Raw genomic sequence first — 115,343 nt, 5'->3', positions numbered from 1 at the left:
CTGCTTTATGTCGGTTCCGAACTCGCTGAAGATCTAGCTTCGGCGGGAATGATTGGTGTTGTGCCAGCGGCCTGGGGACCAGCCGCGGCAACTGTGTTGCTGGGGTTCATGGTGCTGCTTCAGCAGGAGGACGGGTGATGATTGGTCGTGTCCGATCCGCTCATCGCCCCGCTCGGCTCGGGTCTGTGCTGGCGCGCGCGCTCCTGCTTGGCGCAGCCGCCGGTGCTCTCGCGCTCGCCTGGACCGGCCCGGTGGCGGCCCAATCGTCCGGCCCCGCGTTCGGCTCCAGCCTCGCCACGCCCAAGCTGCAGGCCGGCAAGGAGATGCTCGTCACCGCCGACGAGCTGCAATACGATTACCAGAACGAGCGCGTCTCCGCGGTCGGCCACGTCCAGATCTACAATGACGGCGCTGTGCTCGAAGCCGAGCGCGTGACCTACGACCGTCGCACCAACCTGATGTACGGCGAGGGCAACGTCCGGCTGAAAACCAAGTCGGGCGACGTCATCTATGCCGAGCGGCTGGAGCTCAGCCAGGACTTCAAGCAGGGTTTCGTCGATTCGCTGCGTCTGGAGGGCGCCGACCGGACCCACTTCGCCGCCGCCCGCGCCGACCGTCGTGACGGCGACGTGCTGGTGCTGCGCTCCGGCGTCTACACCGCCTGCGAACCCTGTAAGGAAGACCCCAAGAAGCCGGTCGCCTGGCAGGTCAAGGCCGCCCGCATCATCCACAAGGAGGGTGAGCGGATGGTCTATTACGAGAACGCCACGGTCGAGATGTTCGGCTTCCCGGTGGCGTGGTTCCCCTATTTCTCGCATCCCGACCCGACGGTGACGCGCAAGAGCGGCTTCCTGATGCCGCAATTCCGCCAGACCACCAAGATCGGCACCGCGATCGAGATGCCCTACTTCTGGGCGATCGCGCCGGACTACGACCTCACCTTGACGCCGACCATGACGTCCAAGCAGGGCCTGCTGATGCAGGCCGAGTGGCGCCAGCGCCTGATCAACGGCGCCTATACCATCCGCGCCGCCGGCATCCACCAGGAGGACCTGAGCGTCTTCGTCCGCACCGACGGCGTCAGCTACACGCCCGGCTATCGCGAGGACCGCGGCCTGATCGAATCCCACGGCGAGTTCTGGCTCAACGAGCGCTGGTCGTGGGGCTGGGACGCCATGCTGCTGTCCGACCGCACCTTCCTGCAGGACTACGATCTCAACAAGAACGACGTGTTCGGCCAGAAGGAAACCCGGTCGCAGCTGTTCCTGACTGGACAGGGCGACCGCAGCTACTTCGACGTACGCTCGGTCTACTATATGGGCCTGTCGGAATCCGACCGCCAGAAGCAGCTTCCCATCGTCCACCCGGTGTTGGACTACAATTATACGTTCGCCCCGCCGGTGTTCGGCGGCGAGCTCGGCTTTAACGTCAACCTCACCAGCCTGTCGCGCACCGACGCCGATTTCGACAATATCAATGGCTCGTCGGTCGACTGCTCGTCGCTGTCGACGGACGTCAATCGCAACAATTGCCTGATGCGCGGCTCGCCCGGCATCTACAACCGCCTGACCGCCGACCTTCACTGGAAGAAGACGCTGATCGAGCCGACCACCGGTCAGGTGCTGACGCCGTTCATGAAGGTGCGCGGCGACACCGCCTGGCGCGACGCCACCGACCGCGCCTATGTCGCCGAGTACATCAGCACCGACAACGAGGTGGTGAACCGCGGCATGCCGGCGGTCGGCGTCGAGTACCGCTGGCCGTTCCTGGGGGTGCAGTCCTGGGGCACCCAGACCCTGGAGCCGGTCGCCCAGCTGGTGGTGCGCCCGAGCGAGACCCAGATCGGCAAGCTGCCGAACGAGGACGCCCAGAGTCTGGTGTTCGACGACACCAACCTGTTCGCGATCGACAAATATTCCGGCTACGACCGCGTCGAGGGCGGCGGCCGCGTCAACGCCGGCCTCAGATATACCGCGCAGTTCAATGGCGCCGGCACGGTCAATGCGCTGTTCGGCCAGTCCTACCATCTGTTCGGCGTCAATTCGTTCGCGGTCGGCGACATGGCCAATACCGGCCTCGACTCCGGCCTGGAGACCACCAAGTCGGACTATGTCGCCGGCGTCTCCTATCAGGCCGACAAGACCTATGCGGTGTCGTCGCACTATCGCTTCGACGACGACGACTTCTCGGTTCGCCGGCTTGAGGTGCAGGCCAGCGCGAACTACGAGCGGATCACGCTTGGCGGCCTTTACGGCCGCTACGCGCCGCAGCCGCTGCTGGGCTACACCGCCTGGCGCGAAGCCGTGGTCGGCTCGACCGGCATAAAGGTGACCGACCGCTGGTCGGTGACTGCCGCGGTGCGCTACGACATCGTCAACGACAAGATCGACACCACCAACTACGGCATCAGATACCTGGACGATTGCGTCGGCCTCAGCGTGAACTACATCACCGATTATACCGAGAGCGGAAACGCCGAGAACGTCCACAAGATCATGTTCAAGATCGATCTGCGGACGCTGGGTGAAGGCGGCTTTTCGACCAGTCTCGGCTCGACGACCCAGTAACCGCCGCAATCTGGTGGAAAGAGCGGCCATGATGTCTTCGCTGCTGGCAGTCTGGCGGACCAAGGTCCGCATCGTTTGTCTTGGTGCGGCCGTGATGGCCGGCGCATGTGCGTTGGCCTCCCCGGCCTCCGCCCAGGTCGTCGCCCTCGTCAATGGCGAGCCGATCACCACCCTCGACGTCGCCCATCGCACCCGGCTGCTGACGTTGATCAACCAGGGCCGCACGCCGGGCCGCAAGGACGTGGTCGAGGAGCTGGTCGACGAGCGGCTGAAGCTTCGCGAGGCCGCCAAGTTCGGCGCCGTGCCGGCCGACAGCGAGGTCGATACCGCCTTCGCCAATGTCGCTGGCCGCGCCCGGATGTCGGCCGATCAGTTCAGTCAGATGCTGAATGCGCAGGGCTCGAACGCGCGCAGCTTCAAGAATCGCCTGCGCGCCGACATCGCCTGGAACGGCTTGGTGCGCGCCCGCTACAAAGTGGTGGCGCAGGTCGGCGACAAGGACGTCGCCGTAGCGCTGGATGCACGCAAGCAGTCCGGCGCCAAGCAGATGACGGAATACACCCTGCGCCAAGTGGTGTTCGTGGTGCCGCGCGGCGCCTCGGACGCGGTCATCGACACCCGCCGCCGCGAGGCCGAAGCGCTGCGATCCCGGTTCCAGGGCTGTGATGAGGGCATCGCCGCCGCCCGCGGCCTGCGCGAGGTGGTGGTGCGCGCGCCGATCCGCAAGACCTCCGCCGACCTCACCCCGGCACTGCGCGATCTGTTCAACAACACCCCCGACGGCAAAGCCGCGGCGCCGGAGCGAACCGAGGCCGGCGTCGAGCTGGTGGCGGTGTGCAGCCGTCGCGACCTGGCCGGACAGACCGTGGCGCACAACGAAATCCGCCAGGAGCTGGTGAGCGAGCGTCTGCAAACCCAGGCCCAGCGCTATATTGCAGAGCTCCGCCGCGCCGCCCTGATCGAATACCGCTAGAGCATTGGCCGCAAATCCGGCTGCCGGTAGGCTTGGAGCGGCCATCGGGTTCGGTCGGATCGGCGGGGCTCCGGGAGCCTCGACCAAGCCGATTGAACCAAGCCGGTCGCCACGGTTTGGCGTCTGGCATGTGCTGGCGCAAATCCGATGCCCATTCGTGCCGAACAGGCTGCCATGCCACCGCTCGCGCTGACGCTCGGCGAGCCCGCCGGCATCGGCCCCGACCTCACGCTGCAGGCTTGGGCGCAGCGCTTCGCCCTCAAGCTGCCGCCCTTCCTGACGATCGGCGACCCCGGCGTGTTCCAGGGCCGCGCCCGCGCCCTTGGCCTCGACGTTGCGGTCGAGCCGGCAACGCCGGACAGCGCCGCCGCGATGTTTCCCCACGCGCTGCCAGTGCTCGCCACCGGCCACCCGGTCACCGCCGCGCCGGGCCGGCCCGACGCCTCCAGCGCCCCGGCCGCCCGCGCCGCCATCGAGGCGGCCGTCGCGCTGGTGAGGGCCGGCCGCGCGCGCGCCGTGGTCACCAATCCGATCGCCAAATCGGTGATGTACCAGGCCGGCTTCGCCTTTCCCGGCCACACCGAGTTCCTGGCGGCGCTGGCGGCTGACGGCGGGCCGGCGCCCGGAAAGCCACCGAGAGCGGTGATGATGATCTGGTCGGCGGTGCTGGCGGTGGTGCCGGTCACCATCCACATCCCGCTGGCCGAGGTGCCGCGCCGCCTCACCCGCGATCTGATCGTCGAGACCGCGACCATCACCGCGCGCGACCTCGCCGCCCGCTTCGGCATCGCCCGGCCGCGCCTCGCCATCGCCGGCCTCAATCCGCACGCCGGCGAGGCCGGCACGCTCGGCCGCGAGGATGAGGACATCGTGCGGCCGGCGGTGGCGGCGCTGCGGGCCGCCGGCATCGACGCCCGCGGGCCGCTACCGGCCGACACCCTGTTCCACCCGGCCGCGCGCGCGACCTACGACGTCGTGCTCGGCATGTATCACGATCAGGTGCTGGCGCCGGCGAAGGCGTTGGCGTTCGACACCGCCGTCAATGTCACCCTCGGCCTGCCGTTCGTGCGCACCTCGCCCGACCACGGCACCGCCTTCGAGCTGGCCGGAACCGGGCACGCCAGCCCGTCGAGCCTGATTGCGGCCTTGCGGCTGGCGCATCGACTCGCCACACCATCCCCATGAGCCAGATCGACGATTTGCCGCCGCTGCGCGAGGTGGTGCGCCGCCACGGCCTCAGCGCCACCAAGGCGCTCGGCCAGAACTTCCTGTTCGACCTCAACTTGACCTCGCGCATCGCCCGCGCCGCCGGCCCGCTCGACGGCGTCACCGTGGTCGAGGTCGGGCCCGGTCCGGGCGGGCTGACCCGCGCCCTGCTGGCGGCCGGCGCCGCCCGCGTGGTCGCGGTCGAGCGCGACGCCCGCTGCCTGCCGGCGCTGGCCGAGATCGCCGCGCACTATCCCGGCCGGCTGGAGGTGATCGAAGGCGACGCGCTGAAGGTGAACCTCGCCGCGGCAGCCGGCGGCGCGGCCAGGATCGTCGCCAATCTGCCCTACAACGTCGGCAGCGTGCTGCTGGTCGACTGGCTGACCTCGGAGCGCTGGCCGCCGTGGTACGGCTCGATGACGCTGATGTTCCAGAAGGAAGTCGCCCAGCGCATCACCGCCCGGCCGGGCGAGGACGCCTTCGGCCGGCTCGGCGTGCTGGCGGGCTGGCGCACCGAGGCGCGAATTCTGTTCGACGTGCCGGCGTCGGCCTTCGTGCCGCCGCCCAAGGTGACCTCGTCGGTGGTGCAGCTCGTTCCGCGGGCGGCGCCGCTCGCCTGCTCGTGCGCGGTGCTGGAGCGGGTGACGGCGGCGGCGTTCGGCCAGCGTCGCAAGATGCTGCGGCAGTCGCTGAAATCGCTGGGCGGCGACACGGCAGCCTTGATCGCACAGGCCGGGCTCGACCCCACCCAGCGCGCCGAGACCGTGCCGATCGAAGGCTTCGTGGCGCTGGCCAACGCGCTGAGTGCAGACGACACCCGTCGTACCGAGCCGAGCGAAGCGTAGTCCCGGAACCGGGTGGAGACTGTGATCTTTCTGCTGACGGTCCCGGATCGGACGCTGCGCGTCGGTCCGGGACGACGACAGATGTGGCGTTACCCCGCCGGCTGATCGAGCTCGCGGATCAAGCCGCGCACGAACTCGCTGAGGCCGGTCTGGCGCTCGCGCTTCAGCCGCTCGGCGATCAGGATGGCACGCACCGCCTCGAACGCCCGCTCGAATGCGTCGTTGACGATGACGTAGTCGTATTCGGCATAATGGGTCATCTCGCCCGCCGCCTTCGACATCCGCTTCCTGATCACCTCGTCGGAGTCCTGGGCGCGGGTGTGCAGCCGCCGCTCCAGCTCGGCGACCGAGGGCGGCAGCACGAACACGGTGGCAAGGTCGTCGCGCACGCCCTCACGCAACTGCTGGGTGCCCTGCCAGTCGATGTCGAACAGCACGTCGCGGCCGCCGGCCAGCGCCGCCTCGACCGGCGCGCGCGGCGTGCCGTAATGGTGGTCGAACACCGGCGCCCATTCGAGCAGCTCGCCGTTCGCCGCCATGGCCTGAAACCGGGCGGGGTCGATGAAGTGGTAGTGCACGCCGTCGACCTCGCCCGGCCGCGACTTCCGGGTGGTGACCGACACCGACATCGTCAGCATCGGGTCGGCGTCCAGCAGCCGGCGCGACAGCGCGCTCTTGCCGGCGCCGGACGGCGAGGACAGCACCAGCATCAGGCCACGGCGGGCGGGGGTACGGCAGGCGTCGGGATGGCTCAACGCGGTCACTCCAGATTCTGGACCTGCTCGCGGAACTGATCGATCGCGTGCTTGAGTTCAAGCCCGATATTGGTCAGCGACACGTCATTGGCCTTGGCGCACAGGGTGTTGGCCTCGCGGCCGAATTCCTGGGCGAGGAAATCGAGCTTGCGGCCGACCGGCCCGCCGTCGCTGAGCAGGCGCCGCGCCTGGGCGACGTGGGCCTTGAGGCGGTCGAGCTCCTCGCGCACGTCGGCTTTCGCCGCCAGCATCACCGCCTCCTGATGCAGGCGGTCGGGGTCGAGGCCGGACGAGCCGTCCAGCAGCACGCGGATCTGCTCGGCCAGGCGAGCGCGGATCGCCTCGGCCTGACGCGCCGGGCAGGCTTCGGCGGCGTCGGTGAGGCGGGCAATCTCGTCGACCCGGCCGTTCAGCACCGTGCAAATGGCGGCGCCTTCCGAGGCGCGGGCGTCAGCGAGGCCCGCCAGCGCCGCCTCAAAGCCGGCGACGATGGCGGCGTTCAGCGCCTCGCGCTGCTCGGCGTCCGGCTCAGCCTCGACAATCTCGATGACGCCCTTGATCGCGAGCAGGCCATCGAGGCTGGGGGCGCGGGCGTCGATGCGGGAGGCGATGATGCGGGAGGCCTCGATCACCGCCGCCAACACCGGCTCGTTCACGCGCGCCTCGGTGGCGCGGGCGACGGTCGACAGCGACAGCGCCGCGTTGATGGTGCCGCGGGCGAAGCGCGCCTGCACCAGCGGCCGCACCTTGGCCTCGATGAGGTCGAAGCCGGGCGGGGTGCGCAGGCGCAAATCGAGCGACTTGCCGTTGACCGAGCGCAGCTCCCAGGCCCAGGAGGTGTCGAAGGCGGCGCCCTCAGTGCGGGCGAAGCCGGTCATGCTGGCGACGGACATGGAATACTCCCCCCGCCGGAAAAGAGGGATCGGGGTCGGCAGGGCCGCCGGACCTTAGCCAGGAGGGCGGGAGGGGACAAGGCAAGCCAAGCGATCCTATTGCCCGCTGTGCGGCTGGGGCGGCGGCCGGACCGGGGTCCGGGGGGCGGGCTTCGCCGGGGCCGGCGCGGGTGGCGTCGCCGCGGCGGGCGGCGCGGAAGCCGGGGCGGCCTGGCCGTTCTGCTGGCGCTCGATCTCGCGCCAGTGCGCCACGTTGCGGTTGTGCTCCTCCAGCGTCTCGGCAAAGACGTGGCCGCCGGTGCCGTCGGCGACGAAGTAAAGCTCCTTCGTCTGCATCGGGTTGGCGGTGGCTTCCAGCGCGGCGCGGCCGGGATTGGCGATCGGCCCCGGCGGCAAGCCATCGATGACATAGGTGTTGTAGGCGGTCGGGCGGTCGATATCGGCGCGCATGATCGGCCGGCCGAGCGTGCCCTTGCCGCCGACCAGCCCGTAGATGATGGTCGGGTCCGACTGCAGCTTCATCCGGCGCTGCAGCCGGTTGACGAACACTGCGGCGACCCGCGACCGCTCGGCGGCCTTGCCGGTTTCCTTCTCGACGATCGAGGCCAGGATCACCAGCTCCTCCGGCGAGTGCAACGGCAGGTCGGGCGCGCGCCGCGCCCATATGTCGGCCACCACCCGGCGCTGGTCGGCCGCCATCCGCTGCAGGATCTGCTCGCGGGTGATGCCGCGGTTGAAGCGGTAGCTCTCCGGCAGCAGCGTGCCATCCTTCGGGATCTCGCGGATCGGCCCGGTCAGCACCTCGTTTTCCAGCAGCCGCGCCACCGTCTGCTCGGAGGTGAGCCCCTCCGGAATCGTCACCTGGTGCAGCACCGCCTTGCCGGAGACGATGAGGCTGATGACGTCGTCGACACTGGCGCCGCGCGGGAACAGGTATTCGCCGGCCTTCAGCTCCTGGCGGGCCTGGCGCAGCAGCACGCCGCCGACGAACATCCAGCCGTTCTCCACCACGCCCTCGCGTTCGAGCACGTCGCCGATGTCGCGGAAGCCGGGGGTGCGGGACAGATTGACGATCTTGTCGGCGACCAGCGGCCCAGGCTTGCGCAGCACCGTCTCGCCGTAGGAAATCCCCACCAGCACCGCAAGGCCCGCCACCAGCACCAGCGTCATCAAGGCGCTGCCGATCGCCACCACCGGGTGGCGCGCCCGCCGCGACGGTCGGCTCTCCTTGGCCCGCTTGGCGGCATTGGCCGCGGCGTCCTTGGCCGCGGCGGCCTGTTTCGCCGCCGCCCGCGCCGCCGCCACCTTCGCAGCGGCCGCATTGGCGGCAGCCTGCTTGGCCGCGGCGAGCTTGGCCGATTCGGCGCCGTTCGATTCGATTTTGGCCGCGGGCGTCGCAACCGACGCCTCACGGCCCGGTTTCTGGACGGCGTCCGCGTCGGTGGGCGCGCCCGCACCGATCGGCGGTTCGGCCGGCAATGCCGCCAGCAATTCCGCCGTGGTGGGGACCGAAGCCACGGGGCCCGGCGACTCGGGGAGCGGCGGCTCGGGGAGCTGCGACTTGGCTGGAGCCTCCGGCACGGCCGGCGCAGGCTGCCCGCGCTCCGGCGTCGCTCCCGCCAGACCGCCCGGCACGCCGTCGCCCGGCGTGTTGTCCGGTTTGCCGTCCAGTCTGTCCTGGTTGTCCGCCATGTCCGGGTCCTCTGGCGCAATCCGCCAACCCTTCCGGCCTGGCGTCGGCGCCGACGCGCCGATGGCACTCAGCGGGCAGACTAGCGGCAAATATGGCGAAAGCGAGCGCGGCAACACCCTGAGGTCGCCGCGCGAACCGGACGGCGTCGGCTTAGTTCGCCTTGCGGAAGACCAGCGAGGCGTTGGTGCCGCCGAACCCGAACGAATTCGACAGCGCGACCTCGATCGGCCGCTTGCGCGCGGTGTGCGCGACGAGATCGATCGGGGTGTCGACCGACGGATTGTCGAGGTTGAGCGTCGGCGGCGCCACCTGGTCGCGCAGCGCCAGGATGGAGAAGATCGCCTCGACCGCGCCGGCCGCGCCGAGCAGGTGCCCGGTCGCCGACTTGGTGGAGGACATCGACACCCGGTCGGTGGCGTTGCCGAGCAGGCGCTGCACCGCGCCGAGCTCGATCTCGTCGCCCATCGGCGTCGAGGTGCCGTGCGCGTTGATGTAGTCGACTTCGTCCGCGCCGATGCCGGCCCGGCGCAGTGCCGCCTGCATGCAGCGATAGGCACCGTCGCCGCTCTCCGACGGCGCGGTGATGTGATAGGCGTCACCCGACATGCCGTAGCCGATCACCTCGGCATAGATGCGGGCGCCGCGCGCCTTGGCGTGCTCATAGGCTTCGAGCACCACCACGCCGGCGCCCTCGCCCATCACGAAGCCGTCGCGATCCTTGTCCCAGGGACGGGAGGCGCGGGTCGGCTCGTCGTTGAAGCCGGTCGACAGCGCCCGGCAGGAGCAGAAGCCGGCGATGGCCAGACGGCTGAGCGGCGATTCGGTGCCGCCCGCCACCATCACGTCGGCGTCGCCGAGCGCGACCAGCCGGGAGGCATCGCCAATGGCGTGCGCACCGGTGGAGCAGGCGGTGACCACCGCGTGATTCGGCCCCTTCAGCCCGTGCTCGATCGACACGTAGCCGGAGGCGAGGTTGATCAGCCGCCCCGGAATGAAGAACGGCGAGATGCGGCGGGGACCGCGTTCCTTGAGGATGACGCCGGCTTCGGCGATGCCCTCGATGCCGCCGATGCCGGAGCCGATCAGCACGCCGGTGGCGTTCTGCTCGTCCGGCGTCTTCGGCGCCCACCCCGCATCCTCCAGCGCCTGCCGGGCCGCCGCCATCGCATACACGATGAACGCGTCGACCTTGCGGGCCTCCTTCGGCTCCATCCACTGGTCGGGACTGAACGTGCCGTTCGACCCGTCGCCACGGGGGATCTGGGCCGAAACCTTGCAGGGCAGATCGGAGACGTCGAACGACTCGATTCGAGACAGTCCGCTCTCGCCCTTGAGGATTCGCGACCAGGACGCTTCGACCCCGCACCCAAGCGGGGACACCATGCCGAGACCGGTCACTACGACACGCCGCATCATTACGCCTCCACCGGCCGGGGATCACCCCCGGCGCGGGCCCGCTCGACCGGGCCGATTTGCGATCAGGCCGCCGTCTTGGACAGGAACTTGATCGCGTCGCCGACGGTCAGGATGGTCTCGGCCGCGTCGTCCGGGATCTCGACGCCGAACTCTTCCTCGAACGCCATCACGAGCTCGACGGTGTCAAGGCTGTCGGCGCCGAGGTCGTCGATGAAGCTCGCGCCTTCCGTCACCTTGTCGGCTTCGACGCCGAGGTGCTCAATGACGATCTTTTTCACCCGCTCGGCAATGTCGCTCATGGATTGATCCTTCGTGATGTCGCGTTTCTGTTGTCTTGGGGCAGCATCGCATTTTGAACCCTGCTCGGGTCCGTCATGCGGCCGTATTGGACTAAAACCGGGACAAACTGTTGATAGTGGCGCGGCCAAAGCCCCCCTTGCTCGCACGCTCCGGCCCGGCGGAGCCGCGGTTAGCATACTTGATCCGGCTTGGCCAGCACGCCACAGGCTTGAGAAACCTGTTCATGCCGCGGCCGTTTACACCATCGCCATTCCGCCGTTGACGTGGAGCGTCTGTCCGGTGACGTAGCCGCCGGCATTGGATGCCAGATAGACCGCGGCGGCGGCAATGTCATCGGGCGAGCCGAGACGCCCGGCCGGAACCCGGCCCAGCACCGACTCGCGCTGCTTGTCGTTCAGGACGTCGGTCATCGCGGTCGAGATGAAGCCGGGCGCGATGCAGTTGACGGTGATGCCGCGGCTGGCCACCTCGGCGGCAAGGGCCTTCGACATGCCGATCATGCCGGCCTTGGCCGCGGCATAGTTGCCCTGGCCGGGATTGCCGGTGACGCCGACCACCGAGGTGATGCCGATGATGCGGCCATGCCGGCGCTTCATCATGCCCTTCACCGCGGCGCGGGCGAGGCGGAAGCCCGCGGTCAGGTCGACCGCGATCACCTGGTCCCACTCCTCGTCCTTCATCCGCATGAAAAGATTGTCGCGGGTGATGCCGGCATTGTTGACCAGGATATCGAGCTTTCCAAGCGCGGCCTCCGCCGCCGGCACCAGCGCCTCGACCGCCGCGGTGTCGCTGAGGTTGCAGGGCAGCACGTGGACGCGCTCGCCGAGGTCGCCCGCCAGCGTCTGAAGCACCTCGGCGCGGGTGCCGGAGATCGCCACCGTGGCGCCGTGCTGGTGCAGGGCGCGGGCGATGGCGGCACCGATGCCGCCGGTGGCGCCGGTTACCAGCGCGGTCTTGCCAGTCAGATCAAACATGGTGCGTCTCACGCGCTGAGGGTGGCCTTGAACGCCGCGACGTCGTCGGGGGTGCCGACATTGCTCGCGGCAAGCTCTTTGACGATCCGTTTGGCGAGACCCGACAGTACCTTGCCGGCACCCACCTCGACCAGACGGCCGACGCCCTCGCCGGCCATGTATCCAACGGATTCGCGCCAGCGCACCGTGCCGGTGACCTGCTCGACCAGCCGGCGGCGGATCTCCGCCGGGTCGGTGATCGGCCGGGCCAGCACGTTGGCCACCACCGGCACCGCCGGCACCCGGACGTCGACCTCGGCCAGCGCCACCGCCATGGCGTCGGCGGCCGGCGCCATCAGCGGGCAATGGAACGGCGCCGACACCGTCAGCATGATGGCGCGCGAGGCGCCCTTGGCCTTGGCGATCTCGCAGGCGCGCTCGACCGCCGCCTTGTGGCCGGACACCACCACCTGGCCGGGGGCGTTGTCGTTGGCGGCCGCGCACACCTCGCCCTGGGCGGCCTCGGCGGCGACCGCGACCGCGGTGTCGAAATCGAGCCCCATCAGCGCCGCCATGGCGCCGGTGCCAACCGGGGTGGCGGCCTGCATCGAGCGGCCGCGCAGGCGCAGCAGGCGCGCGGTGTCGGCGATGGAGAGCGCGCCCGCCGCCGCCAGCGCCGAATATTCGCCCAGCGAGTGGCCAGCGACGAAGGCGGCGTCGCGGCGAAGGTCGAGGCCGGCCTCGGTCTCCAGCACCCGCATCGCCGCGAGCGACACCGCCATCAGCGCCGGCTGAGCGTTCTCGGTCAGGGTCAGGGTATCGGCCGGGCCGTCCCACATCACCTGGGTGAGCCTGTCGCCGAGCGCGGCGTCGACCTCGTCGAACACGGCGCGGGCGACCGGAAACGCCTCGGCCAGCGCCTTACCCATGCCGACGGCCTGGCTGCCCTGGCCCGGAAACACGAATGCTGTTGTCATATCGAGCGGTTCCCCCGGAAAGCGGGGCCATTGATACGGCAGGGGCGCGGGTGTCAAGGCGACGATGGTCCCAACCGGGAATCGCCGCGCCGCGGCCGTTGCACCACGGCGGTTTCGGTGTATAAGCGCCTCCTTCCACCGGCTTGGCCGGGGGCTGAACGGACAGCCGCGCCCAAATGCCATCAGGCAGGGCACGTCAGGGCGAACGCCCGCCGTCCCGTGTCCCCGCTCTCCCGAGACACCGCAGCCTTTCCGGGCCGCGAGGGGCTTGGCGCCGCGCCGGCGGAGTACCGCAACGAAAGGCGTGAATCATATGCCGTTGTACGAGCATATCTTTCTGGCCCGCCAGGACTTGACGTCCCAGCAGGTCGACGAACTAACCGCCCAGTTCAAGGGCGTCATCGAAGCCGGTGGCGGCACGGTCTCCAAGGCCGAGTATTGGGGTGTGAAGACCCTCGCCTACCGCATCAAGAAGAACCGCAAGGCCCACTTCACCCTGTTCAACATCGACGCGCCGGCTCCCGCCGTCGCCGAGATGGAGCGCCAGATGGGCCTGAGCGAAGACGTGATGCGCTCGCTCACCATCCGCGTCGACGCGCTGGAAGACAGCCCGTCGGTGATGATGATGAAGCGTGACCGCGACGAGCGTCGCGGCGACCGCCGTCGTGATCGCGACGGCTTCGGCGAGGAAGCCGAGACCGTGGAGGACAACGCATGAGCACCGCCCCGTCTCGCCGCCCGTTCTTCCGCCGCCGCAAGACCTGCCCGTTCTCCGGCGCCAACGCGCCGAAGATCGACTACAAGGACGTCAAGCTGCTGCAGCGCTACGTCTCCGAGCGCGGCAAGATCGTGCCGAGCCGCATCACCGCGGTGTCGGCCAAGAAGCAGCGCGAGTTGGCGCGCGCCATCAAGCGGGCGCGCTTCCTCGGCCTTCTGCCTTACGTCATCCGCTGAGCGGGCGCCGGCGGTTCGCCGCCGGCCTCCCCACCGGAGCTGCCGCGACACCGCGCGTCGCGGCACCTGAAGTCACGTTACGGAATCGGCCGGTCACGACGCGGCCATCCGGTTCCGTTATGTCGCATCGGGGTTGCCGGAATGAGCCGGCGGCCTGTGGTTGGGGCGGATCCCGCCTCTAACCGCTCCTTCTCAGAGCGGGACAGCTCGATGATCAGCATTGTCTCAATCGGCCTCGCGGCCGGTCTCGCCTCGGCGCTGTTGTTCGCCTCGGTTTCATCCGGCTCGGTCTTCGCCATGGCGTTGTTCTACGCCGCGCCGTTGCCGATCCTGATCGCCGGGCTGGGCTGGCGCCATCACGCCGGCCTGGTGGGCGCGGCGGTGGCGGCCGGCGTCCTGGCCTTGGCGCTCCCGTCCGTCTTCCTGATGGCCTTCTTGGTCGGCGTCGCCGTGCCGGCGTGGCTGCTCGCCTATCTGGCGCTGCTCGCCCGCCGCAACGAAGCCGGCGATGTCGAATGGTACCCGATCGGGCACCTTCTGGTCTGGGCGGCCGCGGTGGCTGCGACCGGCGTCGCCATCGGCCTCGTCGCGCTCGGCTACGGCGAGGAGAGCTACGCCACCGCACTGCGCGCGGCCGTCGAGCGGGTGCTCAAGGTACAGACCGGCACCGCGGACGGCCAGCCGCTGGTCCTGCCGGGCGTGTCCGACCCCGAGACCGTGGTGCAGTTGATGGTGGCGATGCTGCCGCCTTCGGCCGCCATCCTGTCGATGGTCACCGCGGTGCTCAACCTGTGGGGCGCCGCCCGCGTGGTACGCGCCTCCGGCCGGCTGGTGCGGCCGTGGCCGGATCTCTCCGACATCCGCCTGCCGGGACCTGCGGCGCTGGCGCTCGGCGCAGCCTCGCTGCTGAGCCTGATCGACGGCCTGGTCGGCGTCCTTGCCGGGCTGTTCGTCGGCACGTTGATGCTGGCCTACGGCCTGGCCGGGCTGTCGTTGACCCATGCGATGACGCGGGGGATGTCCGGCCGCGCCTTCATCCTCGCCACCGTCTACGTGGCCATCCTGGTGCTGGGGTGGCCGCTGTTGTTCGTCGCCATCGTCGGCCTCGCCGATGGCTTCCTCGATTTTCGCCGCCGCCGCTCCGGCCCCGGGGGGAACTCCCCGCGCTCGGGACCGCCGGCGGCGAACGACCAGTGACCTTTAAAGGAGCAACCCAATGGACGTGATCCTGCTCGAACGCGTCGCCAAGCTCGGCCAGATGGGCGAGGTTGTGCGCGTCAAGAACGGCTTTGCCCGCAACTACCTGCTGCCGAAGGGCAAGGCGCTGCGCGCCACCCAGCCCAACAAGGAGCGGTTTGCCCGCGAGCGCGTTCAGCTCGAAGCCCGCAACCTCGAACTCAAACGCGATGCCGAGGCGGTCGGCGCCAAGCTCGGCGGCCAGTCGTTCGCGGTGCTGCGCCAGGCCGGTGAGACCGGCCAGCTCTACGGCTCGGTGTCGACCCGTGACCTCGCCGAGCTGATGACCAAGGGCGGCTTCACCGTCGAGCGTCAGCAGCTCGTGCTCAACGCCCCGATCAAGACCATCGGCCTGCACAGGGTGCCGGTGGCGCTGCACCCCGAGGTCGAGGTGACGGTGGTGATCAACGTCGCCCGCAGCGCCGACGAGGCCGAGCGCCAGGCCCGCGGCGAGGACGTTAGCCGTCGCCGTGACGAGGACGAGGACGTCGCCGCCGAGGCGGAAGAGGCGTTCGAGCAGCCGGACGAAGAGGCCGAGGAGGCCTGATGCCAACGGCCCCGGATGCTGACGCATGGGGCCGTTGAAGTTCGCAGGTTTTCGTCCTTGAAAACAATGATCACGCCCGGCCCTTGCGGCCGGGCGTTTTTTATCCGCCGCCGTTTTCCGCGCGGCCGGATCGGAATCGGCTGCGCACCCAGGTGACAGTCAAGACTCGCCTTGGTTGCCGCCGGAGATTCTTGCCGAGGTGTGGATTGCGGTATCGCCGGCGCGGTCAGGGGTCACATCGTCCCCTTTCACCGCACGCGCCATGTTAATCAACGCACCCGCTGCTGGATGATGGCATGGTCGTCGAATCGCTCGCCCGCAAGACCCAAGGTGCAGACCCGCTCTATCGGGTTGCTCCGCACAATGTCGAGGTCGAGCAGGCCCTGCTCGGCGCGGTGCTGGTCAACAACGAAGCGTTCTACCGCGTCTCCGACTTCCTGGAGCCGAAGCATTTCTTCGAGCCGCTGCACCAGTCGGTGTTCGACATTTGCGGACAACTGATCCGCGTCGGCAAGGTGGCGACGCCGGTTACGATCAAGACCTTCCTGCCCGGCGATGCCGACATCGGCGGGCTGACGGTGGCGCAATATCTGGCGCGGCTGGCCGCCGAGGCCACCACCGTCATCAACGCCGCCGACTACGGCCGGGTGATCTACGACCTCGCCACCCGCCGCGAGTTGATCCGCATCGGCGAGGACATGGTTAACATCGCCTTCGACGCGCCGGTCGACATGCCGCCGACCGACCAGATCGAGGACGCCGAACGCCGCCTGTACGAGCTCGCCGAAACCGGCCGTTACGACGGCGGCTTCCTGCGTTTCTCCGACGCGCTGAAGGAGGCGATCGACATGGCCGGCCGCGCCTACCAGCGCGACGGCCATCTGTCGGGTCTGGCCACCGGGCTCGACGACGTCGACGCCCTGATGGGCGGCCTGCAGGCCTCCGACCTCATCATCCTGGCCGGTCGCCCCGGCATGGGCAAAACCGCGCTCGCCACCAACATCGCCTACAACGTCGCCGCCAATTACAACGGCCGGCCACGGCCGGACGGCACGATCGAGACGGTGACCGGCGGCATCGTCGGCTTCTTTTCGCTGGAAATGTCGGCCGAGCAGCTCGCCACCCGCGTACTTGCCGAGCAGTCCGAGATTCCGTCCTCGCGCATCCGCCGTGGCGACATTTCCGACGCCGATTTCGGCAAGCTCGCCGCCGCCGCCCAGGTGATGCAGTCGATCCCGCTCTATATCGACGACACCGGCGGCATCTCGATCGCTCAGCTCACCGCCCGCGCCCGCCGCCTCAAGCGCCAGCGCGGGCTCGACATGATGGTGGTCGATTATCTGCAGTTGCTGTCCGGCTCCTCCAAGCGCGCCAGCGAGGGCCGCGTGCAGGAAATCACCGAGATCACCACCGGCTTGAAGGCGCTGGCCAAGGAACTCTGCGTCCCGATCATCGCGCTGTCGCAGCTGTCGCGGCAGGTCGAAAGCCGCGAAGACAAGCGGCCGCAACTCTCCGACCTGCGTGAATCGGGCTCGATCGAGCAGGACGCCGACGTCGTGCTGTTCGTGTTCCGCGAGGAGTACTACCACAAGAACAAGGAGCCTCGGCAGGGCACCGAGGAGTGGTTCAAGTGGGACCAAGAACTCGAGGCGATCAAGGGCACCGCCGAGCTGATCGTCGGCAAGCAGCGCCACGGCCCGACCGGCTCGGTGAAGCTGCACTTCGCCTCCGAGTTCACCCGCTTCGCCACCCTCGCCCGCGAGGATCGCCTGCCCGACCGGCGGTGAGGGCCGGCGTCGTTTCCGACGACGTGAGACCACAACCGCGATGTCCGCCATCAATGGCCATCGTTCCGGACAAGCGGCGACGCCGCGCGGTCCGGAACCGATGATCCGCCGAGTTTGCAGAATCCGCCCGCGCCCGAGGATGACCGGCGCGGAGCGTGAGCATCCGGCGCGGGACTCCGTTCGCCCGCCTTCGCATTGGTTCACGACCGCCATGGTCTGCTAATGTGGGTCTTTCCCCCGATGTTTTGAGTCCGCGATGCCCGCCGCCGAATTCGCTCCGCTCGCCGCCCCCGACCTTTCGGGCGGCGTTCTCACCGTCGACCTTGCCGCCATCGTCGCCAACTGGAAGACGCTGTCGGCGCTCGCCGCGCCGGGCGCCGCGGCCGGCGTGGTCAAGGCGGATGCGTACGGCTGCGGCGCGGTGGCAGTGGGCCGGGCGTTGGGCGCCGCCGGCTGCATCACCTTCTTCGTCGCCCTGCCCGAGGAAGGAAAGGCGTTGCGAGCGGCCCTGCCCGACGCCGCGATCTACGTGCTGAACGGCCTTCCCCCCGGCGCCTGTGAGGCGTTCGCCGCAGCCCGCCTCCGCCCGGTGATCGGCTCCCTCGCCGAGCTGGCCGAGTGGGAGGCGTTCGTTTCCGCCACCGGCTGGGCCGAGGGCGCGGCGCTGCACCTCGACACCGGCATGAACCGGCTCGGCCTCAGGCCCGAGGAGGCCAAGGCCCTGGCGCTTCGGCCCCGCGGAAAACCGCTGTTCAGCCTGGTGATGAGCCACTACGCCTGCGCCGACGAACACGGCCACCCGCTGACCGCCCGCCAGCTCGTCACCTTCCGCGAGGCCGCGGCACTGTTCCCCGGCGTGCCGGCCTCGCTGTCGAACTCGGCCGGGCTGTTCCTCGGCTCCGCGGCGCAGTTCGACCTCGCCCGGCCCGGCTACGCCCTCTATGGCGGCAACCCGACGCCATGGACGGCGAACCCGATGCGGCCGGTGGTGCGGCTCGACCTTTCCATCGTGCAGAGCCGGATCGTGCCGGCCGGCGAGACGGTGGGCTACGGCGCGCGCTGGACCGCGCCGAACACCTCCCGCATCGCCGTGGTGTCGGCCGGCTATGCCGACGGCCTCCTGCGCACCGCCACCGCCCCCGGCCTGGCGCCGGTGCTGGGGTATATCGACGGCGTCGCCTGCCCGATGGTCGGCCGCATCTCGATGGATCTCGCCGCCTTCGACGTCACCGCGGCGCCGGTGGAAAAGGTCCAGCGCGGCGATACCATCGCGCTGCTCTCCGAGCGCTTCGGCGTCGACGACTACGCCCGCGCCGCCGGCACCGTCGGCTACGAGGTCCTGACCAGCCTCAGCCAGCGATATCAAAGGCGGCACGTCGGCGGGTGAGTGCAAGGCGGGGTTCGGCGCCGCCGCGCCGACGCCTGCCGTTGACTTCCCACGCCGTTCCGTCTCGATGACGCCATGGCCAAGCGCACCATCACCTTCGTCTGCCAGGCCTGCGGCGCGGTCTATACCCGCTGGCAGGGCAAGTGCGATTCCTGCGGCGAGTGGAACACCATCGCCGAAGAGACCTCGGCCGCGGCAGCAGCGCCGGCGGCGCAGCGCCCCGGCCGCAAGGGCCGCCTCGTCGCGCTGGAATCCCTCGCCGGCGGCAGCAGGGACGCCCCCCGCACCGCCAGCGGCATCAACGAACTCGACCGCGTCACCGGCGGCGGCTTCGTGCGCGGCTCGGTGATCCTGATCGGCGGCGACCCCGGCATCGGCAAGTCGACGCTGCTGATCCAGGCCGCAGCCGCCATGGCCGGGCGCGGCGACGGCGTGGTCTACATCTCCGGCGAGGAGGCCACCGGGCAGGTGCGCCTGCGGGCCGAGCGGCTCGGCCTGTCGGCGGCCAAGGTCGCGCTCGCCGCCGAGACCAATGTCGAGGACATCCTCGCCACCTTGAGCGAGGGCCCGCCGCCCAAGCTCGCGGTGATCGATTCGATCCAGACCATGTGGACCGACGCGGTGGAATCGGCGCCCGGCACCGTCGCCCAGGTGCGCGGCTCGGCCCAAGCGCTGATCCGCTACGCCAAACGAAGCGGCGCGGCAGTGATCTTGGTCGGCCACGTCACCAAGGACGGCCAGATCGCCGGCCCGCGCGTGGTCGAGCACATGGTCGACGCCGTGCTGTCGTTCGAGGGCGAGGGCGGCCACCATTTCCGCATCCTGCGCGCGCTCAAGAACCGCTTCGGCCCGACCGACGAGATCGGCGTGTTCGAGATGACCGGGCGGGGCCTGGCCGAGGTGGCGAACCCCTCGGAGCTGTTCCTGTCCGAGCGCGACCTCGGCTCGCCCGGCACCGCGGTGTTCGCCGGCATGGAGGGCACGCGGCCGCTGCTGGTCGAGATCCAGGCGTTGGTGGCGCCGACCTCGCTCGGCACGCCGCGCCGGGCGGTGGTGGGGTGGGACTCCAACCGCCTCGCCATGGTGCTGGCGGTGCTGGAGGCGCACTGCGGCGTCAAGCTCGGCGGCTTCGACGTCTATCTCAACGTCGCCGGCGGCCTGCGCATCAATGAGCCCGCCGCCGATCTTGCCGCCGCCGCCGCGCTGGTGTCGTCGCTGGCCGGAGCGCCGCTGCCGGCGGATGCGGTCTATTTCGGCGAGGTCAGCCTGTCCGGCGCGGTGCGGCCAGTGGCGCACGCCGCCGCCCGCATCAAGGAAGCGGCCAAGCTCGGCTTCAAGCGCGCGGTGTGCCCGGAGGGCGGCCGCGACCTCGGCGAGCCGGCGCTGGCCACTTCCCCGGTCGGCGCGCTGGCCGGCCTCGTCGCCGATATCGCCGCCGCAGCGCCACGCCGCGCCGCGTCCGGCCGCCGCCCGCCGCCCGCTCGACAAGACGGATGACTTTCGCCTCGCGGCAGGGTTATAGAGAGCTGCAAACCTGTGTCACAGCCTGATCCTTCAGCCCAGATAGAGCCGGTCATGGCCGGCGATGTGGTGTTATGCCGTTGACCATTCTCGACATTGCATTGCTGGTCATCATGCTCATGTCCGGGCTGCTCGCCATGGTGCGCGGGCTGATCCGGGAGCTGTTCTCGATCGGCTCATGGCTGGCGGCGGCCGCCGCCGCCGCGGTGTTCTACCCGCAGGTGCTGCCGTTCACGAAGCAATACATCCAGCAGGATTCGCTGGCGATGGCCGCCACCGTCGGCGGCATCTTCCTGCTCACGCTGTTCGTGGTCTGGATCATCACCGCCCGCATCTCCGACGCCATTCTCGACAGCCGGGTCGGCGCGCTCGACCGCAGCCTCGGTTTCGTGTTCGGGCTGGGCCGCGGCCTGATCTTGATGGTGGTGGCGTTCCTGTTCCTGACATGGCTGCTGGAAGGCCAGGACCCGGCGCAAGCCGGCGCCAACCCGGCGCCGACGACCACCTGCGCCCAGAACCCTTCCCGCCAGCCGGCGTGGTTGCGCGATTCCAAATCCTACGCCGTGCTGTGCTCGACCGGCGACTGGCTGAAGTCGCTGCTGCCGGACGACCCCGAGGCGATGCTGAAGAACCTCAAGAAGCCGAAGGACTGATCGGCGGCCGAGCGCACCGAGCGGCGCGCCGGCCACGAAACCGTGATCGGCGCTGCCAGTCGCTTCGGCGGCGGCAGCTGCTAGAACACGCGGCGAACGCACCGTGTTGGGAGCTATCGCAAAGGCCGGCGGTCGATGCGGCTTTCGCCGATTGCGGAAACCAGTTTTGCGGGGATACCGCGCAGGACCGACGATCGGGGGCAGACCTTGTGCTCGATCCGGTCTAGAGCATTCTCCGCAAAAGCGCAGGCCGATTTTGCGAAAGACAAAGCGATCGCTCAAGGGCTTAGAGCGACTGCCGGTGCAAAGATCGGCGGATGCTTTGGAGCCTCGGCCGCAACAGGCGGGTCGGCGATGGTCGGCGACGCCGCGGCCATCGGGAGCCGAGGGCACCCGGTCCGACCGGGTGCGCTGGAGGGTCAGGGATCACGATCTGCTCGCCCCGACCCCATATCATGCTAGCGGCGGCGGCAGCCGGCGGTGGTTTCGATCGCGGATTTCCATGAATCCCTGATTTCAGATGGGAAATCCGCGACCGGGGACGGCGTGATGCCTCAAGCATCCCGGCGTCGGTGTCAGCTATTATGTCGTGTTCGGCGGAGGACGGGATGGACGAGATGGTCGGGTTCGAAGACGATCTGGACGGCGACACGCTGCGCGAGGAATGCGGCGTGTTCGGCATCTTCGGCCACCCCGACGCGGCCGCCATCACCGCCCTCGGCCTGCACGCGCTGCAGCATCGCGGCCAGGAGGCGGCCGGCATCGTCACCTTCGATGGCCGCCGCTTCCACTCCGAGCGCCGCCTTGGCCTGGTCGGCGACACCTTCTCCGACCCCGCCCTCATCAAGCAGCTCGCCGGTGACTCCGCGATCGGCCACGTCCGCTACTCGACCACCGGCGAGACCATCCTGCGCAACGTGCAGCCGCTGTTCGCCGAGATCGAGGGCGGCGGCTTCGCCATCGGCCACAATGGCAACCTGACCAACGGCTTGACGCTGCGGCGCCAATTGGTGACCGAAGGCGCCATCTGCCAATCGACCACCGACACCGAGGTGATGCTGCACCTCGTCGCCCGCTCCAAGCGCAATCGCTTCGTCGACCGCTTCGTCGAGGGCCTGCGGCAACTGGAAGGTGCCTACGCTCTGGTCGGCCTCACCAACAAGAAGCTGATCGGCGCCCGCGACCCCGCCGGCATCCGGCCGCTGGTGCTCGGCATGCTCGACGGCCATCCGATCCTGGCCTCGGAGACGTGCGCGCTCGACATCATCGGCGCCCGCTACGTGCGCGACGTCGAGAACGGCGAGGTGATCGTAGTGTCGGAGGACGGCGTCGAGAGCCTGAAGCCGTTCCCGCCGATGCCGCCGCGGCCGTGCATTTTCGAGTTCATCTATTTCGCCCGGCCGGACTCGGTGGTGGGCGGCCGCTCGGTCTACCAGGTGCGCAAGGGCTTCGGCCGCGAACTGGCGCGCGAAACCGCGGTGGAGGCCGACGTGGTGGTGCCAGTGCCCGATTCCGGCGTGCCGGCGGCGATCGGCTACGCCCAGCAGTCCGGCATTCCCTACGAACTCGGCATCATCCGCAACCACTATGTCGGCCGCACCTTCATCCAGCCGACCCAGACCATCCGCGAGATGGGGGTGCGCCTGAAGCACTCCGCCAACCGCGCCGTGGTGGCTGGCAAGCGTATCGTGCTGGTCGACGATTCGCTGGTGCGCGGCACCACCTCGGTGAAGATCGTGCAGATGATGCGCGACGCCGGCGCCCGCGAGGTGCACTTCCGCATCGCCTCCCCGCCCATCACCAACCCCGACTATTACGGCATCGACACGCCGGAGCGCGACAAGCTGCTCGCCGCCAACCACGACCTGGAAGGCATGCGCAGCTATATCGGCGCCGACACCCTGGCCTTCCTGTCGGTCGAGGGGCTTTACCGCGCCATGGGAGTCGAGGCCCGCGACCCGGTCCGGCCGCAGTTCACCGACCACTGCTTCACCGGCGACTACCCGACCGCGCTGACCGACCGCGACGGCGAGACCCCGCCGCCGCGCCAGCTGTCGCTGCTCGCCGAGGCCAGCTGATCTTTCTCTCGGAGTTAGAAGCCATGGACCGTCCGCTCGCCGGCCGTATCGCGCTGGTCACCGGCGCCTCGCGCGGCATCGGCCGCGCCACCGCCCTCGCTTTGGCCAAGGCCGGCGCCCACGTCATCGCCGTCGCCCGCACCGAGGGCGGCCTCACCGAGCTCGACGACGAGATCAAGGCCTCGACCGGCGAAGGCGCCACCCTGGTGCCGCTCGACCTCAAGGACGGCGACGGCCTCGACCGGCTCGGCGCCGCCATCTTCCAGCGCTGGAAGAAGCTCGACATCCTGGTCGCCAACGCCGCGACGCTCGGCCCGATCTCGCCGCTCGCCCACGTCGAGGTCGACCACTGGGACCACCTGATCGCGGTCAACATCACCGCCACCTGGCGGACGATCCGCGCCATGGACCCGTTGCTGCGCGCCTCCGACGCCGGCCGGGTGGTGCTGCTGTCGTCCGGTGTCGCCCAGTCGCCGCGGGCCTATTGGGGGCCGTACGCCCTCACCAAGGCCGCGGTCGACTGCATGGGCCGCACCTACGCCGCCGAGGTTGCCACCACGCCGGTGAAGGTCAACCTGTTCAACCCCGGCCCGACCCGCACCAAGATGCGCGCCACCGCCATGCCGGGCGAAGACCCCCAGACGCTGCCGCCGCCCGAGGCGCCGGCGGCGAAGATCGTCGAGCTCTGCCTGCCAAGCTTCACCGAGTCCGGCCGCATCTACGAGTACAAGACCGGCACGCTGAAGACCTTCCAGCCGCCGGCGTGAGCGTGCCCGCAGCCGTCGTCCCGGACGGTGCGTGATGCGCAGCATCCGCGCCGCGCCGGGATCGTTCGGCGAGCAGGCGTCTTTTCTGCACGCGGTTCCGGATCGCGCGGCTTCGCCGCTTGTCCGGAACGACAGCACGCAAGCCGCTCACTTGCCCTTGTCGTAGGGGTTCTTCGGCTCGCGATAGGTCACCCTGATCGGCGTGCCGGGCAGCTCGAACACCTCGCGCAGCGAGTTGGTCAGATAGCGGGTGTAGCTGTCGGGCAGCGCGTCGAGCCTGGTGCCGAATAGCACGAAGCTCGGCGGCCGTGCCTTGGCTTGCGTCGCGTAGCGGATCTTGATGCGCTTGCCGCTCACCGCCGGCGGCGGATGCTGCTCCAGCACGCCTTCCAGCCAGCGATTGATGCGCGCCGTCGAGACCCGCCGGTTCCACACCTCGTAAGCCTGAACGACCGCCGCCATCAGCCGGTCGAGCCCCTCGCCCTGCACCGCCGAGGTCGCAGCGATCGGCACGCCGCGGATCTGCGGCAAGGCGTGGTCGGTGTCCTCGCGCAGCCGCTTGATGGCGCCGGCTTTCGCCGTCACCAGATCCCACTTGGTGAAGCCGATCACCACCGCCCGCCCCTCGCGCTCGGCAAGGTCGGCGATGCGGGTGTCCTGTTCCTCGAACGGCTTGGTGGCATCCATCAGCACCACCACCACCTCGGCGAACCGCACCGCCCGCAGCGCGTCGGCGACCGACAGCTTTTCCAGCTTGTCCTCGATGCGGGCGCGACGGCGCAAGCCCGCGGTGTCCCACACCTGGAAGGCGCGGTCGTTGTAGACGAGGTCCACCGCGATGGAATCGCGGGTGATGCCGGCCTCCGGTCCGGTGAGCAGGCGGTCCTCGCCGAGCAGCGCGTTGATCAGCGTCGACTTGCCGGCATTGGGCCGGCCGATCACCGCGACCTTGATCGGGCGGGTGGGATCGATGGCCTCGCCGGCGTCGGCGTCCTCCTCATCCTCCGGCGGCCGGGCGGTGGCCTCGGGCAATGCGTCGCAGATGGCGTCGTAGAGGTCGGACAGCCCCTCGCCGTGCTCGGCCGAGAGCGGCACCGGAGTACCGAGCCCGAGTTCCCACGCTTCGGCCGCGGCTTCGGCACCGCGGCGGCCCTCGCTCTTGTTGGCGAGCAGGATCACCGGGCGGCCGGCGCGGCGCGCGACATTGGCGAAGGCGCGGTCGGTCGGCGTCAGCCCGCTGCGGACGTCGATCATGAACAAGATGGCGTCGGCGTCGCGGATCGCTGCCTCGGTCTGGGCGCGCATGCGCCCTTCCAGGCTCGCCGCATCGGCCTCTTCGAGGCCGGCGGTGTCGACGATGGTGAAGGTGAGGTCGCCGAGGTGGCCCTCGCCCTCGCGGCGGTCGCGGGTGACGCCGGGACGGTCGTCGACCAGCGCGAGGCGCTTGCCGACGAGGCGGTTGAATAGCGTCGACTTGCCGACATTGGGCCGGCCGACGATGGCGAGAGTGAACATCGGCCGCTCCTAGGATGCCTGACGGTCATGAAACGAACATCCGGCCTGCCCGGCCGGATCATGCGGTTTCCGAAAGATAACGTCGCAATCCCGGAAACGATCTCGCCGAAAATCCGCGTTCGGAAACCGGACGTTCGGCAAACGGGATACGGTTTGAAGGCGAAACCAGCCGCAAACCGTATCATACGGCTTGCGGTCGATCACGTCGTGATCAACGGAAACAGCCTCGCCGAAAAATCCTTGATGGGAAACGTATTTTCCGGCGACAGGACCGCGAAACTCCGGCCTGTTCGGCCGGATTTCTTATCAGTCCTCCGCGCCCTGCGGCTCGGCCTTGGCTCTGCTTTTCGCCTTGCCCTTGGCCTTGGCCGCCGGCTCCGCCGGCTGCTCGGCTGCCGCCGCGGGCGGCGGCGCGTTGGCCGGCTGGGGCGGCGGCTCGCCATAGTTCACACCGGGCACGCCTTCCGGGAACAGCGGCTTGCGATCGCCCGGCAGCGGCGTCTTACGCTCGTCGAACGGGTTGAGCTTGTCGAGCGACTCGCAGCCTGCCACGGCCAGCGCGCCGGCCGCGAGCAGAAGAAGACGTCGGGAAAGGGCTGCTGCCATGGCCTGCCTCAGTTGGCTTTCGCCGGCGCCGGCATCGGCGCGATGGGCGAGGACAAAAGATCGCGCAGAATCTGGCCGCGCGTGCGGAGGCTGGACGGCGCGGACGGATCGCCGACCAGCGCGTCGACCCACTGCCGGGCGGCGTCGCGGTCGCCCGCCTTCCACGCCGACAGCGCCAGCAGTTCGCGGGCGGAGTGTCGGAAGGCCGCCTCCGGCGCGGCGAGCGGCTCCAGCCGCGCCTTGAGGTCGGCATAGGGGGCGTCGTCGACCAGGATCAGCCCGGCCCGGATCTGGGCGAGGTCGCGGAACAGCGGCAGCGCCTTGGCGTCGCCGGCCAGCGCGTCGAACTCGCGCACCGCCGCCGCCTTGTCGGTCGAGGCCAACGCGCCGGCGCGGGCAAAGCGCGCCAGCAGGGCGTAGCCGGTCGGCGCGTCGGCCGCCAGCTTGGCCAGGGCGGCGTCGGCGTCCGCGGTATTGCCGTCGCTGACGAGCCGCAGCGCCGCCTCGAACCGGGCGCCGGCCGCCTCGGCCTGACGATGCTGCCACCACTCCCAGCCGCGCCAGCCCGCCACCGCGAGCACGATGACGACGGCGAGAGTCAGCACCAAGCCGCCGTACTTGCTCCAAAGCGCATGCAGCCGTTCGCGGCGAACGTCTTCCTCGACTTCCTTGAAAATATCGGACATCGGCCCAGTGAACTCCCGATCGGCCGTCTGGCCTTAAGGTGGGGTCGTGGCGAGGCCGTGGCAGAACCCGGAGGCCGGGTCAAGCCCCGACGCCCGGCAGCACCGGAACGCCGATCAGCCAATGGTGGACGCCGAACAGAAAGGCCAGCCACAGCACGGCGCCGGCCACCACCGAGGTGGTGTCGGCCCGCGTCCAGCCGCCGGGATTGCCCGGCACCTTGAGGTCGCGCCGCTTGACCGAGATGCGGTCGTAGACGCCGAACGCCAAGAAGGCGCCGAACAGCAGGATCGAGCCGAGGTCACCATTGGCGAGAAGGTGGGCCAGCGCCCAGATCTTGATGCCGACCAGCATCGGATGCTTGACCCGGTAGCGGATCAGGCTCGGCCGCGGCGGCATCGCCGCGAGCACGATGAAGGCCGGCAGCATCAGCGTCAACGCGAGGTGCTGGGTCCACACCGGCGGCGTCCACACCGGGATCAGGCCGTGGGCGCGATACTCGCCGAAGCCCCACACCATCAGCACAAGGCCACTGAGCGCCAGCACGCCGTGAACGCCCTTGTAGACGCTCTCGCTGCCGCCGAGCGCAGCGACGGTGCGCCCGCGTAGCGGCCGCAGGGTGGGCAGGAGGTGGGGGGCGAAAAACAGCAAGAGGCCGGGCACAAGCAGCGTCATGGCGGATCCGTAGGCTGTGGCGCCACCGGATCGTCGGCGGCAGGCGGCGAAGGTATAGGCGAAAACCGTGCCGGCGTCGCGGCGAAGACCGCGCCGCCGATCAAGGATCCTCAGGGTCTCTCCCGTCCGAGGCTGACGGGCTGACGCTGCATCCAGGACGACAGGCACTCGTCCGGCTGCGGCACCGCGAGCAACCTCACCCCGCCGGCTTTTTCATGGCGTAGACGTTGTCCGGCCCCGGAAAGGTACGGCTGCGGACGTCGCGGGCGTACGCCTCCACCGCCGCGGCGATGCCGGGCCCGAGGTCGCCGTAGCGCTTGACGAATTTCGGCACCCGCGGCGTCAGGCCGAGCATGTCCTCCAGCACCAGCACCTGCCCGTCGCAGGCAGCGGAGGCGCCGATGCCGATGGTGGGGCACGCCACCTCGGCGGTGATCTTGCGGGCGAGCGGCTCGGCCACCGCCTCGATCACCATGGCGAACGCACCGGCCTCGGCCACCGCGCGGGCATCGTCCTCGATCGCGGCCCAGTCGGCCTCCTCGCGGCCTTGGGCGCGGAAGCCACCCAGCACGTTGATCGACTGCGGGGTGAGGCCGATGTGCGCCATCACCGGGATGCCGCGCTCGACCAGGAAGCGGATGGTGTCGGCCATGCGCCGGCCGCCCTCCAGCTTGATGGCGCCGCAGCCGGTCTCCTTCATCACCCGCGCCGAGTTGCGGAAGGCGTCCTCGCGCGAGGCCTCGTAGCTGCCGAACGGCATGTCGATCGCCACCAGCGCGTGCCTGGAGCCGCGCATCACCGCCAGCCCCTGCAGGATCATCATGTCGAGCGTGACCGGCACGGTGGATTCGAGCCCGTGCATCACCATCCCGAGCGAGTCGCCGACCAAGATGACGTCACACACCGCATCGACCAGGCGCGCGGTGTGGGTGTGATAGGCGGTCAGCGACACGATCGGCTCGCCGTTCTTGCGGGCACGGATGTCGGGAGCAGTGAGGCGGCGGGTCTCGGCGTGGGCGGACATGACGGCACCAGATCGGACGGGGGCCGTTGCTATAGGACAGAACGGCGCCGGCGTCGCCGCCCTGCCCGTACGACTTCGGTCGCAGGCGACGAGGCAAGCAGGGCATCCGGCCGATGCCGGCTCGACCCGGCCCAGCGGTCAAGGCCTCGGCGGGCTGACCGGGTCCTCGCCCGGCAGGGCGGTGGCCTCTTCGAGCACGTCGCGGACATAAAGCTGCTTGACCGCGACGAATGCCACCGCGGTGAGCGGCGCGGCAAACAGCACGCCGAGCGGGCCGAGCAGCACGCCGAACGCCACCAGCGCGAACAGCGTCAGCGCCGGCGGCAGGTTGACCGTCTCGCGCTGGATCAGCGGCAAAATGAGGTTGCTCTCGATCTGCTGCACCACCAGGAACAGCACCAGCACCCACAGTGCGGTACCGGAGTCGACCGAAAACGCCACCAGGAGCGCCGGCACCGCGCTGAGGATCGGCCCCGCCACCGGCACGAACTCGCCGAGGCCGGCCACCAGCCCCAGCGCCAGCGCCGACGGCACCCCGAGCAGATAGAGCCCGCCGGCGGTGAGGATGGCGACCAGCAGCATCGACACCAACTGGCCGAGGAACCACAGCTTGAGCACCCGGCCGGCGGCATCGAGCGCGACGCCGAGCCGCTGGCGCGCCGGCTCGGGAAACAGCGTGAGCGCGCCGCGGGCATAGAGGCCAGGGCTCGCGGCGAGATAGATGCCGGCGACCACCACCAGCATGACGCCGGCAATGATGCCGACCAAGCCCGAGGTATAGCCGGCGATTTCCTGGACGACGTTGCCGCGCCGGGCGAACCCTGCGGCCTCGCGGCCGATCAGCTCGGCAGCATTGGGGATGCCGATGGTGCGGCCGAGGTCGTCGAGCTGCGCCGGCAATTGCTGAAACAGCGTGGTGAACTGGCCCGACAGCTGGGCCCCGAGCAGCACGCCGAACGTCGCCGCGCTGCCGAGCACTGCCGCGCCGGCCAGCACGAGCGCCCATCCGGCGGAAACCGGCAGCACCCGCTCGATCCCATCGGCGAAGCTCCGCAGGATGGTGGCCACCACCACCGCCGCGAACGCCAGCACCAGCACGTCTGCGAGCTGCCATAGCAGCAGCGCCAGCACCACAACGCCGAGAACGGCCAGCGTCGCCTGCACCAGCCGCGGCACGTCGAGCAGTTGCGCTGGCGGCGCCTCCCGATCACCTCGGGCGCCGCCGCCAGCGTCAGCCGCTTTGGTCATGCCCGCGGCCTCAATCGGCCGCGCCGATCACCAGCACGCCGTCGCTCTTGCGCGACTCGACGGTCTTGCCGCTGGGGCCCGGGCTGTCGAGCTTGGCGCTCTCGGTGCAGGCGAACGGGTATTCGCCCGGCCGCTTCGGCGTGCGCAGATTGAGCACGACCGAGGTGCCGTCTTCGAGCCCGACGCGGCCGAGGAAGGCATCGGAGTCGGAGACGCCCTTGAGGTTCTTCGACACCACCAGGAACTCGGTGGCATCGAACACGGCCCGCCCGCCGCTACGGTTGGTCAGGCGCAATTGGGCGGCGGTGTTGGCCGGCAGACGCGGCCGGAGCTGTTGGCAGCGCAACTCGCCGTCGACCCGCTCAATCACCAGTTCGACGACCGGCGGAACCGATCCGGTGACGTCGCCCGTGGCGGCGGCGGCCGGAGCGGGGGGCGTGGCGACCGGCTCGCCGGTCTGGGCGGATACCGGGGTCGCAACCGCGACTGCCGCAACAAGCGCAACGGACAGCCACGCTCTGGAAACCCGAGCGGGAGAGATCGCGGTCGGAAACGACCGGACAGGGAATACTTGCATGCGGCACCTCCAAGGTGGCGCAACAACGGCCCACGCAACCAACCGGTTCCGGCCGGGTGGCACCGAAGCCGCTGCGCAACTGGCAAGGCTGCGCCCAACGCGCCGCCGCACACGCTTCGGGGAGGGTGCGACAGACGGCCGCATTCTTGCATTCTGCGCGGTCATCTGCCCATCAGATGAACAAAGGATGCCAGCTTTGTCAGCGTGTTGCTTGAATGAGGACCAGGCATTGCCTTCGGAGAAGGCGATGCCTGGTAAAGTTCTAGACAAACTGCCTATCAAATCGTCAGCAATCGGCTGGCTTCGCGGCAGCCTCGGCGCCGCCGCCGTGCTGGCCGGCGTGCTGGCCGCCGGCCCGGCCTGGGCCGGCGCGCCGGAGAACTCCGGTCACGTCGCCTGGGTGCTGACGTCCGCGGTGCTGGTGCTGTTCATGACACTGCCGGGCCTTGCGCTGTTCTACGGCGGGCTGCTCCACGCCAAGAACCTGCTGTCGATCATGATGCAGTGCTTCGCCATCTGCTGCGTGGTCTCGCTGCTGTGGATGGCGGTCGGCTACAGCCTCGCCTTCGACGGCGACGCGGCGCTGCTGGGCGGCTTCGGCCGGATGTTCTTCAGCGGCTTCGAGGACCCCTACGGCACCACCTACATCCCCGAGAACGTGTTCGCGCTGTTCCAGATGACGTTCGCGGTGATCACCCCGGCGCTGATCGTCGGCGCCTTCGCCGAGCGGGTGAACTTCTCCTTCGTCATCGCCTTCAGCGCGCTGTGGCTGCTCGCGGTCTACGTTCCCACCGCCCATTGGCTGTGGGGCAGCGGCTGGCTCGCCGCGCTCGGCGCGCTCGATTTCGCCGGCGGCATCGTCGTCCACACCACCGCCGGGGTGTCGGCGCTGGTGCTGGCGGTGATGATCGGCCGCCGCACCGGGTTCCCCACCGGGCTGACGCCGCCGCACAGCCCCGGCCTCACCATGATGGGCGCCGGCATGCTGTGGGTCGGCTGGTTCGGCTTCAACGGCGGCAGCGCGCTCGCCGCCGACGCCAGCGCCGGCTCCGCCATCCTGGCCACCCACACCGCCGCCTCGGCCGGCGCGCTGACCTGGATCGCGCTGGAGTGGATGAAGACCGGCAAGCCGACCTCGATCGGCATCGCCACCGGCTGCATCGCCGGGCTTGCCACCATCACCCCGATGGCGGGCTATGCCGGGCCGGCCGGCGCCTTGGTGGTCGGCCTCGCCGCCGGCGTGGTGTGCTACTTCGCCACGCTGTTCGTGAAGCACCGCCTCAAGATCGACGACTCGCTCGACGTGTTCGCGGTCCATGGCTGCGGCGGCATGATGGGCTCGCTGCTGCTGCCGGTGTTCGCCCTTACCGCGCTCGGCGGCTCCGGCGTCAGCGACGACCGGCTGGTCGAGATGATCGGGGTGCAGGCGCTCGCGGTGGCGGTGACGGCGGTGTGGTCGGGCCTCGCGACCGTGCTGATCGCGCGGCTGATCGGCGGCCTGACGCCGATGCGGGTCGGCCAGGACGAGGAGTATTCCGGCCTCGACATCGCCACCCACGGCGAGCGCGCCTACGAGAACGCCTGATCCGGCATCCGGACGATCACGCCGTGATCCCGGAACCAACCTCGCCGAAAAATCCTCGATCGAACGGGATTTTTCGGCGAGCGGGCAAACTCAGTGCGGCGCGATCAGCCCGGAACCGTCTCGCCCGGCGCATGGACCGGGTCGGTCTTGAACATCACCTCGATCAGCCGCCGGTTTGCCCGCGTCGCGTCGAAGCGCTGCTCGGCCAGCCGGCGGCTCTCCCGCCCCATCTGCTCGATCAGGTCGGGCTGGGCGATGAAGCGCTCCATCGCCGCCACCAGGGCGTCGACGTCCTGGATCGGCACCATGAAGCCGTTGACGCCCTCCGCCACCGTGTCGCGGCAGCCGGGCGCATCGGTGGTGATCACGGCGCAGCCCATCGCCATCGCCTCCTGGGTGCTGCGCGGCACCCCTTCGCGATAGAACGACGGCAGCACGAACACGCTGGTTTCGGCCAGATACGGCTTTACGTCGACCTGCCCCGGCCAGGTGACGATGCCGCTCTCGACCCAGGGCTGCAGGTCGTCCGGCTGAATGCCGCCGGGATTGCAGTCCACCGAGCCCAGCAGCCAGAACCGCACCTCGGGGTGGCGGGCCTTCACCTGTTCCGCCGCCTTCAGGAATTCGAACACCCCTTTTTCGCGCAGGATGCGGGACATCATGGTGAAGGTGATCGGCGATCCCGGCCGGCGGCTCGGCGGCCGCCACTCGTCGAGCGCAACGCCGATGCCGCCGAGCAGCACGGTCTTGTCGGCCTTGAGATTGCACCAGCGGCTGAGGTCGCGGGCGTCGTCCGGGTTCAGCACCACCACCGTGTGCGCCAACCGGAACGCCAGGCGATAAAGCTGGACCAGCACCCAGCGCACCACGCGCTGCTTCAATCCGCTGCTGGGGATGAAGGCGTAGCCGAGCCCCTCGATCATCGCCACCCGGTTCGGCACGCCGGCCGCCGCCGCCGCCAGGGTGCCCCACACCACCGCCTTGGCGGCGAAGGTGAAGGCCACCGCCGGCCGCTCGCGGCGGAACCACCGCCACAGCGCGTAAAGCGCGCCGAGGTCGGCCAGCGGATTGAGCCCGGTGCGCGCCAGCGGATAGTCGTGGGCGGCGGCCCCCATCGCCGCGATCGCGCCGCGGGTCTCGTCGGTAAAGTCTGGCGCGAGCACGGCGACCTTGCTGCCGATCCCGACCAGGTCGTCAATCAACGGCCCACGAAAGTTGATCGTCATGCCGGCGTGCGGACCGACAAGAGCGACGTAGGCTGTCGTCCCAGTAGAATTCATCATTTCCCAGCCAAGCCGTTCCCGTTCCACCGAGGGCGACTGCCATCGCGAGGGTCCGGACCAGCCGATGCCGCCAACGCCGTCCATCACAAATCTGGCTCGAATAGAGCCGCTCGTGCCAGCAGCGGGGCGTCCAACGGAATGCGCCACGTTGTTGACGACCTCCGACATCGAAAACCCTGGCCACGCGCCCACCACAGCCGATGGGACAAACCACAATAACCACACAATTAGGCTGCGCAGAACGCCGTCAGAACACACCTCCCCCGCGAATCGACGGCCTCCGAGGCCCGATGAGTTGCGGAAACTCTACAAAAAGCTTCACATCCTGTCATGTTTCAAATCTAACGCTACCATGCTGGCGCCACCGTTGGCGAGCGCGCGGCGCCGACATTGCTCAACTCAAGCCAGCGAATTACTCTCTAAGGCTGCACTAATCAACCAGCGCAGCCATGGGCTGTCGAAACATGCGCCGGTAACCAGAACGGTCGCAGCCGGTTCGGGACGGGAGGCGCCGCCTGCTCGCACCGGCGCGGCTCGGCGATATAGAAACGCACCGCCCCAACCTGGCCACTGCAACCTCCGAGGACGCCGACCATGCCGACCCGCCTTCCGTGCCGATCGATGTGCCGGGTTCGCCAGGCCCTGCTCGCCTCCGCGGCGCTGCTGGCGTTTGGCACTGCCGCTGCCGCTGCCGAGCTGCCCTTGACCCGCGTGGTGCTGTCGAGCGCCGGGCTGGGCCAGTTCAGCCATGAAGGCTCCGTCACCGCCGGCACGGCAATCGATCTTCAGGTGCGGCGCGACCAGGTCGACGACGTGCTGAAGAGCCTCACGGTGTTCGATGCGCTGGGCGCGCTCGGGCCGGTCAGCCTGCCTGGCAGGGAGCCGTTGGAGGAGTTGTTCCGCGATCTGCCGTTCGACCGCGAGGCGCTGGCCTCGCCGACCGCGCTCCTCAACGCGCTGGTCGGCAGTGAGATCGAGATCGCCGGACCGGTGGCGGCGCGCGGCCGCATCTTTGCGGTCGAGCCGGAGCAGGTCGAGCGGCCCGACGGCCGCGGCATCGCCACCCGCCACCGGCTGTCGCTGGTCACCGACGGCGGCATGGTCCAGGCGGTGTTCGAGGAGATCACCCGGCTCACCTTCACCGACCCGGAGGCCAGGAAGCAGATCGACCGCGCCCTCGCCGGCCTCACCGAGAACCGCGCCAAGGACCGCCGCCGGCTGTCGATCGAGGTGCCCGGCGAGCGCACGCGCCCGGTCGCGGTGAGCTACGTTGTCGGCGCGCCGATCTGGAAGGCCAGTTGGCGCCTGGTGCTGCCGAAGGCCGACGCCAAGGCGGATGGCAAGGCGCGGCTGCAGGGCTGGGCGGTGCTGGAGAATCTCACCGGCGGCGACTGGAAAGACGTCGAGCTGACGCTGGTGTCCGGCAATCCGGTGGCGCTGACGCAGCCGCTCTACACCGCGGTGTTCGGCCACCAGACCGAGGTGCCGATCGCCGGCGGCGCGGGCGTGGCGCCGCGCCTCGACGGCGCCCAGCCGGCCGCGGTGGCGCGGGGCGGCGGCCGCAACAAGTCGCTGCAACGGTTCGATGAGGAGGCGCTTGCCGAACGGGCCGCCCCGGCGCCGATGCTGGCGCCGCCGGGCCTGCCGCCGCTCGCGGGCGCGGCACCCGCCAGCGCGGCGGCGACCGAGGAGGCCGCCACCCAGTTGATCTACCGCTTCCCCCAGCGGGTGTCGCTGCCGACCGGCCACACCATGATGGTGCCGTTCGTCGACCGCGAGGTGGCGGTCGAGCGAGTGTGGCTCTACCAGCCGCAGACCGACCGCAGCCGGCCGCTGGCGGCGCTGCGGCTCAGCAATGACGGCGACATCGCGCTGCCGCCCGGCATCGTCACCGCCTACGACACCACCGCCGCCGGCGCGGTGCAGCACCTCGGCGACGCCATGCTGCCGCTGGTGCCGCGCGGCGGCGCCAGGTTCGTCGCCCTCGCGCTCGACGCCAGGACCGAGATCAGGCGCGAGGACCGCGGCGTCCGCCGCACCACGGTCGGCACTCTCGCCAACGGCCGGCTGACCACCACGGTGCGCGCGCGCCGGACCCTCGCCTACGAGATCGCGCCGCCGCCGGACCAGGACCGCACCATCGTCATCGAGGAAAACCGCACCGCCGGCTGGACGCCGGCCGCCGACGTCGAGAACGTCGAGGCGACGCCGACGCTCTACCGCTGGCGCGTCGCCGCCCCCAAGGGCAAGACCACCAAGGCCGAGTTCGTCACCGAGCGCATGGACAGCCAGAGCGTGGCGCTGACAACCCTCACCGCCGAGGACATGCTGGTGCAGGTCAAGGGCCTCGACAACGAGGGCGAGGCGGTCAAGGCTGCAGTCGAGCGCCTCTCCGACCTCGTCGGCGATATCGCCAAGGCGCAGGCGCAACGCGACCAGACTGCCGCCGAGCGCGACCGCATCACCCGCGACCAGGAGCGTGTTCGTGCTAACTTGCGATCGGTCGGCTCCGGCACCGACCTCGGCCGGCGCTATCTCGACATGCTGCGCAGCCAGGAGAACCGCCTCGCCGAGCTGACGAAATCGGATCTGGCGCTGGCCGACACCATCGCCCAGCGGCGCAAGGCGGCCGAGGACCTGGTCAAGACGCTGAAGCTGTGAGGCGGCAGCTCAACAGGGCTCCAGGACCACCAGGAGCCCGCCATGGTTGAGACCGGAAACCGACGATCATCACCAACCGGGACGTCATCCCAACGGCCCCGGATGCCGACGCGTGGAGCCGTTGAACGCGTGGGCCGTTGAAGCCGTTGAAACTCGCAGTGTTTCGTTCGCGAAATCAGTGTTTCACCAACATCCCGATCGGAACCACCGATCGGCCGCCACCACCGGCATCGCTCGCCAGCAACGCGGCCGAGCGGCGCGAGCGCGCCTATTTCCAGGTACGCCCTTCTTTAAACCCGAACTCAAGATAATGCTTCTCGGCATTTAATTTTGCCGTCCGCAGGTCTTCGTAATTTTTAACGTATTTTTTTGCATTGAACGAGGCTGGAATCCGAAGAGGCTCGGAGTTTACGCAAACGAATTCTCCACCGTTCCGCGCATCAACGTGAGAAAACCCAGTTCCGTCGCGCAGAACGTAGACCAGCTCTTCCTCAGTATAAAAATGATGCCAATGAACCCCATGCGCGTTATTTATCTGGCTTCGAATTTCTTCACGCCAAGGAACGTTCTTGTTTTGCTCCGGCAGACACCGAAATGGCAGCAAGTGAATTATCGCAAAGCTATTCGGCTTGAGAAGGCGCTTGATCTCAAAGAAAAGATTATAAACATAGACCTTTGGAACGTGCTGCAAGGCAGCCATGCTATATATGAAATCAAGCGACTTATCCGGCAGCGGCACCGTGATGCCGTCATATAAAACAAAATCATATCGACTGTCGTTCCCGAGCCGTTCCCTAGCTTTGGCGCTCATGCTCGGAGAAATGTCGAGCCCGGTGATTTTATAGCCCGACATTCCGTCTCGGTCTAATTTCCTGGCAAGCCCCTGCATCAGATATCCGACACCGGAGCCGATCTCCATTATTCTATCCCCGCCATTCAATTCGACGTAGGGAAACAACTCAAAAATACACTTTATATAACTATCCGCCCTGCTGTCGAGTTGCTCCAACGGAGCGCGGTCATGAATTCGCCGCTCGACCGATTCAAGACTTTCTTTCGACGTATCCCACGCCGATGCGGCAGCCAGCAACGCGTCTTGCGTACCCATAGCCCCCTCCTCTTCGGTCCGGCCGTGGCGGACGACACCTCGGGAATTGAATCGACAGAGCAAGCTGCCCACGCACAAACCGGCATTCGAACAGAAAACAGCTCTCCACCGAGGAGAGTAGCGGAGTCCGAATTCAGGTCCAGCCTCAATTTCTGGTTACAGATTGAGCACGTGCGGCATCGGCGTAGGCCTCCAGCACCTCCTCGACCGGGCCGAACGCCTGCACCTTGCCGGCGCTGAGATAGAGCGCCTTGTTGCACCAGGTGCGGATGACGTCGGCGGAATGCGACGCCAGCACCAGGATGCGGGCCTGCCGCACGAATGCGGCGACGCGCGCCTTGGCCTTTTCCATGAAGTGGGCGTCACCGGCGAGAATCCACTCGTCCATCAGCAAGATGTCGGGCTTCACCGCCGTCGCCATGCCAAGCGCAAGGCGCATTTGCATGCCAGAGGAATAGGTTCGCACCGGCATGTCGAGATAGTCGCCAAGCTCGGTGAAATCGGCAATTTCGGGCGCGAGCGCGGCGATCTCCTTGCCCTTCAGCCCCATATACATGCCGCGCAGCCGCAGATTCTCGCGGCCGGTCAGGTCGGCGTTGAAGCCGAGATTGACATTGAGCAGCGCGGCAATCTTGCCATCCACCGCAACGTGGCCATCGTCGGGCTCGTAGATGCCGGCCAGCACCCGCAGCAGCGTCGACTTGCCGGCACCGTTCGGCCCGACCAGCCCGACCCGGTCGCCGACCTCAAGCCGCACCGAAACGCCGGACAGCGCATGCACGATCGGCGCGGCGTTCGCCTCACGCATGATGGCGCCGCCGGTTGCAGTCGCCACCAGCGCCTTCTTGAGCGAGCGGTGGCCGGTGTGCAGCACCGGAAAGCGGACGTGGACGTCTTCAACCTCGATGTGGGCCATGGCCATCAAACCCAATAGACGATGCGCCGGCGCGCACGGATGAACAGCAGCGCCGCGAGCGCCGATCCGACCACGAGGGTCCCGAGCGCGACCACGACGAAGATGGCATCGGGCGCCTCTTCCAGCAGCGGCGCGCGGATGAGTTCGATATAGGACGCAAACGGGTTGATCGCGATGTAGATCTCGTCGACGCGCTGGTTGCGGTGGTCCCACATCACCGGCGTGAGGAAGAACGCGATCTGCATCACCGAGGTGATGATCGGGCCGATGTCGCGGAAGCGGGTGCAGAGGATGGCGACTACCAGCCCGATCCACACCAGATTGAGCACCACCAGCACAAAGCCGGGAATCACCAGCAAGATGACCGGCGACATGCTGGGGCCAAGGAAGAGCAGCACCACGACGAAGATCGGCAGGCTGTGCGCGAACACGATGACGTTGCGCCAGATCACCTGGAACAGCAGCGCCAGCCGCGGCACCCTGATCTGCTTCAGCGTGTCGCCGGCGAAAATGAATGCGTTGCAGCAATCGGCAATGGTGCCGTTGATGAACCCCCACGCCGTGAAGCCGATGGCGAGGTAGGGCAGATACTGCGCCATCTCGAGATTGAACAGCTGGGCGTAAAGCGGCCCAAGCCCGGCGATGAACGCCGCCGTCGTCAGCGTCAGCCAGAACGGCCCGAGCATCGAGCCGCGATAGCGCTGCAGAATGTCGACCCAGCCGAGCGCCAGCCAGAACCACGACAGACGAACGGCCTCGTTCAGGTCCGCCAGGGCAAGGCGGCCCTGCTCCACGAATTTCTTGTCCACGGTGATACCGTCAAGCCAGCGTTGCCAGATGATCGTCGATCATCGCCTCGGTCACCGGACTGTCCGGACCGATGAAATAGCGCCAATCCGGCGCCGACGGCACCATGCCGGGATTCTTCGTCACGAGATCAACCTTGATGAACGGGAACTTGAAGTGGCGCAGCAGCACCGAATTGAGCTGGTGGCAGGGATTGAGCGGCAGCATGAACAGCCTCGACCGCAGCAGATAGCGGTTTCGCAGCGGCTGGGCGGGACGGAGCCCTTCCAGCAGCGCCGGCTCCAGCACCGACAGTTCCGCCAGCAGCTCGGGATGGTCAAGCAGTGCGTTCTCGATGGTCTCATGGTCGAGCACGGCGGCGGTATAATGGCCTTTTTCGCGCATCGCGCGCGAGAACGCCACCTCGCCGCGCTGCACCATCAGCCATTTGCTGTGGGTGAGGCGGACGTGGGTGAGATAGGCGACGACGTCGGCGACCGCGCGCACGCCGTTGGCGAGCAGAAAATAGGACTGCAGGTGGCTGCCGCCGCCGAGGCTCTCGGTGAGGCCGAACAAGCCGTCCCGCGCGGTGCAGGCGTCGATCCAGGGCGCCAGCGGGACGATCGGGCCGAGTTGCGAGTCGTTGGTGAGCAGCAGCGACTGGGCGTCGGCGAGATCGGCGCCCAGCAGGCGCGTGGCGTGCGCCCACGCACCGAAATCGCGGCCGAAGCTGCGGCGGTGGATGAGGCCGCAGCAGACGCTGGCGAGCCGGTCGCGGTCGGCGTCGGACACGGCGTTCGACATCGACACGAACACCACCGCGAACCCCGCCTCGCGATAGGCGCGAAGCTGGGCCAGCACCATGTCGCTGACGCAGGAGGTCGGCGAATAGGCGGCGTAGAGGCACCAGCGCCGGCTGGCGGGCGGGCTCAGGCGAACGAGGGTGCCCTGCTCGGGCGGCGGCCGCAGGTCGCGGCCAACACCTCCGACCACGTCGACCAGGTTGGTCCAGTAGATGCCGAGCCGTCGCAGCCGCCAGCGCAACCGGTGCCAGGCCGTGCGCCGGCGGGGACGATAGCGGATTTCGGCAATGCGGCGCATCGATCCAAGTCTATCCTCGATCATTTTCCACCAATGTCGCAGCGTTTAAGCAAGAAAATGCGACATTTTGAAAACCGTCAGCAGGAAACGGATTCGGTCTGACGACGGCCAAGGCCGCATCCCGTCCGCCGAAAATCCATTTTCAACGACGGATCTTCGCGAATCATCTCTGTCGTCACCGGAGATCCCCCGATGACAGAACGAAAGATGCTCCACGACACCCGTCGATCCGAACCAAACGGATGCCTTGAGTTCCTGGCTGTCACATTTTCTTTTGCAAACCCGGTTCCACCTTCAGCCGACCAGATCTAAATACGTCCCGCTTCGAACAGCATGCGCTTGATTCCGCGCATGGAGATGGGCAGTTCCTTTGCCCTGAGGTCGCACGCGATTACCGCACATTCCTGTTCCGAGTAGCCGCTGACCAAGCGTAATACGTCGGCGATCTGAAACGACCCGCGCTGACAAACGTCACGCTTGATCGGGAAGCCGAAAAACTTGTTCACAAGCAATCCGACCATATGCGTTGGATTATGACACTCCATAATCTTTGCAATTGTCATAGCGAGCTTATGGAGCTCGATCGAATTGTTGGTTTCGGTAACGATGCCGAACTGGCCATGGGCATTCCGCAAGGGGCCGGTGTTGCTCTCGAACCGCTCCAGCGCCGGACCATAGTCCCGAAAGATGTGGCGGTTGATCTCGAGAGCCATGACAATCCCATTGTATTTCTCGGGTCGCTCCGAAAGCAACTTCCGAACAACGAATTCAGAATTCAACACGCATTCTGGCTTTCCGAGTTCAGACCCCACCTTCTTGCTAAGCTTAACTTCGCCGTTGTCGATTGAATGACGCCGGTTGCTGTAGGGCTTGTATTTCGACCAGAACCCGATGAACGCCTTGCTGTTGATGGCGCGGTTGTCGAACGCCAACAGGAAGGACTGGGCATGGTAATGGTACTCGAAATTCTCAAAGAGACAGGACCACGCCTGCGGCGTCTCCGTCAGCCGCCGGATAACGTCGCGCGTGCTGGCATTCCAGTAGAGGCTATCGTTGACGAGGACGAGTTTTTCGATTGTGCAGCGTAGTGCTTCGCTGTCGAACAACGCAACAAGAAATTCTTTCCACGCACCGAAATCTCGCCCTTTTTTCTTGCGCTGTGCGAGATGAACTTGCGGAAATTCCTGCTTGAGCCAGGTCGCCTTGCTGTGGTCGTGCATCAGCACGACCACAGTGTAGCCATTGTCGATCAGGCCACGCACCAGATGGCGCATCGCAAACTCGAGCAGCTGCGTCGGGTGCGGCGCGACCAGCGCCAGCCGCGTGGTGCCGCTCTGTTCCAGCGTCTTGATCAGGCTCGAATAGTCGATCAGGCGCAGGAAAAATACGCGCGGCCATTCAACGATCTGAACGGCAACATCGAAACCGTAAATAATGAGGAGCCGGACTACCCGTCGAATAAACCTCAGCATCGATCGTGCCCCTGCTCAATCCTTCACCAGCACCGCACAAAACTCGTTGCTTCCATGCGGGGTCTCGTAGACGCGCAGCGGCCGGAGCCCGGTCAAGCCCAGCGCGTGAAGCGTCGCCGTGATCTCTCTGAAGCTTTGCGGCGTGAACTGCCACGCATGGACGTCGATATAGCCGCCGGCCGCGGCCTGCCATTCGGCGATGGCGTTGCGAATACGCTGGACGTCACCCCGTCCCTCTTGCGCGTGGTCGCCATGCCAGTGCCGCAGCGAATCGTTGTGGGTGGTCAGCGCGTGGTGCTCGATGACGCTGGCGAGGCGATGGACCCGCCGCCCTTCCAGATGAGCATCGATCACCGCGCCAACATTGGACGGCGGCAGGAAGTGATCGAAGCAGTAGCGACAATCGGGAATGAGCAGAGCGTAGCAGCCGTCCGCATCGAGAATGCGGGCGACATGCCGCAGATGGCCGACGAGATCGGGCTGATGCTCGATGGCATGGCTCGAAACCACCAGCCTGAAGCGATCGTCGACGATCGACAGGTCCCCGGTCGGCGACACATAGTCGATGTGCGGTACACCGTCCGGATCGCGATCGTCGAGCGGCGCCGCGCGCTTGCGCAGTTCCTCGCTCGGCTGGACGTCGAAAAACTTCGCGGTCTCTCGCGGCAGGATCGGCCGGTCGAACGGCCCGATTTCCAGCGCGGGCGCGATGGTGCGGACGAGGCTGATGAGCCCCGCCCGCGACGCCGCCAGCGAGACCAGGCGGCCCTCACGCCGGCCATACTGCTCGTAATGAGTTTTGAGCTGCTGGTCGGAGAAGGTTCTCAGATCCTCGTGCCGTTCCCGACAAAAGTCGAAATCCATCTCTGGCGAGAAAATGTCCTCCGGCCGGCGCTGCGGTCCGGGTCCCGCAGCCGCGGGTGGCGTTGCCGGTGCTTTATCGACCTCGGCCGGCCCGCGACCGAGCCTCCGGGACAGCGCGCGCAGCATCCTCTCGATCTTTTTGAATATTTTCACCGCTAAATACCTCAAAATTGGCGCCGGCCTGTCGCCTGTCCATTGTTTTCTATGACTGCACTCTCACGCTTCTCTCGGTTTCTCGAAAAATCGAGCTTAGGGGCGCACCGCGCAGACGGCAAACGCGGCGCCGTTTGGGTGATTTGCGTGGTCGAAATTAACCGAGGTCTTGAACCCGTTGTCGGCGAAAAATCTAAGAATGCTTGCTTTCTCCATCCAGATCGCATGGGTATTTGTGCCGCCGGTGAAGCCCGTCCAGTCGAGAGCCTCCTGGGCATAAAGCCTGCGCGCACCGCAGTACCCTCCCAGCAAGTCGTCGACTTCCTTGTCTCGCTGGAACAAATGCGCATCCGGCCGTTTCGAATGAACATCTTCATCGTAATAGTGTGTCCAGAGTAAAACTCGGTTCGTTCGTTTTACAATTGACCTAAGCAACTCAACCGGGTTTGTCATATGATAGAGCACACCCGATGCGATGACGGCATCGAATCTCCGGTTATCTGCTGCGAGGAATTTAGAGAAGTCGCCGAGCAAATAATGCACGCCTTGGAGGTCGAAGATCTCCTTCACGCACAGACACCGCAAAAACGCCGCGGCATTTGCCTCCACGGCCGTGACCTTCGCGCCGAAGCCATGAAGCATGTAGGAGTGGCCGCCTTCGAGCGGTCCCAATTCCAGAACCGTCTTGCCTCCGAACGGCCCCAACACTTCGTTGGCCCAGGTCATGAGGGCATGTTCAAACAGGGCGGCATATCCGGGTTCGGATTTCAGACCTGAGGAGGCGGGCATCGCCGATGACCATTCGCCCTGGAAAAGGTCCAGGACGTTCTGGCTGCTCGGAGCGGTCTGAACGAAACGACCGCCGATCGCGGTATGCGCCGGCGTGAGCGTCGGAGCATTTTCCTTGTAGTTCCGGCCCTCATGAATCCCGTGCGTCAAATAATGCGATGCAGGATCATCGCCGGCAGCAGCGACGTCCGGGTGCAGGCGGAGATAGCTGGCGCGGTCGAAATCGGCCGGCAGGGCGGCACGTTGATCCATCGCGGCAACGTCCGCAGACGTGTGACGGGTATGAGTGCTCGCTGCGGAATGCTCCCGACACTCGGAGGCTCCGGTCGAACAGTCCGAACGAGGCGGTGACTGTGGAATTGGATCGCCGGTCCCACCAGCGGTTAAATCCCGCAGCCGAAGCCTCCGGGACAGCGCGCGCAGCGGCGCGGTGATCCGCCAACTGGTGCTGGCGTGCAGTGCGTCGAGCTGGGCCTGCAGGTTGGCGGCCTCCTCCTTTAGCCGACGAGTCTCGGCCGTCTGCTCCGCTGCATCTGCCATGGCCTGATTGCTCCCGGGTGAGTGGCTCACGTCTGCTGTCCGCCGTACGGACTCGGGCGCCTTGGCCGCCGCCGGGGCGCCCGCGCCGACACCGTAGGCCGTCATCGCCGCATCGTATGAACGGCGGATGTCGTCGATCGGGACGAACGCCACGTCGAACGCCGCGTCCAGGTTGTTCGAGCGGTGTTGCGCCAGCGCCAGCTCCAGCCTGTCGCAGAACAGGTCGGTCTCGAACAGCAGATCGAACGGCATGGTGTAGCGCGTCAGGTGCCAGGCCAGAACGGCGTCCTTCCACGCCGGCCACGGCCGCGCGCACACCGCGTCGAGCTCCGCCAGATCGTGGCCGTCGGCGATGGTGTCGAGGTGCGAGGAGCCCAGCACCAACAGCGGCTTGCGCCACAGCAGCGTCTCCAGCCCGACTTTCGAGGACACCGTCGCCACGGCGTCGACGTGCGCCATCAGCCACTGCGACGCCGCCCGCCAGGTGGTGGCGTTGAAATCCGGGCTCCAGAGAAAATTGGGGTGAGAGGTCGCAAGCCACTCCACCATCCGCTCATTGAGAAACGGATGGTTGGGATGCTCGGTGACAATCACGCCGACCGACGGGCCGGCAGCCGCCAACGCATGGAGCACGAGGTCGAGCGGGGTCTTGTTGGCGGCGTAGCAATCGAACGCATAGAAGTTTGAGAACTGCCCGGCGAGCAGCATAAGGCGGGGGAATTTCTTCCGCCAGGATGCGACCGTGGCTGCCAGCCGGTTGCCGCTCTCGATATGGCCGAAATAGCGCTCGCGCAGCTCGGCGACGAAGGCGGCTTCCGCCGCCGTCGGCTGAAAGCCGCGCACCCGATCCTTGAGGCGCACCAGCGCCGAGCCGCGCACGATGTCAAACGGATCGAGGTAGCCGGTCAGCGGAAACGGCGGCCGCGACACCATGCCGTGCTCAAAGAACAGCACCGGCGCCTCGGAAAATGCCGTCCGCAGAAACGGCACCGGCGAGAACGACACGCAGACCCCCGGCTCGAAGCCGCCGAGCCGCGCCCGCAGCAGCGCCGCCATCGCCGTGTTGCTGTCGTCGTCTCCGCCGCTGTCCCAATGGGCGGCCACCGCCGCCGCGGTGGCGCCGAATCGCGGCACCAGTTCGGTATGGTCGAGCACGACGATGTCGAACGGCGCCCGCGGCTTCGCATACGCCAGCGCCCGGTTGGTGACGCACACGGCGCGCGCCTCCGGCCAGCGCCGCTTGAGCGCGGTGGCCATGCGGTCGGCGAACCCGAGCCAGGCCTCGTGCCAGAACGGATTGTCCAGCTCATGCAGCGGCTCGAGATAGATCAGGAGGTTCATCGCTCAAAACTCCCCCACCGTCTCGAAAATCTCCATCGCCGGCCGTCCCAGCGCGACCGACATCCCGACCCGCCATTCCTTTTCGATGCCGCGCAGCGCCGCCGCCCGGACCTCCGGCCACTTCTCGCGGGGAATGACGACGACGCCGTCGGCGTCGGCGAAAATGTAGTCGCCGTTGCAGATGGCCACGCCACCTATGGCAATCGGCAGGTTCATCGCGCGCAGCACGCCCTTGAACTTGATGTCGAGGCAATGGTTGCCCCTGGCGAACACCGCGAACCCGAGCCGGCGCACCGCCTCCACGTCGCGGGTGACACCGTCGATCACCGCACCGACCGCGCCAGAGCGCATGGCGATCTGCGCGTTGAGTTCGCCGAAATAGGCGTGGTCGCGCACCTTGTTCTCGACGGTGATGACGTCGCCCGGCCGCACGAAATCGTAGGATTTCAGCGCGTCATAGATGCCGTGCCAGGAATCGCCTTCGCCCACCGCGTCGAGTTGCAGCGTCTTGGCGCGGCCGAAAAAGCGGCCCGCCCCGGAGATCTCGCGCGGCAGCGCCTGGGCAAGGCCGAGTTCGCGGGTGATGTCGGAGAGAAGCGACGAGGTGAGATAGGGCGCCAGCGCCGTCAGCGCGAGGTTCTCGCGCGCCCGCTCGCCGGCGGCGACGGTCTCCGCCAGCACCAGGTCTTCCGGCCAGTTGACGTCGATCTGCTCGGTCGGATCCAGCGCAAACAAGAGCGGGTTCGTTCCGAACCGCTTGCCGGCGCGCGCCACCTCGCCCCGCACGATGTAAAGCGACATCGCCTCGACGACGGCCTCGGGCAAGTCGACGCTGTTCGGAATGCGTCCGCGCCCGTAAACCGGTTCGCCGTCGCGCCAAAGATACTGCTTCGCCCGCGACACCGCCACCAGCGAATCGTGCTCGGGCGATTGCTTCAGCGCCGACAGCGCTCGCGACACCGTCGCCGCGGTCACGAACGGCGCGGTGCACAACGACTGAATGTAGATGTCCGCCTCGACCTGCGCGCATTCCCAGGCGAACATGTCGTGGCCATCAGCGGCGTTGGTCGCCAACGACACCGGGCGCTTCAGCCGCCGGACCGGCAACTCGCTCGCCAGCGCGGCGAGATCGTCGCTCTCGGTGTCGAGGCAGACAAGGTCGATGCCCGGACAGTCGAGCAGTTGCCGCAGCTTGCGCTTGAACAGCAACTCGCCGTCGAGGATGCGGAGATTCTTGTTCTCGATCCGCGCACTGGTTCCCTTGGCGGGCATGAAGGCGACCGTGGTCATGCCCGGTATCCCTCCGCCACCTCGTCCCACGCCGCGCGCTCGTCCCAGCCCGAGACGTACAGCGCCGCCGGGTCGGTGTTGATTCGCATCACCGGCTCGGCAAACTCGGTCTGGCGCGCGAGGTCGAGCCCGCAGGCAAGGCCGAGGCGGCCGCGCATCTCGCGGGCGAAGCGCTCGGCGAACACGCCCTGTGCCTCGACATAGCCGGACGGATTGAGCTTGGCGCCGGCCCGGCCGGCCGCCACCTCCTCGGCGTAGCGCACATAGGCCAGCGCCAGCAGCCGAACGTGGATGTTATCGCGGATATAGGCCGGGGTGTTGACCTTGGCGACCTCGCCCGCCCTCCAGGTGCGCACCAGATAGGCGCAGAAGCGCGGCTCCTCCAGCGGCCCGAACGGGTTCGGAATGACGAACTTGCCGTAGCCGACCCCGGCCTCGCGGCAGCGATGCTCCACCACCTGCGCGGTGAGCGCCTTCGACAGGCCGTAGGGCGAGAACGCCACCAGCGGCGCGTTGCCGGCGCCCTCGCCGTTCTCGAACACGCTGCCGGTGAGCACCACGCCCTTGAACGCGCCCTCCGCCAGCACCGCCCGCAGGTTCAGCGTGTTGGCGGCGAGCGCCGCGGCGATGTCGAAATCCGGGCTGCGATAATCGCCGACCTGCGCGGCGTGATGGCAGAGCACCTCGAAGCCGCGCCGCGCCAGATCGATGAAGCGGGGCGAGCCGAACGCGCAATCCTCGACGATCTCGGCAAAGCCGGCAAGCCGGCGCACCCGCTCGCCGCGCACGCCCTCGGCGTACGCCGCCACCGTGTTGCGCAGCGGCGCGACGACCTGGTGGCCCGCCTCCGTCAGCAGGCGAGCGAACCAGTATCCGGTGAAGGAACTGGCGCCGGTGAGCAGAACCCGCATCACGCCCCCCGCATCAGCTCGAAGCCATGGAACTGCGGGTCGAGATCGGGCCAATTGCGGTCCTTGTCGGACAGCTCGGCCGGCTCGACCGGCCATTCGATGCCGATGGCGGGGTCGTTCCAGCGCGCGCCGCGCTCAGCCTCCGGCGCATAGAACGCGGAAACCAGATAGAGCGCCTCGACGTCGTCGGTGAGGGTGACGAAGCCGTGGGCGAAGCCGCGCGGCACGTACATCATGGTGCGGTTCTCGGCGCTCAGCTCGGCGCCAAACCATTTGCCGAAGCTCGGCGAGCCGGCCCTGAGGTCGACGATCACGTCATAGAGCGCGCCGCGCAGGCAGCGCACCACCTTCACCTCCGCCGCCGGTGGCAGCTGGTAGTGCATGCCGCGCAGCGTGCCCTTCTTGCCCGACAGCGAGGTGTTGATCTGCACGAAGCGAGTCTCGAGCCCGGCCTGCGCGAACTCCTTTTCGCAGAAGAAGCGGGCGAAGAAGCCGCGGTCGTCGCCGCGCTTCTCCAGCTCGATGGTGTAGGCGCCGTTCAGGGGTGTCGGCAAAAACTTCATCTCACGTCACCGTCCAGCGCAGATCGCTGGCAAGCCTGCCGGCCGCCATGTGCCTTCGCAGCGTATTGAGGCGCATGTAGGGGGAGTTGCGGAAATCGGAGTCGGCGAACGTCATGCGCGCGAACCCGGCGAGCAGCCGTTGGATCGACTGGTCGAGCGACACCTGCGGCAGGTTGTTCGGCGCCAGCGATTTGAACAGCGAGAAGTCGACCTGATAGGAGCGCTTGTCCGGCGGCGCATCGGTGTTGATCGACACCTTGGTCCCGGGCACGTGGCGCGCCACCGACTCGGCGAGGTCGCGCACCTGGTAATTGTTCTCGCTGCGGCCGGCATTGACGGCGAGCCACGCCCCGCCATTGCCGGCCGGGCGGCGGACCGCCCAGGAAATCGCCCGCGCCATGTCCTCGACGTCGATCAGCGGTCGCCACGGCGTGCCGTCGCTCAGCACCGTGATCTCGCCCGACGTCACCGCGCAGGCGACGAAATCGTTGAGCACCAGGTCGAGCCGCAGCCGGTCGGACATGCCGCAGGCGGTGGCGAAGCGCAGGCTGGTGAACACCATGCCGCCGAGATCGGCTCCGCGAAGGTCCTCCTCGGTGCCGATCTTGGAGCGGGCATAGGCGGTGAGCGGATTGGTGGGGTCGGTTTCCTTGCGCGGCCCGCCGTCCGCCGCCCCGTACATCGAGCACGACGAGGCGAACACGAAGTTCTTCACCCCGGCCTTGGCCGCCAGCTTGGCGATGCGCACGCTGGCATCGCGGTTGATTGCGGCGGTGACCTCCTCGAATTCCTTGCCCATCGGATCGTTCGACACCGCGGCGAGGTGAACCACGCCGTCGACGCCGGCCAGCAACTCTTCGGGAAATTCGCGCACGTCGCCGAAATACTGCCGGGCCAGCACCGTCTCCGGCAGCGACTCCGCGCCGGTGAGGGAATGGCCGAAGAAGCCGGCATCGAACCCGATGATTTCGACGCTGGCGTCGTTTGCCTTGAGGAACCGGGCGAGCACGGGGCCGACATAGCCCATGTTGCCGGTGATCAGTACACGCATGGCATAGTGCCTTTTATTACCAGTTCTTCCAGGGCGCCTTGCCGGACGTCCACAACCCTTCGAGGTAACTGCGATCGCGCAACGTGTCCATCGGCTGCCAGAAGCCATGATGAAACCACGCCGAAAGCTGTCCCTCGTCGGCGAGACGCTCCATCGGCTCGCGCTCCCAAACGGTCAAATCGCCTTCGATATACTCGCCGACCTTGGGTGACAGCACGAAGAAGCCGCCGTTGATCCAGCCGCCATCGCCCAGCGGCTTCTCCTGGAACCCGGTCACCCGGCTGCCGTCGAGCTTGAGCGCACCGAACCGGCCGGGCGGCTGCACCGCGGTGACGGTGGCGAGGCGGCCCTCCTTGCGATGGTACGCAATGGAAGCAGCGATATCGACGTCGCCGAGGCCGTCGCCATAAGTCAGGCAGAACGCGTCGTCATCGCCGATATAAGGCAGGATTCGCTTGATGCGGCCGCCGATCTGGGTGGCCTCGCCGGTTTCGACCAGCGTCACCCGCCAGGGCTCGCTCTCGGCGTGATGAACTTCCATCTTGTTGTTACGAATATCAAAGGTGACATTCGATGTGTGCAGGAAATAATTCCGAAAATACTCTTTGATTATATAACCCTTGTAGCCGAGGCAGATCACGAAGTCTGTGATGCCGTGAGCGGTGTACGTCTTCATAATATGCCACAAAATCGGCTTTCCGCCGATTTCAACCATGGGCTTTGGCCTGACGTTGGTTTCCTCCGCAAGCCTGGTTCCCAGGCCACCGGCCAAAAGGACTGCTTTCATGGTTTGCTCCGAAAGGCTGCCGTCGAAAATACCGAGTGCCACCACCCGCACGCGGGGCCGCCTCAGGGGATCATAGGCCGGAAGGTCAATTTTTCCAACGACTTAGTGACCCCAGCAGACCGTCTCGGCCCACTTGGCTCGCCACATCCAGACCCACCCATTTTCCCCTTCGACGGCGCTGGCGGAATGCTAGTGCATGGCACGGCGTCCCGCCAGCGCAGCGGGCCAAAGCAACCCTTGATTATGCCCAGCGCGTCCCGAATGTGTGATTATTGCCACAACGGGGGTAGCGTGGAACCGATGACGTCACGTAGCGGCAATTTATAGACCGCGTCTCCGAAGGAATCCGCCTTGTGCTTGCGCCGACAGATCGTCAGCACAGGGGATTTCGTCGGCGTCGCAGTATATCAGGCCGCAGTTTCGTCGCCGGCCGCCGAAAAAAGCGAGGCCTGAGTCGTTGCGCCTTGCCGCCTCCGCGGGTGATTTCCACTTGGCCGGCCGGGATTGGCGGCCGGCGCGGCCGCCGCTGCATGTTCCCCCCCCCCCCCCCCCCCCCCGCGGCAGCCTTGATGTCCCTGTGGGGATCGCAAGCCGGTTTGCGGAAACGGTGTTGCAGCCTCGCAGCAACGCAGCTATATCGACCGAACCGCGAGCGGCTCCCTTCGTCTAGCGGTCTAGGACGTCGCCCTCTCACGGCGAAAACAGGGGTTCGAGTCCCCTAGGGAGCGCCAATAAAATCAAGGCCTTAGAGGCCACTTCCCTCCCATGCCAGCATTCGAGCCGACGTTTGCCCAATAAGCGCGGGCAAACGATGCCGGACGTAGAGTATGGAACTGCCATTCATCCCAACGGCCGCGGATGCTGACGCATGCGCTGTTGAGGCTCGCAGATTTTCTTGCCTGAAATCAATGGCTTCACGAAAATCCGCCAGCGGAACCAACGGCCGGCTGCTGCTGCCGCCGCCATCAGGTCATGATCGAGCGAACCGGTGCCGAAACCCAGTGGTCGAGCACCGGATTTCCGGTAGCCGGTGACGACGCGGCCGCTGCGTCGGCCGAACGGGATTACGGCTCCGAGGCGAAGCGCAGCCGGCCGGCTGGCTTCATGCTGTCGAGCGCGAAGGTCCGCACCTCCAGCGCGCCGTTCATCTCGACCGTTACCACCAGAAGTTGCTCGGCCACCGCGGTCGACACGATCCTGGCGCCTTTCGGCAGCGTCGCGGTAACGTCGGCATACGCCGAGGTGCTTTTCGGCGCGGTGAAAAGGCGATAGCCGATGACGCTGAACACTGCGCCGGCGCCGAGCACCATGATCAGCGCCGACAGTTGCGACAGCCGGCGCATCCGCGACACCAGCTTCTCCTGCTCCGGAGTGAGCGGAACCTCGTGGTCGGGCGTGGATGTCATGAGACCAGAACCGATTGAAAAGAAGCGGAAAACCGAGCCAATGAGCGAGACGACGCCCCGGCCGACCGAAACGGAGCGGATCGAACTGACGATCGCCGATACCGATGCCGGCAGCCGGCTCGACCGCCTGCTCGCCGACCGCCTGCCCGCCTTCAGCCGCTCGCGGCTCAAGGCGCTGATCCTGGCCGAAGCCGTGACGGTCGACGGCCGATTGGTAGTGGACCCCAGCGTCAGGGTCAATTCAGGCGGGCGGGTGGTGGTGGCGGTGCCGCCGCCGACCGACCCCGTTCCGGCGCCGGAGACCATCCCGCTCGACATCGTGTTCGAGGACGCCGCCCTCATCGTGCTCAACAAGCCGGCCGGGCTGGTGGTCCACCCCGCCGCCGGCAACGCCACCGGCACCCTGGTCAACGCCCTGATCGCCCATTGCGGCGCCAGCCTGTCCGGCATCGGCGGGGTGGCGCGGCCGGGCATCGTCCACCGCCTCGACAAGGACACCTCGGGCCTGTTGGTGGTGGCCAAGACCGACCGTGCCCACCGCCGGCTCGCCGCCCAGTTCGCCGACCACGGCCGCAGCGGCGGCTTCACCCGCGCCTACCTCGCCTTCGTGTGGGGCTGCCCGGCGCTGCCCTCCGGCAGCGTCGACGCTCCGCTCGACCGCGACCCGAGGAACCGCGAGAAGATCGCGGTCCGCCCCAACGGGCGCTGGGCAGTGACGCACTGGCGGCTGATCGAAAGCTATGCCGGCACCGACGGCCGACCAGTGGCGAGCTTGTTGGAGTGCCGGCTGGAAACCGGACGCACCCATCAGATTCGTGTCCATATGGCACACATCGGCCACCCGCTGCTGGGCGATGCGACGTACGGCGCCGGCTTTCGCACCAAGGCGGGACTGCTGCCGCCGGAGGCGCGCACATGTCTAGAAAGCCTGCGCCGCCAAGCGCTCCACGCCACCTGCTTGGGCTTTGCTCACCCGAGCAGCGGTGAATTTATCGAATTTACGGCGGAACTCCCGCAAGACCTCGCCGGTTTGCGTCGGGCATTGGCGAAAACTGACGAAAGCGTAATTTGATCCCCGCTATAGGGGCCGATAGAGTCCAACCGTGGTCGGCGCCGTGACGCGGCCACCCGAGGGCTCGCCCGCTCGGGGAGCCCGCAATGCTGAGGAGGGCGCACTCCGATGGCCCAGATACCATCTCTCACTGCCGAAGGCGGCCTGTCGCGCTATCTCGACGAAATCCGCCGCTTCCCGATGTTGGAGCCGCAGGAAGAGTACATGCTCGCCAAATCCTGGCGCGAGCATGGTGACACCGACGCCGCCCACAAGCTTGTCACCAGCCACCTGCGATTGGTGGCCAAGATCGCCATGGGATATCGCGGCTATGGCCTGCCGATCTCCGAAGTGGTGTCCGAGGGCAACGTCGGACTGATGCAGGCGGTCAAACGCTTCGAGCCCGACAAGGGCTTTCGTCTTGCCACCTACGCAATGTGGTGGATCAAGGCGGCGATTCAAGAATACATCCTGCGTTCGTGGTCGTTGGTGAAAATGGGCACCACCGCGGCGCAGAAGAAGCTGTTCTTCAACCTGCGCAAGGCCAAGGGACGCATCTCGGCGATCGAGGACGGCGACCTCAGGCCCGACCAGGTCAAGCTGATCGCCAAGCGCCTCGGCGTCGAGGAGCGCGAGGTGGTCGAGATGAACCGCCGCCTCGCCGGCGACGCCTCGCTCAACGCGCCGCTGCGCGACGATGGCGAGGGCGGCTCCGAATGGCAGGACTGGCTGGTCGACGAAAGCGCCAACCAGGAAACCGTGCTGGTCGAGAGCGAGGAGTTCGACTCCCGCCGCGCCGCGCTGAAAGGCGCGATGGACGTGCTGAACCCGCGCGAGCGCCGCATCTTCGAGGCGCGCCGCCTGGCCGAGAACCCGATCACGCTCGAGGAGCTGGCCGAGGAGTTCGGCGTCAGCCGCGAGCGCGTCCGCCAGATCGAGGTCCGCGCGTTTGAGAAGGTGCAGGAAGCGGTGCTGGCGCGGGTGCGCGCGCTGGAACAGCCGCGCACGCTGGCGCCGACCGCCTGATTGATTGACCGGTTCTCAAAGCCCCTGCCCTGGTCGCCCGCCGGTCCGCCGGCGGGCGTATGCGTTTGAAGGAGCCACGCCGAGCCGATGATGCCAGTGGCCTTTGGACGTGACCCGGCGTCGTCAGGTCCGGGCGGCCGGGCTTGGCCATCCACGTGTTTGATCTCAATCGTGTCAAGGACATGGTTGCCCGCGCCGGGCGTCGGCAACAAAAGCGGGGGCCCATGGGCCCCCGCTCCGGCGCCACCAACATCGGCGCTCAGCTTGTCTTCTCCTGGAAGATCGCCCGGCCGCGCGGCCGCCGGATTTCGTCGATGAACGCCCGCATTTCCGCCGTCGGCCCCGGCGTCATCAGCGACACCGACCAGATGATGAAGAAGCCGAGCGGCAGGCTGAACAGCCCCGCCGAGATGTTCTTCACCCCGAACCAATTGGCGATGCCCTGCGCGAAGGTGTCGTAGGCCTTCCACGCCGCCGCGCTGTCGGGCGCGGCCAGCCAGGCCGCCTTCAGTTCGGCGTAGCGCGCCGCCTGGGCGTCGGTGGCCGACGACAGGACGCTCCAGGTCTCGTAGAATGAGCCGGCATAGTAGCGGGTGCCGACCAGATAATAGAGGCACAGGCCGAAGCCGACCGTCATGCCGGCCAGTGCCGCCACGCTCGAGGTCCGCTTCCACCAGATGCCCATCACCAAGGCCGGGAAGATGCCGGCCGCGGCCAGCGAGAACGCCCACGCCACCATCGCCACGATGTCGGCTGGGCGGAACGAGGCGGTGTAGGCCGCCAGCACCGCGACACCAACCAACAGCACGCGGGCGATGGTCAGGCGGCGGGCGGTCGGCGCATTCTTGTCGATCATCTTGTAATAGACGTCGTGCGACAGCGCGTTGGCGATGGCGAGCAACAGGCCGTCGGCGGTCGACAGCGCCGCAGCAAGGCCGCCGGCCGCGACCAGGCCGGAGACAACGTAAGGCAGGCCGGCGATTTCCGGCGTCGAGATGACGATGGCATCGGCCTGGATGGCGAAATCGCCGAACCGGAGGATACCGGCGTGGCCGGCGATCTTCTGGCACGCCGCCACCACCGCGGCGGCGTCGGTGGCCTGCGCACCGCAGACATTGATCAAGCCAACCTTGCCGTAGGAGTAAATCCACTGCGGCAGGTCAGTAATCGCCCGCCCGATCACCTCCTGATAAACTTCGAGCTTGGCGAACGCGGCGTAGGCCGGCGCCGTGAAATACAGCATGAAGATGAACAGCAGCGACCACGCCACCGACAGCCGCGCTTCGCGCACTGACGGCGTGGTGAAGTATCGCATCAACACGTGCGGCAGCGAGGCGGTGCCGACCATCAGGCACAAGATCAGCCCGAAATAGTTGAGCGGATCGTAGGTGGTGAAGGGCTGGATGTACGGCTTGATCTGGCCGGCCACCGCCAGCCCCTGCTGCACCATCTCCTGCTCGCGCGCGGTGATCGCCTGCAGCACCTGGCCGTAGGTGAATTGCGGCAGCGGCAGGCCGAACTTCTGCGCCGACAGAATCACCACCGGCAGCAGGTAGGCGATGATCAGCACGATGTACTGCGCAACCTGGGTCCAGGTCACCGCGCGCATGCCGCCGAGCATCGAGCACACCAAGATGCCGGCGAGGCCGACATAGACCGCGACGGTGAAGTCCATGTTGAGCAGGCGCGCGCCGATCAGGCCGGTACCGACGATCTGCGCCACCACATAGGTGAAGGAGCACGACAGCAGCACGATAATGGCCAGGAACCGGGCCACGTTGCCGCCGAACCGAAAGGCGAAGAAGTCCGGCACGGTGTAGCAGCCGAACTTGCGCAGGTAAGGCCCGACCAGAATCGCCACCAGCACATAGCCGCCGGTCCAGCCCAGCACGAAGCCGAGCCCGTCATAGCCGAGCAGATAGAGCGTGCCGGCCATGCCGATGAAGGAGGCCGCGCTCATCCAGTCGGCGCCGGTGGCCATGCCGTTGTAAAGCGCCGGCACCCGCCGCCCGGCAACATAATATTCCGACACCTGCATGGTGCGAGACATGATGCCGATGAAGGCGTAGACGCCGATGGTCAGCGCCACGAACAGATAGCCAATCACGGCGTTCGGCACGCCGGCCTGTTCGAGGATGGCGAGAATCACCACGAAGGTGAGAAAGCCGCCGGTATAGAAGGCGTAGATCTTGCCGAGATTGGCGGTGAAGTCGGAGGTGCCGCCGCCTTGAGCTTGCGTCGCCATGGGTGTTCTCCTCTCAATCGTCTTCAGCGACGCCGCATTCGCGGTCGATCTTGTCCTGGGCTGACGCAAACCAGAACAGCATGACGACGAAGGCGATCAGCGACCCCTGCGCAGCCATGTAGAAGCCGAGCGGGAAACCGAAGATCACGATCTTGTTCAACGACGTGACGAAGAAGTGGATGAAGAACGAGAAGAAGGCCCACAGTCCGAGCATGGTCCACATCAGGCGGACCGTGCGCGGCCAGTGGGTGGCCTCGTGAGGATTGGACATCGGCGTGGCTCCTCCTTGGTGACCAGGGGCGCAAGGTTGACTTGAGGCGCAAGGATGACTTGGTGTTCAAGTCGCGTCCGGTTGAAGTCGACAGGAAGGTCCGCCGGCCCAAAGACGACCGGGCGACCGTGGCTCCCGAAACCGTCCCGCTGAATTGGTTACAAAGGGGACTTGTTGCAACGCTAGCAGCGCCGTGGAAATTGACCTATGCTACTTTCGTCGACGCTTCCGGCCAAAAGCCTTTGAAATCGCTTCGGAAATGTTGCGACGCAACATCGCGCGCCACCGGCTGGGGTTACGGCTATGTCTCAAAGCCGCCTCGCATTTGCATCACCGGGATGAACGCTCCGGCGCGCTTGCGCTGCGCCGCCCACAGGTTGACAATGACACCGTGCGGGCGTCAGGCGTGACAAACCGACGCGGTTTGTGATCGGGGGAATGCGTGGAGGATACAAGCGGCTATCGGGTCGTCATTGCCGATGACCATCCGCTGTTCAGAGGGGCTCTGCGGGAGGCTCTCGGCAGGCTGTTTCCGCAAGCGGTGGTCGTCGAGGCCGGCGCGTTCGATGAACTTCAGGGGCTGATCGAGCGCGACAACAGCGGCATCGATCTGGTGCTGCTCGACCTCACCATGCCGGGCGCGCGCGGCTTTTCCGGGCTGATGTACCTGCGCGGGCAATATCCCTCGATTCCGGTGGTGGTGGTGTCCGCCAACGAGGACGCCAGCGTCATTCGCCGCTGCATCGAGTTCGGCGCCTCCGGCTTCATTCCCAAGACGCTGGCGGTCGAGGACATGCGCACCGCCATCCGCACCGTGCTGGCGGGCGGCACCTGGATTCCGCCCGACGTCGATCTCGCCGCCGGCACCGACCCGGACACCAGCGACCTGGTCGCCCGGCTGTCCTCGCTCACGCCGCAGCAGATGCGGGTGCTGATGATGCTGTCGGAGGGCCTGCTCAACAAGCAGATCGCCCACGAGCTGTCGGTGTCCGAGGCCACCGTGAAGGCCCACGTCTCGGCCATCCTGCAGAAGCTCGGCGTCGAGAGCCGCACCCAGGCGGTGATCGCCGCCTCCAAGATCGAGCTGGTCAACCTCGCGGGACAAAGCGCGCCGGGGTGAGGCGCGGCCTGATTTTTCCCACTCAAGAAGGACCTTTCCGTCTGCAAGGCACGCACGCTGTCGTGGAAATTGGCGGCGCGCGCAATCCAGCTTTGCCAGCCCGACGTGCTGCGACTAGTCTTTGCGGCGGGGCCATCGAGGTGAACTGACAGGCAGTGCGCCAGCGGCCCTTGGGGCTGCGGTGCATGATGGGGCTTCACACCACCTTCGGCGTCGGCACGGAGCGCGCGGCATGACGTGGCTCCGCCGCCTTCCCGTCATTCTGCTGCTGATGCTGACGCCGGATGGCGCGGCCGCCGCAGACGTGTTCTCGGTGCGGTGCGAGGGCGGTGCCCCGTCGGTCCCCTACTTCGCGACCTTCGACATCGATGCAAAGGCGGTGGTCTTTGAAACGCCGCCGCTATCGATCGAATCCTATTCCGGGATCGGCGTGCACGCAGGAGAAATCACCTCCATGGGGGATGGAGCTGATGGCAAGATCGAGTTCATGCTGCGGGCTTTTCGCGGAAGGATCGATCTGATCTTCGACCGAATTCAAAATACGATGTTCTGGCCAGGATTTGATTCTGCACAATTCAGGCCACAGCTGATCCATCAGTGCACGGTCACCCCACCGAGAAGCATCCTGAGCTTCCGGGTTCGCGAGCCCATCCTGAATCCGGTCTCCGTCCGGTGCGAGTATACCGGGTACATGTACTTCACGATGGATGCGGCTTCCAAACAGGCACTCTTCGAACGAGGCAGGGAAGGAAGGATGTTCGAAGGGGAGGTGACGGACGCCGACCAGGATGAGATCACGCTGTCCATGAATTTCGAGGTCCCTCGCAAAGTTGTATGGAGCAAAAGTCGCCAGACTATCACGATCGAGGGCATCGAAGGCGATGCAAACCGGCCGCGGACTGTCATGCAATGTCAGGAGGTCGCACCAAGGACAATGATGGTATATCATGAAAGACGATCGAAGCGGTGAGGGCTTCCCCAGCGATCGTGGGGCGGACGAGCGCCAGCGTGTTCTGCCACGCCCACGCTCCCTGGCACCCGGGCGGGCGCAACGGCCCGCTGTCGTTCCCGGCGAGCGCCTCGAGGAGACGCGAGGGACGGGAACCTATCTTCAACCGAACAGGGTGGCACGGCACGATCGCAGGATGGCTCCCCTTCCTCGCATCGCCTCGCGGCTCGGCCGGGACGACCAGTGAGGTTCGCGCCCAAACTCACGCGGAGACGGCCGCGCCCCTACCCCGCCATACGCTGCGCCAGCCGCCATCGCGCCAGCAGCGCCCGCAGCGCCGCCGGGTTCACCGGCTTGTTGAGCAGCTGCACGGTCTTCTCGCGCGCCGCCTCGCGCAGCGCCGGCGAGCGGTCGGCAGTGATCAGCACCGCCGGCGTCTCGCTGCCGAGCCGCCAGCGCAGCACCATCACCGCGTCGAGGCCGTTGCCCTCGTCGAGGTGGTAGTCGACCAACAGCACGTCCGGCGTCATGTCGCGCAGCGCCGCCCGCGCGTCGTCCAGCGACAGCGCGGTTGCAACCTTGCAGCCCCAGTTGGAAAGCAGCGCCACCATGCCGTCGAGGATGGCCGGCTCGTTGTCGACCGCCAGCACCGACATGCCCGCCAGCGGCGCATGCACCGGCGGCAGCGGCGGCGCCGGCAAAGCGAGGTCCGGCAGCGCCGACACCCGCGGCAGCTCGACGGCGAAGGTCGAGCCCTCGCCCGGCGTCGAATCGAGTCGGATGCGGTGCTGCAGCACCCGCGCCAGCCGCTCGACGATCGAAAGGCCGAGGCCGAGCCCGCGCGCCACCCTTGCCCCCTGCTCCAGCCGCTGGAACTCCTTGAAGATCAGCTTCTGCTGCTGAGACGGGATGCCAAGGCCGGTATCGTGCACCTCGATGCGGGCCCGGCCCCACTCGCGACGCACCCCGACCAGCACCCGTCCGCGCGGGGTGTATTTGATGGCGTTGGAGACCAGGTTCTGCACCAGGCGGCGCAGCAGCCGACGGTCGGAGCGCACCACGATCGAGGTCGGCACGAAGGTGAGCCTCAGCCCCTTCTCGGCGGCGAGCGGGGCAAAATCGGTCTTGAGCTGCTCGAACAGGTCGCTGAGGCGGAACACCCCCATCTCCGCCTTGAGCGCGCCGGTGTCGAGCCGGGAGATTTCGAGCACGGCGCCGAGGATCTCCTCCACCGCGTCGAGCGAGGCGTCGACATTGCGGACGAGCCGCCCCTCCTCGCCCTCGCCCGCGGTGCGCTCGACCAGCGCCGAGGTGTAGAGCCGCGCGGCGTTGAGCGGCTGCAGCACGTCGTGGCTGGCGGCGGCGAGAAAGCGGGTCTTGGAGATATTGGCCTCCTCCGCCACGGCTTTGGCGCGCTTCAGCTCGACGTTCAGCCGCGTCAGCTCCTCGGTGCGCTCGTGCACCCGCCGCTCCAGCGTCTCGTTGGCGCGCTCCAGCGCCTCGGCGGCGTTGACGCTCTCGGTGATGTCGGTGAACGTCATCACCACGCCGCCGTCCGGCATGCGGGCGGCCCGCGCCTCGATCACGATGCCGGCGCCAGGCATGCGCTCCTGCACGGTTTCCAGCTTGACGGTGTAGCGCTCGATGCGGTCGGCGACGATGGCCTCGACCTCCGCCGGCGTCAGCCCGCTGGCGATGGCCTCGAACCGCACCAGCTCGTCGAACCTGACGCCAAGCCGCATCACGTCGCGCGGAATGTCGAGCATCTCGCCGAACCGCCGGTTCCAGCAGATCAGCCGCATATCCTTGTCGAACACCGCGATGCCCTGGCGGACGTGGTCGAGCGCGGTCTGCAGCACCTCGCGATTGTAGTGGAAGGCGGCGGAGGCATCGTCGAGCAGCTTCAGCGCCGCCTTGGTCGACACCGTGCGCTTGCGCAGCAGCAGCGACAGCACCAGGCGCGACGACGCCGCCCCGATCGCCGACGACAGCAGAAACTCGGCGTAGCGTAGAAGGTGGATGTCGGCCTCGCGGTGGGGATCGAGCGAGATGCGCCGCGTCTCGGCAAAGCTCTCGAACGACCGGCGGGCGCGCTCCTCGCCGAGATAGCGCGCCACTGTGGCGATCAATTCGCCGATGGTGAGCGAGGTGCGCCACAGCCGAAAACTGTGGCTCATCGCCACCGCCTCGGCGTCGACGAACACGTTGGCCTGCAACTGCTCGATCGGCAGCGCCGACCGCGTCAGCGACGAGCACACGAAGCAGGCGATGTTGGCGCCGAGCGACCACAGCACGCCGTGGGTGAGCGGGTCGATGTTGAGGCCGAACAGGCCCTGCGGCTTGAGGAAGAACAGGCCGAACGGCCCGTCGTTGAGAATGGAGGGGTCGACCAGCCCGGCGGCGACGAAGGTCGGCAGCAGCAGCGTGTAGCCCCACACCAGCGTGCCGACCACCAGCCCGGCGATGGCGCCGCGGGCGTTGGCGCCGCGCCAGAACAGCCCGCCGAAAAACGCCGGCGCGAACTGCGCCACCGCCGCAAACGCCAAGAGGCCGATCTGCGCCAGCTGCGCGGTGCCGGCGGTGCGGTAATAGAAATAGGCCAAAGCCAGCGTCACCAGGATGGCGATGCGGCGGGTCGCGAGCACCACCCGCGCCATGTCGCCGGCGTCGCCCATCGCCACCGCGGCGCCGTGGCCGTGGCCGGCGGCGTTCTCCGCGTTCAGCCGGCGCCGCAGCATCAGCGGCATCACCAACCCGTTCGAGACCATGATCGAGATGGCGACGCTCTCGACGATCACCATGGCGGTGGCGGCGGAGAGGCCGCCGATGAACGCGACCAGCGCCATCAGGTCGGAGCCGACCGACAGCGGCAGCCCCAGCACGAACATGTCGCTGTCGAGCGTGTTCGGCGGAAAGCTGATCAGGCCGGCGATCGCCACCGGCACCACGAACAGGTTGATGAGAACGAGGTAGAGCGGGAACAGCCACGCCGCGCGGCGCACCTCGTCCTCGCCATTGTTCTCCACCACCGCGACGTGGAACTGGCGCGGCAGCAGCAGAATGGCGAAGAACGACAGCAGCGTCATCGTCACCCACGGCCCGCCGAAGCTCTCCGCCCGCAGCGGCGCGATCAACTCGGGGTGCTGGGCGGCACGGCCGAACAGGTCGCTCGGCCCGTCGAACATCACGAACACCACGAAGATGCCGACGGCGAGGAAGGCGATCAGCTTGACCACTGATTCCGTGGCGATCGCCAGCATCAGGCCTTCTTGATGCTCGGTGGCGTCGGTGTGGCGGGTGCCGAACAGCGTGGCGAACAGCGCCATCAGGATGGCGACGAACAGCGCAAGATCGCCGAACCAGCCTGCGCTCGCCGGCATGTGGACACCGAGATAGCTGAGTATGGTGGCGAGCGAGGACGACACCGCCTTGAGCTGCAGCGCGATGTAGGGCACCACCGCGATCACCGCCACCACCGTCACCAGCGCCGCCACGGTCTGGTTCTTGCCGTAGCGGGCGGCGATGAAGTCGGCGATCGAGGTGATGTTCTGCGCCTTGGCCAGCCTGAGGATGCGGATCAGCAGCGGCCAGGCGAAGCCGATCATGATGATCGGCCCGATATAGATGGCGAGAAAATCGAAGCCGGCGTGGGACGACAGCCCGACCGAGCCGAAGAACGTCCAGCTGGTGCAATAGACCGCCAGCGACAGCGGATAGATGAAGCGGCGCGAGCGGCGCTCGACGTCGCGGGCCTTGAGCCGGTCGCCGAAGCTGGCGATCAGGAACAAAAGGCCGATATAGCCAACCGCCAGCGCGACGACGACCCAACCTTGCAGCATCGCGTCTCCTGCCTCACTCTGCGCTGGCTCGTCCCGCCGCGCCGGCCCCGCCGGTACGCCGGGCGGCGGCCGGGGCAACGTCACCACGCCACCGCCGGCCTGTCCAGTGCCCGCCCCGCCGGCGGCCGGGCATGCTTCGGGAGGGAGGTTGACGCGATGGCGCTGTTGGATCTGTTTCGCAAAAAGCCCAAGGCCACCGGCCGCGCCGCCTTGACCGACTGGCTGGACAGCCGCGCCGCCCATCTCACACAGAAGGGCATCCACGACTATTCCCGCGCCCGCGCCGGCACCAACTGGCAGCAGATCTACTCGGAGCCGATCTTCCTGGAGGCGCTCGACATCGCCCGCTGGCGGTCCTACCCGATCGGGCTGCGGCTGGTCGGCGAACTGGCGGAGGGCGCGCTGCGGCCGCACGCGCCGGCGCCGGCGGCGCTGCCGGAGGCGGTGGCGGCCTGCGCGCTCGACGCCTTCGACCGCCACCCGGTGTTCCCGGCCATCGCCGCGGGCGAATGGGCGTCGATGCGGGCGGAGCTGCGCGCATCGCTGGTCGCGGCCGGGCTACATCCGCCCAAGCCGGTCAAGGACATCGCGGTGCCGGTGGGCGACACCATCTTCGCGCTGATGCCGATGCACCCCACCATCAAGCAGCAGGACTCGCTGATCGTTCGCAACCAGCTCCGCACCGGCCTGATCGCCCTCCACGAGGAGTTCACCGCCACCTTCGACCTTGAGGCACTGGCGGCGGCGCTGGCGCCGCTTTCGTAGGGTGCAATAGCAAAGCGTATTGCACCGGCCGAGGCGGAATACGCTTCGCTATTCCGCCCTACGCGCTTTCAACCTCGTCGTCCCGGGCGAGGCGCAGCCGAGACCCGGGATCGTTTTCAGAAAATCCTGCAACCGATCCCGGCTCGCGCGCCGGATGCTCCGCATCCCGACGCTTGGCCGGGATGACGCCTCAGCTGAAGTGTCTCACCACCCCACGCCGGGGGTCTGGGCTTGGCGCTGCTTCATCATGCGCTGGGAGATCTCGACCGCCTGGCCGAAGGTGGCGAGGCCGCGCATCTCCATCATGTTGAGGAGCTTCACCCACAGCCGCGCGGTGGCGACGGCGTCGCCGAGCGCGGTGTGGCGGCCCTTGACGTCGACGCCGAGCCGGTGGGCCATCGCCGACAGCGAATGGTCGGGCTGGTCGGGAAAAACGTGGGCGGCGAGCAGCAGCGCGTCGAGCACCGGATTGTCGAACGCAACCCCGGCCTCCGCCTCGCGCTTGGTCAAGAACGCCATGTCGAAGGCGATGTTGTAGGCGACCAGCACCGCGTCGTCGGCGAACGCCTTGAAGCGCGGCAGCGCCTCGCGCGCGGCGGGCTGGCCCGCCACCATGTCGGCGGTGATGCCGTGGAACTTGATCGAGGCCGGCGGAATAGTACGGCCGGGATCGATCAGCTGCTCGAAGGTCTCGCCGGTGAGCAGGCGGCCATTGACCACCCGCACCGCGCCGATCGACAGCAGCTCGTCGCCGCCGTCGGGGTCGAGGCCAGTGGTTTCAGTGTCGAACACCACGAACGCCATCTTGCGCAGCGGGGTGTCGGCGAGGCTGGTGCCGGCCGGCTTGAACAGGTCGAAGTCGTAGAATTCCGGCCGCGGCGCGATCCGCTCGATCGGGCTCGCCGCCGGCGCGGTGCCCTCGGCGGTCTCGGTGAAGGTCAGCACGTAGCCCGACACCTCGCCGGAAGGCTCGTGGACCAGGCCGAGCCGCGCCTTCAGCCAGATGTCGGCGTCGAGCGTCGGCACCACGCAGCGGTGGATCCGCAGCACCGGACTGGCATCCGACGCGGAGCGGCGCAGCATCTCAAGGGTCTGGCGGATCGGCTCCTCGGCCAGGACGCCGAACAGCGGCCGGTCGAGCCCGAGCCCGGCCGGGCGGTGCAGCAGCCGCCGCGCCGCCTGATTGTAGAGCAGGATGCGGTGGTCGAGGTTGCACACCACCACGCCCTCGGCGAGGTCGACCAGGATCGCCTCCAGCCGGCTGCGCTGCTCCTCGGCCCGCTTCGTCGCCGCGGCGATGGCGGCGGCGGTGACCTCGCGCGAGGTCTGAAGCTTGCCGAACAGGCCGTCGATATCGGCCGGCAGCGTGCCGAGCGCGTGCCCGCCGGCAAGGTCGAGCGCGCGCGGCTGCGGATTGTCCTTGAGCAGCCGCAGCTCGCGCGTCAGCGCCTCCAGCGGCAACACCAGCTTGGCCCGCAGCAGCAGCCAGCCGGCCGCGCCGGCCAAGAGGCCGCCGCCGGCGACCACCGAGACGTGCAGCCCGGCCTGCGCCGGCGGCACCCCGGCGGCGTGGGCGACGGCGAGGATGGCGGCGGTCGCCACCGCGGCGCCGGCCACGCTCAGCCCGCCGACCACCGCCAGTACCAGCGTGCGCGGCTGCATCCCCGGCTCCTTTTGCCCGCGAAACCCTGCGCCCCGGCCCGAACAGGTGCGCGCGCGACCATCGTACAAGGTCGAATTGAGCCGAGTCGACCGCTCCCGCATATTGTTTCGGGAGTAACGATATGCTGCAGGCCAACGTCACGCCGCTGATCGCGCTCGACGCGGTGGCGCTCGAGTGCGAAACCAGCGACGTCGACCCTCTGCACGCCCGGTTGTGCCGGGTCAGCGCGGTGCGCATCCACGCCGGCCGGCTGACCGCCGACTGCCTGGACATCACCGTCGCCCCGCCGGCCGCCGGTGCCGCCCTGCCCGATCTCGCCGGCATCGCCGCCCGGCTCGACGGATTTCTCGGCACCGCGGTGGTGATCGGCCACAACATCGGGTTCGACCTCGCCGTGCTGGCGGACGAGTGCGCCCGCGCCGGCCTCAACCGCGCGCCGCCGCGGGCGCTCGACGTGCGGGCGCTGGCTGAGGTGGCGCGGCCCGACCTCGCCGGCTATTCGCTCGACATCCTGGCCGGCTGGCTCGGCCTCGCCAACGCCGCCCACGCCAGCGCGCCGGACGCCGCCCGGCTGGCCGCGGAGATCTTCCTGGCGTTGGTGCCGCACCTGCGCGAGGGCGGCATCCGCACCCTGGCCGAGGCCGAGCAGGCCTGCCGCCACCTCATGGCGGCGCGCGAGGCCGGCCACCGCGGCTTTCTCGCCGCCGACCTCGCCGCCGGCCGGCTCGACGCCGAGCGCACTTTCGCCCGGCTCGACAGCTACCCCTACCGCCACCGCATCGAGGAGGTGATGTCGGCGCCGCCGCTGTTCACCGCCGCGACCACCCCGGTGGCGGCGGTGCTGCGCGAGATCGTCGAGCGCCGCATCTCCTCGCTGTTCGTCGCCCCGCGCGGCGCCGACCCCGCTGCCGGCCCGTTCGACGCCGATCAGGTCGGCATCGTCACCGAGCGCGACCTCGCCCGCGCGCTGGCCGAGCACGGCGCCGCAGTGCTCCAGGCCGAGGTGGCAGCGATCATGAGCGCGCCGCTGGCCGCGGTGCCGGCGGACGCCTTCGTCTACCGCGCCATCGGCCGCATGGACCGCCTCAGGGTGCGCCACCTCGGCGTGGTCGACGATATCGGCCAGATTGTCGGCGCGCTGTCGGCGCGCGATCTTCTGCGCATGCGCGCCCGCGATGCGGTGTCCCTCGGCGACGAGATCGACGAAGCGCCGGACGTGCCGGCGCTGGCCAAGGCGTGGGCCAAGATCGCCTCGGTGGCGACCGGCCTGGTGTCCGAGGGCGTCGGCGCCCGCGACATCGCCGCGGTGATCTCGCGCGAGCTCGGCGCGCTGACCCGCCGCGCCGCGGTGCTGGCCGAGCAGCGCATGGCCGCGCGCGGCCGCGGCGCGCCGCCCTGCCGCTACGCCGTGCTGGTGCTGGGCTCGGCCGGGCGCGGCGAAAGCCTCTTGGCGATGGACCAGGACAACGCCATCCTGTTCGCCGACGGCGCGCCGGACGGCCCGGCCGACCGCTGGTTCGCCGAGCTCGGCGCCGACCTCGCCGACATCCTCCACGTCGCCGGCGTGCCGCTGTGCAAGGGCGAGGTGATGGCGCGGTCGCCGGCTTGGCGCGGCAGCGTGGCGACCTGGCGCGAGCGGGTGCGCCACTGGATCACCCGGTCGCGGCCGGAGGACCTGTTGTCGGTCGACATCTTCTTCGACCTGCGCTGCGTCCACGGCGACGCCCGTCTGGCGCGCGAGCTGTGGCTGGACGCCTTCGACGCCGCCCGCGGCCAGGTCGGCTTCGCCAAGCTGTTGGCCGAGGCCGGCGGCCACGGCCAGCCCGGCCTCAGCCTGTTCGGCGGCTTCAAGACCGACGCGGGCCGCATCGACCTCAAGAAGACCGGCCTGTTCGCCATCGTCACCGCGGCGCGGTGCCTCGCCATCCGCCACCACGTGGTCGAGCGCTCGACCCCGGCCCGGCTGGCCGGGCTGCGCGGGCGCGGCCTCGGCGGCGAGCGCGACCTCGACCACCTCGCCGAGGCGCAATCGACCCTGCTCCAGGCGATCCTTCACCAGCAGATCGAGGACGTCCACGCCGGCCGCCCGCCCGGCAACGCCGTCGACCCCGCCCGGCTCGACCCGGCGCTGCGCGAGGCCCTGAAGGAGGCGCTTCGCGCCGCCGCCACCGCCGACGATCTGGTCAAGACGCTGCTGTTCGCCGGGGGGCGGTGAGACGAATTCTCGGTCTTGCGGAAACGAGCGGTGCGGTTCCGGCACCTGTTGTCGTCGTCCCGAGCGGGGCGAAGCACAGACCCGGAACCGTATGCAGAAAAGACGTGCATTCTGCTGACGGTCCCGGCTCGGCGCCGGGAGCTCCGCATCCCGCGCCATCCGGGACGACGGAGGGAAAGTCTCAAAACGACGGTCAGCCGTCGATCGGGAAGGTCGCGGCGATGGCCCAGGCGAAGATGGCGGCGTTGGCGACTGCGGCCACCAGCGGCTCGCGGGTCTTGTCGAACACCCAGCGGCTGATCAGGCCGAACACCACGAACATCGCCACCATCACCGGCGCGGTGATGACCAGGAAGAACAGCCGCGGCGGGTTGAGCGCCACCGCCAGCCCGAGTGAGAGCAGAAAGCACGCCTTGGTCAGCGCATAGGCGCCGCGCGGGGTGCGGGTGCCGCGCAGCAGCCACTCGTCGGCGATGAAATAGACCAGCGTGCCGGCGAACATCGCGAAGATCAGCGGCACCCGCTCGGCGACCGGCGCCATGTTGGAGATGTAGGCGTTGACCGGCCAGCCGATGGCGAACAGGCCGTACAGCGTCACCGCCACCAGCGCGAGCGCGAACCGCCAGGGCGACAGCCCGAGCCGGGCCGGCGCCGGCAGGCCGAGCCGTCGGCGCAGCAGCCACAGGCCGGCCAGCGTCAGGACGCCGTACACCGCGAAGTGCATGTAGAGGTATTCGCCGACCAGGATCGACAGCGTGCCGACCGGCGACGCCCACAGGATGAACGGCGTCAGGATCGCCGGCACCAGCGCGACGTTGAACAGCTGCGCCCAGCGCAGGGCGGGCCTGGCCCGCGGCGCCGACACCCGCGGCAACAGCCCCGCCAGCGGCTTGGCCAGCGCCAGCAGGCCGCCGAACAGCAACAGGAACGACCAACCGCGGGCATCGATCGGGCCGGTCTGGTCGCGGCCGAACACCTCGTTCAGCCAGTCGCGGGCTTCGGCCAGGCTGGTCGGGCTGTAGAGCACGGCGATGTGCTCGACCCCCGGCGCGACGGCGACGCGGCGGGCGGTGCCGCGCTCGAAGCTGCCATAGGTGACGTCGGCCTCGGCCGGGCGGCCACCGAGCGTCACCGCCACCGCGCGGTAGGCCTCCTTCATCAAATGCGGGTCCTCGACCGCGCCGACCACCACCAGCAGGTTGCGCGGGCCGGTGGCGTCGGCCTCCGGCGAGAACAGCGAGATCGCCACCGTCGCGGCGATGTCGGGCCTGAGCTTGGCAGTGCGGGCGACCAGGTCGGACGCCATCGAGTGGCCGAGCAACGCCACCCGGCCGTCGACGCCCGGCAGCGCCTTGGCGTAGTCGATCACCTTGTCGAGCTCGGGGATCAGCTTGGCGGCGCGGGCGTTGCGGTCGACCAGGCCACCGGCCAGCGAGGTCGGGTTGCGACCGTGGCCGGCAAAATCGAACGTAACAGCTACGTAGCCGCTGTTCGCCAGCGTGACCGCGAACGGCTGCATCAGTTGCTGGGAGCCGGCAAAGCCGTGTGCGATCACCACCGCCGGCGCCGGCCCGGCCGCCGCCGGGCGGAACACCGTGACCGGGGTGTCGCCGAGCTGGAGGTGGCGGACCTCGAGCCCGCTGGTGGCGGACACCAGCTGCCACAGCGCAATCGCGATGGCGAGCAGCGCCGCAAGCGTGGTCGCCAGCAGGCGAAACCACGCCGGCAGCGGCTTCGGGGCATAGCGCACCGGCTCGAATTCGACTCGCCCGTCGGCCTCGGCATTCATGGGTTGGAACGAATGCGCCGGCTCACGGCTGCGATCAAGGGCAAGGTTGGCAGGAGCAAGGTGGCAAGGACCGGTTTGCCGATCAGCGCTGCGCCGGTCGGGCTGCTGATGGATGGAGGTGGGAGCTTTCGGGCTGCGCGAGGAGACGGACCCAGTTTCGTCACCGGCATCTACCTGAAAAAGGAATGTGGCGCAGCCACGGCACGGGCCAAGCCGCCGACACGCCTGCCACGGGCTCGGACAACACGCCGGCCAATTTCCTAGCGAGCGGCGACGCCTGCCGTCCAACGCCCCTACGCCGCGTTCGTTTCCGAAGATCGGCCGCGCCGCCGGACACGTTGGCGCACCACCTCAACGCGTCATCTTCGGGCGAGGCTCGCGCATTAACCTGAGCGCGTCATCCTCGGGCGAGCCAGCGCGCAAACCTCGACCTGTCATCCGCGGGCGAGGGACCCTCAACCCGTCATCCTCGGGCGAGGGAACCCCAACCCGTCATCCTCGGGCGAGGCTTTGCCGAGACCCGAGGATCCATGATCCGCGACCTGATGCCGTTCGCCGTCACGCCGGCCGCGGCGAATATCCCACAAGCCTCGCGGATCATGGGTCCCCTTTCCGACCGTCCCCGGCGGTCGCCGGGGACGACAGGTCGAGCCTCGCGCGCCACCTCAGCGCGTCATCCTCGGGCGAGCCCAGCGCGCAAACCTCGACCTGTCATCCGCGGGCGAGCCCAGCGCACCACCCTCGCGTCATCCCCGAGCGAGGGAACCCCAACCCGTCATCCTCGGGCGAGGCTTGCCGAGACCCGAGGATCCATGATCCGCGACCTGATGCCGTTCGCCGCCACGCCGGCCGCGGCGAATATCCCGCAAGCCTCGCAGATCATGGGTCCCCTTCCCTCGCATCGCTTCGCGATGCTCGCCGGGGACGACAGGTCGAGGCTGTGAGGGAACCCCAACCCGTCATCCTCGGGCGAGGCTTTTTGCCGAGACCCGAGGATCCATGATCCGCGACCTGATGCCGTTCGCCGCCACGCCGACCGCGGCGAATATCCTGCAAGCCTCGCGGATCATGGGTCCCCTTTCCTCGCATCGCTTCGCGATGCTCGCCGGGGACGACAGGTCGAGCCTCGCGCGCCACCTCAGCGCATATTCGTCGGGCGAGCCCAGCGCGCAAACCTCGACCTGTCGTCCTCAGGCGAGGGACCCTCAGCCCGTCATCCTCGGGCGAGGGAACCCCAACCCGTCATCCTCGGGCGAGGCTTTTTGCCGAGACCCGAGGATCCATGATCCGCGACCTAAATGCCGTTCGCCGCAACGCCAGCCGCGGCGCATTCCCCACAAGCCTCGCAGATCATGGGTCCCCTTTCCGACCGCCTCCGGCGGTCGCCGGGGACGACAGGTCGAGCCTCGCGCGCCACCTCAGCGCGTCTTCGTCGGGCGAGCCAGCGCGCAAACCTCGACCTGTCGTCCCCAGGCGAGGGACCCTCAACCCGTCAGCCTCGGGCGAGGCTTTGCCGAGACCCGAGGAACCACGACCCGCGACCGAAATGCCCTGCCACGCCGCCCCCCACCCCGAAAGAGAGCGCCCGCCGTGCGGCATCGCCAAACGCAAACGCCGCGCTCGGATGCCGGCGCGGCGGGTGGTCAGAACACAGTGTCGGACGGATTGAGACTGTTGGAAATGGCGGCGCCCGATCCCTTGCGAAAGGGATGGTGCCCAGGAGAGGACTCGAACCTCCACGGCTTTCACCACTGGTACCTGAAACCAGCGCGTCTACCAATTCCGCCACCTGGGCCCGCGCGAGCGGTGGCGGGTTGGTATGCTGCCCATGGGATCTTGTCAACGGACCTTGGCGGCAACGGCTGGGGATAGTTTGCCCGCGCCTCGGCACAGCGCCACGCCTCTTACCTTCCGTCAATGTTGGCGATGAATCGAAACGTTGAATAAACGGTTCCTTATCCCGCTGCCGCGACAATACGATGAAGTAGATCAGGCACAAATGCGGACAGCACCATGCTTGCAGCGACAGCGCGGGACACCCTGATCCTCGATCTTGAGGACGCCATTGTTCGCGGATCGGACGACAAGCGGACGGAAGCGCTGCGGCGCATCGCCGATTTGTTTTTTGCCGGCGCCGAAGCCTACGACGAACAGCAAATCGCACTGTTCGACGACGTGATCGGCCGTCTCGCCGGCGCCATCGAGGACGCCGCACGGGCGGAACTCGCCGTCCGAATCGCCCCGGTGGAAAACGCCCCGCCGCGGCTGATCCGCCAGCTCGCCAACGACGAATCGATCGAGGTCGCCGGCCCGGTGCTGAGCCAGTCGCCGCGCCTCACCGACGACGACCTGATCGACGTCGCCCGCACCAAGAGCCAGGCCCACCTGCTCGCCATCTCCGAGCGCGACGCCATCTCGCCGCCGGTTACCGACGTGTTGGTGGCGCGCGGCGACCGCGGCGTCATGCACTCGGTAACCGCGAACACCGCCGCTCGCTTCTCCAATGCCGGGCTCGCCAGCCTGGTCGAACGCTCGGACGAGGACGAGGCGCTGCAGATGGCGATCGGGCGGCGGCGCGACCTGCCGCCCCAGCTGTTTCGCACCCTGATCGCCACCGCCACCCAGGCGGTGCAGAAGCGCCTGCTGGCAGTGGCCAACCCGCGCGACGCCCGCGAGGTGCAGCGCGTGCTCGCCACCGTCGCCGACCGCATCGGCGCCGCGGTGGCGCCGCAGCGCCGCGACTACACCGCCGCCCGGCACACGGTCGAGGAACTGCGCGCCCGCAACGCGCTGAGCGAGGCCCGGTTACAGGCGTTCGCCAGCAAGGCCATGGTCGACGAGCTGGTGGTGGCGCTGGCGGTGATGACCGGGGTTCCGCTCGACGTCGCCGAGCGGGTGATGCTCGGCACCCGGCCCGACCCGGTGCTGATTCTCGGCAAGGCCGCCGGCTTCGCTTGGCCGACGGTGCGCGCCCTGGTGCTGGCCCGGCCGGCCGGCAGCACCATGGTGCCCGCGGCGCTGGAGCGGGCGCTCGCCCACTTCGAGAGCCTGTCGCTCCAGACCGCGCAGCGGGTGGTGCGGTTCTGGCAGGTGCGCCGCGACAGCGTTACCGTAGCGGCGGAGTGATCCGAATTTTCGGCCGATCAGGCCGAGTTTGGTATCCCGTCGCCGGAAAAACCCATTCGACCCAGACTTTTCGGCGAGATTGTTGCCGGGATCCCGAAGGGATCATCCGGAAACCGCATCAAGCGTGCGCCGGAACGACAGGTAGCTCGGCCGGCGCCCGGCGACGATGGCCTTGGCCTCGTAGCGGGTCCCGGGCCAGCCGGCCCACGGCAGCCGCCAGTCGTCGGCGCGCTCGGCGGTCCAGGCGAAGCCGGGGTGGCGCCCAAGATGGGCCAGCGTCCATTCGACATAGCTGTCGATATCGGAGGCGAACCGGAACAGCCCGCCGGCCGTCAGCGCGCGGGCCATCAGCGCCACGGTGTCGTCGGACACGAACCGCCGCTTCCAGTGCCGGGTCTTCGGCCAGGGATCGGGATAGAGCAGGTCGACGCCGGCGAGCGAGCCGGCCGGCAACCAGTGGAGAAGGCCGAGCGCGTCGCCGTGGTAAAGGCGGATGTTCTGCCGCGGCGCCGCCGACAACGCCGCCAGCATCTTGGCCATGCCGTTGACGAACGGCTCGACGCCGATGAAGCCGACCTCGGGATGGGCGTCGGCCTCGTGCAGCAGGTGCTCGCCGCCGCCGAAGCCGATCTCCAGCCGCACCGCGCTGACCGGCGCCGGGAACAGCGCGCCAAGGTCGGCCGGTGCCGGCTGCGCGAGGTCGAGCGCGCGCTCGGGCAGCGCGCTCGCCATCAGCTCGGCTTGGCCGGCGCGCAGCCGGTGGCCCTTGCGGCGGCCGAAAAAGGCGCCGCGGCGGGCGAGCCCCTCGCCGCCGCGGATGTCGTCGTCAGTCATCACAGTCATCTTGGCAGCGTCTTCCGCAAAATGGAGCCAATTCTGCGGACGAGAACGCGACAAACCAACAGGCTGGAAGCCGGCCCGAAGGCCGGCTCTGGCTCACGCCACCGCGCGGCGCAACGCGTCGGCGAGGTCGGTGCGCTCCCACGAGAACCCGCCGTCATCCTCCGGCGCGCGGCCGAAATGGCCGTAGGCCGAGGTGCGGGCATAGATCGGCTTGTTGAGCTCGAGCTGGGTGCGGATGCCGCGCGGCGACAGGTCCATTGCGTCCGCCAGCGCCTTTTCGATCACCGCCTCGGAGACATTGCCGGTGCCGTGCAGGTCGACATAGAGCGACAGCGGCCGCGACACGCCGATGGCGTACGACAGCTGGATGGTGCAGCGGTCTGCCAGTCCCGCTGCCACCACGTTCTTGGCAAGGTAGCGCGCGGCATAGGCCGCCGAGCGGTCGACCTTGGTCGGGTCCTTGCCGGAGAACGCGCCGCCGCCGTGCGGGGCCGCGCCACCATAGGTGTCGACGATGATCTTGCGCCCGGTGAGGCCGGAGTCACCGTCCGGGCCGCCGATCACGAACTTGCCGGTCGGATTGACGTGCCAGACAGTCGATTTCGACACCCAGCCTTCCGGCAGCGCCGTCAGCACGTAGGGCTCGACGATGGCGCGGATGTCCTGCGACGTCTGCGTTTCGTCGAGGTGCTGGGTCGACACCACGATCTCGGTCGCCTCGACCGGCTTGCCGTTCTCGTAGCGAACGGTGACCTGGCTCTTGGCGTCGGGGCCGAGCGTCGCAGCGGCGCCGGAACGGCGCGCCTCGCTCATCAGCTTGAGGATGCGATGGGAATAATAGATCGGCGCCGGCATCAGCTCGGGGGTCTCGCGGCAGGCATAGCCGAACATGATGCCCTGGTCGCCAGCACCCTCGTCCTTGTTGCCGACCGAATCGACGCCCTGGGCGATGTCGCTGGACTGCGAGTGCAGCAGCACCTCGATGTCCGCGGTCTCCCAGTGGAAGCCGGCCTGCTCGTAGCCGATGTCCTTGATGGCGAGCCGGGCGATGTGGGCGATCAGATCGTGGGTGATGGCCTTGGGGCCGCGGGTCTCGCCGGCGATCACCACGCGATTGGTGGTGGCGAGCGTCTCAGCGGCCACGCGCAACTGGCGCGGGTCCCAGCCATAGGTCGGGCCGAGGCGAAAGAAGGCGTCCACCACCTCGTCGGAAATACGGTCGCAGACCTTGTCCGGGTGACCCTCGGACACCGACTCGCTGGTGAAGAGATAGCTGTTTCGGGACACGGCAAGCACTCCGGCGCTGCGCAGGCCCGGCGGGGCCTGCTGGTGGCCCGACCCAGACGCCCGCCCCCGCGGACGCAGCCGATGTCGGCCCACAAGCTACTTTTGAGTCTGCGGACGAAACGGTACCGACGCTTGGCAATAACGCTTGTCACTGACGTTTGGAAAAGCCGGCGCACCGCCACTTCCCAGCGACAACTCCGCGTGGAACTCGGCGACGAAGCCGTTCCCCAAGCGTCGCCTTTCAAGCGTCGACTTGTCGAGCGTCACATTTCGAGCGTCGGCGTTCACCCGCAGGCTGAGACCATACGCGCTCTACCGGGGAAGCATGCGCGCTGCGCGGTTGTCGCAGCGCGCCAAGCCGCGGTCAAGTGCCGCCGGACGTTTCGTTCGGAGTATCGAACGCGGCAGCCGCCGCTCAATTCGCCAGTTCGGCGTTCTGCTCGCCAAGCACCTCGACCAGCTCGACGATCCGGCGGCGCACGCGGGCATCGCGGATGCGGGTGAAGGCGCGGGTCAGCGACAGGCCTTCAGCCGTGGAGAGGAACTCAGAGACGTAGGGCGGCGAAGACCCTTCTGCGAAACCGACCTCGGACCCGTCGATTTCGGGAGCGCCCTCAAAGAAGAAGGACACCGGCACGCCGAGGGTCTTGGAGATCTGCTGAAGCCGACTGGCGCCGATCCGGTTCGTCCCCTTCTCGTACTTCTGCACCTGTTGAAACGTGATACCGAGCGAATCCCCGAGGCGCTCTTGGCTCATCCCGATCATCATTCGGCGCATGCGAACGCGGGCACCGACATGCTTATCAACGGGATTGGGAGACTTTGCAGACATGATTCGTATTCTTTCCATCCGACCGCAAGCCGTTACGCGCGGTCGCTCCTGCAGGTAAGTGTGTCACATTCCGAAACAGATCAACCTCAAGAAGTGAGAATGTGATCACGGGTGAGGCCTCTATAACGCCAATTCGCGCGGAAAGAAACACCGCAGAGTCCGCAACCCTCGGAAGGACCGCCCGATATTTGAATGACTTACCCCATGGTTTGCACGATCTCTAGCTGAGCTTGGCTGTGCTGGCGGCCTGTTGCGCGCGACGCGTGAAAATAACAATCAAAAGTCCGCTGCACCATAAAGCAGCAGGGATAGCATCGGATAATTGCGCATAGAACGGCGCAGCAACCGACTTCGGCAGATCGGCGTCGAGAATGCCTTCCATTCCAAGGTCGAGCCGGGCAACCACGCGGCCGAGCGGGTCGACGACCCCTGAGATTCCGGTATTGGCGGCCCTCACAACCGGCATACCTTCCTCGATAGCCCGCACCCGCGCCTGGGAAAAATGCTGATGGGGACCGGCCGTATCTCCGAACCAGCCGTCATTGGTCAGGTTCAGCATCCAGGTTGGCCGCGGCCCGCCCGGCACCGCATTGCCGGGAAAGATCACCTCGAAGCAGATCAATGGCAGCGCCAGCGGCGCACCGGGCACGACCAGCGCGCGGCGGCGACTGCCGGCCGAGAACCCGCCCTGGACACGGGTAAGTTGCTCGAGCCCGAGCGACTCCAGCGTCGCCTGGAATGGAAGAAACTCGCCAAACGGCACCAAGTGCACCTTGTCGGCGGTGGCAATGATGGTGCCGCGCGCGTCGACGATCTGCACCGCGTTATAAACATCGTATCGCCGCGGCCCGAGGTCGGGGCGCTCCTCGGCGCGGGCGGCGCCGGTGACCAGCACCGCGCCCTCCGGCAACAGCTCGGCGATCTTGGCGAGCACATCCGGCTCGCGGCTGAGAAAGAACGGGAAGGCCGATTCCGGCCAGATCAGGTGGGTGATCTTCGGCCGTGCCGGCCCGGAAAGGTCGCCGCTGAGCTTGAGGTAATGCGCCATCACCGCGTCCTTGGCGGCGTAGCGGAATTTCAGATCCTGCGGCAGGTTCGGCTGCATCAGCCGCAGCCGGACGCCCTCCACCGTGCCAACCTCGGTGGTGGCAAGGCGCACCGCGCCGAACGCGAACAGCCCGGCGAACACCGCAGCGCCAAGGCCGACCCAGCGCCATGGCCGAGCGGTGTCGCGCGGCGCATCGCCCAGCACCGCCGGCAGCGCGCCGAGCGCGACGGCCAGGAAGGTGAGGCTCCACAGTCCGCCGAGCGCGGCGCCCTGGGCAAGCCGCAGGTCCTGGGCCAGCGCGTAGCCGAAGCTGTTCCACGGAAAGCCGGTGAGGATGTGGCCACGCAGCCATTCCGCAGCGGTGAGCCCGACCGCCAGCGCCAGCACCCGGGCCGGGCCGGGCAGCCACAGCGCCCGCGCCAGGGCCGTTCCGGCCGCGGTGAACAACGCAAGGCCCGCCGGCAAGCCGGCAACCGCCACCGGCAGCAGCCATGCGAACTTGTCGGCATCGACCAGGAAGGCCATGCCGACCCACCACAGCCCGGCGAGGAAGTAGCCGAAGCCGAACCACCAGCCGATACCGGCCGCAGCTTTGATGCCGCGGCCGCCGCCGCTGCCGGCGCCGTCGATGAGCCAGACCAGCACCGGAAAGGTGAGGAAGATCACCGGCCAGGCGACAGCGCCGGTCGGCGGCATCGCCAACGCGGTGGCGGCCCCAACCACGAACGCCGACAGCGCGCGCGAGCGTCCCCACGCCAGCGTGAAGCGGTGGGCAATCGCCGCAGCAATCACGAGCGCACGACCATGTCGTCGCTGGTCCGGGCCGGCCCACCCGGCGGGAACTCGCCGGCCGGTTCGGCCGGGATGCGGTCGCTGGCGGGGGCGATCTTGAGGCGCTTGACCCGGCGCGGATCGGCGTCCAGCACCTCGAACTCATAGCCCGGCGGCCCAGGCAGAATCTCGCCGCGCACCGGCACCCGCCCGGCCAGCGTGACCAGCAGGCCGCCCAGCGTGTCGACATCCTCGGCGCCCTCCATCGAGGCGAACGCCTCGCCGAAGGTTTCGCGCACCTCGTCGAGCCCGACCCGAGCATCGGCGATCCAGCTGCCGTCAGGCTCCTGGGTGATGCTCGGCCCGATCTCGTCGTCGTGCTCGTCCTCGATGTCGCCGACCACCTGCTCGACCATGTCCTCGATCGAGACCAGGCCATCGCTGCCGCCGTATTCGTCGATCACCAGGGCGAGGTGGACGCGGGTCGCCTGCATCTTGACCAGAAGGTCGATCGCCGGCATCGACGGCGGCACGAACAAAATGTGGCGGAGTAGGCCGGTTTCCGCCAACGGCTCGCTCAAATCGAGCGCGGCGACGTCGTAGCCCGCGCGCCGGGTGCGGCGGCTGTCGTCGCCTGCGCCTGCCTCCGCGCCTTTCCCCCCGCCCTCGCCGGTCTGGCTGGCGCGATTGGTGAGGTAGGCGACGAGATCGCGGATGTGAACCATGCCGACCGGATCGTCGAGCGTCTCGCCATAGACCACGAGGCGGGAATGGACGGCGTTGGCAAACACCTTGAGCAGTTCGCCAATCCGGATGTCCTTGGCCACCGCCACGATGTCGGCGCGCGGCACCGCCACGTCGCCGACGCGCAGCGTGCGCAAGCCCAGAATGTTCTTGAGCATTGCCCGTTCTTCGGGCGTGAAGTCGGACGAGGTCGGCGCCCCGTCTTCCAGCACTTCCTCCAGATCGTCGCGCAGGGAGTAAGACGGCTGCTTCAGGCCAAGAAACGCGCGCAGGCGCTCGAACAAACCCTCCCCGCTCTCGGACGACGGTGCAAGGGAGGGCGGAAGACTTCGGGTCTCAGTGGTGTCTGGCATGGTTGGTCAATCGGCATCGCGCACGGCATAGGGATCAGCAATGCCGAGCGCGGCAAGAATGTCCCGCTCGGCCGCTTCCATATGTTCGGCGTCCTCGGTGTCGAGGTGGTCAAACCCCAGGAGGTGCAGCACCCCGTGCACGACGAGGTGCGAAAGATGGTCGGAGATCGACTTGGCCTCGGCCGCGGCTTCCGCGGCCGAGGTCTCGAACGCGACCGCGATATCGCCGAGCAGCACCGGTGCGCCCGGCACGCCAAATGGCGGCGCCGGGAACGACAGCACGTTGGTCGGCTGATCCTTGCCGCGGAAGTCGCGGTTGAGTTGGCGGATGGCGGCGTCGTCGACGAGCGCGATGCTGACCTCCGCGGGCGTCGGTGCATCGGGCACGGCCGCGAAGGCGGCCTCGGCGGCCCGAGCGACCACCGCGGCAACCTCCGCCACCTCGGCCCAGCGCAGACAGTCGACGCTGAGTTCGGTGTCGAGCCGTTGCGCCGGGCCCGGCGCGCCGCAATTCTCAAGCGCCGGACCCGGTCCTCGTGGTTTGAGACTTGGCTTCATACTTGGTTTCAGGCTCAATCTTCTGGCTTGTTCCGGACCTGGCGCTGTCAGCGCCCTGCCCCCTTGCGTGCGCCGGCGTTCGAGCGCTTGACGTCGCGGGCGTCGTAGGCGCCGACGATGCGCGCAACCAGCTCGTGGCGGACCACATCCACCGCGCTGAACGCCACCTGCGAAATGCCTTCGATATCGCCCAGCAGGTCGACGGCCTCGACCAGACCCGAGGTCTGGCCATCCGGAAGATCGATCTGCGAAGGATCGCCGGTCACGATCATCCGCGAATTTTCGCCCAGCCGGGTCAGGAACATCTTCATCTGCATCGGCGTGCAGTTCTGCGCCTCGTCGAGGATCGCCACCGCGTTGGCCAATGTCCGACCGCGCATGAACGCCAACGGCGCGATCTCGATCTCGCCCGACTGCAGCGCGCGCTCGACCATGCCGCGCTCCATCAGGTCGTAGAGCGCGTCATAAACCGGACGGAGGTAAGGATCAACCTTTTCGCGCAAATCGCCGGGCAGGAAGCCCAGCCGCTCGCCGGCCTCGACCGCGGGCCGCGACAAGATGATGCGGTCGACCTCGCGCCGTTCGAACAGATGAACGGCGTGGGCCACCGCCAGCCAGGTCTTGCCGGTGCCGGCCGGGCCGGTTGCGAACACCAGGGTCGAGCGCTTCAGCGCCCGGATATAGGCGTCCTGCACCGGGGTGCGCGCCCGCACCACCCGCTTGCGCAGGCGGATTTCGGCCGAGGCCCGCCGCGCCGCCGCCTCGTCCTCGAACAGCGAGCCCTGGGCGGTGACGAGGCGGATGGCGCCTTCGACGTCGCCTTGGCTGAGGTCGTGGCCATCGCGCAACAGCTCGTAGAGCGAAACGAGCACCTGGCGGGTCTGCTCGCACGATTCCGCCGGTCCGGCGATGGTGACGTGGTTGCCGCGGCTGTCGGCGGTCACGCCGAGCCGGCGCTCGATCAGCGCGAGATTGCGGCCGTATTCGCCGAACAGCGCGCTGGCCAGCCGGTTGTCGTCGAACTCCAGCACGACGTGGGTGCCGTCACCGCGACCGTTGTCCAGGGCAACGAGGTCGAGCCCTGTCTGGCCGCGCCGGCCGCTGGTTCGCTCTGCTCCCACCCTCGCTCCCCTTCAGACCGCGATTGGCTGCGGCACGGCGTCGGCAAACTCGCCGAACAGGCTGTGGCTGCCGACCGCCACCAGCCGCACCGCCTTGATCTGGCCGATCATCTCCGCCCCGGCCTGGACGTGGACCGCCTGCATGTGCGGCGACTTGCCGACGATCTGGCCGGGCAGCCGGCCCGGCTTCTCGAACAGCACCTCGACGGTGCGTCCGACGCTGGCCAGGTTGAAGGCGCGCTGCTGGGACTCGAGCACGGCCTGCAGCGCCGTCAGCCGCTCGGACTTGACCGCCTCCGGCACCTGACCGTCCATCGATGCCGCCGGGGTGCCCGGCCGCGGCGAGTATTTGAAGGAATAGGCGCTGGCAAAGCCGACCCGCTCGACGAGATCCATGGTGTCGGCGAAGTCCTGGTCGGACTCGCCGGGGAAGCCGACGATGAAGTCTGACGACAGCGCGATGTCCGGCCGCGCCGCCCGCACCTCGGCGAGGCGCTGCAGATAGAGATCGCGGGTATGCCGGCGGTTCATGGCGTCGAGAATGCGATCTGACCCCGACTGCGCCGGCAGATGGAGATAGGGCATCAGCTGCGGCAGCTCGCGGTGGGCGGCGATCAGCTCCGCGCTCATCGCCCGCGGATGGCTGGTGGCGTAGCGCAGCCGGGCGATGCCGGGCACCTCGGCCAGCCGCGCCAACAGCCGCGGCAGTTTCCAGGGCCGGCCGTCCGGCCCCTCGCCGCGATAGGCGTTGACGTTCTGGCCGAGCACGGTGATTTCGCGCACCCCGGCAGCGGCGAGGCGCTCGACCTCGGCCACCACCTTGTCGACCGGGCGCGACACCTCGCCGCCGCGGGTGCTCGGCACCACGCAATAGGTGCAGAAGCGCGAGCAACCCTCCTGGATGGTGACGAAGGCGCTCGAGCCGCGGCGGGCGATCTGCTCGCGTCCCGGCGGCACCAGACGGTCGAACTTGTCCTCGGCCTTGAGCGCGGTATCGACCACGCCGGGCCGGATGGCAGCCGCCGCCACCAGCTCGGGCAGGCGGTGATAGCTCTGCGGGCCGACCACGATGTCGACCACCGGCGCCCGCCGCACCATGTCAGCGCCCTCGGCCTGGGCAACGCAGCCGGCGACGGCGACGATCACCTTGCGGCCCTCGGCGGCGGCAGCCTCCTTCAGCACCCGCAGCCGGCCGAGCTCGGAATAGACCTTCTCGGCCGCCTTCTCGCGGATGTGGCAGGTGTTGAGCACGACGAGGTCGGCGTCCTCGGCCGCGGCCACGGAGACGAAGCCCTGCGGCGCAAGAGTATCGGCCATGCGCTCGGCGTCATAAACGTTCATCTGGCAGCCGAACGACTTGACGTAGACCTTCCGCGCCCCCGACGTCCCGAGCGGGGCGGATGCCGTCAACGTGAAGGGCGGTTTGGAATCGTCAGCCATCGTCAACGCGAATCGATCGTCCCAAGTGTCGCGGCCGGATGCGACGGTAGCATGAAACGCCGACCGCGCGGCCTCCGGAGGTCGCCATCCAGCCCGAGGCGCAGGCGCCTCACCGAGCGTCCGGCAGCGTAAGGTAAAGGTCTTATCGGGTTTCCGGCAAAAAAGGAACGGCGGCGGTGTGCGGCAAATCCCGCCCGGCCAGGGCGGCGGCGGTCATCGCCCGCACCGCGGCCTCCAGCCGGCGCGTGGTCTCCTTGCGATTGGCGGCGCCGTCGAACTTGAGCACCGGCCCGAAGCTGACGACGACGTCGATCGAGCTGCGCTTCAGCACGCCAGCCAAGTGCGGCGGCATATCCATGTCGCCGTACCAGGCGACGTGCGGGCGCAGGAAGCGCCCCATCGGCAGGCCGTCGAGCCGGGTGTAGGCGATCGACACCGGCTGCAGCGACACCGAGCCGCCCGCGGCGCTGCCCAGCACGTCGTGGGCGGCGCCGACCAGCGCCGAGCGGAACGGCAGCACGCGGTTGCCGTCCGAAGAGGTGCCCTCGCCGAACAGCACCACCGGCTCGCCCTCGACCATGCGGGCGGCGATCTCGGCATTGACCTCGCCGGTCTTGAGCCGGCGCGAGCGGTCGACGAACACCGAGCGCTGCAGCTTGGCGAACAGGCCGAACACCGGCCAGCCGGCGATCTCCTGCTTGGCGACGAACACCAGCGGGAACAGCGAGCCCAGCACCGGAATATCGAGCCAGGAGGCGTGGTTGGACACCACCAGCACCGGCCCGTCGCTGGCGGGCTCGCCGCTGACGAAAACCCGCACCCCGAGGATTCTCAAGATGGCGCGGTGATAGATCAGCGGGATCAACCGCCGCATCGACAGCCGGAACGTCACTGCCAGCCATTGCAGCGGCAGCAGCAGCAGGGTGACCAGCACAAGCGACGGAATGGACAGGGCGCGCGGCATCAGGTGATGGCGGGAGGCGTCGAGCTGGCCGGCGCATCCTCCAACGGCAGGCAGTACAATTCCAGCCGGTGGTCGACGAGGCGATAGCCGAGCTTGCGCGCGATCTCGCGCTGCAGCGCCTCGATCTCGTCAGACTGGAACTCCAGCACGTCGCCGGTGCGCAGGTTGATGAGATGATCGTGGTGGAATTCGCTGCGTTGCTCGTAGCGCGACCTGCCGTCGCGGAAATCGTGCCGCTCGATGATGCCGGCATCCTCGAACAGCTTGACCGTACGATAGACGGTGGAGATCGAGATATGCTCGTCCACCGCGACGGCCCGGCGGTAGAGTTCCTCGACGTCGGGATGGTCTTCCGCTTCCGCGAGCACCCGCGCGATGACCCGCCGCTGCTCGGTCATCCGCATTCCTTTGGCGGCACACAACGCTTCGATCAGGCTCGTCTTCGAGATCACCACGGGACTATCCCCCTTGCCACGATCGGCCCGCGGAAACGCCGGGCAAAGCGCAAGATCGTGGGGCGGTTCAACGTCTTGGAGCACGCAACGTCTTGGAGCACGATTCTGGAGCGCGGTCAGTCTTCACATTGCCGGCCATCGCTGCAAGGCGCAACCCAACCAGCCTCCGGCTCGGCCACATCTCGTTTCTGCCGTCATAAGGGATTTGGACGGTGATGTCGTGATCCCAAATCGTTGCAAATCCAAAAATTCTTGTTGGGAAAGCCGGTTTCTTCCAGGCAACGGGCGCGGCAGCGCCGAAAAACCATCGGCTCATCCGACCGCCCGGCGCAACACCAGCGCCGTCGCCGCTTCCCCCGGCCGGGCGTAATAGGCCTTGCGACGGCCGACCTCGACGAAGCCCGCGCTCTCATAGAGGCGGCAGGCGGCGTCATTGTCTTCGGCCACCTCCAAAAATACCTCGCGCACACCGATCTCGGCCAGGCGGTCGAGGTGATGGTGCAGCATGGCCCGGCCCACTCCCATGCCGCGTTCGGTGGTGCGGACCACGACGGTGAGGATCTCCGCCTCGCCGGTGACCTGACGCGACAGCAGAGCGCCGATGATATCGCCGTGGCCGCCGGTGCCGCAGGCGACGTGGGCGACGCTGTGACGATCGGTCAGCAGGCGCTCGAACTCGTGCTCGCTCCAGCCGCGCTCGAACCCGGTGGCGTGCAGATCGGCCAGCGTGCCGCAATCGTCGGCGTCGGCGTCGCGCAGCACGGGCTGGAGAGGGGGGAATAACGGGAATACCGGCATTATCGACGGGCGATGCGCGCGCCATCCTGGGGGCGGGCGTCGGGTGGACGCAGATAGACCGGCCGCGGCCGGCCTTCGGGCGAGGAGGCGGCACCCAGCCGCGCCACCCAGGTGACGTCGGGCGCGCCGCGCGGATCGACCTGCAGCGGCGGCCGCTCGGTGGGCGGCCACGCCGCCGCCAACAGCGGCGCACCGGAGCCGACCAGCTTGACCGGGCCGATAGCGGCGGCGCGGATCGCCTCCTTGAGCGTGGCCACCCGCGGCGGAATCAGCGAGCGCGCCCCCGCCCCGGTCATCTGCAGGAAGACGTTGCCGTGGCGGGCGTCGATCGCCGCCACCACCGGCACCCGGTCGTCCTCGGCGACCAGCGGCGCCGACAGCGCCGCCAACGTGGTGACGCCGACCGCAGGCTTGCCGAGCGCGACCGCGAAGCCGCGGGCGGCGGCGATGCCGACCCGAAGCCCGGTGAAACTGCCGGGGCCGACCGTGGTGGCGATGCGGTCGATGGCGTCGAAGCCGACGTCCGCCACCCACATCACCCGCTCCACCAGCGGCATCAGCGCCTCGGCGTGACCGCGGTGCATCGGCAGGCTTTGGACCGCACGAATCTCCTCGGCGTCCGCGTCGAACACGCAGACCGAGCAGGCGTCGAGGGCCGTATCGATGGCGAGGACGAGCAACTGAACCTCCGCTGCGCTTTCATGCGTCAGATTGCAGCGGAAGAAAAGCGTGGCGCGCCGACAGGCACCGACACCATGCGCAGGATTTTTGCCTATCCAACCGCGAACGCGCAGGCGGCACGGTCAAACCGGGCGCACTTCCGTCACGTCCGGCACGTAGTGGCGCAGCAGGTTCTCGATGCCATGCCGCAACGTCGCGGTGGAGGACGGGCAGCCCGAGCAGGCTCCCTTCATCGACAGGAACACCACACCGTCCTTGAAGCCGCGGAAGGTGATGTCGCCACCGTCGCCGGCCACCGCCGGTCGGACGCGGGTCTCGATCAGCTCCTTGATGATCTCGACCGTCTCGCTGTCGCGATCGTCGAAGAACTCGTCCTCGCTCGCGGCGGTGGCATCCTCCCGCAGCAGCGGGGCGCCGGACATGAAGTGCTCCATGATGGCGCCGAGGATCGCCGGCTTGAGGTGCGGCCACTCGGCGTCCGCCTTGGTCACCGAGATGAAGTCGCCGCCGAAGAACACCCCGGCCACACCGGGAATGGCGAACAGCCGCTCGGCGAGCGGCGACTGGGCCGCCGCGGCTTCGGCATCGCGCAGCTCAAGCGTTCCCTCGCCCAGCACATCGCGGCCGGGCAGGAATTTGAGGGTCGCCGGATTGGGCGTTGTTTCGGTCTGGATGAACATCAGCTACTCCCCAACGCCCGGTCAAGGCGGGCTGGTGACCCGAGCGGCCGCCTGCACCGCTCGGCGACGGACGGCACGGTCATCGCCGATCGGCGCGGAAGCGCGCTCCGCTCGCGTTTGCTCCTTTAGCAGGTAGGCCTCGCGGAACAAATCGCAAGACGGCAGACGACCCGAACGGAGTTTGCCCGACCCTCGCACTAAGCCAGCGCGTCGATCTCGTCGTCCGACAGGTGGCCGGGCACGATGGCGATGGGGATGGCGAAGGTGCCGGAGGGCTTGCCGGCCAGCATCGTCACCAGCGGCCCCGGTCCTTCCGACCCGGTTCCCGCCGCCAGCACCAGCACGGCAATGTCCTCGTCCTCGTCGATCAGCCGGACGATCTCGGTGGCCTTGTCGCCTTCGCGCACCACGCATTCCGGCTCCAGCCCGGCGAGCGAGCGCACGTTGGCGGCGTGGCGGTCGAGCATGGCGGCGGCGGCCTCGCGGGCCTCGGCCCGCATCAGGTCGGCGACGCCGAGCCATTGCTGGTCCATGTCGGAGGTCTCGATCACCCGCAGCATGATCAGCCGGCCGCCGATGCGCGCCATCCGCCGCGCGCCGAACCGCACCGCGCGGTCGCACTCCGGGGTATCATCGATGATGGCCAGGAATTTCGGCTTGTGGCCGGATTCGTAGGCGCGCCGCTTGCGGCTCATCGGCCTCCCCCTGCCGCGGACCGCCAGATGCTGGCATAGCCGGCCGGCCGCCGGCAAGCACTGCCGCCAGCGGCCAGGCTACCGGACCTCGGGGTCAGCGCAACAGGCCGACGATGTCCTTGACGTGGTTCATGGTTTCGCTGGCGATCACCCGGGCGCGCTCGGCGCCGTCCTTCAGCACGGCGTCGACATAGCCGGGGTCGCCGAGCAGGCGGCGCATCTCGCCGTTGAGCGGCGACAGCTTGGTGACCGCAAGATCGGCCAGGGCAGTCTTGAACGCCGAGAACTGGCCACCGCCGAACTCCGCCAGCACCGCCGCCACCGGCTGGTCGGCCAGCGCCGCGTAGATGCCGACCAGGTTTTCCGCCTCCGGCCGGCCATCCAGCCCCTTGGGCTCGGAGGGCAGCGGCTCGGGGTCGGTCTTGGCCTTGCGCACCTTCTGGGCGATGGCGTCGGCGTCGTCGGTGAGGTTGATCCGGGCATAGTCGGAGGCGTCCGACTTCGACATCTTCTTGGTGCCGTCGCGCAGCGACATCACCCGCGTCGCCGGACCCTGGATCACCGGCTCGGTGAGCGGGAAGAAGCCATCGAGGAACCCGGCCGCCTCGATCTGAGGCTTGAAGTCGTTGTTGAACTTCTGCGCCACGTCGCGGGTGAGTTCGAGGTGCTGCTTCTGGTCCTCACCAACCGGCACGTGGGTGGCGCGGTAGACCAGGATGTCGGCCGCCATCAGGCAGGGATAGTCGTAGAGGCCGACCGAAGCGTTCTCGCGGTCCTTGCCGGCCTTTTCCTTGAACTGGGTCATACGGTTGAGCCAGCCGAGGCGGGCGACGCAATTGACCACCCAGCCCAGTTCGGCGTGCTCGGGCACCTTCGACTGGTTGAATACGATGCTCTTGTTGGGGTCGAGCCCGGCGGCGAGATAGGCCGCCGTCACCTCGCGAATGGCGCCTTTCAGCGCCGCGGGATCTTGCCACATGGTGATGGCGTGCATGTCGACCACGCAGTAGATGCACTCGTGGGTGTTCTGCATCCTCACCCAATTGACCAGCGCGCCGAGATAGTTGCCGAGATGCAGGTTGCCGGTCGGCTGCATGCCCGAAAACACCCGCTGCTGGAATGCCATGGCAAAAACTCCCGTGAAATTGGCGGGCGGGTCATCGCACCGCCGGGGACGCGACGCAAGCGCCCATATCGCGGTGCGCCGATCGCGGCGCCGACGCCCCATCCGCACTTTCCCCTGGAACGGGCGCGGAAAGGCGGCGCCGGCCGGCGCGGAGCGATTGCGTCCCGCCGGGGCCGCCGCTATGTGTCGACGGCGTTGGGGCGTAGCCAAGTGGTAAGGCAGCGGATTTTGATTCCGCCATTCCCTGGTTCGAATCCAGGCGCCCCAGCCAATCTTCCGCTCGCGCCGCTTAAATTCGCCCTCGCCGCTTGCGCTGACACCGTGGCAGCGTGCGGGCGTTCCGGAGGCGTTGGCCTGGCACCAGCTTTGCGCCGGAAGGTCAACGCCGAGCGCACAGCCGCTATTCCGCACCGTCGGCCATGCGCTGGAGCAGCGCCCCTGCGGGCGAGCTGACCGCATGGCACCGCCCGGAGTGGGCCGGATCGGCCACCGCCACGGCGCCCACGCGAAACGGCTCGGGCGAGAGTTGCGGTCACTCCCACCGGTGGCGTATCTCCGGTCGGGTCGCGGGCCGGACCGATGGGGAGACTGCAGCCGATGTGCGGCATCGCTGGGCTGATTGATCCGCGGCTGGCCGGCAACGCGCCGGCACTGGCCCGCTCTGCGACGGCGATGGCCGACGCCATCGTTCATCGCGGCCCCGACGACGGCGGATGCTGGGTCGACGCCGGTGCCGGCGCCGCGCTATCCCACCGGCGGCTCGCCATTGTCGACCTTACCGCGGCCGGCGCGCAGCCGATGGTGTCCACCGACGGCCGCTGGGTCGTCAGCTACAATGGCGAGATCTACAACGCCGGCGACCTGCGCCGGCACCCTGCTCTCAACGGCGTCGACTGGCGCGGCCACTCCGACACCGAGGCGATCATCGAGAGCGTCGCCCGCCGCAGCTTGGATGCGACCGTGGCAGACCTCAACGGCATGTTCGCGCTCGCGCTGTGGGACCGCCGCGAACGTCGCCTGCACCTTGTCCGCGACCGGCTCGGCATCAAGCCGCTGTTCTTCGCGGCAAGCGGCACGCGCCTGGCGTTCGGCTCTGAATTGAAGGCGCTGCGCGCGCTCGACGGCACGCCTCGCACCATCGACCCGCGCGCGGTCGCAAGCTTCCTGCGGTTCGGCTACGTGCCGGCGCCGCACGCCATCTTCCACGGCGTCGAGAAGCTGCTGCCGGGCGAGATCGTTTCGTTCGCTGCCGACGGAGGGATCACGCGGCGCCGCTACTGGCGCCTCGACGAGGTCGCGGCGGCCGGCCGCGCCGATCCGCTCGAGGTCGGCGACGCCGAGGCGGTCGAGCTGCTCGCCGCGCTGCTCGGCGATGCTGTCGGCCGCCAGATGATGGCCGACGTGCCGCTCGGCGCCTTCCTGTCCGGTGGCATCGATTCCTCGACCGTCGCCGCGCTGATGGTGGCGGCAGCGAAGGGGCCGGTGCGCACATTCTCGATCGGTTTTCCAGACTTCGGCTTCGACGAGGCCGTCCACGCCGCGGCGGTGGCGCGCCACCTCGGCACCCGCCATACCGAGCTCGTGGTCACCGCCGCCGACGCGCTCGCCGTGGTGCCGCGCCTCGCCGAGATGTACGACGAACCGTTCGCCGATTCCTCGCAGATTCCCACCCACCTCGTCGCCAAGCTCACCCGCGGCCATGTCACCGTGGCGCTGTCCGGCGACGGCGGCGACGAGCTGTTCGCCGGCTACAATCGCCATCTGCTCGCGGCGCGCGACTGGCCGCGCCTCGCCCACATACCCGCGCCGCTGCGCCGCGCCGCGGCGCGCGCGCTCGGCGCCATGCCGGCAGCCGCAATCGACCGCGCCGCGCGCGCCCTTCCCCGCCGCCTCGTTCCGGCGCAGCCCGGCGAAAAGCTCACCAAGCTCGCCAGCGTCCTGGCGCTCGACCCCGCTGCGCTTTACCAGCGACTGGTCAGCCAGGTTCCCGACCCCACCCGCCACCTCGGCGCGGCGGAATATCCGCCCGGCCTCGGTGAGCCGCCCGCCGGCCTCGACCTGCTCGACGCCATGCGCTTTTCCGACACCGAGACCTACCTTCCCGACGACATTCTGCAAAAGGTCGACCGCGCCTCGATGGCGGTGGCGCTCGAGGCCCGTCCGCCGCTGCTCGACCATCGCGTCGTCGAGTTCGCATGGCGCCTGCCGCGCCGATTCCTGGTCCGCGGCGGCGAGACCAAATGGATCCTTCGCCGCGTGCTCGACCGCTTCGTGCCGCCGGCGCTGATCGACCGGCCGAAGATGGGGTTTGCAATTCCGCTGGCCGACTGGCTGCGCGGCCCGCTGCGCGATTGGGCCGGCGACCTGCTAGACGCCGATTCCGGCGTGCTCGACCCGGCCCCCGCCCGCGCGCTTTGGCGCGAGCACCTCGGCGGTTCCCGTAACCACGCCTCTCAGCTTTGGACGCTCATCATGTTCGAGGCTTGGCGGCGGCGGTGGGGATGACGGCACCGCGCATTGTGGTCGTCGGCCCGCCAATCACGATCGGCGGCCTGATGCGTCACCCCTCGCGCGTGCGAGCGGCGCGGCATCGCCTGGACTAGACATCCACCTGCACGTCACCGGCCGCGGCGGTGCACTCGTAGAGGCTACAGCGTGGGCCGGCATCCCGATCGACGGGCCACCGGCCGCGCGTCGCCCAGCGCAATTCGTCGCCGCCTCTCCCACCGCATCGGCGCGGACTATCGCACGCCTCGCCCGCCGCATCGGCGCGCTGCGGCCAACCTGGTGCGTGTCTTCCTCGCCGAGCCGACGGTGTTTGGCCACATCGCCACGGCGTTTGCCGGCCACCGCCAGCGCATTGGCGCCGCCGTCCGCTAGTACTTTACCGGCGCAGATTTCGCGGTTTTCGAGCAAACGAGCGGCGGCTGCACCACCACACGCGGGCGCCGATCAGGAACTCATCAGCGGTGGTCGATGAATTGGACGCCGAATGCGCGACAGAACCAAAGTCGGGCTGATCCACAACCGTGTCGCCATCCCGGCGCCGCTCGTCCGCACCGCCTGACGGTGCAACCCGCGCCATCCGGGGGTGCAAGAAAAAGAAAACGCCGGGGCGTTGTCCCCCGGCGTTCATAAAAGGAAACGGGGCGCCAGATGGCGCCCCGCCTTGTGTCTTACTTCGCAGCAGCCTTGATCGGGCCCAGCTCCGGATAATCCTTGAGCCGGGACGCACCGAACAGCGGCTTCGTCACACCCTGGTGGCAGGTGCGGCAGTCGGCCTGCGGAGCCTCACCCTGGCGGCCAAGACGGCTGGCCGGCAGCGAGGCGTTCAGCGGAGCGAGATAGTTCATGTTCAGATCACGAACCATCCGAATGCCCCACCACGCAATGGCGCGCTGCGGCGTGCTCTTCTTACCCCACGACTCGAAGGTCTGCGCGTTATGGCAGAACGTGCAGTTGGTGCCGAGCGAGTCAGAGATGCTCATCATCAGCGCGAAGGTCGCGTAGGCGTCCGACAGCGGACGACGTTCCTTGCCGCGGCTGACGCCGACCAGCGGAAGCGCCGTCTGCGGCACAACACGGACCTGACGCTTGTCGTTCGCGAGGAACATCGTGAACGGATCGTAGTTCAGAGCCGAGTAGGCCGTGTACTTCGCAAGGCGGACGACATAGCCCGAACGGGTCTCAACCCGCTCGACGTGGGTCGGCGTCTCACGATTGTTCAGCGGCAGCGTCGGCTCCAGGTACCGGACGTACGGCGGGAGCGGCGTGCCACGGTGGCAGGTGTAGCAGGTCACACCGGTCTGGGCGACGTGCTGCGTCCAGTTGGTGTTGATAGCGCGCGTCATTTCCAGCATGCGGCGCGCCACCACGTACGGATACTTGGCCTCGGAAGCGAGGTTGTTCTCGTCGTGGCAGTACGTGCAGCCTTCCTGAGGCGACACCCATTCCGTGATCGCCGTCATGGTCCGCAGGAACTCGGCCTCGGTCAGATTCCCGAGCACCTTGACGTTCTTGTAGACCTGCGAGACGGGCGGGCCTTCCGCCTTCACCGCGGCCAGAGCCGGCGGATACTGAGCGTCACGTTCCTTCTTGGCTTTCACGGTCGCCGGGTGAAGAACCTCACCCATCGAAAGTCCGCGGAAACCAGTCTGGGTCGTGGTAGCCGGCGGCGGTTCGAAACAACCGGCCACGAGAGACGCCAGCGCGACAGTCGCGACCGAATTAACAATCAGCTGTTTCATTTCGGTGCTCCCGGCAGCGAGGCAGGATCAGGCGTGGCGGGGAGATAAGCCGGATAGTCCGGCGCAGCGCCATGCTTGACACACCAGAGGTACCAGTTGTCGACGAACGTGCCGGTCAGAAGGATACCGACGCTCGCAGACACCATCACCATCAGCGAGAAGAACCAGCCCCAGCGATGGACAGACTCGATCGTGGCGTTGAAGCCGATCGTCCAGCGCCAGAACAGAGCCGCACGCTCCACCGCAGTGCCGCGGTCGGTGATCTGCTCGATTTCGCGATCGCCGCCAAACCGGGCAACGGCCAGAATGGTGGCGCCGTGAGCCGCGAACAGCAGGCCGCAGCCATAGGCGAAGCCGATCGAGAACCCGTGCCACGGGCAATAGTAGAAGTTGCCGTAGCGGATCGAGAACGCAGTCAGCCAGTCGATGTGCGGCCAGATGCCGAACGGAACGCCTTCCGACCAGCTGCCGACCAGAGTCGGATGGATGCAGCCAATACACAGCACGAAGAAGATCGCCGCAGCGAAGTTCCACGCGATGTGGGTGCCGAGGCCGAGAGCACGAGCCCGCGAGTACACCCGGATCCACCAGGAACCGAGCGACAGCGTCATGAACAGGCCGGCCATAAGCCACCAGCCGCCATCATGAAGCGGCGGGATGCCCATGCCGTACTGCGCCTTCGGCGGATAAAGGCCGAGCCAGAAGAACTGCCGGAAGAACTGCAGCGGATCGAAGTGAACTTCGGCCGCCATGTTGAACAGGATGATCAGGATCGCGGTCGAACCGAAAGCGAACGCCGCAATTCCCGAAGCACCCAGATAGATCGGCCCGATCTGCGCGTCACCGATCTTGCCCAGCCAGTAAGAATAGAAGGGCTTACCGACGCGATCGTTGTCGCCCCACTCGCCGGAGACAGTGATATGCGGGCCGCGGGCCTGAATCTGCGTGTAGATAGTTTGATAGTCAGCCATTGTGCGCCCCCTTAGCTCCAGAACGGAATGTCGAGCCACCAGCCCCACCATTCCGGCCAGCCGCGAGTCCAGAACGGACCGCTAGCGATGGTGCCAAAGGCGCCTGTCAGGAAGATATTCGAGGCGAGGAAGAGGCCCAGGCGGTGAATGCTGAGCGCGCCGATCGAATAGCCAACGACATCACGGAAGTACTGGTTCTCGTGCTCTGCCGTCTTGACCTTGTCGCCATCGCCCGGGTTAGCGACCGACAGAATCAGACCACCGTGCAGACCCAGCGCCATTGCGTTCACGAACAGGAACGAAACGGACGACATGTGTCCCGGGTTATAGTGCCAGTTAAGGTACTGATACCCGAAGTTGTTCACCCAATCGAGATGGCTCAGGATGCCGTAGGGGAAAGCATGACCCCACGACCCAAGAAGCAGCGGGCGAAAAACCTGCAGGACGCAGAACATGAAGATCGGAACGCAGAAGGCCAGCGGGACGTGCCAACCAATTCCGAGCTTGCGGGAAATTTCGACCTCACGGAGCATCCACGAAATGAATGCACCAAGAGCGCAGACGGTGATCGCCTGCCAGAAGCCGCCCTCGAGCAGCGGCGCCGCTCCGAGCCCGTACTTCAGGTCGGGCGGATTGATGCTAATGGCGAAGGGATCCCAGGTGGGCCCTTGAGACGCCGCGTAGCCGATCAAACTAACGCCGAGGAAAATGAAGAAGATTGCCGAAACTCCGAAGAAGCCGACAAAGTACGGCCCCACCCAGAAATCGAACAAGTCTCCACCGATCAGCGTCCCCCCGCGGACGCGATACTTTCTCTCAAAGCTGAGCAGTGCCATTGCTCTGTCCTCCGCTTGAGGGGCGTTGCCAGCGCCACCTCGCCCCTGAATTTGGGTGGCGGGCAAAGCCACATTGGGCCTCGCCCACCACCCGACCATTCACCCGAAAATGGGTTTCAGGTCAGCCGACAGCCGGCGGAACGACCACGAGCGACGCCGCCTTCGGAAGGCCGCGCTGGAATTCCCACCAGTTCAGACGATCGGTGCTGAGCAGACCGAAGTGGATGAGCAGAGCGATGACCGTCAGGTAGACGAACAGAGCGGTCAGAACGCGGCGCGGATCCAGGATCAGCCAGAGCTTCCAGGAAGCAGTGCGATATTCGGTAGCCATGTGTCAGTCCTCCCCGCTCAGACCAGATACGAAAGCGCCGACTGGACGCCTTCCAGATTCACCCAGCCCTTCGGGATGGGAGCGATCCACGGACGAGCCGTCCACACCAGGTAGTGAACGATCACGGCGGTCGCGAGGTACAGAACCGTCGAGGTCACGAAGATCCCGTGGAACTCCTTCGCCTCTTCTTCCGTCAACCCTGTCAGGCTCGGTTTCAAGTCAGCCATTTTGATACCCTCATCAATGCGGGCCTTGCGGCCGTCACCGCGCATATCCCACGCGGCAGGGATCGACGTGGCCGAAACCACGTCGAACTCTTCACCCGGCAAAACCGGGCAAAGACTCTTGGTTCGATTCGCCGTTGCGGAAAACCGCCTCGTCGAACCGATGAGAGGAAAAATTGCGCAACTCCCCCGTCACGCAGCCTGCCCCCCGACAAGAGCGGCACGGGCACGCGCAACACACGCGACCGTCACCCGCTCTTCACCAACTGCTCTCGCCTCCCGTTCCGCCGCGTCGCGCAGACGCTTGACGGCCGAAGTGCGGATCAGAACCGGCAGCGCCTCAACCGAGTCGTCGAGAGCTGCTCTCGCGTCGTCGTTCCAGGGCATCTCTTTATGCCGCCGGGCCGGCGTCGCCTCAACTTTATCAAGTTCCGTGCCGAGGGGAAGGATGTTGAACAGCGCATCGTAAAGCGCATTACACACTTCCTGCACGACATAGGTTGCCCCAGCATACCCCATCACCGGGGTGCCAGTATAGCGCCGCACGATCGCTCCCGGAAACGAGGCGGGGATGAAAATCGCCCGCGAGCCCACTTCCGCAAGATACATGCGTTCGTTGTAGCTCCCAAACACGATCAGCGGCATGCTGGTCTGGATTGCTTGCCGAACCGCGCCGTTGTCGGGCTTCACGCCCGGCTTGCGCGAGAAAGCGAAGCTGCACAATAGCCCCATTTCCTCCTCAAGGAAATGGCGAAGTCCACGGGTGTACGTCTCGTTCGCAGCAATACCGAAGCTCGACGTCCCAAAAAAATCCTGCGTCATCGACCGCCACAGGTCCCACAGCGGACGAATGGTGGTGCGCTTCTCGCGCTCGATGAACGGCTCCGGATCGAGGCCGGTCAATTCGCCGAGCGCGCGCAGAAACGCCGTCGTCGAATGCAGCCCGATCGGGGCCTGCAGATACGGCCGCTCCAACGTTTCGCACAGCATGCGCCCGAACTCGCGGTACATGCAGATGTTGACGTCGGCATCCAACAACCGCGGAACATCGGCAAGATGGCTGCCCAGCGGAAACACCAGGTTAACCTCGCAGCCGATTCCCTCCACCAACCGCCGAATTTCGGCAAGGTCGGAATAAATGTTGAAGGTGCCATACACCGCGCCGATGATGTTTACCCGCAGCTTTTCGCCGGGCTTGCGCGCCTTCGGCGGCGTCACCTTCTTTGCGCCGAACTCCGTCCACAGCCAGTTCATGGCGCGGTCGGAGCACTGCCACTGGTCCTCGTCGATGGTGCGCGACAGGAACCGCTTGATATTGGTGCCTTCGGGCGTGACGCCGCCGCCGATCATTTCGGCGATCGACCCCGTCACCACCACCGCCGGCATCTCCGGATCGAGCGTCTTGTGCGCCCGCCGCATCGATTCCTCGGTGCCGGTCTGGCCGAGTTGTTCCTCCGACAGTCCGGTGACCACCACCGGCATCTCGTGCGGCGTCACCGCGTCGGTGTAGTGCAGCACCGCGGACACCGGCAGGTTCTCGCAGCCGACCGGACCGTCGATAATGACCTGCAGCCCCTTCACGGCCGTGAAGACGTACACCGCCCCCCAGTAGCCGCCGGCGCGATCATGGTCGAGGATCAGCATCAACCGATCTCCTCGGCCTTGCGCTGCTTAGCCTGGGCGGCGATGCGGCGCTTGTAGGCTTCGCGGAACTCGGGACGCTCGTCCTCCGCGTCCTCGCCGACACCGGCGAAGAACGCACTCATCTTATCGAACCGCGGCTTGTTGCCGATCGCCGCATTCATCAGCTTGGCGAGCGTGCCGGCGCCGGCGACGCCGAACATCGGCAGCGTCGAGATCAGGTTGGTGAAATAAATCGACGGAATGCCGAGCGACTTTGCTTTCTGCACCATCGGCGTGGTGCCGATGGCGAGGTCTGGCTTGTATTCTGCGATCGCCTCGAGGTCCTGCTCGTGCGTTCCGCGGAACTGAACTTTCACACCCCGCGCCTCGAGCCACTCGCGGTCGGCGTCCGACCAGCGGGTGCGCGGGCAGGCGGTCGAGAGGTACGGAAGATCGGCCCCGCTTTCGACCAGCAGGCGCGCCACCAGCAACTCCGACCCTTCATAGCCGAACATGGTGATACGCCCGCGGATCCGCGCGTTGGCCAGCGCCGCCCGAATCGGCGGCAGCAACTTGTTTTTCGCTGCTTCGACGGTGACCCGAGCCACCCCGCACGCATCGCCGATCGAGTCGAGCCACGCGGCGGTGCCGTCATAGCCCACCGGGGCCGATCCCACAACGGTGCGACCGGCCGCTTCGAATTCACGAATTACGGAGGTGTAAATAGGGTGAATTGCCGCAACCGCGCCGCAGTCCAGCGCGGCATACAGCTCGCGCCATTCGCGGGTCGGCACCACCGGCCCCGCCGCCAGGCCGAGCGGCGCCAGCAGCATGCCGATGTTGACCGGGTCAGCCGGGAACATCTCGCCCAGCAGCGTCACCGTCGGCCGGTCGCTGCGGCCGCCGCGCGGCGCCTGCACCGGCCCCTGCTCGGCCTCGTGCCGCGCCCGGTTGAGCATCGCCGCGCCGAGAATGTCCTTGGCCTCGGCGTGGGTGCCGGTGCCGAAACCGGGCACGTCGATGCCGATCACGCGCACGCCGTTGACCTGCTTGGGCAACAGGCGCAGCGGCACGCCGGCGGCAGTCGGAACGCACAGGTTGGTGACGATGATGGCGTCGTATTGTGCCGGGTCGGCCAGCTGGTGCACCGCGTCGCGGATGTCCTCGAACAGCTTGCCGGTCACCAGCGTCTCGGAGCTGAACGGTACGTAGCCGACGGTGCGGCGCGCGCCATAGAAGTGGGACGTGAAGGTGAGACCGTAGACGCAGCAGGCCGAGCCGCACAGGATGGTCGCGGTCCGGCGCATGCGCAGACCGACGCGCAGCGACCCGAACGCCGGACACATCGTCTGCGGCTGGTCGTGCGGCGACGATGGCGCGTGGCCGCGCCCTTCGACCGAGTCGCGGAAAGCTTCGACGGACCCGGCCCGGCAGCCGGGCCCGTCGGGGATGGCAGCGACGTCGACGCGTGGCAGATCCCCCGCACCTGCCACAACGTCGACGCGCGGCGTCGGGCCGGCTGACGCCGGCTCACCGCCTCGTGCGGTGTCGATCGGAACGTAACTGGCAGCCCTCATGGCGTCCTGTCCCAATTCACACCGTGTCGTAAATCACTTCGAGCGACGGCTTCTCGATCACCGCCGACCCGCACATGTCTTCGATCGTCGCCGGCTCCAGCACCACGTTGCGACCGACCGCCTCGCTCTTGAACAGGGCGAGCAACTCGTCCTGGCTCAGCGGCCTCGGCCGGATCGGCGGCGCACCCGCCACTGCCGACGCCAGCTCCTCGAACAACGAGCCCCATGCCCCGCCCGGATAGCCGACGATCTGATAGTTCGCGCTCTTGCGCCGGATATCCTCGTCTGCCGGGATGGCCGAAAGCACCGGAATGCCGGCGGCCGCCGCGAAGGCCTGCGCCTCGCCGGTACCGTCATCCTTGTTGATCACGATGCCGGCGACGCCGACGTTGCCACCGAGCTTGCGGAAATACTCCACCGCCGAGCAGACATTGTTGGCGACATAAAGCGACTGCAAATCGTTCGAGCCGACGATGATGACCTTCTGGCACATATCGCGCGCGATCGGCAGGCCGAAGCCGCCGCACACCACGTCGCCCAGGAAGTCGAGCAGAATGTAGTCGAAGCCCCAGTCGTGGAAGCCGAGCTTCTCCAGGAGCTCGAAGCCGTGGATGATGCCACGGCCGCCGCAGCCGCGCCCGACCTCCGGGCCGCCGAGCTCCATGGCGAACACGCCATCGCGCTTGAAGCAGACGTCGCCGACCTTCACCTCTTCGCCGGCGAGCTTTTTCTTCGCCGAGGTCTCGATGATGGTCGGGCAGGCCCGGCCGCCGAACAACAGCGAGGTGGTGTCGGCCTTGGGATCGCAGCCGATCAACAGCACCTTCTTGCCCTGCTGAGCCATCATGTAGCTCAGGTTGGACAGCGTGAAACTCTTGCCGATGCCACCCTTGCCGTAAATCGCGATGATCTGCGTCGCCTTGGCGGGCTCGCCGGTGGGCACGGGATCGGGTTCGATTGCGGCTTCGGCCTTGAGACGGGCGTCAAGGATCGGCTGCAACGAGACCGCTCTGGCGGGGGACGTCATGAGCAGGATCTCCAGTCGAGAACCATCTTGAGGCAGGTCGGATCGTTGAAGGCGGTCCGATAAGCCTCGGTCGCGTTCTGCGCCTCTTCGCGATGCGTGATGAGCCCATCCAGCGACAGCCGACCGGACTCGACCAGCTGCTTGACCGCGACGAGGTCCTCCGGCCGCCATTCGGCGGCGACGCGGATGCGGGCCTCGCGCAGGAACGCCGGCGGGAAATTGAAGTGGAGCGGCTCCTCGTAGAAGCCGGCCAGCACGATCTCACCGCAGGGAGCAAGGCGTGAAATCAGCGAGTCCAGAATGGTGGGATCGCCGCTGACGTCATAAATGGCGTTGTAGTCGTTGCGGGTGTCCTCGGACGGATCGAGCACCCGATAGCGGGTGCCGCCCTCGGCGCGGGTGGGGTTGCGCTCCCACACCACCGCCGGGCCACCCGACAGCAGCGCCAGGCGGGCCAACAGGCGGCCGAGCACGCCGTGACCAACGATCAGGTCGGGCTGGCGGGCGCCTTCGGCATGAATGGCATGATAGGCGGTGGCCGCGAGCGCCAAGAGAACGCCCTGCTCGCCCAGCTTCTCGTCGATCGCCAAGGCCCGCGACGCCGGAACCACCAGCCGCGAAGCCGCGCCGCCGAACAGGCCGCGCACCTCACCGTAGCAGCGCGCGCCCGGCACGAACACGCGCTCGCCGACGCGGGCGCTCGCGCTACCGCCGGCAGACGCGATGCGGCCAACCGACTCGTAGCCCGGCACCAGCGGATAGCCCATGCCCGGGAAGGACGGCATCCGGCCGGAATAGAACAGTCGCTCGGTACCCGTGCTGATCCCACTCCACTCGATGTCGACGACCACGTCGTCGTCACCCGGCGGCGTGAGAGCAAGCCGACTCAGCACCAGCTGTTCCGGCTTCTGTAGCACCACGGCAATCGTGTTCATCCAGACACCCGGTAACGGGACACAGAGCGGCTACCCGCTTACGAAGTTGTTGTCACTCTAACTTTACGACCCCTCCTGTCAAGTGTGACTTACGCCTGTGACAGGGCCTTTGGGAGGCATTTGCGGCGGTATTCACGTAGCGTCTGACAGGTCGCGCCCGGCCGGCTCTGGGCGAATTTCCCTCGTTGTCAGAATGAGTTCCGCAAGGCTCGCGCGGCCGCGACAATCCAGCGCCGCGGCGGATACGTAGAAGCCGGAACGGCTCCGCTGGCGGGGCCGCGGCGGCCGGCCGGATCGTATCTAGTTACCGCCCGCTGCGAGGGGGCGGGGCCGCGCCGACGCCGCCCCCGGCGCCCGCTGCCGCGGCGCCCTCAAGGATAACCCTAACGGGGAAATGCCGAGCCTGGCGCTGTGAACAGCGGCCGGCAGCGCAACGTTCAACCCTGGCCCAGGGCGGGCGAACCGGGCCCGCCATAACCACGAAAAATTACGATAAAACAACATCTTGAATTTCGCGTGGCCGCCTGCGCACCGACCGCACGCGCGTGGATCGGCCCACGCTGAACCGGCGCTCGGCGGCAACCGGACGAGGTCGAGCTCAACACCAGTGAAGACACCTTGGCCGACCCCGGCCGCCGCCCGAGTGTCAAGTCTGCTTGACAGTCATGCCGCGAGCGGCGCCGGCCGGCCAAGATTGGGCTCCGCCCGGCGACCGATACGACTGCGGCCGTGTGCAGGTCTGGAGCCGGCTTTCGGGTCAGCGACGCCGCGGACGGCGCACAGGTAGCGGCTCGCCCTCGATACCGCGCCGAGGTTCGGGCCCGAAGACAGCGCCCGCCGAGCCAAGCCGCGAGCGCCGAACCCGCCACAGCATTCCCGGCGCAGTCAGACCGCTGCGTCAGACCGCTTCCGAACGATCACATCGTGATCCGGAAACCGCCTCGTCGAAACAGGCCCTGTTCGGAAAGAGGTTGTTCGGCGCCCGCACGACGGAAATTCCGGCCTGATCGGCCGGATTTCGTATCAGTTGGCCACCGGAATTCCGACCCGCCGGGGGGATGAAACGCCGGTCGTTCCGGGCGAAGCAAAGCTGAGACTCCGAACCCATGATCCGCGACGTTTCCGGCAACGGCACCGCGAGCGATGTCGCGCCGCTGCGGACGACGGCGCGAGGTCTCCGCCGGGTCCGGCCTTGGACGTCGGACGGCACGGCGCCGTGGAGCACAGCGCGCACGGTTTCTGTTTAGGCCGATCACGCCGGATGCGGTCACGCCGCCCGCAGCGCCAGACTCTTGGGCAGGAAGCGCTTGCCTTCCATCGAGATCAGGCTGCGCAGTTCGTTGACACGCGGACAGGCCGGAATGGAGTCGACCGCGGCGGCCACCAAGGCGTCGAACCGTTGGATCGCCCCGGTTACGCCCAGTTCGCGGGCCGCACTCGGCCGGCCGAGTTCGGCGTCGCGTCCGCTCGGCTTGCCGATCTCTTCGGCGTCGGCGGCAACGTCGCGCAAATCGTCAGCGACCTGATAGGCTTCGCCGAGGCGCTCGCCGAGGGCGCGCCATGGCTCGGCATCCCAGCCGGCGGCGGCGGCACCGGCGATGGTGGCCGCGGCGAACAGCGCGCCGGTCTTGGCGCGATGGTAGGCGGCGAGCTCGACCTGCGGCTCGCACTCCCACGCCTGCCCGGCGATGATGCCCGACGGCGAGCCAACCGCGCTGCTGATCACCGGCAGCAGCTTGGCGAGGCGCTCGGGCGAGTTCACGGCGCCGCGCGCCAGGGTCTCGAACGCCAGCACGATCAGGGCGTCGCCGGCCAGCACCGCAATGTTCTCGCCGAACACCTTGTGCACGGTCGCCTTGCCGCGCCGGATCGGTGCGTCGTCGAAGCACGGCAGGTCGTCGTGAACCAGCGAGCCGCAATGCAGCAGCTCGATCGCCGCGGCGGCGGAGTCGGCGAGCACCGGATTGTCGTCGCCGCAGGCCCAGGCCACTGCGAGGCACAGCCTTGGCCGGATGCGCGCGCCGCCGGGAAACACCGCGTAACGGAGCGCTGCCGCCAGCGTTGGCGGGCACCCCTCGCCTTCTGAGGCGACGATTGCCGATTCAAGGGCCTGCTCGATGCGCGCCATCGGGTCCATGCTGCACTCCGGCTTGGGTCGGCCCAAGGACTGTAATCTCTGACGACTGTAATTTTCTGTTGTCAGCTGCAACTGTCAAACAGGATGGACAGTCCATGGAATGGTGTCAATGAGCATTCTGCCGGCACAGCGGACGGTGGACAAGGCGCAGCCGGGCAGCGGCGCGCCAGCATAACGTAACGCGATCTGGCGTGGCGCCGTGCGTGCGCCGATACCTTTGGCGCCCCGATCGCAGCGGATTGAGCGCCCTGCCCACCGGCCTCTAAACCCCGTGGTAACGCCGCCCGGTCCAATCAGACCAGGTTGCGGATATTGGAGGGTTTCGCGTGATCAACTGGTGGCTCGATCTGCCGAGTGTCGGCATGTTCGTCGTCCTGATCGGGTTCTATGCGGCAACCGGCTCGTTCTTGGTCTGGCTCACCGCCTTCTCGCCGGTTCACGGCAAGATCCACAGCCTGAACGGGGTGGTCGGTCCGTTCATCGGTACCGTCAGCGTGATGTTCTCGCTGCTCACCGGTTTTCTCGCCAGCGACATTTCCGACCGCAACCGTCAGGCTTGGCGCGCGGTGCACAGCGAGAGCAGCGCCGCAGAGACCCTGAATACGCTCGGCCGCGTCTCCGCCTCCGAGTTGGCTCAGATTCAGCCGTCGCTCCGCTATTACCTGCAATCGGTGTTGACGCAGGACTGGCCGCAGATGGCCAAGGGCGACTCCTCGCCCGACACTGACGCGGCGTTCGAAGTGCTGCTGCACGAGGTGAGCGATGCCAAGGTCGCCCAGGTGGTCGGCCAGACCGTCCAGGGCGCGCTGCTCAATGCGGTGATCCGTATCCGCGACGCCCGCGCCGACCGCTTGGCGCTCGCGTCCGACCGCACCAACGACATCAAGTGGATCACGGTGCTGATCATCGGGGTGATCACCCAGCTCGCGATTGCCCTGGTGCACCTTGAGCGGCCACGCGCCCACGGCGCCGGCGTGGTGGTGTTTTCGGTCGCGGCGATCGTCGCACTCGGCCTGATCGCGCTGCAGGAGCACCCGTTCAGCGGCGACATCCGCATCTCGCCCGCACCGCTCCAAGACGCGCTGGCGGTGGTGTCGCAGCCGGGGTGATCCCGGATTGGGGATGGTCCCGGCGTGATGCCGGAAAAAACCTCAGAAATTGGCATGCCAGCGTCGATGGCCGGGACTCGACCCGGCCATCACCCCTCGGTGCAACCCGCCGACGACATCGGTTGGAGGTCGGCGGACTTCGCCCGGCCGCAGCGGCGCTTACGCCGCGCCAGGCACCGGGGTCGCATCCACCGACGGCTGCTCGGGTTCGACCGCAGTCGAGGCCGGGGCACTCTCCGCCTCCACCGCCGCCGGACGCTCGTTCGGCAGGTCCGACACGCGGTACTCGATGTGAGTGGTGAACCACTTGGCGTAGCCACCGAGCGCCATCAGCATGCCGACCAGGGCAACGAGGCCGATGGCGTGCGACAGGAAGCCGATCACGCCGACGACGGCGAGGAACGTGACGAAGGTCAGCCCGACCGGCCGCATCATCATGGCGGTCTTGGCGGTCGTCCACATGTAGTCCGGCCGCGCGGCGCTGCGGACCAGACCCTCCGCCTCGGCCTGCGCGCGCAGTTCGGAGACGTACGTCATGTGGACGTGAGCCTTGTAGAACAGCACACTGCCGACGATGGCGCCGACCGCGCCCGCGACGATATCCTCGATACCGGTGATCAAATCCATCTTGCTCTCCCTTGCCTAGCGTCTGTCATGCAGCAGCCCCGTCCGTCATGCCCGCGCGCCGGACTCAGCCCGCACGGAGGCGCTGCAAACTCTCGCGGCCCATCGGCGCGATGCCCTGCGTGGTGCAAATCCGCTCCTGCTCGCGTTCGGAGACGCTCGCGAAGATATCGATCATCATCGCGATCTGGCCGTGCACGTCCCACCACGCGACCTCGCTGTCGGCCCGCCGCAGCGCCGGCGTCGACGCGATCGCCTCGACCAGGAACGCGACCTCCGGCAGCGGCGGTGCGGTCTCGTTGCGGCCCGGCAGCGGCGCCTGCGCCAGCCCGCGACCGAGCAGGCGGGCCTTGGCGCCGGCCGACACCACCGCCCGGCTCGACACCGAATCGTAGCCGCGCCGCGCCACCTCGCGGTTGATCTCGGCATAGATCAGCCGCGCCGCCCAGATGCCGGGCCGGCAGCTCAGCGGCAGCCGGGCGATGCCGGCCTCCGAGCGGACGTAAAGCTTGTCGGCCTCATTGATCAGCCGCTTCACCACCGACGCCAGCCGCGCGTCGAACTTCGGCTCGGCGAGGAAGGCGTCGGGGTCGAGCCCGGCTTCGCGCATCCAGTCGAGCGGCAGGTAGAGCCGGCCGGCGCGGGCGTCCTCGCCGACGTCGCGGGCGATGTTGGAGAGCTGCATGGCGACGCCGAGGTCGCAGGCCCGCGCCAGCACCTCGGGCTCGCGCATCCCCATCAGCACCGTCATCATCGCGCCGACCGCCGCGGCGACGCGGGCCGAATAGGCCACCACCCCGGAGAAATCCTGGTAGCGGCGACCTTCGGCATCCCAGGCGAAGCCGTCGAGCAGCGCCTCCGGCAGCGCGCGCGGCACCGCATAGCGCTCGACGGTTTCGGCGAAGGCGCGGTCGACCGGATCGGGCATCGGCCGGCCGGCATAGGCGCGGTCCAGCCGCTCGCGCAGGCCGGCCAGCGCGGCGACGCGGTCGACGCCGAGATCGACCGCGTCGTCGGCGACGCGGCAGAAGGCGTAGAGCGTGCAGGCCGCGGCCCGCACCGTCGGCGGCAGCACCATCGACGCGGTGTAGAACGAGCGCGAGCCGTTACGAAGCAGTTCGCGACAGGCGGCCAGATCGTCCACCCTGGCCGGCATCGCGGGCGTCGCTTCCGCCTTAGCGTCAGTGTCGGGCAAGCTGTTTTGCATCAGGCACCACCTTGTCGAGAATCTTCGCCGAGGCTAGCACCGCCGGCAGACCGGCCCCCGGATGGGTGCCGGCACCGACGAGATAAAGGCCGTCAACATCTTCGCTGCGATTTTGCGGCCGGAAATACGCACTTTGCGTCAGGACCGGCTCCAGCCCGAACCCGGCGCCGTACGGCGACAGCAAGGTGTCGCGGAAATGCAGCGGCGTCACCATGCGCGAGGTCACCACCGAATTCTTCAGCCCCGGCAACAGGGTGTGCTCGAGCCGGTCCTCGATGGCGCGGCGGTAGGGCTCGGCCGCGGCGGTCCAATCGACGTCGCTTTGCAGGTTCGGCACCGGGGATAGCACGTAGAAGCTATCGCAGCCTGCCGGGGCCATCGACGGGTCGGTGGCGGTCGGGCGATAGAGGTAGAGGCTGAAGTCAGGCGCCAGCACCTTCTTCACGAAGATGTCCCGGATCAGCTCGCGGTAGAGCGGACCCATCAGGATGGTGTGATGGGGCACCTCGGGCCATTGCCGGCTCGTCCCGAAATACCACACGAACAGGCTCATCGAATACTTGGCCCGATCGAGCTTGCGGTCGTTCCAGCGCCGCCGCACGTGGGCCGGCAGGAGACGGCGATAGGTGAAGGCGGAATCGGCGTTCGACACCACGATGTCGGCCGCGATGGTCTTGCCCGAGGCGAGCCTGACGCCGGTGGCGCGCCGGCCGTTTAGCGTGATTTCCGTCACGTCCTCATTGAACCGCAGCACGCCGCCCTGCTCGCGGATCAGATCGGCGAGGCCATCGGCGATCTTGCTGGTGCCGCCGAGGGCGTAATGGACGCCCCAGTGCTTTTCCAGAAAGGTGATGAGGCAGTAGAACGCGCTGGCAGCGAACGGATTGCCGCCGATGAACAGCGGATGAAACGACAGCGCCTGACGCAGGCGCTCGTCCTTCACGAAGCGCGACACCAAGCCGTAGACGGTACGATAGCCCTCGAACCGGATCAGTTCGTTCATGATGATCGACATATCCCAGATCGTGCGAAACGGGATGTCGTGAACCTTCTGATAGACGTCGCGGAAGATTCCCTCGCTCCGCGTCATGTAGCGATCCCAGCCGGCAAGGTCGTTCGGAGCCATCTTGGCGACCTGGGCGCGCACCTTGTCGGTGTCCTGGCTGGCATCGAATGTCGAGCCGTCGGCAAAGATGACGCGATAGAACGGGTCCATCGCCACCAACGGCACGTGATCGGACATCTTCTTGCCGCACAGCTCCCACAGCTCTTCGAACATCTGCGGCGCGGTGACGATGGTCGGCCCGGCATCGAAGGTGTAGCCATCCTGCTGGAAGCCACGGCCGCGCCCCCCCGGCCCGGCCAGCCGATCGACCACCGTGACGCGATAACCGCGCGCGCCGAGGCGCACCGCCGCACCAAGGCCGCCGAAACCGGCGCCGATCACCACCGCGTGGGGGCGGGAATCGGTCTCGACGGCGAGTTGCTGAAGATTGGGGGCGATCGTCACAAGGAGTCTCCTTGCTGTGTCACGGGCCGGTTGGCGGGGCGGGTTATCGTTGTCGTTGACGGCGCGAACGCCCCACGGGAGCAAGCATCCTCCGGGCCAAGACGCAATCCGTGATCAACCGGCGTGACGGCTGTAAAAGCGCCCGGACCGGCGCGCCGAACCGCCCGGGCCAGCGCCGTGATCGGGCCGTCACGCCCCCAGGATGCCGGCAAGGCGCGCCTCCTGGATGATGACGTCGGCGACCTCCGGCGGACGCTCCTCGTGCGCGAGGTGGCCAAGACCCTTGAGCGGAATCACCTTGGCCTGCGGCCACATCGTCGCTGCGACCTCGACCGCCTCGTCCGGCTGGACCGTGCGGTCGTTGCACCCGACCACCAGGGTGATCGGCGTGCTCAGCTTGGGCAGTTCGCGCACCAACGGCGCCAGGTTCCAGCGCGCCATCATGCCGAGCGCGCCGGCGACGTGACCGGAGTTCTGGAACAGGCGGGCGTAGAGCTCGAGTGATTTGGCGTCGATGTTCGAGCCGGTCGAGACGATCACCTTCTCGACCTTCTCCGGGTCCGCGCTCCAGGCGTAGATGTACGCCATCAGCGGATTGCGGAAGAACATCTGCGCCACCGGAATCAACACCTGCCCGGCCAGGCCGCGGAACGGCATCACCGCGGCATTGATGCCGATGATCAGACGTGGATCGATCAGGCGGTCGAGCGTCATGCGCGCGACCGCCGCGACGCCGGCGGAATGGCCGACGCAGATCGCCGGCTTGAAATCCATCACCTGCAACAGCTCGGCCATTGCATGGGCCATGCCGGGGATCGACAGCCGGCTGGTCCGCGGCAATTCGCTGAAGCCGTGGCCCGGCAGGTCCGGCGCGACCACGGTGAAATGCTTGGCGAGCAACGGCAACAGCCCACCCCAGGAATGGGTGGCAGCCCCGGTGCCATGCACCAATAGCAGCGCCGGCCCCTCGCCCATCTTCTGGACGTGCCAACGGAAGCCGGCAGCTTGGATGAAGTGGCTGGCGTGCCGATTGGGCCAGTCGAGGCCGTCGCGTTGCCACTCCAGCCTGCTCATCTTGGCGGTGCCCCGTTGCGCTGGGCCGGCAGCACGGTGGCGCGCACCGCCGCCGAGATCGCGCCGGCGTCGGCGTAGGGCAGCGCGACGTACATCGCCCCCATCTCGCTCGCGAGCTTCCTGGCGCGCGGCTCGGCGTGGGGCGAATTGTCGACCAGCAGCGCGGTGAAATTGGCCGCGCGCACCATCTTGGCCGCCGCCAGCGCGTCCTCGTCGGCCTTGGCCCGGCCGGGCGTGCCGTCGCGGGCGATGTTGCCGCGGCCGTCGGTGAGAAACACGATGGTCGGGGTCTGGCCCCGGCGCCGAATGTCCTCGGCCAGCAGCGCCGCCGAGATGATGCCGGCCGCGAGCGGCGTGCCACCGCCGCCGGGCAGCGCGGCAAGGCAGCGCTTGGCACGGAACAGCGAGCGGGTCGGCGGCAACAGCAGCTCGGCGTCCTTGCCGCGGAACGCCAGCATCGCCACCTGGTCGCGCCGCACGTAGCAGTCAGCGAGCAGCAGCTCGACCGCCCCCTTGGCTTCGGCGAGGCGGTTGAGCGCCGTCGATCCGGACGCGTCGACCACGAAGATGGTGGTGGTCTCAGAGCGGTGCTTGTAGCGGGTGACGCGGAAATCGTCGCGCCGTACCTCCACCCGCGGCTGGACCCGCTTGCCCTTGCCGGGCTGCGGCGGAACACGCCCGGGCTCCTCGCGCCGCAACTTCTGCCACGGCGCGGCGGACCGCAGCGTCTCCACCACGTTGATGCGCACGCCCGCGCGGGGATCGCCTCGCCGACTGCCGATCGGCCGGCCGCGCAGCTTGGACTGGTGCAGCTCGCCGGCCTTGCCGGACGAGCGCTGGCGCTGGCGGCCGCCGAACATCTTCAGTTGCAGCAGCAGGCCGTCCGGGATCGCCGCCTTGGCCGCTTCGAGGATCAGGTCCTCCAGCGGCTGGACGTCGGCCTCCTCCTCCTCGCCCTGGTCGGGCGGCTCGGGCTCGTCATCGTCGGGCTGGTCCGGCGGCGGCGGCTCCTCGATCTGCGGCAGCCGGGTGGCGCGGGCGCCGAACACCAGCCGCGCCGCCAGCGCGGCGTCCTCCGGCCCGATGGCGTCGCGCTCATCCAGCGCGGCGGAGGCGCGGGCGGCGGCGAGCGCCAGCAGCGGCGCCCGGATCGAATCGATGCCGAGCTGGACGGCGACGCCGACCAGCGCCTCGATCACATCCTCACCCACCGCGACCGACGACAGCCGGGCGCGGGCCTCGGCGATGTCCTCGGGCTCGTAAATCTGCTCGATGGCGTCGCGGGTGCCGACCGCGCTCAAATCGAGCCGCACGCCGAGCCGGTCGAGCAGCGCGCCCGGCGGCCGCTCGTCGGGGGTGAGGCCCTCGTCGAGCGCGATGACGCCGAAGCGGGTATCGAAGCGCAGGGCAAGGCCGTCGCGCTCCAGCACCACCTCGCCGGTGTCGAGCGCCGCCGCCAGCCGCGCCGCGGTGCCGCCCGCCATGCGCTCGGCCATCGCCGCAATCAGCACACCGCCGTCGACGTCGACCAGCAGGCCCTGCTCGGCCACCGGCCGGCCGGCCGACAGCGTCGCGGCAAGGTCGAGCCCGCCGAGCAGGCGGGAGTCGGTGATGTGCAGCGGCAGCCGGCGCACCGGCACGGTATCCGGCAGCAGCTCGCGCACGTGCTCCAGCCAGCGGTCCCGCACCGGCCCGGCGTGGGCGCGGAGCACGATGCCGACCAGGCCGGCCGGATCGACCGCGAACAGCGCCGCGGCTCTGACCGCGTCGACCCATGGCGGGATGCTGGCTGCCGGCTCCGTCATTCCCCGAACATCTCCGTCACAGCGCGCTCGACGCGCACGGTCGAGCCGACCTCGTCCAGCGGATTGCGGCGCAGGCGGTGGCGCAGCGCCGAGGGCGCGACGCGCTTGAGCTGATCGTCGGTGACCTCGCCCGCGCCATCGAGCGCGGCCAGCGCCCGCGCGGCGCGGATCAGCGTCAGCTCGCCGCGCAGGCCGTCGGTGCCCAGCGACATGCACAGCGTTGCCGCGCGCTCCAGCGCGGCGTCGGGCACCTTGACCTCCGGCAGCCGCTCGCGGGCGGTGGAGAGCTTCTTGCGAACCTTCTCGTCCTGCTTCTTCCAGTGGGCGACATAGCCCTCCGGATCGTGCTCGAACGCATCGCGCCGGCGCACCACCTCGATGCGGGTCTTGATGTCCCCCGGCGTCCTGACTTCGACCGAGAGGCCGAAGCGGTCCAGCAGCTGCGGGCGCAGCTCGCCCTCTTCCGGGTTGCCCGAGCCGATCAGCACGAAACGCGCCGGGTGCCGGATCGACAGGCCCTCGCGCTCGACCACGTTCTCGCCGGAGGCGGCGACGTCGAGCAGAAGGTCGACCAGGTGGTCCTCGAGCAGGTTGACCTCATCGATGTAGAGGAAGCCGCGGTGGGCCCGCGCGAGCAGGCCCGGCTCGAACGCCTTCTCGCCCTTGGCCAGCGCGCGCTCCAGATCCAGCGCCCCGACCACGCGATCCTCGGTGGCGCCGAGCGGCAGATCGACCACCGGCACCTGCACCTGCTTGGATTTCAGCGTCTCGCCGTTCGCCACCCGCTCGCGGCAGGAATAGCAATAATTGGCCTCGTTCGCCGGGTCGCAGCCATAGGGGCAGCCGACGATGGCCTTCATCTTGGGAAGCAACGCCGCCAGGGCGCGGACGGCGGTAGACTTGCCGGTGCCGCGATCGCCGAAGGCAAGAACGCCGCCGACCGACGGGTCGACCGCGGCGATCAGGAGGGCGAGCTTCATCTCCTCCTGGCCAACGATGGCGGTAAAAGGAAACACGACGCGCATGATCACTCCGTGAGGCGCGGACGCCGAGCTTAAGGGTTGGGCTGAACCGCCTGCGGTGTGGACGTCAAGACGGCATCAATCAAGTCCGGAATGCACACCGTTCCGCCCGCCGCAACGGGTTCTCCCCTGCCGGGGCGGCTGCAGCATGGTGTGTCGCGCTCATCACGCAGAACCGGCATCCGAACCTTGCTTAAACGCTTCAACGGTCGTGAGACAAGGCGGCACCGGGCGCCAGCGGCGCCCCGCCGAGGCCGGGTGAGGACCGCTCGCCGGCGTGACGCAAGCGGGAGGGGAGACGGAAACGGACAAATTCCTCGACACCGTCGAGCACGTCGATCTCGACCGGCCTCAGCATCTTCAGCCGCGCCACCACCGCATCGACCAACTTGTCCGGAGTGGAGGGACCGGCGGCGAGGCCGACCGCGGTGAGCCCATCGATGTTGCCGTGCTCGATCGCGCCGGCGTTTTCGACCAGCCGGGTCGGCACGCCGCTGGCGGCGACAATCTCGAGCAGGCGGCGGGTGGTGACCGCGGACCCCGAACCGACCACGAACACCGCATCGACCCGGCGGGCGAGCTTGAGGGCCGCCCTCTCGCGGTCGTGGACCGCCGAGCAGGCGTCGCCGTCCTGGGTGGCCAGGCGCGGGAAGCGATGTTTGAGCGCGGCCACGATGTCCACGGTGTCGAGACCGCCGAGCGTGGTCTGCAGCAGGTAGGCGACGCGGGCGGGATCGGCCACCTCCAGCCGCTCGACGTCGGCGAGGTGGGACACGACATGGACACGGCCGGGAATGCGGCTGGCGATGGCGTCGACCTCGTCGTCGCCGGCGCGGCCGACCACCACCACGTCGTAGCCGCGGTCGGCCAGCCGGCGGGCTTCCTTGTGGAGCTTCAGCACCAGCGGACAGGTGGCGTCGATGACGTCGTGGCCGCGGCGCTCGCAGTCGTGCTCGGCCTCCTCGGCCACGCCGTGGGCGCCAAACACCACCACGGCGCCGTCCGGAACGGCGGAAAGGTCGTCGACGAACACCGCGCCGCGCGCCTGCAACTCGTCGACGGCATGGCGATCATGAATGATTTCGTGGCGGGCATAGACCGGCGGGCCGTACACCACGAGCGCGCGCTCAATGGTCTCGACCGCTCGACGAACGCCGGCGCAGACGCCGCACGGCTTCGCCACCACAACCCGAAGGGGTGTCCCTCTCCCCGGCATGACGGCACGCATGCTCCTGGTTTTTTGAACACTTAGCATGTGTCAGGCTACCGCGTCACCCTACATGTCGCGCGCGCTTGACAGCATCCGGTTTCGCGCGACCGGTCCCGTTGCGGGAGGGAATGTCTTACACCCCCGCCACCTTGGGCAGGAAGCGATGGCCCTCGGTGGCGAGGTAGTCGCACAGCGCCTCAGCCGCCGGCATCAGCCGCTTGGCCAGGGGCCGCACCACGAACCATTTGCGCCACAGCGGCAGGCCCTCGACCGGCAGGGCCGTAAGCCGACCGTCGGCGAGTTCGGTTGCAACGGTATGGCCGGAGATGACGGCGAGGCCGAGCCCGGCCATCACCGCCTGCTTGATGGTCTCGTTCGAGCCGATCTCCATGCCGATGCGCGGGCTGACGTCGGCATCGCGGAAGAACTGCTCCATCAGCGTGCGGGTGCCCGAGCCGACCTCCCGCGTCAGCATCGGATAGGGCTTGAGATCGGCGGGCTTCAATGGTCCGCGCCCGACCAGGGCGTGGTCGGGCGAGGCCACGATGAGGTGGGGGTGGTCGCCGATCAGCGCACTCGCCACCGCGACGTCCTCGGGCGGCCGGCCCATGACGGTGACATCGAGCGCGCCCTCCTCGAACCTGGCGACGATCTCGCCGCGGTTGCCGATCACCAGTTCGGTCTCGACGCCGGGATGCCGCCGCGCGAACGCCGCCAGCGCGAACGGCGCGAAATATTTCGCGGTCGACACCACGCCGAGCACGACGCGGCCGCCCTCCAGCGTCTTCAGCGCCCGCACCGCCGACTCGCAGTCGGACAGCGCGAGATCGACGCGGCGGGCGCAGGCGTTGAGCTCCTGCCCCGCCGCGGTGAGGCGGAGGCCGCGGGCGTCGCGCTCGAACAACGGCAGCCCGACCTCGGCCTCGAGCGCCTTCATCTGCATGGTGACCGCCGGCGCGGTGACGCCGCTGGCCTCGGCGGCGGCGGCGAAGCTGCCGGTGCGGGCGGCGGCGGCGAGCAGGCGTAGCTGTTTGAGCGTGGCGTGGCGCATGACATTCCGAGTCGGACTCTTGTGGCTCTCTCGTCATGGCCGGGCTTGTCCCGGCCATCTACGTCTTTGCTCCCAAAGGATTTCAAGACGTGGATGCCCGCGCCAAGCGCGGGCATGACGAAGAGCATGGCGATGATCGTCGCAGCTTCCCAGCCGACGACATTCAGCAAAACTTAACATGACAATTAGCGAATTCAAATTTACTAATGTCCGGAACTGCCCTTAGATGCGCGCCATCGCAAGGGAACACCACATGCCGCATGACACCGCCACGCCCGCCGCCATCAAGGACGCCAAGAGCCGCTACAAGGCCGGCGTCTTGAAATACGCCCAGATGGGCTATTGGGACGGCGACTACGTGCCGAAGGACACCGACCTTCTGGCGCTGTTCCGCGTCACCCCGCAGGATGGAGTCGACCCGATCGAGGCCGGTGCCGCCGTCGCCGGCGAGAGCTCCACGGCGACGTGGACGGTGGTGTGGACCGACCGGCTGACCGCCTGCGACACCTACCGCGCCAAGTGCTACAAAGTGGACCCGGTTCCGGGACAACCGGGCCAATATTTCGTCTACGTCGCCTACGATCTGGTGCTGTTCGAGGAAGGCTCGATCGCCAACCTCACCGCCTCGATCATCGGCAACGTGTTCTCGTTCAAGCCGGTCAAGGCCGCGCGCCTCGAGGACATGCGGCTTCCGGTTGCTTATGTGAAGACCTTCAAGGGTCCGCCGACCGGCATCGTGGTCGAACGCGAGCGGCTCGACAAGTTCGGCCGGCCGCTGCTCGGCGCCACCACCAAGCCCAAGCTCGGCTTGTCGGGCAAAAACTATGGCCGGGTGGTCTATGAGGCGCTGAAGGGCGGGCTCGACTTCGTCAAGGACGACGAGAACATCAATTCCCAGCCGTTCATGCACTGGCGCGACCGCTTCCTCTACTGCATGGAGGCGGTGAACAAGGCCCAGGCCGCCACCGGCGAGGTGAAGGGGCACTACCTCAACATCACCGCCGGCACCATGGAGGAGATGTACCGCAGAGCCGAATTCGCCAAGGATCTCGGCTCGGTGATCGTGATGGTCGACCTCGTGGTCGGCTGGACCGCGATCCAGTCGATCGCCGAATGGGCCCGCGCCAACGACATGCTGGTCCACATGCACCGCGCCGGCCACGGCACCTACACCCGCCAGAAGAACCACGGCGTGTCGTTCCGCGTCATCGCCAAGTGGCTGCGCCTCGCCGGCGTCGACCACCTCCACGCCGGCACCGCGGTCGGCAAGCTGGAAGGTGACCCCAAGATGGTGCAGGGCTATTATAAAGTCTGTCGCGACCGCAAAAGCGAGGTCGACCTCGAGCGCGGGCTGTTCTTCGAGCAGGACTGGGCCGACATCCGCCCGGTGATGCCGGTGGCCTCCGGCGGCATCCATGCCGGCCAGATGCACCAGCTGCTCGATTTGTTCGGCGACGACGTGGTGCTGCAGTTCGGCGGCGGCACCATCGGCCACCCGATGGGCATCGAGGCCGGCGCCACCGCCAACCGCGTCGCGCTGGAGACCATGGTGCTGGCCCGCAACGAGGGCCGTGACATCCGCACCGAGGGGCCTGAGATCCTGGTCGAGGCCGCAAAATGGTGCCAGCCGCTGCGGGCCGCGCTCGACACCTGGGGCGAGGTCACCTTCGACTACACCTCGACCGACACGTCGGACTTCGTGCCGACCGCCAGCGTCGCCTGAGACGGGAGGACAACATGCGCGTGACCCAGGGTGCCTTTTCGTTCCTGCCCGACCTCACCGACGACCAGATCAAGAAGCAGGTCGCCTGGTGCCTCGACCAGGAGTGGGCGGTGTCGATCGAGTTCACCGACGACCCCCACCCCCGCAACACCTATTGGGAGATGTGGGGCAACCCGATGTTCGATCTCCAGGATCCTGCGGGGGTGATGCAGGAGCTGGCGGCGTGCCGCGCCGCCCACCCCGACCACTACATCCGCCTCAACGCCTTCGATTCCAGCCGCGGCTGGGAGGCGGTGCGGATGTCCTTCATCGTACAGCGCCCCAAGGTCGAGCCGACCTTCCGCCTGGAGCGCACCGAGGTCGAAGGCCGCACCCAGCGCTATACGCTAGTGACGGTGCGCTGACGTCAAAGATTGCCCCGCGAGCCCCGGCACCCCCGCGCCGGGGTTTCCCCCTTCTCGGAGAGCCCGATGAACGTGCCCGCGTCCCCGCCGCCGTCCGAGACCGCCCCCGCGGTCGACCTCAAGGCGATGTATCGCGACACCGACATCGGCTCGCTGCTGGCTGATCTCGACCGTGAACTGGTGGGGCTGAAGCCGGTCAAGGACCGCATCCGCGAGATTGCCGCCTTCCTGCTGGTCGCCCGCGCCCGCGAGAATCTCGGGCTCGCCTCGGCGCCGCCGACGCTGCACATGGCGTTCACCGGCAATCCCGGCACCGGCAAGACCACCGTCGCGTTGCGCATGGCCGGCATTCTCCACCGCCTCGGCTACGTGCGCAAAGGTCACCTCGTCTCCGTCACGCGCGACGATCTGGTCGGCCAGTATATCGGCCACACCGCCCCCAAGACCAAGGAAGTGCTCAAGCGCGCCATGGGCGGCGTGCTGTTCATCGACGAGGCCTATTATCTCTACCGCCCGGAGAACGAGAAGGATTACGGCCAAGAGGCCATCGAAATCCTGCTCCAGGTGATGGAGAATCAGCGTGATGACTTGGTGGTGATCCTCGCCGGCTATGCCGACCGCATGAACACCTTCTTTTCGGCCAATCCGGGTTTCCGCTCACGCATTGCCCACCACATCGATTTTCCGGACTATTCCGACGCCGAATTGCTGCGGATCGCCGAGACCATGGCCACCGCCGAAGGCTACCGCTTCGACGATGCCGCCAAGGCCGCTTTGACCGACTATATCGCGCGGCGGCGAACCCAGCCCAACTTTGCCAATGCACGCTCGATCCGCAACGCCTTCGACCGGGCGCGGCTACGCCAGGCGGTGCGGCTGTTCGATACCGACACGCCGGTCGGCCGCGACGACCTGATGACGATTTCGGCCGCCGAAATCCTGGCAAGCCGGATAATGAAGTGACAATAACAACACCAAGACGCTGACCGAGACGTTGACCAACGCAGTTGGTCAAGACGCTTGGGGGGACCTAGGGACGGCCGATGACACAGACGCCACACGCCAAACCTCTACTTGAGGACTATCTCAACGCCTGGGCGGGGAACGACCCGTTGCGAACGGCGGTCGCGGACACTGTCGCCGCGCTGGCGCGGGCGACCGCGGAGATTTCCGGGCTGGTTGCCCAGGGGCCACTCGCCGGCGACCTCGCCGCGGCCCGCATCGACAAGGGCGGCGGCGATGCCCAAAAAGAACTCGACGTCATCACCAACAGCCTGATCCAGCGTCATCTCACCAGCGCCCCGGTCGCCGCGCTCGCTTCCGAAGAAGCCGACGTGCCGGAGGCCCTCACCAAGGGTGCGCCGCTGATCGTCGCCATCGACCCGCTCGACGGCTCCTCCAACATCGACACCAACACCTCGATCGGCACCATCTTCTCGGTCTTGCCGGCGCCGGCAAACGTCGATCCCGCTTTATCCGAGGCGTTCCTGCAGCCGGGTCGCGCCCAACTTGCCGCCGGCTATGCCATCTACGGCCCCAACACCGCACTGGTGCTGACCGTCGGCCAGGGCACGGCGATGTTCGTGCTCGACCCTGCCACCCGTCGCTACGTGCTGGTGTTCGACCGCATGGAGGTGCCGCCGGACGCCCGCGAGTTCGCCATCAACATGTCGAACTACCGGCACTGGGATGAGCCGATCCGGCTCTATATCGACGATCTGCTGAAGGGCCAGGACGGTCCGCGCGACGTCGATTACAACATGCGCTGGCTGGCGGCGATGGTGGCGGAGGCCCACCGCATCCTGATCCGCGGCGGCGTCTATCTCTACCCGTCCGACGCCCGCAAAGGCTACATCTCCGGCCGGCTGCGGCTGATCTACGAGGGCAACCCGATCGCGTTCCTGATGGAACAGGCTGGCGGCGCCGCCTCCAACGGCAGTTCGCCCATTTTGGACCTCAAGCCGACCTCGCTGCACCAGCGCGTGCCGCTAGTATTTGGCTCGAGCGAGAAGGTTCAGCGCGTCGCCCGATACGTCGCAGCGCCCGAATCGATCGCCGCGCGGTCGCCGTTGTTCGCCAAGCGCGGTCTGTTCCGATCCTGACCGACCGGGCCGGGGTGGGTCGTCCGCGGCAGCGGGACCCGGTTTGCAAAAGAAAGCCCAACGAAACAATCGCTTGTGGCGTCCCGCCGCTCAAGGAACGCCTCAGCCCTTGTGATCCTCCCGTTCGTTTGGATGCGAGAAAGCCATGTCCCGCAAGCACCCGATCATTGCCGTGACCGGCTCGTCCGGCGCCGGCACCACTTCGGTGAAACGCACCTTCGAGCAGATCTTCCGCCGCGAGGGCGTCACCGCCGCCTTCGTCGAGGGCGATTCCTTCCACCGCTACGACCGCTTCGAGATGCGCGAGCGCATCGCGGAGGAGGCCAAGAAGGGCAACAGGAACTACAGCCACTTCTCGCCCGAAACCAATCTGCTCAAGGAGTTGGAGCAGCTGTTCGCCGAATATAGCCGCAGCGGCCACGGCCGGGTTCGGCGTTACGTCCACGACGCCGAAGAGCAGCAACTCTACGGCGTCGAGCCTGGCAACTTCACGCCATGGCAGGACATCACCGGCGAAACCGATCTGTTGTTCTATGAGGGACTGCACGGCGCGGTGATGACCGAGGAGGTCAACGTCGCCCAGCACGTCGACCTCAAGATCGGCGTGGTGCCGGTGATCAATCTGGAATGGATCCAGAAACTCCACCGCGACAAGGCCACCCGCGGCTATTCCACCGAGACGGTGACCGACACCATCCTGCGACGCATGCCAGACTATGTGCACTACATCTGCCCGCAGTTCACCGAGACCGACATCAACTTCCAGCGCGCACCGACGGTCGATACCTCCAACCCCTTCGTGGCGCGGTGGATTCCGACCGCGGACGAGTCGATCGTGGTGATCCGGTTCAAGAATCCCCGCGGCATCGATTTCCCCTATTTGTTGTCGATGATCGACGGCAGCTGGATGAGCCGCGCCAATTCCATTGTCATTCCCGGCGGCAAGCTGGATATCGCCATGCAGTTGATCCTGACGCCGATGATCCTGAAGCTGATCGAGATGAAGCGCCGGGCACTTTGAGGAAGCGCAGCATGAACCAAGTCCAGAAGATCACCTCCGCCACCAGCCTGACCTGGCCGGTGACCGCGGCGCTGCGCGCGCTCGCCATCGATGCGGTCGAGGCCGCCAAATCCGGCCACCCCGGCGCGCCGATGGGCATGGCCGAGATCGCTGCCGTGCTGTGGCGCCAGCACCTCCGCCACGACCCCGCCGACCCGACTTGGCCCGACCGCGACCGCTTCGTGCTGTCGAACGGCCACGCCTCGATGCTGATCTACGGCCTGCTCCATCTCACCGGCTACGACCTGCCGCTCAGCGAGCTGAAGCGCTTCCGCCAGATGCACGCCAAGACGCCGGGCCATCCCGAGGTCGGCGTCACCGTCGGCGTCGAGACCACCACCGGCCCGCTCGGCCAGGGCTTCGCCAATGCCGTCGGCATGGCGATTGCGGAGAAAACGCTGGCCGCCCAGTTCAATCGCCCCGGGCACACCGTCGTCGACCACCGCACCTTCGTGTTCCTCGGCGATGGCTGCCTGATGGAGGGCATCAGCCACGAGGCCGCCTCGCTCGCCGGACGCCTGGGGCTCGGCAAGCTGGTCGCGCTCTATGACGACAACGGCATCTCGATCGACGGCAAGGTCGAGGAGTGGTTCGCCGACGACACCCCGGCGCGGTTCGAGGCCTATGGCTGGCAC

Annotated in this window: 100 protein-coding genes and 3 tRNA genes (2 of these 103 cut by a window edge); 36 read left to right on the top strand and 67 right to left on the bottom strand. The window is 67.9% G+C overall.

The features are described from left to right. The 5 genes from lptG to rsmA form a co-directional block, all read left to right on the top strand. Nucleotides 1-138, top strand: partial view of an LPS export ABC transporter permease LptG gene (gene lptG, locus BVIR_RS03355; protein WP_055036431.1) — the 3' end only. It extends 957 nt beyond the left edge of the window; 138 of the gene's 1,095 nt are visible here — the last part of the coding sequence; the start codon falls outside the window, past its left edge; it ends in the stop codon at nt 136-138. Continuing rightward, entirely contained in the window at nt 138-2,567 is a 2,430-nt protein-coding gene (locus BVIR_RS03350) for an LPS-assembly protein LptD (RefSeq protein WP_055036430.1), read from the top strand. The genes lptG and BVIR_RS03350 overlap by 1 nt, the downstream gene beginning before the upstream one ends. A gap of 28 nt (nt 2,568-2,595) precedes the next feature. Next, a complete protein-coding gene (locus BVIR_RS03345) occupies nt 2,596-3,540 on the top strand; it encodes a SurA N-terminal domain-containing protein (RefSeq protein WP_055036429.1) in 945 nt (314 codons plus the stop codon). A gap of 147 nt (nt 3,541-3,687) precedes the next feature. Next, complete coding sequence (gene pdxA, locus BVIR_RS03340) at nt 3,688-4,725, top strand: 4-hydroxythreonine-4-phosphate dehydrogenase PdxA (RefSeq protein ID WP_236823683.1); 1,038 nt, start codon at nt 3,688-3,690, stop codon at nt 4,723-4,725. After that, entirely contained in the window at nt 4,722-5,591 is an 870-nt protein-coding gene (gene rsmA, locus BVIR_RS03335; protein WP_055036427.1) for a 16S rRNA (adenine(1518)-N(6)/adenine(1519)-N(6))-dimethyltransferase RsmA, read from the top strand. The genes pdxA and rsmA overlap by 4 nt, the downstream gene beginning before the upstream one ends. Nucleotides 5,592-5,680: 89 nt before the next feature. Here rsmA and gmk read toward each other — a convergent pair whose 3' ends face one another. From gmk to fabD, 7 genes are all read right to left on the bottom strand, one after another. Next, on the bottom strand, nt 5,681-6,301 hold the full coding sequence (gene gmk, locus BVIR_RS03330) for a guanylate kinase (RefSeq protein WP_055036426.1): 621 nt from the start codon (nt 6,299-6,301) through the stop codon (nt 5,681-5,683). Nucleotides 6,302-6,351: 50 nt separating this feature from the next. Continuing rightward, the gene (locus BVIR_RS03325; RefSeq protein WP_055036425.1) at nt 6,352-7,239 is read right to left on the bottom strand and encodes a YicC/YloC family endoribonuclease; all 888 of its coding nucleotides are present in this window, start codon (nt 7,237-7,239) and stop codon (nt 6,352-6,354) included. Nucleotides 7,240-7,335: 96 nt separating this feature from the next. After that, the gene (gene mltG / locus BVIR_RS03320) at nt 7,336-8,931 is read right to left on the bottom strand and encodes an endolytic transglycosylase MltG (RefSeq protein ID WP_055036424.1); all 1,596 of its coding nucleotides are present in this window, start codon (nt 8,929-8,931) and stop codon (nt 7,336-7,338) included. Between the two features lie 151 nt (nt 8,932-9,082). Further along, on the bottom strand, nt 9,083-10,345 hold the full coding sequence (gene fabF, locus BVIR_RS03315) for a beta-ketoacyl-ACP synthase II (protein ID WP_055038644.1): 1,263 nt from the start codon (nt 10,343-10,345) through the stop codon (nt 9,083-9,085). A 65-nt stretch (nt 10,346-10,410) separates the two neighbouring features. After that, nucleotides 10,411-10,647: an acyl carrier protein gene (locus tag BVIR_RS03310; RefSeq protein ID WP_055036423.1), complete on the bottom strand. Its 237-nt coding sequence runs from the start codon at nt 10,645-10,647 to the stop codon at nt 10,411-10,413. A gap of 237 nt (nt 10,648-10,884) precedes the next feature. Next, a complete protein-coding gene (gene fabG / locus BVIR_RS03305; protein ID WP_055036422.1) occupies nt 10,885-11,622 on the bottom strand; it encodes a 3-oxoacyl-[acyl-carrier-protein] reductase in 738 nt (245 codons plus the stop codon). An 8-nt stretch (nt 11,623-11,630) separates the two neighbouring features. Beyond that, nucleotides 11,631-12,578 (bottom strand): ACP S-malonyltransferase, encoded by a 948-nt coding sequence (gene fabD, locus BVIR_RS03300; protein WP_055036421.1) that lies wholly within the window; start codon nt 12,576-12,578, stop codon nt 11,631-11,633. A 313-nt stretch (nt 12,579-12,891) separates the two neighbouring features. On the opposite strand from fabD, the gene rpsF reads away from it, so the two are divergent. From rpsF to BVIR_RS03250, 10 genes are all read left to right on the top strand, one after another. Then, nucleotides 12,892-13,296, top strand: a complete 405-nt coding sequence (rpsF, locus tag BVIR_RS03295) for a 30S ribosomal protein S6 (protein ID WP_055036420.1) — start codon at nt 12,892-12,894, stop codon at nt 13,294-13,296. Then, nucleotides 13,293-13,532, top strand: coding sequence for a 30S ribosomal protein S18 (rpsR, locus tag BVIR_RS03290; RefSeq protein ID WP_055036419.1), 240 nt, complete (start codon nt 13,293-13,295; stop codon nt 13,530-13,532). The genes rpsF and rpsR overlap by 4 nt, the downstream gene beginning before the upstream one ends. Nucleotides 13,533-13,742: 210 nt before the next feature. Beyond that, nucleotides 13,743-14,729, top strand: a complete 987-nt coding sequence (locus BVIR_RS03285) for a DUF2232 domain-containing protein (RefSeq protein WP_055036418.1) — start codon at nt 13,743-13,745, stop codon at nt 14,727-14,729. Between the two features lie 19 nt (nt 14,730-14,748). Then, entirely contained in the window at nt 14,749-15,315 is a 567-nt protein-coding gene (gene rplI / locus BVIR_RS03280; protein WP_055036417.1) for a 50S ribosomal protein L9, read from the top strand. 296 nt (nt 15,316-15,611) lie between these two features. Beyond that, on the top strand, nt 15,612-17,102 hold the full coding sequence (locus tag BVIR_RS03275; protein ID WP_055036416.1) for a replicative DNA helicase: 1,491 nt from the start codon (nt 15,612-15,614) through the stop codon (nt 17,100-17,102). Between the two features lie 256 nt (nt 17,103-17,358). Next, on the top strand, nt 17,359-18,489 hold the full coding sequence (gene alr / locus BVIR_RS03270; protein ID WP_055036415.1) for an alanine racemase: 1,131 nt from the start codon (nt 17,359-17,361) through the stop codon (nt 18,487-18,489). 75 nt (nt 18,490-18,564) lie between these two features. After that, a complete protein-coding gene (gene radA / locus BVIR_RS03265) occupies nt 18,565-19,986 on the top strand; it encodes a DNA repair protein RadA (RefSeq protein WP_055036414.1) in 1,422 nt (473 codons plus the stop codon). A gap of 98 nt (nt 19,987-20,084) precedes the next feature. After that, nucleotides 20,085-20,663, top strand: coding sequence for a CvpA family protein (locus BVIR_RS03260; RefSeq protein ID WP_236823681.1), 579 nt, complete (start codon nt 20,085-20,087; stop codon nt 20,661-20,663). Between the two features lie 608 nt (nt 20,664-21,271). Then, nucleotides 21,272-22,741 (top strand): amidophosphoribosyltransferase, encoded by a 1,470-nt coding sequence (gene purF / locus BVIR_RS03255; protein ID WP_236823679.1) that lies wholly within the window; start codon nt 21,272-21,274, stop codon nt 22,739-22,741. A 23-nt stretch (nt 22,742-22,764) separates the two neighbouring features. Next, nucleotides 22,765-23,508, top strand: coding sequence for an SDR family NAD(P)-dependent oxidoreductase (locus tag BVIR_RS03250; RefSeq protein WP_055036412.1), 744 nt, complete (start codon nt 22,765-22,767; stop codon nt 23,506-23,508). Nucleotides 23,509-23,655: 147 nt separating this feature from the next. Here the strand turns inward: BVIR_RS03250 and der are convergent, their stop codons facing one another. The 7 genes from der to BVIR_RS16610 all read right to left on the bottom strand — a co-directional run bounded on the left by der (nt 23,656) and on the right by BVIR_RS16610 (nt 29,837). Continuing rightward, nucleotides 23,656-25,023, bottom strand: a complete 1,368-nt coding sequence (gene der, locus BVIR_RS03245; protein WP_055036411.1) for a ribosome biogenesis GTPase Der — start codon at nt 25,021-25,023, stop codon at nt 23,656-23,658. A gap of 306 nt (nt 25,024-25,329) precedes the next feature. Continuing rightward, nucleotides 25,330-25,629 carry a hypothetical protein gene (locus BVIR_RS03240; RefSeq protein WP_055036410.1) on the bottom strand — a complete coding sequence of 100 codons (300 nt, stop codon included), beginning with the start codon at nt 25,627-25,629 and terminating at the stop codon, nt 25,330-25,332. A gap of 8 nt (nt 25,630-25,637) precedes the next feature. Further along, complete coding sequence (locus BVIR_RS03235; RefSeq protein WP_055036409.1) at nt 25,638-26,315, bottom strand: tetratricopeptide repeat protein; 678 nt, start codon at nt 26,313-26,315, stop codon at nt 25,638-25,640. Between the two features lie 79 nt (nt 26,316-26,394). Next, nucleotides 26,395-26,988: an NnrU family protein gene (locus tag BVIR_RS03230; protein WP_055036408.1), complete on the bottom strand. Its 594-nt coding sequence runs from the start codon at nt 26,986-26,988 to the stop codon at nt 26,395-26,397. Between the two features lie 196 nt (nt 26,989-27,184). Next, a complete protein-coding gene (panB, locus tag BVIR_RS03225) occupies nt 27,185-28,012 on the bottom strand; it encodes a 3-methyl-2-oxobutanoate hydroxymethyltransferase (protein ID WP_055036407.1) in 828 nt (275 codons plus the stop codon). A 138-nt stretch (nt 28,013-28,150) separates the two neighbouring features. After that, nucleotides 28,151-29,260 carry an AI-2E family transporter gene (locus tag BVIR_RS03220; protein WP_055036406.1) on the bottom strand — a complete coding sequence of 370 codons (1,110 nt, stop codon included), beginning with the start codon at nt 29,258-29,260 and terminating at the stop codon, nt 28,151-28,153. A gap of 10 nt (nt 29,261-29,270) precedes the next feature. Then, complete coding sequence (locus BVIR_RS16610; RefSeq protein ID WP_058124816.1) at nt 29,271-29,837, bottom strand: cupredoxin domain-containing protein; 567 nt, start codon at nt 29,835-29,837, stop codon at nt 29,271-29,273. 247 nt (nt 29,838-30,084) lie between these two features. Here BVIR_RS16610 and BVIR_RS03210 point away from each other — a divergent pair, with 247 nt between their 5' ends. Then, the gene (locus BVIR_RS03210) at nt 30,085-31,422 is read left to right on the top strand and encodes an ammonium transporter (protein WP_082416628.1); all 1,338 of its coding nucleotides are present in this window, start codon (nt 30,085-30,087) and stop codon (nt 31,420-31,422) included. 104 nt (nt 31,423-31,526) lie between these two features. Here BVIR_RS03210 and BVIR_RS03205 read toward each other — a convergent pair whose 3' ends face one another. Next, nucleotides 31,527-32,648 carry a glycosyltransferase family 4 protein gene (locus tag BVIR_RS03205; protein WP_197604391.1) on the bottom strand — a complete coding sequence of 374 codons (1,122 nt, stop codon included), beginning with the start codon at nt 32,646-32,648 and terminating at the stop codon, nt 31,527-31,529. A 651-nt stretch (nt 32,649-33,299) separates the two neighbouring features. Here BVIR_RS03205 and BVIR_RS03200 point away from each other — a divergent pair. Then, nucleotides 33,300-35,366, top strand: a complete 2,067-nt coding sequence (locus BVIR_RS03200; RefSeq protein ID WP_145911881.1) for a DUF4139 domain-containing protein — start codon at nt 33,300-33,302, stop codon at nt 35,364-35,366. A 268-nt stretch (nt 35,367-35,634) separates the two neighbouring features. Here BVIR_RS03200 and BVIR_RS16230 read toward each other — a convergent pair whose 3' ends face one another. The 12 genes from BVIR_RS16230 to rfbF all read right to left on the bottom strand — a co-directional run bounded on the left by BVIR_RS16230 (nt 35,635) and on the right by rfbF (nt 49,038). Next, on the bottom strand, nt 35,635-36,474 hold the full coding sequence (locus tag BVIR_RS16230; protein WP_082416626.1) for a class I SAM-dependent methyltransferase: 840 nt from the start codon (nt 36,472-36,474) through the stop codon (nt 35,635-35,637). Nucleotides 36,475-36,619: 145 nt separating this feature from the next. Further along, nucleotides 36,620-37,390: an ABC transporter ATP-binding protein gene (locus BVIR_RS03195; RefSeq protein WP_082417300.1), complete on the bottom strand. Its 771-nt coding sequence runs from the start codon at nt 37,388-37,390 to the stop codon at nt 36,620-36,622. Nucleotides 37,391-37,395: 5 nt separating this feature from the next. Further along, nucleotides 37,396-38,199: an ABC transporter permease gene (locus tag BVIR_RS03190; protein ID WP_055036401.1), complete on the bottom strand. Its 804-nt coding sequence runs from the start codon at nt 38,197-38,199 to the stop codon at nt 37,396-37,398. A gap of 10 nt (nt 38,200-38,209) precedes the next feature. Continuing rightward, nucleotides 38,210-39,277, bottom strand: a complete 1,068-nt coding sequence (locus BVIR_RS03185) for a rhamnan synthesis F family protein (protein WP_055036400.1) — start codon at nt 39,275-39,277, stop codon at nt 38,210-38,212. A gap of 308 nt (nt 39,278-39,585) precedes the next feature. Then, nucleotides 39,586-40,749: a rhamnan synthesis F family protein gene (locus BVIR_RS03180; protein ID WP_055036399.1), complete on the bottom strand. Its 1,164-nt coding sequence runs from the start codon at nt 40,747-40,749 to the stop codon at nt 39,586-39,588. 15 nt (nt 40,750-40,764) lie between these two features. Further along, nucleotides 40,765-41,739, bottom strand: a complete 975-nt coding sequence (locus tag BVIR_RS03175; protein ID WP_236823677.1) for a class I SAM-dependent methyltransferase — start codon at nt 41,737-41,739, stop codon at nt 40,765-40,767. Nucleotides 41,740-41,862: 123 nt separating this feature from the next. Next, the gene (locus BVIR_RS03170; protein ID WP_055036398.1) at nt 41,863-44,436 is read right to left on the bottom strand and encodes a capsular polysaccharide export protein, LipB/KpsS family; all 2,574 of its coding nucleotides are present in this window, start codon (nt 44,434-44,436) and stop codon (nt 41,863-41,865) included. A 3-nt stretch (nt 44,437-44,439) separates the two neighbouring features. Then, nucleotides 44,440-45,726 carry an RraA family protein gene (locus tag BVIR_RS03165; protein WP_055036397.1) on the bottom strand — a complete coding sequence of 429 codons (1,287 nt, stop codon included), beginning with the start codon at nt 45,724-45,726 and terminating at the stop codon, nt 44,440-44,442. After that, nucleotides 45,723-46,637, bottom strand: a complete 915-nt coding sequence (locus BVIR_RS03160) for an NAD-dependent epimerase/dehydratase family protein (protein WP_055036396.1) — start codon at nt 46,635-46,637, stop codon at nt 45,723-45,725. The genes BVIR_RS03165 and BVIR_RS03160 overlap by 4 nt, the downstream gene beginning before the upstream one ends. Next, a complete protein-coding gene (gene rfbC, locus BVIR_RS03155; RefSeq protein ID WP_055036395.1) occupies nt 46,637-47,200 on the bottom strand; it encodes a dTDP-4-dehydrorhamnose 3,5-epimerase in 564 nt (187 codons plus the stop codon). The genes BVIR_RS03160 and rfbC overlap by 1 nt, the downstream gene beginning before the upstream one ends. Nucleotide 47,201: 1 nt before the next feature. Continuing rightward, a complete protein-coding gene (locus tag BVIR_RS03150; RefSeq protein WP_055036394.1) occupies nt 47,202-48,251 on the bottom strand; it encodes an NAD-dependent epimerase/dehydratase family protein in 1,050 nt (349 codons plus the stop codon). Between the two features lie 16 nt (nt 48,252-48,267). Beyond that, entirely contained in the window at nt 48,268-49,038 is a 771-nt protein-coding gene (rfbF, locus tag BVIR_RS03145; RefSeq protein WP_055038641.1) for a glucose-1-phosphate cytidylyltransferase, read from the bottom strand. Nucleotides 49,039-49,693: 655 nt separating this feature from the next. On the opposite strand from rfbF, the gene BVIR_RS03140 reads away from it, so the two are divergent. Then, nucleotides 49,694-49,769 (top strand) — tRNA-Glu (locus tag BVIR_RS03140). Nucleotides 49,770-50,102: 333 nt separating this feature from the next. Here BVIR_RS03140 and BVIR_RS03135 read toward each other — a convergent pair. Further along, nucleotides 50,103-50,444, bottom strand: coding sequence for a hypothetical protein (locus BVIR_RS03135; protein ID WP_055036393.1), 342 nt, complete (start codon nt 50,442-50,444; stop codon nt 50,103-50,105). 40 nt (nt 50,445-50,484) lie between these two features. Between BVIR_RS03135 and BVIR_RS03130 the strand changes: the two genes are divergently transcribed. Then, nucleotides 50,485-51,516, top strand: coding sequence for an RluA family pseudouridine synthase (locus BVIR_RS03130; protein WP_055036392.1), 1,032 nt, complete (start codon nt 50,485-50,487; stop codon nt 51,514-51,516). A 108-nt stretch (nt 51,517-51,624) separates the two neighbouring features. After that, nucleotides 51,625-52,521: an RNA polymerase sigma factor RpoH gene (gene rpoH / locus BVIR_RS03125; RefSeq protein WP_055036391.1), complete on the top strand. Its 897-nt coding sequence runs from the start codon at nt 51,625-51,627 to the stop codon at nt 52,519-52,521. Nucleotides 52,522-52,780: 259 nt separating this feature from the next. On the opposite strand, the gene BVIR_RS03120 is transcribed toward rpoH, so the two are convergent. Next, nucleotides 52,781-54,766, bottom strand: a complete 1,986-nt coding sequence (locus tag BVIR_RS03120) for a sodium:solute symporter family protein (RefSeq protein ID WP_055036390.1) — start codon at nt 54,764-54,766, stop codon at nt 52,781-52,783. Nucleotides 54,767-54,779: 13 nt separating this feature from the next. After that, entirely contained in the window at nt 54,780-55,037 is a 258-nt protein-coding gene (locus BVIR_RS03115; protein WP_055036389.1) for a DUF4212 domain-containing protein, read from the bottom strand. Between the two features lie 442 nt (nt 55,038-55,479). Between BVIR_RS03115 and BVIR_RS03110 the strand changes: the two genes are divergently transcribed. Beyond that, the gene (locus BVIR_RS03110) at nt 55,480-56,157 is read left to right on the top strand and encodes a response regulator transcription factor (RefSeq protein WP_055036388.1); all 678 of its coding nucleotides are present in this window, start codon (nt 55,480-55,482) and stop codon (nt 56,155-56,157) included. A 232-nt stretch (nt 56,158-56,389) separates the two neighbouring features. Further along, nucleotides 56,390-57,127 carry a hypothetical protein gene (locus tag BVIR_RS03105; protein WP_055036387.1) on the top strand — a complete coding sequence of 246 codons (738 nt, stop codon included), beginning with the start codon at nt 56,390-56,392 and terminating at the stop codon, nt 57,125-57,127. 263 nt (nt 57,128-57,390) lie between these two features. Here the strand turns inward: BVIR_RS03105 and BVIR_RS03100 are convergent, their stop codons facing one another. After that, entirely contained in the window at nt 57,391-60,945 is a 3,555-nt protein-coding gene (locus BVIR_RS03100; RefSeq protein ID WP_055036386.1) for a hybrid sensor histidine kinase/response regulator, read from the bottom strand. A gap of 156 nt (nt 60,946-61,101) precedes the next feature. Here BVIR_RS03100 and BVIR_RS03095 point away from each other — a divergent pair, with 156 nt between their 5' ends. Further along, the gene (locus BVIR_RS03095) at nt 61,102-61,710 is read left to right on the top strand and encodes a hypothetical protein (RefSeq protein ID WP_055036385.1); all 609 of its coding nucleotides are present in this window, start codon (nt 61,102-61,104) and stop codon (nt 61,708-61,710) included. A 204-nt stretch (nt 61,711-61,914) separates the two neighbouring features. Here the strand turns inward: BVIR_RS03095 and BVIR_RS03090 are convergent, their stop codons facing one another. Next, entirely contained in the window at nt 61,915-63,372 is a 1,458-nt protein-coding gene (locus BVIR_RS03090) for an exonuclease domain-containing protein (protein ID WP_055036384.1), read from the bottom strand. Between the two features lie 122 nt (nt 63,373-63,494). Here BVIR_RS03090 and BVIR_RS03085 point away from each other — a divergent pair, with 122 nt between their 5' ends. Continuing rightward, nucleotides 63,495-65,588, top strand: coding sequence for a DUF294 nucleotidyltransferase-like domain-containing protein (locus tag BVIR_RS03085; RefSeq protein ID WP_055036383.1), 2,094 nt, complete (start codon nt 63,495-63,497; stop codon nt 65,586-65,588). 193 nt (nt 65,589-65,781) lie between these two features. Here the strand turns inward: BVIR_RS03085 and BVIR_RS03080 are convergent, their stop codons facing one another. Further along, on the bottom strand, nt 65,782-67,377 hold the full coding sequence (locus BVIR_RS03080) for an alpha/beta fold hydrolase (RefSeq protein WP_082416622.1): 1,596 nt from the start codon (nt 67,375-67,377) through the stop codon (nt 65,782-65,784). An 812-nt stretch (nt 67,378-68,189) separates the two neighbouring features. Between BVIR_RS03080 and BVIR_RS17300 the strand changes: the two genes are divergently transcribed. After that, nucleotides 68,190-68,321 (top strand): hypothetical protein, encoded by a 132-nt coding sequence (locus BVIR_RS17300; RefSeq protein ID WP_257720204.1) that lies wholly within the window; start codon nt 68,190-68,192, stop codon nt 68,319-68,321. A gap of 766 nt (nt 68,322-69,087) precedes the next feature. Here BVIR_RS17300 and BVIR_RS03075 read toward each other — a convergent pair. Continuing rightward, nucleotides 69,088-69,172: transfer RNA gene (locus tag BVIR_RS03075), tRNA-Leu, on the bottom strand. 218 nt (nt 69,173-69,390) lie between these two features. Here BVIR_RS03075 and BVIR_RS03070 point away from each other — a divergent pair. Further along, the gene (locus BVIR_RS03070) at nt 69,391-70,503 is read left to right on the top strand and encodes a DUF2336 domain-containing protein (RefSeq protein WP_055036382.1); all 1,113 of its coding nucleotides are present in this window, start codon (nt 69,391-69,393) and stop codon (nt 70,501-70,503) included. Between the two features lie 102 nt (nt 70,504-70,605). On the opposite strand, the gene BVIR_RS03065 is transcribed toward BVIR_RS03070, so the two are convergent. The 15 genes from BVIR_RS03065 to trpS all read right to left on the bottom strand — a co-directional run bounded on the left by BVIR_RS03065 (nt 70,606) and on the right by trpS (nt 84,899). Then, a complete protein-coding gene (locus tag BVIR_RS03065) occupies nt 70,606-71,337 on the bottom strand; it encodes a tRNA (guanine(46)-N(7))-methyltransferase TrmB (protein WP_055036381.1) in 732 nt (243 codons plus the stop codon). 102 nt (nt 71,338-71,439) lie between these two features. Beyond that, nucleotides 71,440-72,633 carry a methionine adenosyltransferase gene (gene metK, locus BVIR_RS03060; RefSeq protein ID WP_055038639.1) on the bottom strand — a complete coding sequence of 398 codons (1,194 nt, stop codon included), beginning with the start codon at nt 72,631-72,633 and terminating at the stop codon, nt 71,440-71,442. Between the two features lie 415 nt (nt 72,634-73,048). Then, nucleotides 73,049-73,465 carry a helix-turn-helix domain-containing protein gene (locus BVIR_RS03055; RefSeq protein ID WP_055036380.1) on the bottom strand — a complete coding sequence of 139 codons (417 nt, stop codon included), beginning with the start codon at nt 73,463-73,465 and terminating at the stop codon, nt 73,049-73,051. A gap of 220 nt (nt 73,466-73,685) precedes the next feature. Further along, complete coding sequence (gene lnt / locus BVIR_RS03050) at nt 73,686-75,305, bottom strand: apolipoprotein N-acyltransferase (protein WP_055036379.1); 1,620 nt, start codon at nt 75,303-75,305, stop codon at nt 73,686-73,688. Then, complete coding sequence (locus BVIR_RS03045) at nt 75,302-76,381, bottom strand: hemolysin family protein (RefSeq protein ID WP_082416620.1); 1,080 nt, start codon at nt 76,379-76,381, stop codon at nt 75,302-75,304. The genes lnt and BVIR_RS03045 overlap by 4 nt, the downstream gene beginning before the upstream one ends. A 6-nt stretch (nt 76,382-76,387) precedes the next feature. Continuing rightward, complete coding sequence (gene ybeY / locus BVIR_RS03040) at nt 76,388-76,804, bottom strand: rRNA maturation RNase YbeY (protein ID WP_236823675.1); 417 nt, start codon at nt 76,802-76,804, stop codon at nt 76,388-76,390. Nucleotides 76,805-76,986: 182 nt separating this feature from the next. Further along, nucleotides 76,987-78,003 (bottom strand): PhoH family protein, encoded by a 1,017-nt coding sequence (locus BVIR_RS03035; RefSeq protein WP_055038637.1) that lies wholly within the window; start codon nt 78,001-78,003, stop codon nt 76,987-76,989. 69 nt (nt 78,004-78,072) lie between these two features. Further along, complete coding sequence (miaB, locus tag BVIR_RS03030) at nt 78,073-79,500, bottom strand: tRNA (N6-isopentenyl adenosine(37)-C2)-methylthiotransferase MiaB (protein WP_082416614.1); 1,428 nt, start codon at nt 79,498-79,500, stop codon at nt 78,073-78,075. Nucleotides 79,501-79,642: 142 nt separating this feature from the next. Further along, on the bottom strand, nt 79,643-80,464 hold the full coding sequence (gene olsA / locus BVIR_RS03025; protein ID WP_055036377.1) for a lyso-ornithine lipid O-acyltransferase: 822 nt from the start codon (nt 80,462-80,464) through the stop codon (nt 79,643-79,645). Next, nucleotides 80,464-80,868 carry a Fur family transcriptional regulator gene (locus tag BVIR_RS03020; protein ID WP_082417298.1) on the bottom strand — a complete coding sequence of 135 codons (405 nt, stop codon included), beginning with the start codon at nt 80,866-80,868 and terminating at the stop codon, nt 80,464-80,466. The genes olsA and BVIR_RS03020 overlap by 1 nt, the downstream gene beginning before the upstream one ends. A gap of 363 nt (nt 80,869-81,231) precedes the next feature. Next, the gene (locus tag BVIR_RS03015) at nt 81,232-81,681 is read right to left on the bottom strand and encodes a GNAT family N-acetyltransferase (protein ID WP_055036375.1); all 450 of its coding nucleotides are present in this window, start codon (nt 81,679-81,681) and stop codon (nt 81,232-81,234) included. 35 nt (nt 81,682-81,716) lie between these two features. Further along, nucleotides 81,717-82,397, bottom strand: a complete 681-nt coding sequence (gene tsaB, locus BVIR_RS03010) for a tRNA (adenosine(37)-N6)-threonylcarbamoyltransferase complex dimerization subunit type 1 TsaB (protein WP_055036374.1) — start codon at nt 82,395-82,397, stop codon at nt 81,717-81,719. Between the two features lie 123 nt (nt 82,398-82,520). Further along, a complete protein-coding gene (locus BVIR_RS03005; protein WP_055036373.1) occupies nt 82,521-83,078 on the bottom strand; it encodes a NifU family protein in 558 nt (185 codons plus the stop codon). A 197-nt stretch (nt 83,079-83,275) separates the two neighbouring features. Then, nucleotides 83,276-83,773, bottom strand: coding sequence for a universal stress protein (locus BVIR_RS03000; protein WP_055036372.1), 498 nt, complete (start codon nt 83,771-83,773; stop codon nt 83,276-83,278). A 94-nt stretch (nt 83,774-83,867) separates the two neighbouring features. Beyond that, nucleotides 83,868-84,899 carry a tryptophan--tRNA ligase gene (trpS, locus tag BVIR_RS02995; protein WP_055036371.1) on the bottom strand — a complete coding sequence of 344 codons (1,032 nt, stop codon included), beginning with the start codon at nt 84,897-84,899 and terminating at the stop codon, nt 83,868-83,870. Nucleotides 84,900-85,095: 196 nt separating this feature from the next. On the opposite strand from trpS, the gene BVIR_RS02990 reads away from it, so the two are divergent. Continuing rightward, nucleotides 85,096-85,170 (top strand) — tRNA-Gln (locus BVIR_RS02990). A 326-nt stretch (nt 85,171-85,496) separates the two neighbouring features. Then, nucleotides 85,497-87,404 (top strand): asparagine synthase (glutamine-hydrolyzing), encoded by a 1,908-nt coding sequence (asnB, locus tag BVIR_RS02985; protein ID WP_055036370.1) that lies wholly within the window; start codon nt 85,497-85,499, stop codon nt 87,402-87,404. A 671-nt stretch (nt 87,405-88,075) separates the two neighbouring features. Here the strand turns inward: asnB and pufC are convergent. The 10 genes from pufC to BVIR_RS02930 all read right to left on the bottom strand — a co-directional run bounded on the left by pufC (nt 88,076) and on the right by BVIR_RS02930 (nt 98,807). After that, nucleotides 88,076-89,146 carry a photosynthetic reaction center cytochrome PufC gene (pufC, locus tag BVIR_RS02975; RefSeq protein ID WP_082416610.1) on the bottom strand — a complete coding sequence of 357 codons (1,071 nt, stop codon included), beginning with the start codon at nt 89,144-89,146 and terminating at the stop codon, nt 88,076-88,078. Beyond that, on the bottom strand, nt 89,143-90,117 hold the full coding sequence (pufM, locus tag BVIR_RS02970) for a photosynthetic reaction center subunit M (RefSeq protein ID WP_055036367.1): 975 nt from the start codon (nt 90,115-90,117) through the stop codon (nt 89,143-89,145). The genes pufC and pufM overlap by 4 nt, the downstream gene beginning before the upstream one ends. Before the next feature lie 11 nt (nt 90,118-90,128). Beyond that, nucleotides 90,129-90,953 carry a photosynthetic reaction center subunit L gene (gene pufL / locus BVIR_RS02965; protein WP_055036366.1) on the bottom strand — a complete coding sequence of 275 codons (825 nt, stop codon included), beginning with the start codon at nt 90,951-90,953 and terminating at the stop codon, nt 90,129-90,131. A gap of 121 nt (nt 90,954-91,074) precedes the next feature. Beyond that, nucleotides 91,075-91,284 (bottom strand): light-harvesting antenna LH1, alpha subunit, encoded by a 210-nt coding sequence (gene pufA, locus BVIR_RS02960; protein WP_055036365.1) that lies wholly within the window; start codon nt 91,282-91,284, stop codon nt 91,075-91,077. 17 nt (nt 91,285-91,301) lie between these two features. Beyond that, entirely contained in the window at nt 91,302-91,592 is a 291-nt protein-coding gene (pufB, locus tag BVIR_RS02955) for a light-harvesting antenna LH1, beta subunit (protein ID WP_417852039.1), read from the bottom strand. A gap of 108 nt (nt 91,593-91,700) precedes the next feature. After that, complete coding sequence (bchZ, locus tag BVIR_RS02950; RefSeq protein WP_055036364.1) at nt 91,701-93,152, bottom strand: chlorophyllide a reductase subunit Z; 1,452 nt, start codon at nt 93,150-93,152, stop codon at nt 91,701-91,703. Next, nucleotides 93,152-94,708, bottom strand: a complete 1,557-nt coding sequence (gene bchY, locus BVIR_RS02945) for a chlorophyllide a reductase subunit Y (protein WP_082416608.1) — start codon at nt 94,706-94,708, stop codon at nt 93,152-93,154. The genes bchZ and bchY overlap by 1 nt, the downstream gene beginning before the upstream one ends. Nucleotides 94,709-94,724: 16 nt before the next feature. Continuing rightward, nucleotides 94,725-95,735 carry a chlorophyllide a reductase iron protein subunit X gene (locus tag BVIR_RS02940; protein WP_055036363.1) on the bottom strand — a complete coding sequence of 337 codons (1,011 nt, stop codon included), beginning with the start codon at nt 95,733-95,735 and terminating at the stop codon, nt 94,725-94,727. Beyond that, nucleotides 95,732-96,670: a chlorophyll synthesis pathway protein BchC gene (bchC, locus tag BVIR_RS02935; RefSeq protein WP_055036362.1), complete on the bottom strand. Its 939-nt coding sequence runs from the start codon at nt 96,668-96,670 to the stop codon at nt 95,732-95,734. Before bchC ends, BVIR_RS02940 begins: the two co-directional genes overlap by 4 nt. A gap of 1,267 nt (nt 96,671-97,937) precedes the next feature. Continuing rightward, nucleotides 97,938-98,807, bottom strand: a complete 870-nt coding sequence (locus tag BVIR_RS02930; RefSeq protein ID WP_055036361.1) for a polyprenyl synthetase family protein — start codon at nt 98,805-98,807, stop codon at nt 97,938-97,940. 326 nt (nt 98,808-99,133) lie between these two features. Between BVIR_RS02930 and BVIR_RS02925 the strand changes: the two genes are divergently transcribed. After that, nucleotides 99,134-99,916: a bestrophin-like domain gene (locus BVIR_RS02925; RefSeq protein ID WP_055036360.1), complete on the top strand. Its 783-nt coding sequence runs from the start codon at nt 99,134-99,136 to the stop codon at nt 99,914-99,916. 159 nt (nt 99,917-100,075) lie between these two features. Here BVIR_RS02925 and BVIR_RS02920 read toward each other — a convergent pair whose 3' ends face one another. The 8 genes from BVIR_RS02920 to BVIR_RS02885 all read right to left on the bottom strand — a co-directional run bounded on the left by BVIR_RS02920 (nt 100,076) and on the right by BVIR_RS02885 (nt 109,419). Beyond that, nucleotides 100,076-100,543 carry a hypothetical protein gene (locus tag BVIR_RS02920; RefSeq protein WP_055036359.1) on the bottom strand — a complete coding sequence of 156 codons (468 nt, stop codon included), beginning with the start codon at nt 100,541-100,543 and terminating at the stop codon, nt 100,076-100,078. Between the two features lie 64 nt (nt 100,544-100,607). Further along, nucleotides 100,608-101,696 (bottom strand): phytoene/squalene synthase family protein, encoded by a 1,089-nt coding sequence (locus tag BVIR_RS02915; protein ID WP_145911885.1) that lies wholly within the window; start codon nt 101,694-101,696, stop codon nt 100,608-100,610. 25 nt (nt 101,697-101,721) lie between these two features. Continuing rightward, the gene (gene crtI / locus BVIR_RS02910; protein ID WP_055036357.1) at nt 101,722-103,257 is read right to left on the bottom strand and encodes a phytoene desaturase family protein; all 1,536 of its coding nucleotides are present in this window, start codon (nt 103,255-103,257) and stop codon (nt 101,722-101,724) included. Between the two features lie 189 nt (nt 103,258-103,446). Next, nucleotides 103,447-104,331, bottom strand: coding sequence for an alpha/beta fold hydrolase BchO (gene bchO, locus BVIR_RS02905; RefSeq protein ID WP_055036356.1), 885 nt, complete (start codon nt 104,329-104,331; stop codon nt 103,447-103,449). Next, complete coding sequence (locus tag BVIR_RS02900) at nt 104,328-106,136, bottom strand: magnesium chelatase subunit D (protein WP_055036355.1); 1,809 nt, start codon at nt 106,134-106,136, stop codon at nt 104,328-104,330. The genes bchO and BVIR_RS02900 overlap by 4 nt, the downstream gene beginning before the upstream one ends. Beyond that, entirely contained in the window at nt 106,133-107,161 is a 1,029-nt protein-coding gene (bchI, locus tag BVIR_RS02895) for a magnesium chelatase ATPase subunit I (RefSeq protein ID WP_055038633.1), read from the bottom strand. Before bchI ends, BVIR_RS02900 begins: the two co-directional genes overlap by 4 nt. A 199-nt stretch (nt 107,162-107,360) precedes the next feature. Further along, a complete protein-coding gene (gene ispH / locus BVIR_RS02890; RefSeq protein WP_169788573.1) occupies nt 107,361-108,341 on the bottom strand; it encodes a 4-hydroxy-3-methylbut-2-enyl diphosphate reductase in 981 nt (326 codons plus the stop codon). 160 nt (nt 108,342-108,501) lie between these two features. Further along, nucleotides 108,502-109,419, bottom strand: a complete 918-nt coding sequence (locus tag BVIR_RS02885; RefSeq protein WP_055036353.1) for a LysR family transcriptional regulator — start codon at nt 109,417-109,419, stop codon at nt 108,502-108,504. Nucleotides 109,420-109,454: 35 nt separating this feature from the next. Between BVIR_RS02885 and BVIR_RS16605 the strand changes: the two genes are divergently transcribed. From BVIR_RS16605 to tkt, 7 genes are all read left to right on the top strand, one after another. Continuing rightward, nucleotides 109,455-109,601, top strand: a complete 147-nt coding sequence (locus BVIR_RS16605; RefSeq protein ID WP_156331023.1) for a hypothetical protein — start codon at nt 109,455-109,457, stop codon at nt 109,599-109,601. 71 nt (nt 109,602-109,672) lie between these two features. Next, nucleotides 109,673-111,142, top strand: coding sequence for a form I ribulose bisphosphate carboxylase large subunit (locus BVIR_RS02880; protein WP_055036352.1), 1,470 nt, complete (start codon nt 109,673-109,675; stop codon nt 111,140-111,142). A 14-nt stretch (nt 111,143-111,156) separates the two neighbouring features. Next, a complete protein-coding gene (locus BVIR_RS02875) occupies nt 111,157-111,546 on the top strand; it encodes a ribulose bisphosphate carboxylase small subunit (protein WP_055036351.1) in 390 nt (129 codons plus the stop codon). Between the two features lie 66 nt (nt 111,547-111,612). Next, on the top strand, nt 111,613-112,509 hold the full coding sequence (gene cbbX / locus BVIR_RS02870; RefSeq protein WP_055036350.1) for a CbbX protein: 897 nt from the start codon (nt 111,613-111,615) through the stop codon (nt 112,507-112,509). A gap of 80 nt (nt 112,510-112,589) precedes the next feature. Further along, nucleotides 112,590-113,648, top strand: coding sequence for a class 1 fructose-bisphosphatase (locus BVIR_RS02865; RefSeq protein ID WP_055036349.1), 1,059 nt, complete (start codon nt 112,590-112,592; stop codon nt 113,646-113,648). A gap of 145 nt (nt 113,649-113,793) precedes the next feature. Next, nucleotides 113,794-114,669 (top strand): phosphoribulokinase, encoded by an 876-nt coding sequence (locus BVIR_RS02860; RefSeq protein ID WP_055036348.1) that lies wholly within the window; start codon nt 113,794-113,796, stop codon nt 114,667-114,669. 11 nt (nt 114,670-114,680) lie between these two features. Continuing rightward, a protein-coding gene (tkt, locus tag BVIR_RS02855; RefSeq protein ID WP_055036347.1) for a transketolase crosses the window boundary here: on the top strand, nt 114,681-115,343 show its 5' portion. 1,356 nt of this gene lie beyond the right edge of the window; only the first 663 of its 2,019 coding nucleotides appear in the window; its start codon is at nt 114,681-114,683; its stop codon lies beyond the right edge, outside the window.

Source organism: Blastochloris viridis, from assembly GCF_001402875.1.
Classification (GTDB): domain Bacteria; phylum Pseudomonadota; class Alphaproteobacteria; order Rhizobiales; family Xanthobacteraceae; genus Blastochloris; species Blastochloris viridis.
Note: the sequence above shows the minus strand (reverse complement) of the source record. Positions and strands in the feature narration are given on the sequence as shown.

Bases quoted from the DNA above. Each gene is read 5' to 3' on its own strand.
- BVIR_RS03345 (WP_055036429.1), top strand. From the start codon at position 2,596: ATGATGTCTTCGCTGCTGGCAGTCTGGCGGACCAAGGTCCGCATCGTT.
- BVIR_RS02940 (WP_055036363.1), bottom strand. From the start codon at position 95,735: ATGACGTCCCCCGCCAGAGCGGTCTCGTTGCAGCCGATCCTTGACGCC.
- BVIR_RS03180 (WP_055036399.1), bottom strand. From the start codon at position 40,749: ATGCTGAGGTTTATTCGACGGGTAGTCCGGCTCCTCATTATTTACGGT.
- BVIR_RS03325 (WP_055036425.1), bottom strand. From the start codon at position 7,239: ATGTCCGTCGCCAGCATGACCGGCTTCGCCCGCACTGAGGGCGCCGCC.
- BVIR_RS03005 (WP_055036373.1), bottom strand. From the start codon at position 83,078: ATGTTCATCCAGACCGAAACAACGCCCAATCCGGCGACCCTCAAATTC.
- BVIR_RS16610 (WP_058124816.1), bottom strand. From the start codon at position 29,837: ATGCAAGTATTCCCTGTCCGGTCGTTTCCGACCGCGATCTCTCCCGCT.
- bchO (WP_055036356.1), bottom strand. From the start codon at position 104,331: ATGAGCAGGCTGGAGTGGCAACGCGACGGCCTCGACTGGCCCAATCGG.
- rpoH (WP_055036391.1), top strand. From the start codon at position 51,625: ATGGCCCAGATACCATCTCTCACTGCCGAAGGCGGCCTGTCGCGCTAT.
- BVIR_RS03135 (WP_055036393.1), bottom strand. From the start codon at position 50,444: ATGACATCCACGCCCGACCACGAGGTTCCGCTCACTCCGGAGCAGGAG.
- BVIR_RS03150 (WP_055036394.1), bottom strand. From the start codon at position 48,251: ATGCGTGTACTGATCACCGGCAACATGGGCTATGTCGGCCCCGTGCTC.
- pufA (WP_055036365.1), bottom strand. From the start codon at position 91,284: ATGGCTACCGAATATCGCACTGCTTCCTGGAAGCTCTGGCTGATCCTG.
- BVIR_RS03260 (WP_236823681.1), top strand. From the start codon at position 20,085: ATGCCGTTGACCATTCTCGACATTGCATTGCTGGTCATCATGCTCATG.
- BVIR_RS03095 (WP_055036385.1), top strand. From the start codon at position 61,102: ATGGCGCTGTTGGATCTGTTTCGCAAAAAGCCCAAGGCCACCGGCCGC.
- cbbX (WP_055036350.1), top strand. From the start codon at position 111,613: ATGAACGTGCCCGCGTCCCCGCCGCCGTCCGAGACCGCCCCCGCGGTC.
- BVIR_RS03170 (WP_055036398.1), bottom strand. From the start codon at position 44,436: ATGAACCTCCTGATCTATCTCGAGCCGCTGCATGAGCTGGACAATCCG.
- BVIR_RS03080 (WP_082416622.1), bottom strand. From the start codon at position 67,377: ATGAATGCCGAGGCCGACGGGCGAGTCGAATTCGAGCCGGTGCGCTAT.
- gmk (WP_055036426.1), bottom strand. From the start codon at position 6,301: ATGCTGGTGCTGTCCTCGCCGTCCGGCGCCGGCAAGAGCGCGCTGTCG.
- bchI (WP_055038633.1), bottom strand. From the start codon at position 107,161: ATGCGCGTCGTGTTTCCTTTTACCGCCATCGTTGGCCAGGAGGAGATG.
- BVIR_RS02860 (WP_055036348.1), top strand. From the start codon at position 113,794: ATGTCCCGCAAGCACCCGATCATTGCCGTGACCGGCTCGTCCGGCGCC.
- pdxA (WP_236823683.1), top strand. From the start codon at position 3,688: ATGCCCATTCGTGCCGAACAGGCTGCCATGCCACCGCTCGCGCTGACG.
- fabF (WP_055038644.1), bottom strand. From the start codon at position 10,345: ATGCGGCGTGTCGTAGTGACCGGTCTCGGCATGGTGTCCCCGCTTGGG.
- BVIR_RS03120 (WP_055036390.1), bottom strand. From the start codon at position 54,766: ATGGCGACGCAAGCTCAAGGCGGCGGCACCTCCGACTTCACCGCCAAT.
- BVIR_RS02920 (WP_055036359.1), bottom strand. From the start codon at position 100,543: ATGGATTTGATCACCGGTATCGAGGATATCGTCGCGGGCGCGGTCGGC.
- BVIR_RS03235 (WP_055036409.1), bottom strand. From the start codon at position 26,315: ATGTCCGATATTTTCAAGGAAGTCGAGGAAGACGTTCGCCGCGAACGG.
- BVIR_RS16605 (WP_156331023.1), top strand. From the start codon at position 109,455: ATGGCCGGGCTTGTCCCGGCCATCTACGTCTTTGCTCCCAAAGGATTT.
- BVIR_RS03200 (WP_145911881.1), top strand. From the start codon at position 33,300: ATGCCGACCCGCCTTCCGTGCCGATCGATGTGCCGGGTTCGCCAGGCC.
- BVIR_RS03210 (WP_082416628.1), top strand. From the start codon at position 30,085: ATGCCTGGTAAAGTTCTAGACAAACTGCCTATCAAATCGTCAGCAATC.
- BVIR_RS03045 (WP_082416620.1), bottom strand. From the start codon at position 76,381: ATGCCAGACACCACTGAGACCCGAAGTCTTCCGCCCTCCCTTGCACCG.
- bchZ (WP_055036364.1), bottom strand. From the start codon at position 93,152: ATGCTGATCCTCGACCATGATCGCGCCGGCGGCTACTGGGGGGCGGTG.
- BVIR_RS03085 (WP_055036383.1), top strand. From the start codon at position 63,495: ATGCTGCAGGCCAACGTCACGCCGCTGATCGCGCTCGACGCGGTGGCG.
- BVIR_RS03065 (WP_055036381.1), bottom strand. From the start codon at position 71,337: ATGACTGACGACGACATCCGCGGCGGCGAGGGGCTCGCCCGCCGCGGC.
- BVIR_RS03100 (WP_055036386.1), bottom strand. From the start codon at position 60,945: ATGCTGCAAGGTTGGGTCGTCGTCGCGCTGGCGGTTGGCTATATCGGC.
- rfbC (WP_055036395.1), bottom strand. From the start codon at position 47,200: ATGAAGTTTTTGCCGACACCCCTGAACGGCGCCTACACCATCGAGCTG.
- alr (WP_055036415.1), top strand. From the start codon at position 17,359: ATGCCCGCCGCCGAATTCGCTCCGCTCGCCGCCCCCGACCTTTCGGGC.
- bchC (WP_055036362.1), bottom strand. From the start codon at position 96,670: ATGAACACGATTGCCGTGGTGCTACAGAAGCCGGAACAGCTGGTGCTG.
- mltG (WP_055036424.1), bottom strand. From the start codon at position 8,931: ATGGCGGACAACCAGGACAGACTGGACGGCAAACCGGACAACACGCCG.
- der (WP_055036411.1), bottom strand. From the start codon at position 25,023: ATGTTCACTCTCGCCATCGTCGGCCGGCCCAATGTCGGCAAGTCGACG.
- BVIR_RS03205 (WP_197604391.1), bottom strand. From the start codon at position 32,648: ATGACGATCAACTTTCGTGGGCCGTTGATTGACGACCTGGTCGGGATC.
- BVIR_RS03175 (WP_236823677.1), bottom strand. From the start codon at position 41,739: ATGCTGCGCGCGCTGTCCCGGAGGCTCGGTCGCGGGCCGGCCGAGGTC.
- BVIR_RS03220 (WP_055036406.1), bottom strand. From the start codon at position 29,260: ATGACCAAAGCGGCTGACGCTGGCGGCGGCGCCCGAGGTGATCGGGAG.
- BVIR_RS02915 (WP_145911885.1), bottom strand. From the start codon at position 101,696: ATGCCGGCCAGGGTGGACGATCTGGCCGCCTGTCGCGAACTGCTTCGT.
- pufC (WP_082416610.1), bottom strand. From the start codon at position 89,146: ATGAAACAGCTGATTGTTAATTCGGTCGCGACTGTCGCGCTGGCGTCT.
- BVIR_RS03350 (WP_055036430.1), top strand. From the start codon at position 138: ATGATTGGTCGTGTCCGATCCGCTCATCGCCCCGCTCGGCTCGGGTCT.
- BVIR_RS03130 (WP_055036392.1), top strand. From the start codon at position 50,485: ATGAGCGAGACGACGCCCCGGCCGACCGAAACGGAGCGGATCGAACTG.
- BVIR_RS03070 (WP_055036382.1), top strand. From the start codon at position 69,391: ATGCTTGCAGCGACAGCGCGGGACACCCTGATCCTCGATCTTGAGGAC.
- BVIR_RS03105 (WP_055036387.1), top strand. From the start codon at position 56,390: ATGACGTGGCTCCGCCGCCTTCCCGTCATTCTGCTGCTGATGCTGACG.
- panB (WP_055036407.1), bottom strand. From the start codon at position 28,012: ATGTCCGCCCACGCCGAGACCCGCCGCCTCACTGCTCCCGACATCCGT.
- BVIR_RS03055 (WP_055036380.1), bottom strand. From the start codon at position 73,465: ATGTCTGCAAAGTCTCCCAATCCCGTTGATAAGCATGTCGGTGCCCGC.
- BVIR_RS03020 (WP_082417298.1), bottom strand. From the start codon at position 80,868: ATGCGGATGACCGAGCAGCGGCGGGTCATCGCGCGGGTGCTCGCGGAA.
- purF (WP_236823679.1), top strand. From the start codon at position 21,272: ATGGACGAGATGGTCGGGTTCGAAGACGATCTGGACGGCGACACGCTG.
- rpsR (WP_055036419.1), top strand. From the start codon at position 13,293: ATGAGCACCGCCCCGTCTCGCCGCCCGTTCTTCCGCCGCCGCAAGACC.
- pufM (WP_055036367.1), bottom strand. From the start codon at position 90,117: ATGGCTGACTATCAAACTATCTACACGCAGATTCAGGCCCGCGGCCCG.
- BVIR_RS02885 (WP_055036353.1), bottom strand. From the start codon at position 109,419: ATGCGCCACGCCACGCTCAAACAGCTACGCCTGCTCGCCGCCGCCGCC.
- pufL (WP_055036366.1), bottom strand. From the start codon at position 90,953: ATGGCACTGCTCAGCTTTGAGAGAAAGTATCGCGTCCGCGGGGGGACG.
- BVIR_RS16230 (WP_082416626.1), bottom strand. From the start codon at position 36,474: ATGGGTACGCAAGACGCGTTGCTGGCTGCCGCATCGGCGTGGGATACG.
- BVIR_RS03115 (WP_055036389.1), bottom strand. From the start codon at position 55,037: ATGTCCAATCCTCACGAGGCCACCCACTGGCCGCGCACGGTCCGCCTG.
- BVIR_RS03240 (WP_055036410.1), bottom strand. From the start codon at position 25,629: ATGGCAGCAGCCCTTTCCCGACGTCTTCTTCTGCTCGCGGCCGGCGCG.
- BVIR_RS02865 (WP_055036349.1), top strand. From the start codon at position 112,590: ATGACACAGACGCCACACGCCAAACCTCTACTTGAGGACTATCTCAAC.
- olsA (WP_055036377.1), bottom strand. From the start codon at position 80,464: ATGCCGCGCGCCCTGTCCATTCCGTCGCTTGTGCTGGTCACCCTGCTG.
- rplI (WP_055036417.1), top strand. From the start codon at position 14,749: ATGGACGTGATCCTGCTCGAACGCGTCGCCAAGCTCGGCCAGATGGGC.
- radA (WP_055036414.1), top strand. From the start codon at position 18,565: ATGGCCAAGCGCACCATCACCTTCGTCTGCCAGGCCTGCGGCGCGGTC.
- BVIR_RS03160 (WP_055036396.1), bottom strand. From the start codon at position 46,637: ATGCGGGTTCTGCTCACCGGCGCCAGTTCCTTCACCGGATACTGGTTC.
- miaB (WP_082416614.1), bottom strand. From the start codon at position 79,500: ATGGCTGACGATTCCAAACCGCCCTTCACGTTGACGGCATCCGCCCCG.
- BVIR_RS03195 (WP_082417300.1), bottom strand. From the start codon at position 37,390: ATGGCCCACATCGAGGTTGAAGACGTCCACGTCCGCTTTCCGGTGCTG.
- BVIR_RS02880 (WP_055036352.1), top strand. From the start codon at position 109,673: ATGCCGCATGACACCGCCACGCCCGCCGCCATCAAGGACGCCAAGAGC.
- BVIR_RS02900 (WP_055036355.1), bottom strand. From the start codon at position 106,136: ATGACGGAGCCGGCAGCCAGCATCCCGCCATGGGTCGACGCGGTCAGA.
- BVIR_RS03230 (WP_055036408.1), bottom strand. From the start codon at position 26,988: ATGACGCTGCTTGTGCCCGGCCTCTTGCTGTTTTTCGCCCCCCACCTC.
- BVIR_RS03250 (WP_055036412.1), top strand. From the start codon at position 22,765: ATGGACCGTCCGCTCGCCGGCCGTATCGCGCTGGTCACCGGCGCCTCG.
- bchY (WP_082416608.1), bottom strand. From the start codon at position 94,708: ATGAGGGCTGCCAGTTACGTTCCGATCGACACCGCACGAGGCGGTGAG.
- BVIR_RS03185 (WP_055036400.1), bottom strand. From the start codon at position 39,277: ATGCGCCGCATTGCCGAAATCCGCTATCGTCCCCGCCGGCGCACGGCC.
- BVIR_RS03000 (WP_055036372.1), bottom strand. From the start codon at position 83,773: ATGAGCCGCAAGCGGCGCGCCTACGAATCCGGCCACAAGCCGAAATTC.
- fabG (WP_055036422.1), bottom strand. From the start codon at position 11,622: ATGTTTGATCTGACTGGCAAGACCGCGCTGGTAACCGGCGCCACCGGC.
- BVIR_RS03090 (WP_055036384.1), bottom strand. From the start codon at position 63,372: ATGCAGCCGCGCACGCTGGTACTGGCGGTGGTCGGCGGGCTGAGCGTG.
- rpsF (WP_055036420.1), top strand. From the start codon at position 12,892: ATGCCGTTGTACGAGCATATCTTTCTGGCCCGCCAGGACTTGACGTCC.
- asnB (WP_055036370.1), top strand. From the start codon at position 85,497: ATGTGCGGCATCGCTGGGCTGATTGATCCGCGGCTGGCCGGCAACGCG.
- trpS (WP_055036371.1), bottom strand. From the start codon at position 84,899: ATGGCATTCCAGCAGCGGGTGTTTTCGGGCATGCAGCCGACCGGCAAC.
- BVIR_RS03310 (WP_055036423.1), bottom strand. From the start codon at position 10,647: ATGAGCGACATTGCCGAGCGGGTGAAAAAGATCGTCATTGAGCACCTC.
- rfbF (WP_055038641.1), bottom strand. From the start codon at position 49,038: ATGAAAGCAGTCCTTTTGGCCGGTGGCCTGGGAACCAGGCTTGCGGAG.
- BVIR_RS03165 (WP_055036397.1), bottom strand. From the start codon at position 45,726: ATGACCACGGTCGCCTTCATGCCCGCCAAGGGAACCAGTGCGCGGATC.
- BVIR_RS17300 (WP_257720204.1), top strand. From the start codon at position 68,190: ATGATCCGCGACCTGATGCCGTTCGCCGCCACGCCGGCCGCGGCGAAT.
- BVIR_RS03285 (WP_055036418.1), top strand. From the start codon at position 13,743: ATGATCAGCATTGTCTCAATCGGCCTCGCGGCCGGTCTCGCCTCGGCG.
- rsmA (WP_055036427.1), top strand. From the start codon at position 4,722: ATGAGCCAGATCGACGATTTGCCGCCGCTGCGCGAGGTGGTGCGCCGC.
- BVIR_RS02875 (WP_055036351.1), top strand. From the start codon at position 111,157: ATGCGCGTGACCCAGGGTGCCTTTTCGTTCCTGCCCGACCTCACCGAC.
- BVIR_RS02930 (WP_055036361.1), bottom strand. From the start codon at position 98,807: ATGGACCCGATGGCGCGCATCGAGCAGGCCCTTGAATCGGCAATCGTC.
- fabD (WP_055036421.1), bottom strand. From the start codon at position 12,578: ATGACAACAGCATTCGTGTTTCCGGGCCAGGGCAGCCAGGCCGTCGGC.
- BVIR_RS03275 (WP_055036416.1), top strand. From the start codon at position 15,612: ATGGTCGTCGAATCGCTCGCCCGCAAGACCCAAGGTGCAGACCCGCTC.